Raw genomic sequence first — 115,343 nt, 5'->3', positions numbered from 1 at the left:
GATAATCGGAGCGATCAGGGAACGGAAAACAAGAATAAGCACAACGAGGATGAAGGCAACGGTAATGTACTCCGTCTTCTTTAATCCCTCCTGTGAGCTGTCAACTACGTCTTTATCAATCAGCTCACTGCCGGTCATATAGGAGTCGACTTTATATTGCTTTAGTTCCTTTCGAATTTCACCAGCCATTTCAGGAACCGTTCTCTTGCTGTCTTCCAGTGTTACGGCAGCAAGAATCGTTTTTCCATCTGAGGACACCATTTGTTTTTCCAGTTCTTTATTATTGAAATGGCTCGTGATCGCCTGAATGTTCAGCTCTTTGCGGTTTTTTTCTAAGTCTTCCACCGCTTTTTGAATTTCGCTTATTGCTGACGAACTGAGCTTTTTGTCATCATGAAAAACCAGGGCAAGCGCCGCTCCATCCCCTTTAGACTGATCCTCAAGAAGATCACCGGCTACAGATGAAGAGTAGCCGTCAGGAACAGAAATTTGTCCTTTTTCCGCTACGAGATCTCCCATATTTGGTGCAGTCATCATAAGAACAGCTGCTGCCGCTACCCAGAATACAAGCAGAATCCATCTTAACTTGATTATTCCTCTCATTGTTCATTTCCCCGTTCTTTTTCCGCCATACTGGCTGAGATTTTTTCAAACACAGTTAAAAAAGTATCAATCTCTCCCTCGGACAGCTCAGTCAAATAACCGGAAACATATTTCTGTATTTGCTGTTCCCCTTTTTCATACACGACCCGGCCTTTTTCGGTGCTCTCCAGAAAAACGTTCCGCCGGTCCTTTTCATCGCGGATTCTTTCGACCAGTCCTTTTTGAACCAAACGTTCAATCATGGCAGAAATGGCACTTTTATTTACTCCGCACATATCCGCAAGCATGGTTGCCTGGCAATTGGGATACATGGTGATGTAACGCAGGATCTGGTACTGCTCAATAGTGATATCCTCGAGCACTTTTTCTGTGACAATAGCGGTTACTCTTTTTGCCGCAAAAAAATAAACCTCCTCATACCTATGTATAAAGGCTTTGATTTTTTCTTCATCCAATATAGTTCACCTCTTTAACCATTCACTACATAAACTATTAAAAAGGCAGGCAGGCTATTCTGTCAAGAACTAACCGGCTGTTAAATTACAAAATAAAAAACTCCCCCTTTTTACGGGAGGAGTTTTCAAGTTAAGCCTTGTTTATGCGCAAGGCATCATGTGGTCTTCAGCTTAGCAGGCTGATTCTTGTCCTGCGGTTTTATAAAGAACAATCCAATCAAAAGGGCAAGAAAGCTAAAACCAATCGATACATAATAAATCCAGTGCTCTGATCTAGGCATGATGGCAGCATACAAAGGCGGCCCCGCTGCAACACCGATAAATCTCATGGAGCTGTAAAAGGAAGTGATCGTCCCCCTGTGCTCTTGCTCGATTCCTTCTGTAATTAAAGCATCTAAGGACGGAAGGGCTATACCAATACCAACTCCGCTAAGAACTAGAAAAACAATTAAAAAGGCAAAGCTGTGCTGAATGCGGATGGCTATAAAAGATAAAGCCAAAAGCCCCATTCCAAATGAAATAAGCATTTTCATCAAGTGCTTTTTGTTTCCGATTTTTTTCCCTGCAACATATGAACTAATGGAGAGCGCAAGGAGTGGAATAGCCAGCATAAATCCTTTAGCAACACCATCTATTCCATATTTGTTCTCCAGTGTATCGGACAGGTAAAAAAGAATGCCGAATAAAACAAGCATAATGATTCCGCCGATGGCAAAAATGGCATAGAGCCACCTTCCGCTTTTCTGAAAAATTCCTTTCACACATTGCAAAAATTCTTTGAAGGTCTGAGTTTCTTTTTCCTTCTTTGGAACTTTTACTAAAAAGAAAACAAGCAGAACTCCCGCAATGCTGAAAAACGGAATAAACCAAAAAGGCATGTACCATACAAAGCTTGCTAAAAACGCCCCAATAATCGGACTTAGCACCTTGCCGGCTGTATTGGCCGTTTCTATCAATCCAAGACCAGAACTGATTTGCTCATCATCATCAAACAGATCGCCAATTAAAGGAATGACTACAGGTGCGGCTCCGGCAGAACCGATCCCCTGAAGAATTCTGCCTGCCAATATCCACATAAACGGATTTCCAGCATTTGTGGAAGCCCAGGCAGATAACGCTCCTCCAGCCCCGGCAATGAGAAGACAAGGAACGATAACCGTTTTCCTTCCAATCCGGTCTGACAGGTATCCTGCAAGCGGGATGAGCAAAATTGCTACGATTGAATAAACCGTGATGATAAGTGAGACCTGAAAAGAGCTGATTCCCAATTCCTTCTGAATAGCCGGTAGTACCGGAATCAACATTGAATTCCCAAGTGTCATGACGAGCGGCACGGAGGAAAGTGCAAGTAAATTTAATTTGTTCGAATCTGCCATATCATTCACCCTGCTTATTTATTCGATAACAACATTGTTCCGTAAGTACGGTGTTATTATGCAACCAGGAAATGACAGGCTGAGGACGTAGCAAGACCATTGTTTGCTGCTGAAAAAGAAAAAAACGCGGCTAAAAGCTTACATCAGCCGGAGCAAGTGAACGTGGGCTTGAGTTAAAATCGAGCTAATTATGAAGGAATGCGGGCCAACTGAGAAGAAATACGGGCCAATCGAAAAAAATTCCGCAAGATTTGAATGTTCAGGACCGCTGTTTTAATTAGGAGACGGGGCTCTCCTGTATTTGAGATTGGTTGCGCAAGTATGCTTTTAAGGGTACCATTTCCGGCTGCTTTCTCGCTGCACAGAATTTTTTAATAAAAAAGCTCTGTTAAAGCCTGATGTTGATTTTTTACACCTGTTACTTGGAGTGAAAGGCGCGAGACTCCGAGCTGAGAGCAGCGGGACAGGTGAGACCCCGCAGGCGCAAAGCGGAGAGGAGGCTCACCGCCCGCCCCGCTGGTCGCTGAGCGCCTGCTAACTGCAATCAACAGCCAAGTTTAACAGAGCCAATAAAAAGAAAAAGCTGCAGAAACGCAGCTTTTATCTTTTCCCTTTAATATAAGGTGTTCCAAGTGCTTTAGGAGAGTCCGCACGGCCGATAAATCCGGCAAGCGCCAATATGGTCAATACATAAGGTGTAATGAGCAGGTACACTTCAGGGATATCCTTCAAAAATGGAATGGAGCCCCCAACGATGCTGATCCCTTGAGCCAGCCCGAAGAATAGGGCAGCTCCCATTGCACCAAGCGGATGCCATTTCCCGAATATCATCGCTGCGAGTGCCATAAAGCCCTGGCCGCTGATCGTCGCATGGCTGAAGTCTCTGGAAATGATGGTAGCATAGATTGATCCGCCGATTCCGGCAAATGCACCGGACAGAATTACTCCGATGTACCTCATTTTTGTAACGTTAATCCCCATCGTATCCGCTGCCATCGGATGTTCACCAACCGCTCTCAGTCTAAGACCGAAGGGTGTTTTGTAAATAACGTACCAAACGGCTACAGAAAGGAGGATGGCAATATAAGATGTGATGTAGCCGTTGCTGAAAAACAGCGGTCCGATGACCGGAATTTTGCTTAACAGCGGAATATCAATAATATCAAAGCTTTGATCAATCCGGTCAGTTTGTCCCTTATCATACATATTTTTCACAAGGAAAAGAGTTAACCCAAGTGCAAGAAAATTAATGGCTACACCGCTGACAACCTGATCCGAGCGGAAAGTAATGGTCGCCACGGCGTGCAAAACGGCAAATAGCGCGCTCGCAATCATTGCGGCAAGCAATGAAAGCCATGGTGTCAATGAACCGAACGTCTCCGCGAACGTTAAGTTAAAAACGATTCCTGTAAATGCACCGATAACCATTAAACCTTCCAGACCAATATTTACTACACCTGACTTCTCACTGAAAATCCCGCCTAGAGCGGTAAGAATTAGAGGGGCCGCTACGAACAGAGCGGTAGGAATGATAATTTGAAGTGCTTGAAGTAAGCTCATTTATTTCTCCCCCTTTTTAAACCGAAGCAGCAGCCACCGGATAAAATAGCTGGATGCTACAAAGAATATGATTAGTGCAATAACAATTTCTACTAGCTCATTCGGAACATTGGCTTCCAAAGGCATATTCAGTGCCCCTACCTTCAATCCTCCAAAAAGGAAAGCCGCAAAAATAACACCGATTGCTGTATTTCCGCCTAACAAAGCAACGGCGATTCCATCAAATCCAATTCCGGTAAAACCGCTTTTAACGGATGCATATTGGAACGTACCAAGTCCTTCCATTGCACCGGCAATACCAGCGAATGCACCTGAGATTACCATAGAAAGAATAATGCTTCGGTTAACATTCATTCCGGAATAATGGGCAGCATCCTGATTAAAACCAACGGCACGAAGCTCATATCCCTTCGTTGTTCTCTCAAGCAGGAACCACATGATGAATGCTGCTGCAAGCGCGATGATAATTCCATAATGCATCCTTGAGTAGTTTGTCAGCATCTCAAATGTTCCTGAACGGAGACTTGCTGTAGCCGCGATTTCATCTGTTGTATCGCTGCCTTTTGTTAATACAGATTGTATAATAGCATTCGTCGCATAGAGTGCAATGTAATTCATCATGATTGTGACAATTACTTCGTGTACACGGAAACGCGCTTTCAGCAGGCCTGGAATGAATCCCCATAACGCACCAGCTAATGCAGCAACGATGATGGCAAGAGGAAGATGGATGATTTTAGGAAGATCAAATGCCACCCCAACCCAAACCGCCGCGAGCCAGCCCACGATTACTTGCCCTTCTACTCCGATGTTAAATAAACCAGTCTTGAAAGCAAAAGCTACAGCAAGTCCTGTCAAAATATAGGGCGTCATCAGTCTTATTGTATCCCCGATGTTATAAGGATCGCCGAATATTCCATTCCATAATGCGCCATATCCAAGGATTGGATCATAGCCGCTGACAAGCATAACCAGAGCCCCGCTGAGCAATCCAAGAATGACTGCGATAACTGGGATGATCAAATTTATATAACGGTTGATGATTTTCATGGTGCCACACCTTCTCCCTTCAGCTTGCTTCCGGCCATCAAGAGCCCAAGCTCCTGCTCGGTTGTTTCCTCCGGTTTTACAATGGCCACAATTTTCCCTTCATAGATAACCGCAATTCTGTCACTTACATTCATGATTTCATCGAGTTCAAAGGAAACCAGCAAAATCGCCTTTCCTTTATCACGCTGTTCGATCAGTCGTTTGTGAATAAATTCAATGGCTCCGACATCAAGTCCCCTGGTTGGCTGCGCAGCAATCAAAAGATCAGGGTCCCTGTCCACTTCCCGCCCAATAATCGCCTTCTGCTGATTTCCACCGGAAAGGGCTCTTGCTGGAGTTGATGAACTTGGAGTTCTTACATCAAACTCCTTAATGAGCTGCTCTGCTTTTTTGTAGATTTCTTTAAAATTTAGAATGCCTGACTTAGAATAAGGCTTTTGATGGTACGTTTGAAGCACCATATTCTCTCCAATTGCAAAATCAAGCACCAGCCCATGTTTATGGCGATCCTGAGGAATATGCCCCACTCCTGATTCAGCTACTTTTCTTGGAGTTAAACGTCCAATGTCTTTGCCGTTTAAATGGATCGTGCCTGATTCGTGCTTTTTCAAACCGGTAATCGCCTCAATAAGCTCACTCTGTCCATTTCCATCCACTCCGGCTATCCCGACGATTTCTCCAGCTTTCACATCCAGTGATAACGAATCGATAGCGGTTACCATTCTTGCATCCTTAACAACCAAATTCTTGACTTCCAGAACCGTTTCCCCAGGCTTAGCAGACGTTTTATCTGTTGTAAAGAGAACTTCCCGGCCAACCATTAAGGATGCCAGTTCATTCGGATTCGTTGCAGAAACCTTAACAGTGCCAATGCCTTCACCTTTACGGATGACGGTTACCTTATGGCAAACTTCCATAATTTCTTTCAGCTTATGGGTAATCAGGATAATGGATTTTCCTTCCTTTATAAGCGCATTCATAATAGAAATCAGTTCTTTAATTTCTTGAGGTGTCAGTACAGCAGTCGGTTCGTCAAAAATCAGGATCTCCGCTCCTCTGTAGAGTGTTTTTAAGATTTCTACACGCTGCTGCATTCCCACGGAAATATCCGAAATTTTTGCAGATGGATCTACGGCAAGGCCATACCGTTCAGAAATTTCCCGAACCTGCTTTTCAGCTTCCTTTAAATTGGTTTTCCCCATTTTGGAAGGTTCGTTTCCTAGAATAATATTTTCAGTAACCGTAAAGTTATTGACAAGCATGAAATGTTGGTGTACCATTCCTATTCCGAGATCATTTGCTATATTAGGATTGGTAATATCAACTTTTTTGCCTTTGACTCTAATTTCACCTTTTTCCGGCTGATATAAGCCGAATAATACGTTCATAAGGGTCGATTTTCCTGCACCATTTTCCCCAAGCAAAGCATGTATTTCTCCCTTTTCTACTTGCAGGGTAATGTTGTTATTTGCGACAATTCCAGGAAACTCTTTGCGGATCCCAAGCATCTCAATTACATAATCCATGTTGATTCACTCCTTTTTCATGATGGACAGCTTGAATGCAGATCCCCATCTGAAAATCTATTTATCTCGCAAATGGACTTTCAGACGGAGATATACACGGTACTTTAGAAGACGTTGGCTTAAAAAAAGGCTAGAAGAAGATCTAGCCTTTTCAGCAGTCCGGTTTATTTTACAGGGGCCGTTGGAACTTTAATTTCGCCCTTGCTGATTTTTTCTTTATATTCGTCTACCTTTTTCATCACATCTTCAGAAACATTGTCGCCTTTTGCTACAGAAATTGCGTCTTGATCTAAACCATAGCTGATGACTTCTCCGCCAGGGAACTCATTGTTTTTCGCTTTTTCAGCAAGGTCTTTCACTGCAACGTCTACACGTTTTACCATGGATGTAAGAGTGATGTTGAATTCTTTTCCGTCTTTAGACGTGCCTTTTCCTTCTTCGCTTTGGTCTTTATCTACACCGATTACATAAAGCTCGCGTGCTGGATCTTTTTTCTTAAGGTCGATTGCTTCTGAGAAAACACCATTTCCGGTTGCTCCTGCAGCATGATAGATGATATCAGCTCCAGATCCGTACATGGAAGATGCAATCGCCTTCCCTTTATCCGCTTTGTCAAATGCACCTGCATATTGGACATCAACTGTCGCTTCAGGATTTACAGCTTTAACTCCTTCAACAAAGCCAGCTTCAAATTTACCGATTAATTCGCCTTCCATACCTCCGACAAAACCAACCTTATTTGTTTTCGTAGTAAGACCTGCTACTACTCCAACAAGGAAGGAGCCTTCATTCTCTTTAAACACGATGCTCGCAACATTATCTTTTTCTACAACACTATCAACGATTGCAAAATTCGTTTTCTTTTGCTGATCGGCAATTTCCTCAATGGCCGGCTGAAGCTTGTAGCCAATTCCGTAAATCAAGTCATACTTTTGACGCACAAGTGTGTTCAAGTTTGTAACATAGTCACCGTCATTTTTGGATTGCAGGTAGTTAAAGCCCTTGTTTCCTTTTTCCATGCTGTTGTCTTTACCGAAATCCTGAATTCCTTCCCATGCGGATTGGTTAAATGACTTATCATCTACACCGCCGACATCCGTTACCATTGCCACTGTGAAATCGCTTGCTTTTCCGCCCGTCTCGGCAGATTTATTTCCGCAAGCCCCAAGTATTGTTCCTGCTGCCAGAACAGCTGATAAAGCTAAACCCCATTTTTTCATGTTGTATTTCCCCCCGTAATTATGAATAGAATATTGCGAAACTTTTGAATGTAAAGCAGAGAGCCTGTCCTTCATCACCTCCTAAAAGTTCTAATTTCTAGTTTCTTTTTCTGACAACGTGGAAGGAAAACATATCGGCTCTAAAATAGTTTAACGAGTATAGAATTGGACGATCCTGCAGGTCATAATGCATCTGTTTAAGGAGCAGCAGTGCAGTTTCCGGATCGCAGTTTAAAAGCGGTGAAATCTTATCGTGGTAGCCAATAGGCTCAATGGCTGTAATCGCATGGCCAATAATGCTGTCTGTCTTTTTCTCAAGAAGCTCAAACAAGGATTCACTGTCATGGGTCAAATCTTTCGGGAGAAGTTTCCCGGGAATTTTGTCCAGACAGTAGACGACCGGTTCTCCGTTCGCAGTCCGTACCCTCTCAATCTGGAAAATTTCTTCTTCTTCCGTAATTCCGAAGCGCTGTGCATCTTCTTCAGTCGGTCCCACGATAGAAGAGGATAAAAAGATGGTTCCTGGAGCTTTTCCCCCTTGCATGATCATAGCTGTTACACTGTTAAGCTGCTCAATTCCTGAACTGAACAGCGGGACTGTATTGACAAATGTCCCGACACCATGGCGTCTTATGATCACATTTTCTTCTTCCAGTATCCTAAGTGCTTCTCTAAGCGTTGCTCTGCTTACACCCAAATTCTTGGCCAGGTCAAATTCTGAAGGAAGTTTTTCCTTTTCTTTATAAGCACCTTTTTTTATATCTTCTTTTATTCGATCTATCACCTGCAAGTACAGATGCCGATTGTCTGATTTAATGCTCATGACAAGCCCCCGTTTTATAAAGATCAGACATCTGATGTTTAACCTTTACTAATCGAAAATAATATATCATGTTTCAATACATAAATAAATAAAAATTTAATAATTTTGTCGAATTTTCGTAATACTATTTACTCAAACTTAATACGGGCTAAAAAACAAGATAATATTATTATGTTAACTTGTACAGCAAGAAACAGAAGGGATTTCCCCTTCTGCTTAAGAACTCATTTCATCATGCTGTCCTTTACTTAATAAAACCTCCCGGGGTTTGCTCCCCTCATAAGGTCCCACAACGCCCCGTTCTTCCATGGCGTCTATCAGTCTTGCGGCCCTTGTATATCCGACTCGAAACCTTCTCTGCAGCATAGAAACCGATGCAGTCTGCATATCGACTACCAGCTGAACAGCTTCTTCATATAAATCATCATTCACTTCGCTTGTCGTTTCAGCAGCTTCAGTTGGAATCATATTTTCCTGATACTGAGCCTTTTGCTGGCCAATCACAAATTCTACTACTTCCTCTACTTCATGATCTGATAGAAAAGCTCCCTGAACACGTACAGGTTTGGATGCCCCGACAGGCAGGAAGAGCATGTCTCCTCTTCCAAGAAGCTTTTCTGCACCTCCCATATCCAGAATCGTACGGGAATCCGTCATTGAAGAAACACTGAATGCGATACGTGATGGAATATTTGCTTTTATTACACCAGTTATAACGTCTACAGACGGCCTTTGAGTCGCGATAATCAAATGGATTCCTGCTGCTCTAGCCATTTGGGAAAGCCTTGTTATGGAATCCTCTACATCGGAAGAAGCGACCATCATCAAGTCTGCAAGCTCATCGACAATAACCACGATATAAGGAAGCTCCGGCTGCTTTTCGCCCTCTTCTGCATTGATTCTTCTAATATTTTCATTGTAGCCTTCGATATTTCTCGTACCGGTATGAGAAAAAAGCTCATACCTTCTTTCCATCTCATTCACTACTTTTTTCAAAGCCTGGGAAGCTTTTTTCGGGTCTGTTACAACAGGTGCAAGCAGATGCGGAATGCCATTGTAGACATTAAGCTCAACCATTTTCGGGTCAATCATCATCATTTTCACTTCATGAGGCTTGGCTCTCATTAAAATGCTCGTAATAATTCCATTTATGCATACACTTTTCCCGCTTCCCGTTGATCCGGCTACGAGCAAATGCGGCATTTTATTCATTTCAGCAAGCACGGCTTCACCTGAAATATCACGGCCCAGACCTATTAGCAGCTTCGCATCAGGCCGGTCATTCACGTTATTGTCAATAACCTCGCGAAGCGAAACCATCGCAACTTCAGAATTAGGGACTTCAATGCCAATCGCCGATTTTCCGGGAATAGGCGCTTCAATCCTAATATCCTTTGCGGCAAGCGCCAATGCCAAATCATCGCTTAAATTAACAATCCGGCTGACTTTTACACCAGTATCCGGATATACTTCATATTTGGTTACTGCCGGGCCTAAATGTACCTGGGTAACCTTCGCTTTGACTCCAAAGCTTTGAAAAGTTCTTTCAAGTTTTCTGGCATTTTCATAAATGTTCTTTTTGTCAGTCTGCTGTCCATTGTGCTGAGGCTGTTTTAACAATGAGACAGGAGGCAGCTTGTAATCTTTGTTTTCGACTTCCGAAAAGCTGATTTGAATTCCCGGCACCGGTTCAGGATCCACACCTGTACCTTTCTCGAAGGCAGCTTCAGGAGGAGGTTCAGGGGCTGTCTCTTCCCTTTCAACACGATCTGCAAAGCTTGAAATAATAGGTTCTGAATCCTCATCGTACCTGCTTATCGGTTCAAAGACTTCAATTTCCGGCTCATCCGTATCTTCTTTTGACCTGCGAGTCTTCTTTTCTGCAGGCACAGAGGATTTTCTCTTTTTCTTTTTAAAGGACTTAGGAAGCTGGCGCATATCTTTGATAAAGGCCGCGAATTGCTTTTTGAAGAATGTAAAGACGGGCCCAAACAATTTAAACAAAGTTTCCTGAAGAGACTTGTCTGTAATAAGAAGAATACCAGCCACAATCATACCCGCTGCAATCAATTTGGAACCAGCTGCCGCAAAGAGGAAATAGGATGCTGCAAACAGCAGAGCTCCAATCATTCCTCCTCCCAAATCCCGTGTTATACTTTCGCCTTTGAGCTCCATTGCATAAAGCTCCCACGTATTTCTGATCACACTGGAGGAGCCTGCTTCTCCGCGTGCAAGCACGGCTTCGAATAAGGATATGTGGGTTAGCAGCAGAAGCGCTGCAGTAATTAAGTATATGCCGATCATTCTTCTTGATGAAAATGGCGGCCTTTTCTTGTACCAAAAAACATAAATTCCTGCTGCTCCAAGTCCAATCAGAAAGAGGATATGCCACTCTCCGGCAAAAAACCTGAAAAACTGGACAATGGCCATTCCTGCAATCCCCAGCCTGGCCATTGCAATAATAGATGCTGCTGTCATTCCTAAACCGGCAAGCTCATACTTAAAAACTGGTCTGCCGGAACTTTTCTTTTGCTGACGCCGTTTCTTTTTTGCCATTCGATCACCTGTAATCATCTCTAAAATTGGGTTTGCAGATTTTTGTATCCGCAAACAAAAAAAATCAAACTACTTGGCTCAGAGTACAATCCCAAACCGGATTAATTGTTGGTTCAGACCCAACGAAGAAAGCAGCCTTCAAGAGGGCTGCCCATTTTGATTAGCTTCAGTATATCATAGAATGGTCTGTTTCAGACTAGAATACCACCATGGCAGAACTGATTTTTTGTCCTGGCATGCACTCACTTTTCAAGTAATGATTCGGGTTGCTGCTAAGCAGCCGGACAACTTCAAAAGAATGATCTTCACATGGCCTGACTATCATCTCGACTCCGTTGACAATAGCCATTTTTTCCTCTAAAGCGCCATTTCCGCTTTCTGCAAAAACAAGCTCATGGGGCATCATCGTATACAGAATCATTGCAGCACCTGCTCCTCTTGATCATGCCCTTTCGTTTGTTCAATCAGCTCATTCAGCTTTTTTATGGCTAAGCCCACTCCGCCCACATCATCAATCAGTCCATACTCTACAGCGTCCGTACCTACCACATTCGTACCGATGTCCCGTGTCAGGTTGCCCTTTGAAAACATAAGCTCTTTAAATTTTTCTTCAGAAATGTTGGAATGCTTCGTCACGAAATTTACAACGCGGTCTTGCATTTTATCCAGGTATTCGAATGTTTGGGGAACGCCGATCACAAGACCCGTTAGACGAACGGGATGAATCGTCATCGTTGCCGTTTCAGCAATAAACGAATGGGTGCAGGATACCGCGATTGGTACGCCAATCGAATGACCTCCCCCTAAGACAATGGATACTGTAGGTTTTGAAAGGGATCCTAGCATTTCAGCGATCGCAAGACCCGCTTCCACATCTCCTCCTACCGTATTCAAAATCACGAGAAGGCCTTCAATCTTTGGATTTTGTTCAATGGCAACGATTTGCGGAATAACGTGCTCGTATTTCGTCGTTTTATTTTGAGGAGGGAGCTGGATGTGACCCTCGATTTGACCCACAATCGTCAGGCAGTGGATATTTGTTTCCTGTGACATTTGAGGAATGTTTGTTTGGCCAAGCTGCTGTATTTTTTCGGTCAGGGAGCCTTGCTTATCATCCTGTTTTTCCGATTGCTCAGACTGATCGTTTGTGATTTTGTATTCCTGATGCTCACTTGAAAATGCCATACGGTTCTCCTGCCTTTCTGAAATATGGTCTTATTATGCAAAGAAGACAGCCATTTCATACAAAAGGCGAAAAAGAAGAAGACCGGCAGCTGCGGTCTTCTTCTTCCGTTTTAAGTTCGGTTCATTCAGCAAATTATATGTTTAAACTTCCATTATGATCGGTAAAATCATCGGGCGGCGCTTAGTGCGTTCATATAAATATTGATTCAGCGCTTCCCTGATATTCAGCTTGAGAGAAGACCATTCAATTAAATGGTCTTTCATGCATTTATCAGCAATTTCTTTTACAATCAGTGCCGATTTATCCAAAAGCTCTTCTGACTCTCTCACATAAACGAAACCTCTGGAAATGATCTCAGGTCCTGCTACTACCCGCTTATTTGCTTTATCTAACGTAACAACAACGATTAGAATTCCATCCTGTGATAGGAGCCTGCGGTCCCGAAGCACGATGTTTCCAACATCTCCAACACCCAGACCATCAATCAATACATTACCGGAAGTGACTTTAGAGCCCGTCCGGACTGAATTTTCTTTAAAATGGACGACATCCCCTTTTTCAATCAGGAGAATATCTTTTTTGTTCATTCCCACTTGCTGTGCAAGTTTGCCGTGGGCTACCTGCATTTTATACTCCCCGTTAATAGGAATGAAGTATTTAGGTTTCATTAAGTTCAGCATCAGCTTTAATTCTTCCTGATTGCCGTGTCCGGAAACATGAACTTGCTTTTGGCCGAAAACAACATTCGCCCCTGCCCGGTAAAGCAGGTCAATGGTTTTGGAAAACTCCAGTTCATGACCTGGAAGAGGTGTAGCGGCAATCATCACCGTATCTCCCTCAGAAACATTCAGCTGTTTGTGAGAATGCCTTGCCATTCTGTTTAAAGCTCCGAGCGGTTCCCCGTTTGTTCCAGTTGTTAAAATGGCAATTTTCTGACTGGGATGTTTTTCAATCTCCTGTAGAGGAATAATCAAATCTTCCTGAACATGAATATACCCTAGTTTAATGGCTGTCTGAAGAACATTCATCATGTTTTTGCCAACAATTGCAAGTTTTCGGTTATTCTCAATTGCAGCATTAATTACATGCTGAATCCGGCTGTAATTTGATGCAAAAACAGCAATGATGACCCTGCCGTCTGCATTGTACATGGCTGTAGCAATTTCGCTTCCTACCACAGATTCGGACGCACTATAACCTGGTTTTTCAGCATTTGTGCTGTCTGAAAGCAGGCATAGAACACCTTCATCTCCCAGCGCGGCCATTTTGCTGATATCTGATACATGATTGCTGGTTGGTGTCTGGTCAAACTTAAAATCTCCGGTATGTACGATCGAACCAAGGGATGTATGAACGGCTACCCCTACAGAGTCTGGTATGCTGTGGTTTGTTCGGAAAAAGGTGACGGCAGCGGAGTCAAATTCAATTTTAGAGCTGGAATCAATTTCTTTAAGCAAAGAATAGTTCTTCATTCCATACTCTTTAAGTTTTTCCACAACAAGTGCCAGGGTAAGTTTCGTTCCATATACAGGAATGGATAATTTTTGCATGACATAAAAAACACCGCCAATATTCTCTTCGTGCCCATGAGTTAAAAACATGGCTTTCACACGGCTGCGGTTTTCAATTAAATACGAAATATCCGGAATCACGACGTCAATTCCGAGCATTTCTCCTTCAGGATGCATAAGTCCGGCATCGACAATAAACAAATCCGCATCAACTTCGATGACAAACATATTTTTGCCGATTTCCCCTACGCCGCCTAAAGCGATCACTTTTATATTTTCTGTCTGTTTCAAATTCAATGTATAAATCCTCCCTGTTTTGCTCGCCCGTTCCACGTCACTTAGCATCATTATACCTGAATGGTGAAAAGGAATACAAGAAGAAAAGCCGGGACTTAAATACTCATGCAGCATAATCAGCTTTTTTGCTAATCGGGAGCAATGAAAGGCAGCAAGACTGACATCATGCTCCGCAGATTTCATTCACTGCATCAGACGTTTTATTAAAAAGAAGCTGGCAGCAGTCTGCCAGCTTCTTTTTACTTATTCAATTGCCCCATAACGTCCATTAAACTGTTTCTTTCTGATTCGGTCAGAGGAAGAATCGGCAATCTTACCGGCCCGACATCCATGCCTGAGATCTGCAATGCGGTTTTCACAGGTGCAGGACTTGGAGCAGCGAACATTTCATTCATTACCGGCAGGATACGGCGATGGATAGATGCCGCCTGCTTAACATCGCCTTGAGCGAATGCTTCAATCATCTGCTGCATTTCATTGCCAATTACATGGGATGCAACAGATACGATTCCGGTGGCACCAATCGCCATGCTTGGCAGAGTGAGACTATCGTCTCCGCAATACACATCAAAGTCATCACCCGTCTTTTCGATAACCTCAGCAATGGCTTCCAGGTCGCCGCTTGCATCTTTTACCGCAGCAATGTTCGGAATCGCAGATAACCGGATGATGGTTTCAGCTGTCATTTTAACAACCGTTCTCCCTGGAACATTATAAATCATGACCGGGAGTACTGTGCTCTCGGCAATAGCTTTAAAATGCTGGTAAATGCCTTCCTGTGAAGGTTTATTATAGTAGGGAGCGACGAGCATGACTGCATCTGCCCCTGCTTCTTCCGCCTTTTTTGTCAGCTCAATGGAAGCTCTGGTATCATTGCTCCCCGTACCTGCAATTACTGGTATTCTTCCATTAACTTCTTTAACCGTATGCTGGAACAATGCTGCTTTTTCTTCAAAAGTCAGCGTAGGGGACTCGCCTGTTGTTCCTGCTGCTACAATGGAATCCGTTCCGTTTGCAATTAAGTATTCAATAAGTTTTGATGTTTTCTTAAAATCTATATTGCCGGCAAAGTCAAATGGAGTAACCATTGCCGTTGATACTTTTCCAAAACGTGCCATGTGCATTCTCCTTCAATTGTTCTCGATTACTTTGACAGTTCAAATGCTTCGTGAAGCGTATTAACTGCGCTGATCATATTTTCTTCATTTACCAGCACCCAGATCGTTGTGTGGCTGTCGGCAGATTGAAGAATTTGAATTCCCTGTTCAGAAAGGGAGGAAACAATGGTGGCCATTACACCCGGTACACCCATAATAGATGCTCCGACAACGGAAACTTTAGCGCATTTTTTTGTTACAGTAGGATGATACCCCATTGACTCCAGGATTTCAACGGCCTTATTCGTAACCGAACCAGGTACGGTGTAGACCACTTCATTTGGTGTAATATTAAAAAAATCAACGCTGATGCTGTTCTTTGCCATGGCCTTGAATACATCCGTTTGTGTATGATATTCTCCGCGTTTTGCGGCTACTTTTATTTGACTGACGTTTGCCATGTGGGCAATTCCTGTGATAAGCTGCTCTGCTACGTCACTGCCCATTTTGCCGGCACTGTTCGCAGCGACTAATGTTCCCTCTTTGTCTGAATAAGTGGAACGGATCCTGATCGGAACTTTAGCCTGCATGGCAATTTCCACAGCACGCGGATGAATCACTTTCGCACCCTGATAAGCCAGATTGCATATTTCTGTATACGTAACATTTACAAGCGGACGTGCACTTTCAACAATTCTTGGATCTGCTGTCATAACCCCTTCTACATCCGTAAAGATATCAATGTATTCGGCATTCAGCGCAGCTCCCAGTGCTGCCGCGGATGTATCGCTTCCTCCGCGGCCAAGCGTTGTAATGTCCCCGTTCGGAGCTGCCCCCTGGAAACCGGCAACAACGGCTACATCGCTTGTTTCAAGTATTTCTTTCAATCGCGAGCAGTTCATTTCCAGAATTTTAGCGTTTGTATGATCATTATTTGTCATAAATCCTGCTTGTGCCCCAGTCAATGCGGCAGAGTTTAAGCCTCTTTTTCTAAGCATACTCGAAAAAACAACGGATGAAATGGTTTCTCCGCATGAAAGCAGTAAATCATGCTCTCTGCCCGATACATCTTCAGCTTCCCCATAAAGAAGGCTTAATAGTGTGTCCGTTGCATAAGGATCGCCGCTCCGTCCCATTGCTGAAACGACAACAACAACTTTATATCCTTGTTCCAATGCAAGGCTGATATGTTTATATGCCTGTTCACGGCCCTCATGATCCTTGACGGACGTTCCGCCAAACTTTTGAACCAGAATTTTCATCGCTTCCTACACCCCAACTGTTCAATTTCCCTTCATAAATCAACAGAAGAGAGCAGGGACAGCTGCCCAGCTCTCTTCCTTATCCATTACACAAGCTTAAGCTTAATAAGACTTTCCGCAATTTGAACGGAATTCCATGCCGCACCTTTAAGAAGGTTATCAGAAACAATCCATAGGTGAAAGCCATTTTTCTGATCCAGGTCTTTTCGGACTCTGCCTACGAATACATCATTTTTGCCAACACAATTGGCAGGCATCGGATAAATCTGTTCAGCCGGGTTATCTTCAAGCGTTATTCCTGGTGCTTCAAGGAGCAAATGATGCAGATCGGCCACAGATACATCATCTTTGCCGATTTCAATGTATACAGATTCAGAATGGCCTGTCACAACAGGAAGCCGCACACAAGTTGCAGCTACCGCAAGCTCAGGCATATTCATAATTTTTTTCGTTTCATTGATCATTTTCATTTCTTCAAATGTATAGCCGTTCTCCTGAAATTTATCAATTTGAGGAATGGCGTTGTATGCGATTTGATAGTGCTTTTTATCTCCCTTAACAGGAAGAATGGATGGCGTGTATTCCTTGCCGTCCAATATAGCACGTGTTTGATCATTCAGTTCATTGATTGCAGCTGCCCCTGCACCTGATACGGCCTGATAGGTAGATACAATCACTTTGCTCAATCCGTACGCTTTACGGATTGGCTCAAGTGCGGCAGCCATCTGTATAGTAGAACAGTTTGGATTGGCGATAATGCCCTGATGATTTTTCAGGCTCTCCTCATTGACTTCAGGAACAACGAGCGGTACGTTCGGATCCATGCGGTAAGCACTTGTATTATCTACAACGATTGCCCCTCTTTTTACTGCCTCAGGAGCTAATTTCTTTGATACGCTGCCCCCTGCACTAAAAAGCGCGATTTGAATATTTTCAAAGCTTTCCGGCTTAGCCGCTTCTACTGTATAGGATTTGCCTTTAAACGTAATGGTTGTGCCCGCCGATCGTTCAGACGACAGCAATTTTAATTCAGAAATAGGAAAATTTCGTTCCTCCAGCGTTTTCAGCATCTGCTGGCCTACGGCACCTGTTGCGCCCGTGACTGCAACACGATATCCATTTGAGCTCATTTGCCATAACCCCTTCCGCAATCCATTCATCAACTACTACCGGTTCATGTACAATTGATGTTAGATAATATTCTAACACATTGGTGTTCTCATGAACGATTTTTTTTACCCTTCTGCTGGAGTTCATTCCTATTCTTCGTCTCTGAATCTTTCAACAACAACCGGCTGTATTTGCTTATGCTCGAGAGCTGCTTCCAAAGATGGAACCAGCATATGCATTCTGGCTACCATGGAATTCGGTTTTTTCTCAGGGTTATCCTGGCCGAATGGAATAAAAAAGACATTTTTCGCTCCCATTAACCTCATTAAATTTACACCATTCAAGCCAAGTGCATCGTTCGTTGAGATCCCAAGAAGGACTGGTTTGTTATTTCTCATCGTTGCTTTCGCTGCCATAAGTACAGGGGATTCTGTCATTGCATTTGCAAGCTTGCTCATCGTATTGCCTGTTAAAGGAGCAACAACCATACAGTCAAGCGGAATTTTCGGTCCAAGCGGTTCGGCCTTTACGATTGTATCAATCGCTTCATTTCCGGTTGCTTCCTCAATTCTTCGCACCCAGTCTTCTCCATCTCCGAATCTGGTAATCGTAGATTTTACCGTGTTTGTGATAACAGGAAGCACGTTCGCTCCCAGTTCCACAAGTTTTTGAATCTCTGGAAAGACAGCGTCATACGTGCAATGAGATCCAGTTAAACCAAAACCGATCGTTTTTCCTTTTACATTCATGAGGAGGACTCCTTTCCTTCTAATAATTGCTCGCCAAGGAGCTGCGTGAGCACATTTGCCAAAATTTGTCCCGCTGTTTTTGGAGCTACGATTCCCGGCAGACCCGGAGCAAGCATGGCTTTGATCCCGCGTTTTTCGGCAAATTTAAAATCTGTCCCTCCGGGCTTGGAGGCTAAATCAATAACAAGTGCATGCGAAGGCAATTCCGATAGTACAGCCGGAGTTAAAATCATGTGGGGAATTGTGTTAATGCAAATGTCTGATCCGGATGCCTCCTTCACAATGTGATCCAAGTGAAAAGAGGTCAATCCCATTTCTTCAATACGGGCGAGATGGGACGATTTCCTTGCACCAACTTTCACTTTTGCACCAAGAGCAGCAAAGGTGCGGGCAACGCTCATACCGACTCTCCCCAGACCAAGGACGCTCACATTGGACCCGTGAATGGTAAAATCCGTGTTTTGAATAACCATCATAATTGTCCCCTCAACAGTCGGGATCGAATTATAAATCGCCACATCATCTCTTTCCAGGAGCTGGACGTGTTTTCGATTCGCAGATTTAAGAATCTGATCCAGAAAGGCATTGCTAATGCCTGAATAGATGACAGCATTCTTAGGTGTTTTGCTCAGCCATTCCTCGCTGATGATAATTTCTTCGTTCGAAAAAACGGTATCAATTGTACCGTTTATCGTCGTCCCTGGTACAGGGAGAATGATGGCATGGATCACAGAAAAATCAATTTCGTTCATCTTCGCTTTAGCAGCTCCTGCGAACCCATGATCAAGCTGATCAAACCCTGCCATCCAGATTTTCGCTCCCAATTCGGTCAGTTTTCTTATGACTTCAAGCTGTCTTGCATCTCCGCCGATGACAGCAATATTTAAGCCGGTTAACATAAGGTCTAGTCACCTTCTTCATCTCGTTCTGGATTGAATTTCTTGCCGTTAATGGAGTCTTGTTAAACAGTATTTTTATTTAAACAGCGATCAAAAGACTTTCGCTCACATTATATGAGAATGGCAGGTGCCGGGTGAATGTTTCCTTGCAATCGGAATAACCTGCATTGATGATTGGAGGCAGCCGCTTTCATTTTTTGTTTTATTTTCAAAACAACATCTTTCTTACAGTCTTTAAAGTCGCTGCATATATAAAAAGGGGTGGATGAAGAGCAAAATAAATATTTTCACACAAAAAAAAGCGAAGACATGGTCATTCGCCTGGAGCATTTAAATTCAGTTGGGCTATTTCCGAATCCGGAACATCCAGGATAATCATATCATTTCCGATCTTACGGATATGCTGCCATGGCACCTTTACTTCTGCTCCCTGCTTCCGCATTCCGAACCACTTTTGAGACGGAATGACAAGGGCTGTAATTTGGCCTGTCTGTTCATTGATTTCTAAATCTGTTTGGCCGAGAATACCCAGTCTCTCTGCTCTTTTCACATCCACAATTTCTTTGCCGCTCATATCGCTCAGTCTCATTTTCCACCACTCCTTATTCTATATAATGCGGTCTTAATAAAAAAAATGCCTGCACATAGGGCAGGCATTTTTTTGAAAATTATTTTAGGAGGCTTTCCGGAAGCTCGCCCTCGGGACTAATCAATGAAAGGGAATAAGGTTTGCTGAAAATATCAAGAGTGAGCCTGTTTACACTTTCTTCAGTCACTTCATTTACCTTTTCAATCATTTCATCAAGAGTACGGTGTCTTCCGAGAAGCAATTCATTTTTGCCGTTTCGGCTCATGCGGCTATTTGTGCTTTCAAGGCTGAGCATCAAATTTCCTTTAATTTGCTCTTTGCTGTTCAAGAGCTCTTTCGCTGTAATACCTTCTGCTTTCAGCTTGTTCAGCGTTTCCTGAATTGTTTCATACAAAACCTCAAGCTGGCTGCTTCCAGTCCCTCCATAAATGGTCAGCATTCCATTGTCTGCATAGGAGGAATGATACGAGAATACAGAATAGGCCAGACCCTTCTGCTCTCTTACGTCCTGGAATAGGCGGCTGCTCATGCTCCCTCCAAGCACATTATTCATAACAATCAGACTGTAAACATCTTCATGTCCGATTTCGAGGCCTTCATAGCCAAGACATAGATGTGCCTGCTCTGTTTCTTTTTTGCGGGAGAGTTTTTGATTTAGGAAACCTGGTTTCTCAAACGCCTCCTGTTTATAGGAGGAGGTATAGGAACCGAATTTCTTTTCAATTTCTTCTATAAAAGCTTCGCTAATATTACCTGCAACCGAAATGACGACATTTTCAGGAATATAAAAGCGTGACATATAGTCTCTTAAAGAGTCGCCATTAAAAGAAGATAACGTTTCTTCTGTTCCAAGAATCGGATACCCAAGCGGATGACTGCCATAGGCAGCCTTGCTAAGCAAATCATGCACAAGATCATCCGGCGTATCCTCATACATCTTGATCTCTTCGAATACAACATTCTTCTCTTTCTTCAACTCTTCCTCATCAAAGGCTGAATTGAAAAACATATCAGACAAAATATCAAGAGCCATTCCCGCGTGCTCATCAAGCACCTTGGCATAGTAGCATGTGTATTCTTTTGACGTAAACGCATTTACCTGTCCGCCAATGCTGTCAAAAGCCTCCGCTATATCCCGGGCAGATCTTGTTTCTGTTCCTTTAAAAAACATATGTTCAAGAAAATGCGACACCCCATTTATTTCAGGGGTTTCGCTTCTAGAACCTGTTCCGATCCAGACACCCAGTGCTACAGATCGGACAGTTGGTATGTTCTCAAGCACAATTCTTACTCCATTTTGGCACGTATACCTTTTAATCAATGTATGTTCCTCCTATCTGCGCCTGTGCTGATTAAAGCGGCTGTTCTGACCTGGATTCATCCATTAAATCCGTTACAGTTCCTAAAGAAAGGTTCTTTCCTTTTATCTGCACAATCAGCTGATCTAATGCATCAGCTGATGACTTTGTCGGATGCATTAAAATCATGGCACCGGGATGAACCTTCTTCATCACTCGCTGAATCAGCTGCTCAGGTGCAGGGTTTTGCCAGTCAATTGTATCTACACTCCATAAAATGGTTCTCATCCCCATCGTTGAAGCGATTCGAACTGTCTCATCGCTATAACTTCCGCTTGGAGGAGCAAACCATTTCGTTTTTATGTCTGTTAACGCTTCAATAACCTCGTTTGTTTGCTGCAGCTGTACTTTTGCGCTTTCAGAAGAAAGTCTTTTCATGTCGGGATGAGTATAGGAATGGTTTCCTATTTCGTGACCGGCTTCGGAGATCATTTTAGCAAGCTTAGGATTTTCTTTTGCCCATCTGCCTTCCAGAAAAAAAGTCGCCTTCACATGTTGCTTTTCCAGTGTATCAAGCATTTCAGGAAGGTATTCATTGCCCCAGGCCACATTAATAAGAAGAGAAGCCATTGGCTTAGCCGGGTTCCCTCTATATATTGGAGATGGAGGCAAATCAGAAAGATGAATGCTTGGAGCAATCTCTTTAAAAACCAGCAGCTCTTTTTTGAACATTCCGATTTCCTTCATTTTAGCGCAGGATGCGGTTAGATCGACTTGGCGTCCATTGTAGCCAGGGGTCGCTTTCCAAATGGTATGTATTTCAGCATTTTTTGCAGGAACATTGAATTCAATTGCCCTTGTTTCAATTTCTTCACAAATTCCGTCCACTGACTTAGAGGCCTGCAAATCTGAAGACTTTAATTCCACGACGTAACTGGATATATAAGAATTTTGCATCACTCCGGCAGTGATCACCATGAGCAAAATCGTAACTGCAAATTTCATTCTGATTCCCCGCATTTACCTTTCCCCCTTTTGTATCAAACTATGTAAAAAGGGGACAAGGTAGAACAGGGTGTTCAGAATGTCCGGTATTTTCCGGTAAATAGACAAAGAAGCCAGGGCAGCCTGGCTTCAATGGTTTACGAATTTTGTTCCTCTTTTTGTTCCTTGAGGACAGCTTTTCGCGAAAGATTGACTCGGCCCTGTTTGTCAATTTCAGTGACCTTGACCAAAATCTCATCTCCAATGGAAACCACGTCTTCTACTTTGCCGATTCGCTCTTCAGCTAGCTCGGAAATATGAACAAGACCGTCTTTTCCACTGAATATTTCTACGAAAGCACCAAATTTTTCAATGCGCTTAACCTTACCAAGATACATTTGTCCAACTTCAACTTCACGGACAAGATCCTCAATAATGCTCTTCGCTTTTTGATTCATTGCCTCGTCTACAGATGAAATGAAGACTGTACCGTCTTGCTCAATGTCAATTTTAACGCCAGTCTCTTCAATGATTTTGTTGATTTGTTTACCGCTCGGCCCAATGACATCGCGGATTTTGTCCGGGTTGATGGACATCATCAAAATCTTAGGCGCATAAGGAGATAGTTCTTTTCTTGGTTCGCTAATCGTTGCAAGCATAGAATCAAGAATTTCCATTCTTCCCTTTTTAGCCTGAAGAAGAGCTTCTTCAAGGATTTCACGAGATAATCCTTCAATTTTAATATCCATTTGCAGAGCTGTTACTCCTTTTGACGTACCAGCTACCTTAAAGTCCATGTCTCCAAGGTGATCTTCCATTCCCTGAATATCTGTCAGGACAGAGTAATGTTCTCCGGATTTAACCAGTCCCATTGCAATACCTGCAACCGGAGCCTTGATTGGAACACCGGCATCCATCATGGCAAGTGTACTTGCACAGATGCTTGCCTGGGAAGTTGATCCATTTGACTCAAGCACTTCAGAAACTAAACGGATTGTATAAGGGAAATCCTTTTCGGACGGAATAATCGGTTCAAGCGCACGTTCACCAAGCGCTCCATGTCCAATTTCACGGCGTCCCGGCCCTCTTAGCGGCCTAGTTTCGCCTACAGAGAAGGATGGGAAGTTATAGTGATGCATAAAACGTTTAGACTCTTCAATTCCCAAACCATCAAGAATTTGAACATCGCCTAATGCTCCAAGCGTACAGATGCTCAGCGCCTGAGTCTGTCCGCGGGTGAATAGTCCGGAACCATGAGTTCTTGACAGCAGTCCGGTGCTTGATGACAGCGGTCGGATTTCATCTGGTTTGCGACCATCCGGGCGGATTTTTTCCTCTGTAATTAAACGGCGGACTTCGCCTTTTACCATTTTAGAAAGAATTTCACTTGCCTGTTTAAGCGTTTCTTCATCAGCGTCCTGCTCTTTGTAGCTCTCCATTACCCGTTTTTTAACGGTTTGGATTGCTTCTTCGCGGGCATGCTTTTCCTGAACCTGAATCGCTTGAATCATATCTGCTTCTGCAGCTTCGCGAATGCTTCTTTCAATGTCTGCATCATGAGAATAAAGCTGGATCTCAACTTTTTCTTTCGCGATTTGAGAGGCAATTTCCTCTTGGAAAGCAATGAGACGCTTGATTTCCTCATGACCGAACATAATGGCTTCAAGCATTGTTTCCTCAGGCACTTCATCTGCTCCTGCTTCAACCATGTTGATTGCATCCTTCGTTCCAGCTACAACAAGGTTGATATCGCTTTTTTCCATTTGATCAACTGTTGGATTTACGATAAATTCATTATCAATCCGTCCAACTGTTACACCGGCGATCGGGCCTTCAAATGGAATGTCAGAAATCGTAAGAGCTAAAGATGAACCGAACATGGCAGCCATTTCAGAGGAACAGTTTTGATCTACACTCATCACAATACTGATAACTTGTACATCATTTCTGAATCCATCTGCAAAAAGAGGGCGTATTGGACGGTCAATCAGACGGCTTGCCAAAATCGCTTTTTCGCTCGGTCTTCCTTCCCTTTTAATGAATCCTCCGGGAATTTTACCTACTGCATATAAACGCTCTTCGTAGTTAACAGTCAGCGGAAAGAAATCAACCGCTTTCGGCTCTTTTGAAGCAGTCGCTGTACTTAGAACAGCGGTATCACCGTAACGAATGAGAACCGCACCGTTTGCTTGCTTTGCTAGCTGGCCAGCTTCAACAGTTAATGTTCTGCCTGCCCAATCAATGGAAAAGACATGCTTATCTTGACCCATAAATGCGTGTGCTCCTCTCTAAACTCTTCATATGTATGAAATATACATTATTTATTAGTATGGACTAATTAATATGAACATATCAATGATACGTCTATATGTAAATAGCTGTATACAAAAAGAATCGGAAAGACGCAGGAGGACAGTTTCAGCATTGCGGCAGGCCGCATGTGAATGAGCTCTTCCTCTGCGCTTCCTTTTCTTTCAGTTGCATTAAAAAAGCGGGAATGCTCCCGCTTTTTCGAGATTAACGACGTAATCCCAGCTTTGTGATTAACTCGCGGTAACGAGTTACATCTTTATTACGCAGGTAAGTTAGCAAGTTACGGCGTTTCCCTACCATTTTCAATAGACCGCGACGTGAGTGGTGGTCCTTTTTGTGTGTGCGCAAGTGATCGTTCAAAGTGTTAATCTGTTCAGTAAGGATAGCAATTTGGACCTCTGGAGATCCAGTATCCGTATCATGAGTTCTGTACTCATTGATCAGATCATTTTTGCGTTCTTGTGTGATAGCCATCCTGTTCACCTCCTAATTTCTATAATCCCCAATTACCGAGCAAGCGTCGGTGACTCGACTTGCCGAGCAATGGTTTAAAAGTTACAAGCATAAGAATACTACTATTTAGGATAAAAAGCAAGCGGATTACGACTGCATATAAAAATATTCTTCAGCTGCCTGCTTATCTTTAGCAATTTGTTCGATTAATTCCTGAACAGAGCTGAATTTTTGCTCGCTTCTTAATCGTTTGTACCAATAAATCTCTGCATGTTCACCGTAAATTTCTTTACTGAAATCAAAGATATGAACCTCTACACTGGGTTTGGGGAATTTTTCATCATGAAAAGTCGGTTTGTATCCGATGTTGCAAACACCATTGGAAAGCTGTCCGTCAACTCTTACAGATACCGCGTAAACCCCCGTTGGAGGAGTAATATATCCCTCCTGCAGGCTTATATTGGCCGTAGGGAATCCAATCGTCCTGCCCCGCTTCTCCCCATGAATCACTGTTCCTTTACCCGAATAGGCTCTGCCAAGCAATTTTGAAGCATATTCAACATTCCCGTTCCTAATTACTTCACGGATCAAGGTTGAACTGATTTTCCTGTCAAAATCCTTTAGCTTTGGTACAGTTGTCTGCTCAAATTGTCCTCTGGAATGAAAGGGCATTGACTCCATAGTGCCCTTTCCGAGCTTGCCGTAGCTGAAATCAAAACCTGCTACAACATGCTGCACATTAAGTCCGATTATATACTGATCAATAAATTCCTGAGGCTCAAGCGCTGAAAATGCTTCTGAGAATTCCACAATAAACAGGTAATCTGCGCCAAGTTTTTCAATCATCTCAACCTTATCTTCTAATGGAGTTATCGCTTCAGGAACCTGCTGCTTTCTCAGGACAATGGAAGGATGGGGATGAAATGTCATGACGCCCCATTTAATGCCTTTTTCTTCCGCCTTTTCGCGAGCTGTCTGAATGACCGCCTGATGGCCTTTATGTACTCCATCAAAGTAACCAAGGGCAAGAACCGTTTCGCTTATTTCTGATTTATTTATTTGATGCGGATGCGAGATCTTGAACGTTTGCACGAAATCCTTCACCTTTTCTTATAAGCCGAAAGCTCCGGCTATCAAATGAATTAGTCAATAAAAAGTACTTTTGCCGGCTTAAAGGAGGGTTTTTCAGGGTGCTTCTGATAAATCGCCAGACAAACACCTTGTTCATCATAAACAGCCACCCTCGTGTCAGAATCAATATCCTGATGGCCTTCAGGCACCGGCAATACTGCTCCATGTTTCACTTTCTCTGCTAATGTATCATTTATCACCCATTTCGGCAAATGATTAAGCGCCTCTGAGATCGGGATTAACTGGAGTGTTTCATTAGCAAGTTTTTGCTCAATTTCATCAAAGGTTAAGCATTGATCCAGAGTGAATCGGCCTGAGGCCGTTCGGATCAGCTCAGACATGTGTGCGGGTAAACCGAGCTTTTCGCCAATCATTACAGCAAGAGTCCGTACATACGTGCCTTTGGAGCAATGCACTCTGAATCGGAAGGATACAGTTGAATTTTGCTGTCTGATTGGAGATATTCTTTCAATAGAGTGGATGGTGATCAATCGGGATGGACGCTCCACCTCAATTCCCTTTCTTGCATATTCATATAATTTCTTCCCATTTATTTTAACTGCAGAATACATAGGGGGTATTTGTTCAATTTCTCCAATAAATTCTGTCAGAAGATCATCGATCAATTTATCCTCCGGCTTCTCATCTACTGCAGCCTTTTGCACGACTTCTCCTGAAGCATCCTCAGTAGTTGTTGAAAAACCGAGTGTTACCTCTGCTTCGTACGTTTTGCTTGAAGCAGTTAAATATTCAACAATTTTAGTCGCTCTGCCCATGCAAATCGGCAGAACCCCGGTAACATCCGGATCAAGCGTGCCTGTATGGCCTGCTTTCTTTGTCTTGAACAGTTTTCTGGCTTTATAAACACAATCATGGGAAGTTAATCCGGCCGGCTTGCGCACCAGTAATACGCCATCCATATCGCACCTGCTTTCTAGGTTATTAAAGCTTTATTTCAGCCTTTGCTGCATGAATTTACATTGGAAGTGTTTCCGTTTCCGCTCCTAATAAAAAAGAACGGCCCTTCGCACAGCCTTTCCTGCCCTGCAGGAGGCACAGCACTGTGCCTCCATGTTCGCAGAGAGGAAAGAATTCCGTGCAGGCCATCCTTTTCCGGTCAATCTTCCTTATCGGAATGATTGATTTCGTGGATCAACGTCTCAATACGATTTCCATAATCAATGGATTCATCGAACTCAAACTGAATTTCAGGTGTTTTTCTTAAGCGGATCCGCTGTCCGATTTCAGACCGGATAAAGCCCTTAGCCGTCGCCAGGCCTTTCAGCGTATTTTCACGCTGTTCTTCATCACCTAAAACAGAGATATAAACTTTAGCTATTTGCAGATCCCCGGTTACCCGGACGTCTGTTACGGTAACAAACCCGATTCTTGGATCTTTTATTTTACGGCCGATGATGTCGCTCAATTCTTTTTTCATTTGCTCACCGACACGGGTTGATCTGATACTCATATAATCACTCCATCCTTATAACCATTCATACACGGTTAAGGTTCTTTCTATTTCCGGAAAGGAGTCGATAAAGGCAAGAACCCTGTTCAGCTCCTTTTCCGTATGGGTTTTATCAGAAGAAATGGCTACAATGCCGATTTTGGCTCTTTGCCAGGAATCCTGATAATCCAACTCGGAAACGGCAACATTATATTGCTGCTTAACCCGGGTTAAAATGCGTTTCATTACAGACCGTTTGTCCTTAAGGGAAAAGGAGTCATGAATCATCCATTCACAGTGGACAAATCCGATCACTTGCGCTCGATTTCCTGCATGACGTAGGCTTCAATCACGTCGCCTTCTTTGATGTCATTATAGCCTTTAATGGTAATTCCGCACTCATAGCCTTGAGCAACTTCCTTCACATCATCTTTAAAGCGTTTCAGCACATCTACTGTACCTTCAAAAATGACAATGCCTTCGCGTATCAGGCGCATGCCGCTGTCACGGGTGATTTTTCCGTCGGTTACATAACCGCCGGCAATTGTACCGATTTTGGAAACTTTGAATGTTTGGCGCACTTCAACCTGACCGATAATTTTTTCCTCGAATTCAGGATCAAGCATTCCTTTCATTGCGGATTCAATTTCCTCAATTACTTTATAGATGATGCGGTGCAGGCGAATATCGACTTTCTCAGCATCTGCCGCTCTCTTAGCATTAGCATCAGGACGCACATTAAACCCAATTACAATTCCGTTTGAAGCAGATGCAAGCATAATATCATACTCAGTAATCGCTCCAACGCCTGTGTGAATGATTTTAACTTTAACGCCTTCCACTTCAATTTTCTGCAAAGCAGAAGCAAGTGCTTCAACAGATCCTTGAACATCGGCCTTAACAATCAGATTAATATCCTTTACATCGCCTTGTTTAATTTGTTCAAACAAATCATCCAGGCTAAGCTTGGATTTTTCGCTGCGCTGTTCAACCTGCTGTTTTTGCGAGCGGGCTTCACCAACCTGGCGTGCCTTTTTCTCGTCAGCAAATACCATAAACTGATCGCCTGCTTGCGGCACTTCATTCAGTCCGGTGATTTCAACCGGTGCAGACGGACCTACTTCTTTCACACGGCGGCCAAGGTCATTGACCATTGCACGTACACGCCCGAATGTATTTCCGACAACGATAGGATCCCCAACTTTTAATGAACCATTTTGAACTAGGAGGGTTGCAACCGATCCGCGTCCTTTATCCAGCTGTGCTTCAATAACGGTACCAGTCGCACGAAGCTTAGGGTTCGCTTTTAATTCCTCTACCTCACTGACAAGGAGGATCATTTCAAGCAAGTCATCAATTCCATCTCCCTTAAGAGCGGAAACAGGAACGAAGATGGTTTCTCCACCCCAGCTTTCAGGAACGAGACCGTGCTCCGTTAATTCCTGCATCACGCGGTCAGGATTGGCACTTGGTTTATCCATTTTATTAACGGCAACGATAATCGGAACCTCTGCTGCTTTAGCATGATTGATCGCTTCAACCGTTTGAGGCATAACCCCGTCATCTGCTGCAACAACGAGAATGGTAATATCCGTTACTTGAGCTCCGCGCGCACGCATCGTTGTGAAGGCAGCATGCCCTGGAGTATCAAGGAAGGTAATTTTTTTGCCGTTTGTTTCAATTTGATAAGCACCGATGTGCTGCGTAATTCCGCCGGCTTCGCCTGCTGTTACTTTTGTATTGCGGATGGAATCAAGAAGCGTTGTTTTACCATGGTCAACGTGTCCCATGATCGTAACAACCGGCGGACGAATTTGATGATCCTCTTCTTTATCGACTTGATCGTATCCTTCAAATTCTGTTACATCGAAGTGAATTTCCTCTTCCACTTCAACTCCGTATTCCCCTGCAATCAGTTCGATGGTATCTTTGTCAAGATCCTGGTTGATTGTAGCCATAACACCAAGCATCAAAAGTTTTTTGATGATTTCTGAAGGTTCTTTGTATAGTTTTTGAGCAAGCTCTCCAACAGTTAATGACCCTGTGAATGTAATTTTGCTTGGCAGCTCTTTTTTAGGTCTTTCTGCTTGAGGTGCTTGTGTGCGCTGATGATTGTTTCTGTTTCCGCCTTTTTTCTGGCTGCTGTTGTTATTATTTCTTCTGTTTTGGTTCATGCTGTTATTCCTTCCGCTCTGCGGTCCCTTTTTATCCCCTGGGCGCTGCTGGGAGTTTTTCCTCTGGTCGGAAGAAGGACGGCTTTGATTATTAGTAGTGGTTGATGTTTTTTTGACTGAGGCAGATTGATCGCCGCTTGATTGAGAATTAATGGCTGCATTCCCCTTCCCGGCTGATTTAGGAGCCGATCCTTGAGTTTTTGGTTTGCTGTTTGAAGCGAATTTCTGGTTTAGTTTCCCTACATGAGCATCCTCGATCATTGCCATATGATTGGAAACCTCAACATTGATATCCTTTAATGCGGAAATGACATCTTTACTTGACACATTGTGCTGTTTTGCATATTCATATACTCTCACTTTTGTCATGTGTTCACCCCCAAGATATTTAATCGAGCAAGTCCTTCAGTTTCGCAGCAAAGCCCTGTTCGGTCACTGCTACTACTACTCTTGCATCCTTGCCGATTGCATGTCCAAGCTCATACCGGCTTTCTACATGTACGACCGGAGTGTTATAGGAGCGGCATTTATCCGTCACTTTTTTTCTGGTATTGTCGGATGCATCTTTTGAGAGCAGAACCAATTTTGCCCGGTTTTGACGAACTTCTTTAATCACAAGCTCTTCACCGGAAATGACTTTTCTTGCCCGATTGGCCAATCCAAGCAGGGATTTCCATTTTTGCTGATTCATGAATGCTTGCTCTCGGCAAGCTGAATCAGCTCATCATAGATGGCATCCTCTACTTTTGTTTTAAGCTGATTGGATAGGATGTTCTTTTTTTTGGCCAATAAAATAGATTCCTTATCCAATGTAATATAAGCGCCTCTGCCGTTCTTTCTGCCGGAAGCATCTACAGAAACATCACCTTCAGAAGAACGGACCACGCGGACCATTTCCTTTTTCGGTTTCATTTCACCGGTAGCTACACATTTGCGTAAAGGAATTTTTCTTCCTGGGTTCATCCGGTTCACCTCTTACTCGTCTTGAAAATCGTCAGCAGACTCGTAGTCAGCCTCTTCTGTATTTTGTGGTTCACTCAGCAAACCAAGCTTTTCTGCATCGGTTTCGCTTTTGATGTCTATTTTCCAGTTTGTCAGCTTTGCAGCAAGTCTTGCGTTTTGACCGCGCTTGCCGATTGCGAGGGAAAGCTGGTAGTCCGGTACGATAACGGTCGTTGCTTTATCGTCTTCGTTCACCTTTACTTCAACTACTTTAGATGGACTAAGTGCATTGGCGACAAATTCAACCGGATCATTGGACCAGCGGACAATATCAATTTTCTCGCCTTTAAGTTCATTCACAATTGCCTGAACACGCTGCCCTTTAGGTCCGACACATGAGCCAACCGGATCCACTTCCGGATTTTCCGAATGAACAGAAATTTTGGAGCGGTCTCCCGCTTCGCGTGCTACGGATTTAATTTCAACTGTTCCATCGTAAATTTCCGGTACTTCGATTTCAAACAGGCGCTTCAGCAGACCCGGATGTGTCCTCGAAACAAAAATCTGCGGACCCTTTGTTGTTTTCTCAACCTTTGTGATGAAAACCTTAATTCGGTCATGAGGTTTATATTGTTCATTCGGCATCTGCTCGTTAACAGGCAGAAGAGCTTCGATTTTCCCAAGACTAACATAAATGAATTTGGAATCAATGCGCTGAACGATTCCGGTCATAATGTCTTCTTCACGGTCAATGAACTCGGAATAAATAACTCCGCGTTCTGCTTCTCTGACGCGCTGTGTCACCACTTGCTTCGCAGTCTGTGCGGCAATTCTTCCAAAATCCTTCGGAGTAACTTCCATTTCAACTATATCGCCTACTATGTAGTTTGGATGAATGGCCTGCGCTTCGCCTTCAGAAATCTCCAATCGTGCATCAAATACCTGGTCTACTACATCTTTACGGGCAAATACCCTCATAGTCCCAGTATCACGGTTTAAATCAACACGCACATTTTGGGCCTGGTTAAAATTCCGTTTATAAGCAGATATTAACGCGGCTTCAATTGCTTCAATAATAATTTCTTTGCTAATCCCTTTTTCTCTCTCAAGTATGGTAAGGGCATCTAAAAGTTCACTGCTCATTTTTCCTATTTCCCCCTTTAATCATCACCGGCCGTTTGGGAGCGGTTCGGTTAGTGGATAAAAGCATAATGGTCTTAAAAATTGAAAGAAACTGCCAATCTTGCAGCGGCCACTTTATCATACGGAATGACCACTTCTTTTTTTCGTGTTTTAACGGTAATTAATACAGTTACATTTTCTCCGTCAAAGGATTGAAGAATGCCTTCGAACACTTTTTCCCCGCCTATCGGTTCATACGTTTTCACATTCACGTTTTTTCCAACGGCTTTATGGAAGTCAGCATCCTTTTTCAAAGGACGTTCTGCACCGGGAGAAGAAACCTCGAGAAAATAATTATGAGTGATCGGGTCAATTGCATCCAGTTTCTCGCTTAACCGCTCGCTCACCATTCCGCATTCTTCAATATCTACACCTTTGTCTGAATCAATAAATACGCGAAGGAACCAGTTTTTTCCTTCTTTTACGTACTCAACATCAACTAATTCCAGATCCAGTTCTTCAAGGATTGGAACGGCTAGTTCGCTGACTGTATCTGTGACTTTTTTACTCATTCTCTTCCTCCTTGTAATTCCAGGAAAGTTTACAATAACGGTGCAAAGCGCCGCACCCTCATGTTCATTCATCATTAATTCGGGTGGAGCGAAGGTATACTCCTGTATCCTTACATAATCAATGCTCAATAACATACGTTTTTAACGCAATAAAGCGGAGTCCGTTATTGCAGCAGGAGCTTCCGCGGAATGATGCGAATGAAAGGACAGCAAATGCAGAAAACTCCAGATGCTGATTTGCAGCTCGGTCAAGTTCAGCGGCTGTTTAAAAACCCTGCCATAACAGCAGGGAGTCGAGTCGTTCAACCAATAAGTAAACACACACTGCAGCAGGAGAAAATGAACCTGGCATTGCATGAGCCGGAACAAATGTTCCTGTACCCAAAACGAAAGAGTGGGTTGCCCCACTCTCTTTGCCTCTGCTATTGCAGCATTTCCAATAAAAATATACCATAACCAGAATTTTATTGCAAATGAAGGAAGAATCCGCTTGTTATCTCTTTTTAGTTAAAACAAGGATAGCTGATTTTGATCCGGAAGAGCTTCAAGGCACCCATGGTTATCCAAATACTCAATAATGGTTTTAGAAACCCTGCCTCTTTGCTGAAGGTCTTCTTTGGATAAGAATTCTCCCTCTTCCCTTGCTTTTACAATATTCAGCGCAGCATTAGTTCCAAGTCCCGGAATTGCGTTGAATGGAGGAATCAATGTCTCCCCTTCAATTACAAATTCACTGGCATGCGATTTATACAAATCCACCTTTTGAAAAGCATAGCCTCTAGCACACATTTCGAGGCATAGCTCCATAACCGTCATAAGGTTTTTCTCTTTTGGACTTGCTTCAAGACCCTTGGCACTTATTTCTTCAAGCTTTGCTTTTATAGCAGCTGCTCCTCTGGCCATAGCATCCACATCAAAATCATCAGCTCTAACTGTAAAGTATGCAGCATAATAGAGGAGAGCGTGATGAACTTTGAAATAAGCAATCCTTACAGCCATTAGAACGTAAGCGGCGGCATGGGCTTTCGGGAACATGTATTTGATTTTCAGGCATGATTCAATATACCATTTGGGTACATTGTTCTTTCTCATTTCTTCCTCCATATCCGGAGTCAGTCCTTTTCCTTTACGGACCGACTCCATAATTTTGAAAGCAAATGACGGCTCAAGCCCCTGATAAATTAAATACACCATAATATCATCACGGCATCCGATTACTTCGCTTAAGTTGCAGATATTATTATGAATCAGCTCCTGTGCATTTCCAAGCCATACATCCGTACCATGTGATAGTCCGGAAATTTGAACAAGCTCTGAGAATGTCGTCGGTTTCGTATCTTCAAGCATTTGGCGCACAAATTTCGTTCCAAACTCAGGAATACCAAGTGTACCGGTTTTGCACATAATGTCTTCCTCAGTTACACCCAATGATGAAGTGCCGCTGAAAATTTTCATCACTTCCGGGTCATCCGTCGGGATTGTTTTCGGGTCGATTCCACTTAGATCCTGCAGCATCCGAATAACCGTCGGATCATCATGACCCAGGATATCAAGCTTGAGCAGATTATCATGAATAGAATGGAAATCAAAGTGAGTTGTTTTCCACTCAGATCCCGCTGCGTCGGCCGGGAATTGAATAGGAGAGAAATCAAAAATATCCATATAGTCCGGGACAACAATGATTCCCCCGGGATGCTGTCCGGTTGTTCTTTTCACCCCGGTACAGCCCTGCACAAGACGGTCAATTTCTGCACCCCTGAAGTTCAGATTATGATCACCCGCATAGCCTTTTACGTAGCCGTATGCCGTTTTTTCAGCAACTGTTCCAATTGTTCCCGCCCGGAATACATTATCTTCTCCGAAAAGCACTTTTGTATAGTTATGCGCCCTCGGCTGATATTCACCTGAGAAGTTTAAATCGATATCGGGTACTTTATCTCCTTTAAAGCCCAGGAACGTTTCAAATGGAATATCATGTCCATCTTTTTTGTATGATGCACCGCATTTTTCACAATCTTTATCAGGAAGATCAAATCCTGAACCGACCGATCCATCATTGAAGAATTCAGATTGTTTGCACTCAGGACACACGTAATGCGGCGGCAGCGGATTAACCTCGGTAATTTCGGTCATCGTAGCGACGAGTGAGGATCCGACTGAGCCCCTTGATCCTACCAGGTATCCGTCATCAAGAGATTTTTTAACCAATTTGTGTGAAATAAGATAGATGACAGCAAAACCGTGGCCAATGATGCTTTTTAATTCTTTTTCAAGTCTTGCTTCAACGATCTCAGGCAGCGGTGTTCCATAAATGCTTTCAGCCATCTCGTAGCTCATCTGCCTGATTTCCTCATCTGCCCCTTCAATTTTAGGCGTAAACAAGTCATCTTTAATCGGCTTGACGTCCCCAATCATATCAGCAACGGCGTTAGGGTTCTCCACAACAATTTTTTTGGCTCTTTCTTCTCCCATAAAGGAAAAGCATTCAAGCATTTCATTGGTCGTTCTAAAATGAACATTGGGATGTTCATGACGGTTGAGAGGATTCGCTCCACCTTGGGAACTGACCAGGATTTTCCTGTAAATTTTATCTTCAGGATTCATATAGTGCACATTGCCTGTAGCTGCTACCGGCTTTCCAAGCTTGTCACCAAGGTCTGCTATTTTGGTGATGATCTCGTGCAATGCCTTTTTGTCCCGGACATACTCCAAATCGATTAAATGCTGATAAACTTCAGGAGGCTGGATTTCAAGGTAATCGTAGAACTTAGCAGTCTCCTCTACTTCTTCTGGAGATTTCTGCATCATTCCTTCAAAGACCTCTCCCTTGTCACAGCCTGATCCGACGAGTATGCCTTCACGATGCTTCTGAAGGACGGATCTTGGAATGCGCGGTACACGGTAAAAGTACTGAATGTGAGATAAGGATACAAGCTTAAAGAGATTTTTCAGCCCAACCTCGTCTTTTGCCATCAATGTTGCATGGAAAGGCCTTGAGCGCTGAAACGCGTTCCCTTGTCCCATATTATCGTTTAATTGGTCATGATATTGAATTCCCTTCTCTGCAGCATCTTTCAGCATTTTCAGCATTAAGTAGCCAGTCGCTTCCGCATCATAGATCGCTCTATGGTGCTGGGTCAATTCAATATCAAACTTTTTGCAAAGCGTATTCAGCCTGTGGCTTTTGAGGTCAGGATATAAGAAGCGTCCAAGTTCGAGTGTGTCAATTACAGGATTAGCTGCTTTATCCTCTCCGAGCAGCCGGGTATAGGCTACATTTAAAAATCCCATATCGAAGCTCGCATTATGGGCAACGAGAATGTCATTCCCAGCCCACTCTTTAAACTCCTGCATGACCTCTTTTACTTCAGGAGCATTCTTGACCATGTCATCGGTTATTCCTGTTAATTCGATGGTCGTAGCCGACAGCGGATGATGAGGGTTGGCAAATCGTTCAAAGCGGTCAATAATTTCACCGCCTTTAATTTTCACCGCTGCAAGTTCGATAACTGTATCATATACCGCTGATAATCCTGTTGTCTCAACGTCAAATACGACGTACACAGCATCCTCAAGAAGGCGGTGATCATCATTGTATGCAATCGGCACTCCATCATCAACAAGATTGGCTTCAATACCGAACAGAACTTTTAAACCGTGCTTTTTCCCTGCTGAATAGGCTTCCGGGAAGGATTGGGCTACAGCATGATCAGTTATTGCAATTGCTTTATGTCCCCATTTAGCTGCTTGTTCCGCAAGACGGCTGAAAGAAGTTACCGCATCCATTTGACTCATTGGTGAATGAAGATGAAGCTCTACCCGTTTTTCATCCTCAGGCGCTGTATCCATTCTCAGCTTAGGCTTGACTTCATTAATATCATTGGCAATCATAACAAGATCGCGTACAAACGTATCATTTTGTACACTTCCTCTTGCTTTAATCCACATACCTTTTTTTATAGCAGTCAGCAGCGCTGCATCTTCTTTATCGCGGGCAAACATTTTGACAAGCATTGAGCTCGAGTAGTCGGTAATTTTTATCGTAGCGAGAGTCCGGCCGCTTCTCAATTCTTTTGTTTCTGCATCAAACACGTATCCTTGGATCGTTGTCCTTCTCTCTTCATCCACAATCGTTTCCATAGGAACAACTTCCTCATCGTCTTTAATTTGATATCCGATGACGATTGGACCTGATGGAATTTCTCCTGCCTTGTCCTCTTCCTCTTTCTTCTGCATCTCCGTTAGGGCAGCAAGGGCGCGCTCCTGATCCTCAAGAAGCTTTTGTTCATTGAATTTCTGAAGGTCCGCTTCAGAAAACGTAACATCCGTATCGACTTGAAAAAGCGGAAAACCAAAAGATTGAAGACTTTCCTGGATTAGAGACGTGTATTTTCTTTTAATCGTAGCGGCTTCTGTATCATTTCTTGCGCAGATTATCAGTTTCGTTCCTGTTAATTTTGGAATCTGTTCGGACAGAAGGGATAAAACAGGAGGTGAAATTCCCTCAATCTCTTTTAAACTTGCCATCCAGTATTCCTGAAGAAGCGCTTCACTTGCTTCCGGATTTAGCACACTGATTGAAAACGTGACGGATGCTATGTGAGAGAATGCCTTAGCAAGACTCGAATGAAAAAGCTGGTACACTTCAAAAGGTAAAATAGTTGAAAGCTCAAAATTAAAATGCCACCTTTTTTGCTGCTTATGGACGGTAAGTTTCACGATCGAAGCATGCTGAAAATAAGGGACAATTTGATCATCCGTTAGCTGAAGCTGCTGGAGCAGCAGCTGAAATCTCTTACGCTGTTCAGATTGTATTTCTTCCACGTCTCCCGCTCCTTCCCTATCAAAATGGAAGGGTCTGACCGCTAGGCAGCCAAACCCTTCTTTATCTTTTTAGCTCAATTAAACCTGGATGTTGATTGCAGCTGGCAGGCGTTCGCTTATCCTTGGGCGGGCGGTGAGCCCCCTCCTCGCTTCACGACTGCAGGGTCTCACCTGTCCGGCTGCTCTAAAGCTCAAGTCTCACGTCTTCCGCACCAATCAACAGGTGTTAATAATCAACACCAGGCTTTAACATAGCCATAAATGTTTGTCTTCTGATTTTTTACAATTTGTATCATAGCTAGCTAAGTTTTTTAAAAGCCGGGAATTATTTGCCTAGCAGACGGCTAATGGTCTCCGCAAGCTCGTCCATAGGAACATCCAGTTTCTCACCGGTTTTCCGTACTTTCAACTCAACGATATTCTCTTCCGCAAGCTTGCCCGCAGTAATACGGATTGGAAGTCCGATCAAATCTGAATCGGCAAACTTCACTCCCGCTCGTTCAGCACGGTCATCAAACAGGATGCTGTAATTCTTCCCAAGCTCCGTATAAACTCTTTCAGCCAATGCCACCTGGGCATCCGATTTCATATTGGCAGGAACAACATGCAGCTGGAATGGAGCAATCTGCTCAGGCCATACAATGCCATTTTCATCGTTGTACTGCTCTACGATCGCAGCAAGCGTTCTGGATACTCCAATTCCGTAGCAGCCCATGATCATCGGCTGGGAACGGCCGTTTTCATCCAGGTAGGAAGCGCCCATATCGACGGAATAGCGGGTACCCAATTTAAAAATGTGGCCGACTTCGATTCCGCGTGCAAATTTAATGGTCCCTTTTCCGTCAGGAGATGCGTCCCCTTCTTGAATAAAGCGCAGATCTGCGTATTGGCCAACCTGCAAATCACGCTCAGCATCCACAGATACATAGTGGAAACCCTCTTCATTTGCACCGCAAATGCCATTTACAATGGACTTAACAGCAGCATCAGCGACAACCTCTATTCCTTCTGGAACACCGATTGGACCTACAAATCCAATCGGACAGTTCAAGGCCTCTTTTGTTTCTTCAGGCGAAGCAAGTTCAACATTGCGTGCATCAAAAAGGTTTTTCACTTTAATATCATTAATCTCATGGTCTCCTCTTGCAAGAACGAGAACCAAACGATCATCTGCTTTGAATAGAAGAGATTTGATGCATTTTTCCTTCTCCACTTCAAAGAATGCGGCCACTTCCTCAATGGTTTTTTGAGAAGGTGTTTCTCTTTTTTCCAAATCCCCGCAATCTTCATGGGAACGGATGTAATCGGCAGCTACAGGAGCCATCTCCACATTTGCAGCATAGCCTGATTGATCTGAGTATGCAATGGTATCTTCTCCAACTTCGGACAGGACCATGAATTCATGTGTATCTTTTCCGCCCATAGCTCCTGAGTCGGCAATTACGGCGCGGAAATTCAGTCCGCAGCGTTCGAAGATATTGCTGTAGGCTGTATACATTTTGTCATACATTACATCCAAACTCTCATAGGAGGAGTGGAAGGAATAAGCATCCTTCATAATAAACTCACGGCCTCGGAGAATGCCGAATCTAGGGCGTTTTTCATCCCTGAATTTTGACTGGATCTGGTAAAGAGCAAGAGGCAGTCTCTTGTAGGATTTCACTTCATCTCTTACAAGACTTGTAATCACCTCTTCATGGGTTGCTCCGAGGGCAAACTCACGGCCATGTCTGTCTTTAAGCCTCATGAGCTCCGGTCCATAAGAGTACCATCTTCCCGACTCCTGCCATAGCTCAGATTGCTGCATAGCCGGCATCAAAAGTTCGGACGCACCTGCTTTATTCATCTCATCCCTTACGATTTCCTGAATGTTTTGCAGCACCTTCTGCGCAAGCGGCAGATAGCTGTATATGCCGCTTGTGTTTTGACGGATGTAGCCTGCTCTCAGCAGCAGCTGATGGCTTTTAATGTCGGCATCAGCCGGAACTTCTCTCAATGTAGGAATAAACGTCAAACTTTGTTTCATCTAATTGCACCCCGTTTTAATAGATCGGCTAATTTTTATAAAAAGAATCTTTGAATATCATTCCACGTTACTACAAGCATAAGCAGCATGAGAAGGGCAAATCCGATAAAGTGAACGATGCCTTCCTTCTGACGGTCAATCGGCTTACCGCGTACCGCTTCAACAAGGAAAAACATAAGCCGGCCGCCATCCAGTGCAGGAATGGGCAGCAGGTTCATAATCCCGAGATTGATGCTCAGAAGCGCTGTCCACCTTAAAAGGTTTTCAAAGCCGGATTGTGCAACCTGATCCGTCACATCGTAAATGCCTACAGGCCCTGATAGCATGTCAATAGAAAATTGACCGGTTACAAGCTTCCCAAGGCTCACAAGAATTTCTTTCGTATAAAACACGGTTTGGCTTGCCCCATTCTCAAGAGCTGTCAAAAAGCCCTTTTCCATAGGTGCATAGGAACCTACACGGCCAATGACCTGCTCTCCTGCCTTTTCAGCTTTAGGAACGACCTGAATGGTTTGCGGCTTTCCATCTCTTTCAATGGCAAAAGACAGCTCCTTTTCAGGACTTGCACTAATGATTTTCGTTACATCTGTCCAAGTGGTAACAGGCTTGTCATTGATTGTTTTTATGACGTCCCCCTGCTTAATGCCAGATTGAATCGCAGCACCGTCTTTGGTCAGCTCGCCGAAAATCGGCTTATCCATAGGCGACCCCTGGATGAGTCCTAACCCAAATAAAACAACAAATGCAAGGACAAAATTCATTAATGGTCCGGCGATAATCGCTGCCGTTCTCTGTCCAAGCGTCTTGGAGCCGAATTGCCGGTCATAAGGAGCAATTTGGCTTTCCTGGCCATCTGCTACGAAGAAAGATTTCTCTGCGACAGTAAAATGCTGCAGCCGTTCCTCTTCACCCTGTTCATATCCTGTAATTTTCATCGCTTTTTCAACGTCCGCATGCTCTACTTCAATGATTCTTGCTTTCGGAAATTTTTCTTTATTGTTTAAAATAATTTTTTCGACTTCGTCTTTTTCATTGAATAGCAGTCCAATATGGTGGCCTGGTTTTACTTCAATCATTTCAGGATCTTCACCGGCCATTCTTACATAGCCTCCTATTGGAAGAAGACGGATCGTATAGAGTGTTTCATTTTTCCTATAAGAAAAGATCTTTGGTCCGAATCCGATTGCAAACTCACGGCATAAAATTCCGGCACGCTTGGCAAAAACCAAGTGGCCCAGTTCATGGAAAAATACTAGAGCTCCAAAAATCAGAATAAACGCGATGACCGTATTCACCTGCATACCACCTTTAGTTTAATAGGGACCGCACAAAAGCTCTGGCTTCCTGATCCGCATGCTGAATGGCTTCAAGATCCGGATTTCCAATCAGGCTGTGGGCCTCCAAAGTCCTCTCAATCCTATCCTCAATATCCAGAAATTCTATTCTTCCTGCTAGAAATTGAGCTACGGCTTCCTCGTTGGCCGCATTTAAAACGGTCGGCATTGTCCCTCCCATTTTACCTGATTCATAAGCAAAATGTAAGCATTTGAAGCGTGCGAAGTCAGGCTTTTCAAAATGAAGCTTTCCATGATCCCAAAGATTTAAGCGTTTTGTATTTTGTAATGGAAGCCGCGATGGATGTGTGAGAGCGTATTGAATAGGCACTTTCATATCCGGTGTACCAAGCTGGGCTTTTACGCTGCCGTCTTCAAATTCAACCATAGAGTGGATGATGCTTTCTTTATGGAGCAGTACGTCAATATTTGAATATGGAATTCCAAACAGCCAAAACGCTTCAATTACCTCAAGACCCTTATTCATCATTGTAGCCGAATCAATCGTGATTTTAGCCCCCATTGACCAGTTAGGGTGATTTAGCGCTTCTTCAACCGTAACCCCTTTTAATTCTTCTCTGGAGCGCTCACGAAAGCTCCCTCCAGAAGCTGTAAGGATCAGTCTGGTCACATCAGATAAATTTTCCCCTTGCAGACACTGAAAAATGGCGGAATGTTCACTATCCACCGGCAAAAGTGCCGTACCGTTTTTTCTGGCTGCCTCAGTAACGATATGCCCGGCTGTAACAAGGGTTTCTTTATTAGCCAAAGCAACGGTCTTTTTTGATTCAATCGCCTTTAATGTCGGTACCAATCCAATGCTTCCAAGAAGGGCATTGACTGTAACATCCGACTCCGTATACACAGCTGCTTCGATGTTTCCCTCTTCCCCGTAAGAAAACGAAATCGCTTCTCCGCTGAATTCATCCTTCAGCCGGATGTAATCTTCTTTTTCTTTTACAGAGACAAACTTCGGCTTAAATTCTTTAATAGCTTCTCTTCCGGCCTCCAAGTTGGATCCAAATGTAATAGCCGATAACTCGAACTCTTCCGGATGCTCCCGGATCACTTCCAGGGTTTGAGTTCCGATCGATCCTGTAGCGCCTAAAAGACTGATTCTTTTCATGTTCGCTCACTCTCCAGTAGATCTCTTTTGTGTAATCGAAATTAAAATAGGACTAGCATGAAATGAAGGAGAGGAAGGACAAATAATAGACTGTCAAAGCGATCCAATATACCTCCGTGACCAGGAAGGATCTGTCCGGAGTCCTTCACATGATAATGCCTTTTTAGTGCTGACTCGACTAAATCGCCCACTTGTCCAAAAACAGACAAAAATACGGTGATTAAAGCGACAATGACATAGGAATGCACAATTGGCATTACCGCCTCAAAAATAATTGAAACAATCAGCGCGCAGAAAATACCTCCAAAAAAGCCCTCAATCGTTTTATTTGGACTTATTTCCGGCCACAGTTTGTGTTTTCCAATCGATTTCCCTATAAAATAAGCACCTGTGTCCGTAGCCCAGATAACAAGAAGAGCAAAAACGATAAATTCCAGCCCCAAAGCTCTTGTCTCGATAAAATAGTAAAATCCGATTCCGATATACATAACCGAGAGAAGTGAAAATCCTACATCATCAAATGAAAAGCGGTTTTTCGTTATGACGGTATATGTCAAAAAGAGCAGCACCCCTAGAAGGGCAACCTCTAATTTTGAAATATGTATGTTCCCAAGTACAATTATATGACTCGATGGAATGAGCAAGATCCACAAAAGCAGGACGCTGATAAGCCCCGGTATGCTTACCAGGTGAATTTTTTTCATCTTCAGCAGTTCGTACAGGCTGATTGTGCTTAAAATATAAATAGCAAAACTAAACGGGATGCCCCCCAGTATGACAAATGGCAGGAAAAGCGCTAGTGCCAGTACTGCTGTTATTATTCGCTGTATCATTTCTCTTCACCTTCTATACTCCGCCAAATCTGCGGCCCCTTTGCTGATATTCAGCGATTGCGTGGATTAAGTCTTCTTCTTTAAAATCAGGCCACAGGACATTTGTAAACCAAAATTCAGTATACGCGAGCTGCCATAGCATAAAGTTGCTGAGACGTATTTCTCCGCTCGTCCGAATCAGCAAATCCGGATCCTGCAGTGATTCTGTCATTAAATAAGAAGAAAAAAGCTCTTCGTTAATATCTTCTGTTCGTAACCTGCCATTTTTTGAGTCTTCGACAAGGTTTTGAATTCCTTTGACTATCTCTGTCCGGCTTCCGTAATTAAGAGCAAAATTTAAAACAAGACCTGTATTAGCCGAGGTTTCCCGAATCGCTTTCTCAACAGCACTTAGCGTGTGCTTTGGAAGACGGCTGGTTTCTCCCATAATCTTCACTTGGACGTTCTCTTCAATTAATTCAGGCAGAAATGTCGTTAAGAACTCCTCTGGAAGCTTCATTAAGTAATCCACTTCAATTTTAGGCCTTTTCCAATTTTCTGTTGAAAAAGCATAAAGTGTTAAAGCGCTCACACCAAGCCCGCTGGCAAGTTTAGTGATTTTTCTGACCACCTTCATCCCTTCATGATGGCCAGCCATTCTGGGAAGTGCCCGGTTTTTAGCCCATCTGCCATTCCCATCCATTATAATAGCGATGTGAGAAGGGATTGGTCCATCAATCACATCTTTTTTTGTGTATGTATGATTGGCGGAAGGCGAAACAGTCCTTCTGCCCCTTCTGAAAAAGTTAAGCATGTGATTCCTCCATCACCCGGCAGCTAATGGTTCTTAGCGATCCCTAGCCGTGTTAACAGTATTAACAAAAAAACCCCCTGTAAACGTTAGAGGGTCTTTTGCACACTTCTATTTTACATAGAAAAACGTTAAACTTCCATGATTTCTTTATCTTTGTCTTTAGCGATTTGATCCAGTTTGCTAATATAGCTGTCTGTAAGCTTTTGAACTTCATCAGAAAGACCGCGCAATTCATCTTCCGTCATGTCGCCATTTTTTTCTGCCTTTTTCAAATCATCATTTGCATCACGGCGGATATTGCGAATTCCAACCTTTGCTTCCTCTGCATACTTTTTAACAAGTTTGCCAAGCTCACGGCGTCTTTCTTCTGTAAGAGCGGGAATGGCAATACGTACAATCGTCCCGTCGTTAGTTGGATTCAGACCAAGATCTGCTTTCTGAATTGCTTTTTCAATGTCGCCAAGTGCGGATTTATCATAAGGAGTAATGATAAGCATGCGAGCTTCCGGAACACTGATTGAAGCAAGCTGGTTCACAGGTGTTGGTGCTCCGTAATATTCTACCGTAACTTTATCAAGCAGCGATGCACTTGCACGTCCTGCACGAACAGTAGCAAGCTCGCGCTGAAATGCAGAAACTGCTTTTTCCATTCTGTCTTTCGCCTGATTAATATGCTGGTTTGCCATATTATTTCCCCCTCACAATCGTTCCGATGTTTTCACCAAGTACGGCTCTTTTAATATTTCCCTCTTCCATTATAGAGAAAACGATTAGTGCTATATCGTTATCCATGCAAAGAGATGATGCTGTAGAATCCATGACAGCAAGTCCGTCTTTCAGTACATCTAAGTAAGAAAGCTCTTCATACTTAACAGCACTTGCATCTTTAAGCGGATCTGCATTATATACGCCATCCACATTGTTTTTCGCCATAAGAATCACGTCTGCTTCAATTTCAGCTGCACGCAGCGCTGCTGTCGTATCGGTTGAAAAATACGGATTTCCTGTACCGGCTGCAAAAATGACAACACGTTTCTTCTCGAGGTGACGGATGGCTTTTCTTCTGATATAAGGTTCTGCAACCTGTCTCATTTCAATGGAGGTTTGAACTCTAGTCTGAATGCCGAGATTTTCAAGGCTGTCCTGCAGCGCCAGGGAGTTCATGACGGTCGCAAGCATTCCCATATAATCCGCTGTCGCGCGGTCCATGCCCATTTCACTGCCGACTTTACCGCGCCAGATGTTTCCGCCGCCAACGACAACAGCTACTTCCACATCCATCTCTGCAATTTCCTTTACCTGTGTGGCAATGGATTTAATAACGCTCGGATTGATGCCAAACCCTTGAGGGCCTGCTAAAGCTTCTCCGCTTAATTTTAAGACGATGCGCTTATATTTAGGATTATTCATAATAGCCTCCAAATCATTTCATTAAAATTCCATTAAATAAGACAAGATGCTGATTTGCCAATCCCCCTCGCATTCAAGCTTAGGGGTGACAAAGAGTTCCTGTCTTGAAAAAACGGGAACACTGTCGTGTTCCCATTTTCATTACTTGTATAAATTCATTAAAGCAAAAGGATTATTTGCGGACTTGGTTCATAACTTCTTCAGCAAAGTTATCCTGGCGCTTTTCAATACCTTCTCCAACTTCGAAGCGGATGAAAGTTTTAACTTGAGCGTTATAAGAAGCAACAAATTGCTTCACTTTTTGATCTGGGTTTTTAACGAAGCTTTGGTCAAGAAGGCAGATATCTTCAAAGTACTTTCCAAGACGGCCTTCAACCATTTTAGCAACGATGTTTTCAGGTTTTCCTTCGTTAAGAGCCTGTTGAGTCAATACTTCGCGCTCGCGGTCAGCTTCTTCTTGAGAAACCTGGTCACGGCTGATGTATTTAGGGTTAACGGCAGCAACGTGCATAGCAACGTCTTTTGCAGCTCCCTCGTCTGTTGTTCCTTCAAGAACAGTTAGAACCGCAATACGGCCGCCCATGTGAAGGTATGCTCCGAAAGCATCACTGTCTGTTTTGGTAACAACTTCAAAGCGGCGAAGAGAGATTCTTTCACCGATTGTTGCTACAGCAGAATGAATGCGCTCTTCTACAGATGAACCATTGTCCATTTTGGAAGCAAGAGCTTCTTCAAGAGTAGCTGGTTTAGCAGTTAGAAGGTGTGATGCAAGCTCGCTGATAAGCGCTTTAAAGCCTTCGTTTTTCGCAACAAAATCTGTTTCCGAGTTTACTTCAAGAATAACAGCTTCGTTTCCTTCTGTTTTAACAGCAGCAAGACCTTCTGCCGCGATGCGGTCAGATTTTTTTGCAGCTTTCGCAATTCCTTTTTCACGAAGGTAATCAATTGCCTTGTCCAAATCACCGTTAGTTTCTGTCAGCGCTTTTTTGCAATCCATCATTCCTGCGCCAGTTTTTTCACGAAGTTCCTTAACCATTTGAGCAGTAACTGCCATGGGGAATTCCTCCTTAGAATTTAAAGTTATGTAAAGCAATACTTTTTCTTTTTAAAAAAAGGTGATAAAAGGCCTTACCCTCTTATCACCTTTTTGTTAGCTCATTAAGCAGTTGTTGTTTCTTCTTCAGCAGCTTCTTCGCCTTCGTTGCCTTGTTTAGCTTCAAGGATTGCGTCAGCCATTTTACCAGTAAGAAGTTTCACTGCACGGATTGCGTCATCATTTGCAGGGATAACGTGGTCAATCTCGTCTGGATCACAGTTAGTATCAACGATGCCAATGATCGGAATGTTCAATTTGTGTGCTTCTGCAACAGCGATGCGCTCTTTGCGAGGATCGATGATGAACAGAGCATCCGGAAGGGATTTCATATCTTTAATTCCGCCTAGGAATTTTTCAAGACGCTCAAGCTCTTTTTTAAGCTGAACAACTTCTTTTTTAGGCAGAACTTCGAAAGTACCGTCTTCCTGCATTTTTTCAATGTCTTTTAGACGCTTAATACGCTTTTGGATTGTTTCGAAGTTTGTTAGCGTTCCACCCAACCAGCGTTGGTTTACATAGTACATGCCTGAACGTTGAGCTTCTTCTTTAACAGAATCCTGAGCTTGTTTTTTTGTACCAACGAAAAGAATTTTACCGCCGTTAGCAGCCAATTCTTTTGTTACGTTGTACGCTTCTTCAACCTTTTTAACTGTCTTTTGAAGGTCGATGATGTAGATGCCGTTACGCTCTGTGAAGATGTAACGTTTCATTTTTGGGTTCCAGCGGCGTGTTTGGTGACCGAAGTGAACACCAGCTTCAAGCAATTGTTTCATTGAAATTACTGACATGTTAATTTTCCTCCTAATGGTTTTTCTCCTCCGCTTTACATCATTTCCAAGCAAAACTGACTGAACAGCACCGATGCTTGAATCTGTAAGCGTGTGTATTAACACCAAGAGAAAATATACCATAGTCAGAGATCTTAATCAAGCTTTTAATCACTAATTTTGCCGAAATTTAAGAAGAAGCTCGACCTCTGTTTTGCCTTTATTCGTTTTTTTTGCAATTTCTTCTATAGAATATCCTTTTTCATGCAGGGTGACAACCTCATCAGCATTTTTTAAGGCTGGTGAAGTCCACTCAATGGAATCTTCCATAACTTCAGCATGTTTAAGGTGTTCAGGAAGGAGTTCAACAGGGTCGGGTTCTTTACGGTCATGTTTCTTTTGATCAGGCTCTTCCTTTTTTTCAGTAATCGTTCCGGTTTTTCCTGGCGCAGAAGTTCGGTCCAGTTCTTTTAAAAAACGGTCATGCTCTTCCTTTTGTTCCAGCATGAAGGCTGCCAGCAGCTGTTCTGTCTCTTCAAGAATCGACTCCTGTTCATTCTTTGTCTGCTTCAAGGATGAGATTTTTGTAAATAGCAGCAAGATGAGATAAAAGGAAATGATATGAAGAAGGATGCTTGTGAAAGTAAGAATACCGTTCATGGTGACCCTCTTTCCGTCAATTTTCATAAAAAAATGAGGCGCTGCTGACATTTCTCCGAATTGAATGGAAATAAAATGTCTGTAACGCCCTGGTGTTTAATTCATGAATTTTTCCATAATTCTTCTTAATTTAAATAAAGCTTTGGAGTGAATCTGCGATATTCTCGATGTAGACAGGCCCATAACTTGTCCAATTTCTGTCAAGGTGAGTTCATCTTTATAAAATAAGGAAACGACCAGCTGTTCTTTTTCTGACAGCTCACTGATAACGTCTGAAAGCTGGCCGATCATCTCCTGTTTCAGTATGCTGTCCTCCGGTGTTTCGCTTCTGTCATCCTTAATGGCAATGCCCAAATAATCCCCATCATCATGGTCAGGCAGATACTCATCAATCGATAAAACATTTGCAAAAAAACCTTCATTGACGGCTGTAAGCACCTCGTCCTCTGAAATTCCCATTTCATGCGCAATTTCTAAAGGAGTTACATTTCTTAAATATTTTTGCTCCAATTTTTCGATGACGGTTTCTACCCGCTTCGCTTTTTCGCGCGAGCTTCTCGGCAGCCAGTCTTCTTTTCGAAGCCCATCAATAATTGCTCCCCTGATTCGAAAAGAAGCATAGGTGTCGAATTTCAAATCTCTTCCAGGATCGAATTTTTCAAGTGCATCATATAACCCATACAGGCCGAGACTCATCAAATCATCCCTGCTGACTGTCTTTGGAAGCCCTACAGAAATCCTTTGAACATGAAATGTAACAAGCGGTGTATACCTCCGGATCAGCGCATCTCCAGCTAAAGGATCTCTATTACTCACCCATTTTTTCCATATCTGCTGTTCTTCTTTGCCTGTCAATTGAGTCATAACCTTTCCCCCTAGTGTCTATGGCCTTTCTTACCCGCTTATATAATGGTTGTTCCTAAATTTACAGTGCGTATAGTCAGCAAAGAAGTAGCAGGATCAAATTCAATGGTTCTCCCGCTCGATCCGCCTGTTTCTGAGGAGATAAGCGGTATGGAATGGCAGGATAAAAGCTCTTTAACGGCTTCTATATTCCTTGGACCAATCCTCATCGTTTCATTTTGTGTTTTAAACGCGAACATCTGGGCACCGCCTGCCATTTTTGCTTTCAGCCGCGAACTGGGAGAACCCATTTTCTCAAGCTTCTTCAGCAAATCAAAGAAGGCGGTATCTGCATACTTATACCGGTTAAACTGTTCGTTCCTGGCCAAATCGGATGTCGGCAGCATAATGTGGGCCATTCCCGCATTTTTTCTGTCCTGGTCATAAAGCACAAGCCCCACACAGGAACCGAGCCCTGAAGTACGGAGCTTTATAGGAGATGCTGCAGCATTCATGTCAGCGATGCCGACTTTTATGATATTTGCTGTTTCAAGCTTCATCGCTTACACCAAGTGCACGGTAAAAGTGGTCAAATGATTCATAATCCGGCAGAAGGAAAAGATGTCCCTGAAATGAATGGCCATCCTGCCGGTCCTCCTCCCGGATCACAGTTTGAATCGATACCGCAAAGTCAGCCGCCTTCGAGAGTTCAATCAATCCCTCGCTAATTACAGCACCAAACATATCGATGGAAAAATCCGGGACCTCAGGTATAAATGAGAGCTTTGTCAAATCTGACAAAGAGGTTAAATAGGAGCCTATTAAAATATTGCCCAGTTCTATTAATGCAGATTTTCCGTATTCGCTATATGGGGGGATACTCAGATTTAATGAAGGTTTGCCGGTAATTTCCCGGACAAATTTCTCCGCCTGGGCAACCTCCATAATAAAGTACAGTGAACCTGAAATCTCTCCGGCTGCTTTTAAAAAAATACAAGCTACTTCTTTTTCAGCCCCGCCCATCACTTCCGTAAGTTCATTAAACGTTACTGTTTTAACATCCGGGACGTCCATGCCGATCTTTCGGCCAAGCATGAGGGATAGGGCTGTAGCAGAATGAGCCGCGCCTATATTCGCCATTTCTTTTAAGACATCTAGCTGTTCAAATTTAAGACTCATTCCCATCACGCTCCGCTGGATGCGGGCAATGAAGGCGAATGGAGTACTTCCTCCAGGTCGAGCATAATAATTAAACGTTTATCAACCTTGACAACTCCGCTGATATAATCCGTTTTAATGATACCCGCTACTTCCGGAGAAGGCTCAATCTGCTCAGCTCTTATATCAATGACGTCATTAGCTGCGTCAGCGATTAGACCGGCTTCTGTGTCATGAATCGAAACGACGATCATCCGTGTAAATTCCGTCGGTTCATACGAACTAAGTTCAAATCTTTCACGCAGATCAATAACAGGAGTTATGACTCCTCTTAAATTTAGCACTCCCGTAATATAAGAGGCTGTTCCAGGCACTCTTGTAATCGATTGCACCTTCTCAATCGATTTTACAAGCTCTACAGGAATACCGAATTCTTCCTCGCCTAACCGGAAAATAATGATTTTTTTTTCGATCGATTCATTTGTCTGCATGCTCAAAACATCCCCCGTCCTTATTTAATAAGTGCATTGCAGTCAACAATTAACGCCACTTCCCCATCTCCAAGGATGGTTGCTCCTGAAATAGCAAAGACTCCATTTAAATAGCTTCCCAGAGGTTTCAGAACAACTTCAAGCTGGCCGATAAACGAGTCTACAACGAGACCTGCAAGACGCTCGCCTTTTTTCACGACCACCATGGAAAGATATTCAGATTCCTCCGCTTCATCCTGAGGGACATCAAAAATCTGTTTTAAGAAAACAAGCGGAACAATTTTCCCTCTAAAATCAATGACCTTTTGATTATGGGCATTCATAATATCTTCTTTCCGGATGACTGCCGTTTCAATGACAGATGAAATTGGAATCGCAAATTTCTCTTTTTCCAATTCGACGAGCAGGACTGAAATGATACTCAATGTTAATGGCAGCTGAACTGAGAACAAAGAGCCTTTGCCTTCCTCAGAGTCAACAGTTACGGAACCGCCTAAGGCTTCGATTGCACTTTTCACAACATCCAGTCCTACACCTCTTCCGGAGATATCTGAGATCTGTTCGGCAGTGGAAAAACCGGGAGCAAAAATCAGTTCATTAATTTGGCGCTCAGTCATCTCAAGGGATGATGCTTCTGTCACAATTCCTCTCTCTATTGCTCTGCGCAATACTTTTTCACGATTGATTCCCGCTCCGTCATCTGAAACTTCGATGAATACGTGATTTCCGCTATGGTATGCTTTTAGCTCAACTCGGCCTGTTTCAGATTTCGCTTTTCCTGCTCTTATTTCAGGAGCCTCGATTCCATGATCCATTGAATTGCGGATTAAATGGACAAGCGGATCCCCAATTTCATCAATAACGGTGCGATCCAGTTCCGTTTCTGCACCGGAGATATGAAGATCGATTTTTTTATTCAAATCCTTCGCAAGCTGTCTGACCATTCTCGGAAAGCGATTAAATACCGTTTCAATCGGTACCATTCTCATATTGAGAATGATGCTTTGCAAATCACCCGAGATTCTTGTCATCCTCTCAACTGTCTCCTGAAGTTCAGCATTTTTCAAATCCTTTGATATGGTTTCAAGCCGGCCTCTGTCGATGACCAATTCTTCAAATAAATTCATTAATATATCAAGACGGTCGATGTTGACCCGGATTGTTTTGGAACTTGTTTTTGCCTTTTGTGCAGCTTCAGGTGCAGCTTCAGGCACAGCGGCAAGCTCTGCTGATGCTCCCGCAGCTTCCTGTAATGCCGCGGCTGTTTCCTCTTGTGCTGCAAGATACTCTAAATTAATGGGCAGTGCTTCTGCCTTCTCTATCTCTGAAACTTTTAAAATACGGCTCTCGAGCTCTTCTTTGCTCATTTGCGTTAATATTGCCACAGAAAATTCATTTTCAAAGTTTTCTTCTTCCAGCTGATCGACAGAAGGAACACTTTTTACAATTTCACCGGCTTGATCAAGGATTTCAAATACCATGAATGCCCTGACAGCTTTTAGAAGACACCCTTCACGAAGCTGGACGGTCAGTTCAAATGCATGAAAGCCCTGCTCATTGGATTGCATAATTATGGTTTTTTGAAAATCATCATAGGACCCAAGTTTATTCTCACCTGAAACGGATGGTGAAAGAGCAATCTTCTCAGGAACATCTGAGCCATTCTCAATTGCCTTCAAACGGCTGACAACATGTTCCACATCTTTTTTTCCATCACCGCCATCAGCGATCGAGAAAACCATTTCTTCCAATAAATCAACGGCCGCAAAAACTGTATCAAGAAGAACAGGCGTCACTGAATTTTTTCCGTTGCGGATCGCATCCAGCACGTTCTCCATTTGATGAGTCAAATTTGCAAGATCTTCATAACCCATTGTGGCGCTCATTCCTTTTAGAGTATGAGCGGACCGGAAAATATCGTTTACAATGGATAAATTTTCAGGGCTTTTCTCAAGTTCGAGCAGCTTCTCGTTGCATGCCTGAAGATGCTCCTTGCTTTCTTCGATGAATATTTCTAAATATTGACTCATTTCCATCTGCTTTCGCCCCTTACGATTGTATATAGTGCATAATTTTTTCCGCTATATGGTCTACATGATCAATCGAATCTATCAATTTAGCACCAATTGCGCTCTTCGGCATTCCGAATACAACTGAAGTCTGTTCCGATTCCGCGATGGAAAGTGTATTTCCTTTTTCTTTTAATGAAGAAAGACCCTTTGTTCCATCGCTGCCCATCCCCGTCATAATGACGGCGATGTTCTTATGATGCTCGATTTCGCTTATTGACTCAAAAAGTACATCCACGGATGGGCGGTGGCCGTTCCGGATCGGTGTTTCCTCCACTTTTACATAAAGGCTTGTCCCCTTTTTAATTACGGTCAAATGGGAGCCTCCGGGAGCTATATACGCCGTTCCATTTTCTGCTTTTTCCCCATCAGCTGCTTCTTTCACTTGAATCTTGCTCATTTTATTCAGCCGGTCTGCAAGAGAAGCTGTAAATCCTTTAGGCATATGCTGGACAATAAAGACCGGTGCATTCAATTCAGAAGGGAGCTCCGGCAGAACCCTTTGGAGCGCTCTTGGTCCTCCAGTAGATGTACCAATGCAAATGATTTGATCATAATGTCGAAATTTGCTGTCAAAACTAGGATTTTTATCCCTTACAGTGGATATTTTACTATATTTTTCAAGGTAAAGGGGGGGATTTTGATTTTTTTTAGGGTCTAACGGCACAAATATTTTTGCATTCTTGGATTGAAGTACTTTTTCCCTCAGCTCGTCTCTGATTTTATGCAAATCCAGTGAGATTGAACCCGATGGCTTGGCAACAAAATCTACGGCACCGGTCTCTAATGCCCGGATTGTCGACTCAGCGCCTGACTGAGTCGTGGATGAGAGCATAATCACGGGTCTTGGAAATTTCTCCATGATTTCTTTTAATGCAGCCATACCGTCCATAACAGGCATTTCTACGTCCATTGTTACGACATCCGGTGAAAGCTTCTCGACCAGATTTAAAGCCTCCCTCCCGTTTTTTGCCGTTCCAATGACTTCAATGCCCTGAAAACCGTGCAGAAAATCTGAAATCATTTTTCTCATAAATGCCGAATCGTCAACAATTAATACCTTCATGTTATCCACCTTTTCCTGCCGTGCTGCTAAAAAGCGTTTTTAAGCGATCCATGAATAAGCTTGGCCGGCTTGTATTTTCAATGAAACCCTCATTCATTGCTAAAAATGATGCCGCTGCCTGGCGAATGGACCTCGAGTACTTGGCCTTAGGAAAGGACTGTGTAATAGGATTTCGTTTGATTACCGCTTGCATGACAGCAGGATCATCCGGTAAAATTCCAAGAAGCTTTGGCTCCTTTGAAAGAAATTTACTAAGGACTGACGAAATCCGTCCGTATGCATTTGCCCCCTCTTTTTCCGTCTTCGTTTTATTCATCATAATAGACATTCTTGTCTCAGGGCTGCTTAATAAAATGTGCTTTGCAGCAGAATAAGCATCCATTAAAGATGTTGGCTCAGGAGTTACGATTAAGAATACTTCATCGGCAGCAAGCAGAAATTGCAGACTCTCCTTTGTCATTCCCGCCCCCATGTCAAAGAATATAAAATCATACACTTTCGTGAGCTCATCCAATTCAAGAATAAAAGCATCCAGATGAGTGCCTTTTAGCTCAAAGAATTCATTAAATGCCCTTCCTCCGGGAATATAGTCGAAGCCGGAGGGGCTTTTTTCAATAATTTCATTAAAAGAAAGGTTTTTCTTCCAAAAATCCAAAATAGAATGCTCGGGACTTTCACCTAGAAGAATATCTACATTTCCCATACCAATATCTAAATCAAACAGTAAAACCTTTTGCTCCAATCGAGACAGCTCCAAGCAAAAATTCACGGTAAAGCTGGATTTGCCTGTACCGCCTTTTCCGCTTGCAATCCCAATTGTTTTAGCACGGTTCGGCGTATCTTCTTTGGCTTTGGATATCATTTGTCTGAGTCTCTCAGCCTGATCGTTCATGCTTGCCCCCCAGAATCATATCAACTAGTAAAGTTTCTTTAGCCGGTAATAGGTCATCAGGAACATTCTGGCCGGCCGTTATGCAGGCAATGCCCTTGTTTGATAATTTTGCAGCTTCATATAATGCCCCGAATGTATCTGTTTCATCAAGCTTTGTAAAAATCAGCTTATTTATTTGGAGGGGTTCAAATTGCTCGATAATATCCCGCATGTCTTTTTTCTTTGATGTTGCTGATAGCGTTAAAAAGATGTCCATATCCTGATCCATACCAATTAACGAGTGTAAATCTTGAATGTATTGGCCGTTCTTATAGTTTCTGCCGGCAGTATCAACAAAAACATGATCAATTTGTTCGAATTTCTTTTTTGCCTCTTCAAAATCTTCCCGGTTATAGCAAACCTCGATTTGGATATCCAGAATTTTCGCATAGGTTTTCAGCTGGTCGATCGCTGAAATACGATACGTATCTGTCGTAATAAACGCAACCGATTTCTGTCTGTTAATTAAGCAATCGGCTGCAAGCTTCGCAATGGTCGTCGTTTTACCGACACCTGTAGGTCCTGCAATCACGATAAACCGGCTTTGATACTCCATTCCATTAAAAGGCAAATCTCTCAGTCCATTGATCAGAATTTGACCCGCCTCTTTGCGGCATGCCTCTTCATTTTGATGATCCTTTGACTGGAACCAAAATGTTAGAAGCTCCTGGACTGTGTCATCCAGAATCTCAGAGCCGATTTCCTGCTCCTCCAATTCCTTGTAAATAACTTCAATGGGTTCAGGAAGTTTTAATGAGGAGCCTCCTGATGCAATTTTGCGGTACTCCAGCTTCCCATCCCGAAGGTCTTTGCCGAGCAGCTGATCTTTCTCCCCCGGTAAAGGGGCAGCATTTTCTTTTTGAACCGGCTTTGTCTGCTCCTCTGTATCAGGATCTGCAGCAGCGAACACTTCAATTTGCTTTTTTGTAAATAAGCCAAGGAACCCGCCTTTTTCTACCGCTTTTGAATGGAGAATAACCGCATCCTGCCCGAGATCTTCCTTCACTCTTTTCATGGCTTCCTGCATCGTATCTGCTGTATATTTTTTTACTTTCATGCTACATTCACCACTCCCACGCTCTGAACTTCAACGTTTGATTCGAGTTCATTATAAGAAAGAACCGGCACATCCGGAAAATACCGTTCCAATAGTTGCTTTACATACATTCTGACAGCCGGTGAGCAAAGCAGCACAGGTGAGCTGCCCAGTAAAGACAGCGATTCAATCTCTTTCGCTACCGATTCGATGATCGCCTGGGAAACTGAAGGGTCAAGAGATAAATAGTTTCCGTGTTCCGTTTGCTGAACACCCTCAGCGACCAGCTTTTCAACTCTTCCGGAAAACGTCACGACTTTAAGCACTTGGCCATCTCCTGAAAATGCCTGAGTAATCTGTTTTGCCAGGGCCTGTCTGGCATACTCTGTTAAAATATCGCTGTCAGACGTCATTTTTCCATAGTCAGCCAGCGTTTCAAATATAACAGGCAAATTGCGAATGGACACATTCTCTTTCAAAAGATTGGATAATACTTTCTGAATATCACCAATTGATAGCGGTGAAGGCGTCACTTCGTCTACCAGTATTGGGTACGCTTCTTTTAAATGGTCAATAAGCTGCTTTGTTTCCTGCCGTCCCAGTAGCTCAGATGCATGTTTTTTTATGGTTTCTGTTATATGAGTGGAAACAACTGACGGCGGGTCCACTACTGTGTATCCATAAAGCTCTGCCTGATCTTTCATCGCTTCAGAGATCCATTTAGCAGGAAGGCCGAACGAAGGCTCAATCGTATCAATTCCTTCGATCGCATCTTCATCCGCTCCTGGTGCCATCGCAAGATAATGCTCAAGCAGCAGATCTCCCCTGGCTGCTTCGCTACCTTTAATTTTCAGTCTGTATTCATTTGGCTGGAGCTGGATGTTGTCTCTTATTCTCACAACTGGAATGACAATGCCCAGTTCGATGGCAAGCTGTCTTCTGATCATCACGATCCTGTCGAGCAAATCCCCTCCCTGCGAGCTATCTGCAAGCGGGATTAGTCCATAGCCGAATTCAAATTCTATCGGATCCATACTAAGAAGCTGTACGATGCTTTCCGGGCTTTTCATCTCTTCCGGATCAGGCTGCATCTCAAGCTCTGATTCAGGTACTTCTTTTAGCTTTTTCTGACTCTGCTGCATCACATAGGCACCGAACGCCAGCGCACCGCCGATCGGCGCAGTAACGAGGAGACCGATTGGCGTGAAAAGACCGAGCATCATCATCGAGCCTGCTGCCACATACATCATTTGCGGATAAGCAAATAGCTGTTTGCTGATATCTCCGCCCAGATTTCCTTCAGATGCTGCTCTTGTAACAACGATTCCTGTAGCTGTGGAAATCAGCAGTGCTGGAATTTGGCTTACGATTCCGTCTCCTACCGATAGCATGGTGAAATGGCTTGCTGCTTCGGCAAAGGGCATTCCCTGCTGGACGACACCAACAATCATACCGAAGATTAAATTGATGATAACGATGATGATACCCGCGATGGCATCCCCTTTTACAAATTTGCTCGCACCATCCATTGCTCCATAAAAATCCGCTTCATTCCCTACTTTTTCTCTGCGGATTCTCGCTTCCTGCTCCGATATCATTCCTGCATTTAAATCCGCATCAATACTCATTTGCTTACCCGGCATTGCGTCAAGTGTAAAGCGGGCTGCAACTTCGGAAACACGCTCAGAGCCCTTCGTAATAACAACAAACTGGATAATCACCAATATGATAAACACGACAAATCCTACCAGAACGTTTCCGCCGACAACAAATGTTCCGAAGGTCTCGACTACTTTTCCCCCTTCTCCATTTGAAAGGATGGCTCTCGTTGTCGAAACATTAAGCCCGAGTCTAAATAGAGTTAAGAGCAAAAGCAAAGAAGGAAATATGGAAAACTCAAGCGGTTCTCTCATATTCATGGTTGTTAGGAGCACCAGCAGTGCCAGAGAGATATTGCAAATAATCAGAAGGCTCAACAGCCATGTTGGAAACGGGATGATCAGCATGGCGACAATGAGCACAACGCTAAAAAGTACGGATAAATCTCTTGTTGACATGTTCCTTCCTCGCTTTCAATCTCACGAATTACATTTTATTTTTAAGCCTGTAAATATAGGCCAGTATTTCTGCTATCGTCTTGAAAAATTCCTCAGGAACCGCTTGTCCGATTTCAACCTGTGCATAAAGAGCTCTTGCCAGCGGCTTGTTTTCAATGGCTGCTATATTGTGGCTTTTGGCAATTTCTTTAATTTTCTGTGCAACGAGATCCGCTCCTTTCGCTACAACAAAGGGGGCATCCATTTTTGATTCGTCATACTTCAGCGCAATCGCAAAATGTGTTGGATTCGTAATAATTACATCAGCGTCAGGAACGTCCTGCATCATTCTCCGCATGGCCATCTCTCTTTGTTTTTGCTTAATTTTTGATTTAATGAGCGGGTCGCCTTCGGATTTTTTGTATTCATCTTTTATATCCTGTTTCGACATCCGGATATTTTTCTCAAAATCGTATTTTTGATATAAATAGTCTAATAACGAAAGGAATAAAAGGGCTCCCCCTGCTGCCAGACCCATCTGTACGGTTAAGCTGCCAAGGAACTGCAGTGATTGTTCCACTGTCAGGTATGGCAATCGCAATATGTCACCCAGCCTAAGCCATATTACTGCCGCAGTAACCCCGCCTGTAAACAGGATCTTCAGGATTGATTTAAGAAATTCTACTAGTGCCCGGATTGAGTATATCCGTTTGAATCCTTTAAGCGGATCTATTTTTTCCAGTTTTGGCTGAATGCTTTCGGTTGAAAAAAGAAAGCCAACCTGTATATAGTTGCTGATTATACCTGCAGCAAGGGCGGCTCCCATAACGGGAGCGAGCAAAATGGCCGCTTCCATTGTGACGGACCCAAGCAGATTTTGAACACTTTCCTCTGTTACTTCGAGCATCATATAGTCATTAATGCTGCCGCGAACAAAACCTATGAGACGATCTCTGTAAAAAGCTCCGGCTACCATCAGGGTGAAAAATACGGCGAGCAAATTCACGGCCATATTTACATCGGCACTTTTGGTAACCTGTCCCTTTTTCCTTGAGTCCTGTCTTTTTTTCGGAGTGGCTTTCTCAGTTTTCTCACCTGAAAAAAACTGTATATCAAGTTTTATTAGCATTTTCCACTCCCCCAAGAAGCCTGACCAAATCTCTCATGGTTTCTGCCATCGTCTCAAAAAGTCCTTCCATCGTAAAAAACAAGGCCCCCATCACAATAATCAGTAAAATAAATGCACTCAGCATTTTCACAGGAAGCCCGACAACAAATATATTCATCTGCGGCACTGTCTTTGCTACAATCCCGAGTGCAATATCAATGATAAATAATGAACCGACGATCGGAAGTGACATTTGGAAAGCAATTAAAAACATCAGAGAAAAAGATTTGATGATGAATTCAGGAATGGCTTCGCTGTTTAAAGAAAAAGATACTGTTTCCGGCGGGATATATTGAAAACTGTAGTAAACCCCGTCCAAAAGCATATGATGAGCATTCAGGCTAAGCATGAACAGTAAAGCAAGTGTATTCAGAAGCTGTGCGATTAAAGGGCTCTGCGTTCCTGTTTGCGGATCGATAATATTGGCAATGGCAAATCCAATCTGAAAATCCATAAAACTGCCGGCAATCGTGATTCCAGAGAATATAAGGTATGCTATAAAACCAATCATCAATCCTGTAAAGACTTCTTTCAAAAGCAGCTGAAAATAAAACCCGTCGATTTCAAGTTCCTGCGGCTTCAATGTTTCATACATGATCAGTGCCAGAAAAAATGAAAAACCTGCTTTATGAAATGCCGGAATTGTCCGATATGAAAAGAGAGGCAGTGTAATCATAAAAGCAGACATTCTGGCAAATAATAATAGAAAAAAAGGATAATGGCTTATAAGTGACATATTAGCCTACAAACCGATCCAGATTGCCAAAAATACTGGATGCATAGGATACCAGTGTTGTGAGCATCCATGGTCCAAAAAAAATCAGTCCGACCATCACAGCTACTATTTTTGGAATAAATGCAAGAGTCTGTTCCTGAATTTGAGTAGTTGCCTGAAAAATACTGACCGCAAGACCAATAACCAATGCGACAAGCAGCAGCGGCCCGCAAATCAGCAGGGTAGTATAAACCGCTTTTTCAGCAATGGAAATGACCATCTCCGAACTCATTGATATTCCTCCTTAAAAACTTTGAAGCAGTGACTTAATCACCAAATACCAGCCATCAACGAGTACAAAGAGCAAAATCTTAAATGGCAGTGAAATCATAACGGGAGGAAGCATCATCATCCCCATCGACATCAGAATACTTGCTACGACCATGTCAATGACAAGGAATGGGATGAAGATCATAAAACCGATTTGAAAGGCTGTTTTAATTTCACTAATGGCATAGGCCGGAACCAGCGCAGTTATGGGGATGTCATCGACTGTTTTAGGTTTTTCGATGTTTGCATAATTTAAGAACAATTCCAGGTCTTTTTGTCTTGTATGTTTGCTCATGAATTCCTTAAATGGTTTTTCCGCTTTCACATACGCTTCTTCCAGCGTGATTTTCTCTTCCAATAATGGCGTGAGCGCCTGCTCGTTAGCCTCAGATAAAACAGGTCCCATAATAAAAAAAGTTAAAAACAGGGAAAGTCCAATCAGTACTTGATTTGGAGGCATTTGCTGCGTTGCAAGGGAAGTTCTGACAAAAGACAGGACAATGACAATCCTTGTAAAGCACGTAAACAGGATTAAGATGCTTGGTGCCAGAGATAACACGGTCAGCAAAAGCAGCAGCTGAACGGAGGTGCTTACACTTTCGGCTTCCCCTGAACCCAATATGCCCATAAGCTCATTCATTTCTTCCAGTCCCTTTCCTGATCCACTCTTGTTCCTTTTGCTTTCTTTCTGATCCAAGTTCTTCAAGCTGCTTTTGAAGAGCTTGCTTAAAGGATGAACGATTCTTTTCTTCAGATTTAACTCCGATCGATTGAACTGCCTTTGATACGATCGTTTTTGCTCCCTGCAAATCGACACCTTTATCTTCATACTGACGAATAATCCGTTCCACTTCTTCTTCGTTTTCAATCACTTTAAGAAGCTGAATGGAATCCCCTACACCAACTAGAAGAACCTCTTCACCCGCTTTTACAAGCTGAATCGATCGGTTTTGACCTAAAGATGTTCCTCCCAGTGTCTGAAGATAATTCACTGGTTTCATCAGCTTGTTTCTTGATGAAATCAGCCTGAAAAGAATATAGATAAGACCGACTACGAAAAGAGTTGCAAAAATCATTTTTATGAAGTCCCACGCGGTAACCCCAGGCTTGTTTTCCACCTGGGGAGCAGGGACAGATTTCTCACTCTTTTTCTCCGAATCAGTCGTTTTATCCTTTTGCTGAAGATAATCCTGGACCGTGCCGTCTTTTTCGGCTGCCGCAGATATATGGTGTTGAAAAGGAGAAAAAACTGAGATTAGAAAAATAAGAGCGGCTGCTGTAATTTTCATCATTTTTTGCACGCTGCACACCGGCTTAGCTAAGTGATTTTTGAATAGCTTCAATTACGCGATCCGCTTGAAAGGGTTTAACGATAAAATCCTTCGCTCCAGCTTGAATGGCGTCGATTACCATAGCCTGCTGCCCCATTGCGGAACACATAATTACTTTGGCATTCGGATTTAATTTTTTAATTTCTTTCAAGGCTGTGATGCCATCCATTTCAGGCATGGTGATATCCATCGTAACTAAATCAGGCTGATGTTCTTTATATTTTTCAACTGCCTGTGCACCATCTGCTGCTTCTCCTACTACATCAAATCCATTTTTAGAAAGAATATCCTTAATCATCATTCTCATAAATGCTGCATCGTCTACGATTAAAATTCTCTTTGCCATGTTTGCCACTCCCGTTTACTTAAGTTTATTTAGTCTGTCTTGCTGGCTGATAATATCTGTTACTCGAACTCCGAAGTTCTCGTCGATGACAACAACTTCGCCTTTTGCTACGATTTTACGGTTAATTAGTATGTCTACTGGCTCACCTGCAAGTTTATCAAGCTCAATAATGGAGCCTGAAGACAGCTCGAGGATTTCTTTAATGGACCGCTTAGTACGGCCAAGCTCTACGGTCACTTGCAGAGGTATATCCATCAGCAGGTCCAGATTTCTGCGATCACCGCTTAAAGATTGCATCGGCTCAAAGCTTGCAAATTCTGCCGGCTTCACATCATACTCAGGCTTAGGCGGATTGTAGGCAGGCTCAGGCTGCTTCGCATATTCCTGATAAGCGGCTCCGTTTGCGGCCTGATGTACAGGCTCTTTTTCAGGAGCAGGCGTCTGGACTTTCGGTTCAGCGGGTGCTGCCGGTGCCGGAGGATTCATCAATTCAAAAATAAGATCTTTTGCAAATTGCAGAGGAAGAACCTGCATTATGCTTGAGTCAATCAAGTTGCCCACCTTTAGCCGGAAAGACACCTTAATAATTAATTCTGAATCAGGAATGGCATCCGTTCCCTCTCCTGCGTTGATGTTCAATAGTTCAAGTTTAGGCGGACTGATATCTACTTTTTTGTTAAAAATGGTAGACATGCTTGTTGCAGCCGAACCCATCATTTGATTCATTGCTTCCTGAACGGCACTGATATGAATATCGCCTAGTGAGGGATCTGGATTAATTCCATCTCCTCCAATCATCAGGTCTGCAATAATCGCCGCATCATTTTGTTCAATTACAAGCAGATTACTGCCAGAGAATCCTTCCGTGTAAGTGACTTCGATGGCCACATAAGGCTGAGGAAACTCATGAGCAAGCTTGTTTTTTTCAATAATTGATACCTCTGGTGTGGTGATATCCACTTTTTGATTCAGTAAAGTGGATAAAGCGGTAGCAGAGCTCCCAAATGATATATTTCCAATTTCGCCGAGCGCATCAGCTTCCATTTCATCCAGATAATCTCCAACCTCTTTACCTTTAGCCGGTTCTTCTTCTAATCCAGTACCTTTAAGCAATGCATCGATTTCATCTTGTGATAGCATTTCATTACTCCCCATCTTCGTCACCCCCAAAATAGTGGTCAAGAATCTGCACAGCTAATTTGCGGTTTAATTTTCCAGGCTGTCCTGTATATTTTGGTTTGTCTCCTATTTTAATCAGGAGCGGCTGATCAATGGATTGATCCATTTGAATGATGTCTCCGGATTGCAGCTCCATAAATTCGTGAATGGTAATTTCAGAGGAACCTAATTCTGCTGAAACCGTAATATCTGTCAATTCAATCCGCTTTTGAAGAGCTTCTGTTTCCGCAGGGTTCCGTTCTTTCCTGTCTGACTGCATCCAGTAGTGAACGGATAGCTTTGGAATAATCGGCTCAAGAACGACATGCGGGATGCATAAATTAATCATTCCGCTGGTGTCTCCTACTTGGGCTGTCAGAGAGATGACAATAACCGTTTCATTTGGAGAAACCATTTGAATAAATTGCGGATTCACTTCAAATTCCTGCATCTCCGGCTCAATACTTGTAATTGAACTCCATGCCTCCCTGTAATTATCAAGGGATTTTTCGAAAAGATTGGACATAATTCTTGTTTCAATCTCTGTCAATGTATCAATCTTATTAAAACCAGATCCAATTCCGCCCATTACTCGATCCATCATTGCATAAGCGATGTTCGGGTTGACTTCCATGACAATCCGGCCTTCAAGAGGCTGAACTTGAAAAATATTCAAAATCGTCATCTTAGGCATCGAACGCACGAACTCTTCATATGGAACCTGATCAACGGATGCCACAGTAATCTGGATGTACGTTCTCAGCTGTGCAGAGAAATACGTAGTAAGAAGCCGGGCAAAGTTTTCATGGATCCGGGTAAGGCTTCTGATCTGATCTTTGGAAAAGCGCAGAGCTCTTTTAAAATCATACGTTTTGATTTTTTTCTCCGCTTCTTCTCTTTTAAGCTCTTCTGCATCCATTTCTCCTGTAGTAATGGCTGATAGAAGTGCATCAATTTCATTTTGCGATAATATTTCACCGGACATGACGTTACCTCCTTAAACAAATATTCATCATTGCAGGATGAAGGAGGTAGTGTAGACCTTCTCAACTTTTCCTTCTTGCATCAGATTGTTAATGCTTCCCATGATCGTTTTCTTTAACGATTCCTTGCCATTCTTTCCTGCAAGCTGTTTAGCGTTCATATTGCTTAATTCCGAGATGATGACATCCTTTACCTGAAACTCTCTTTTTTCAAGCTCTTCCTTTGCTTTCTTTGAATCTGTTTCTAACTTTAGGGAAATCCGGACGATATTCCCGCTTGCAAGATTTGTCGTAAGCTCAGGAACTTCAACAGAAGCCTCCACTATTTCATCAATGGTTGGCGCTCCTGATGTGTCTTTCTCAAAAAAATTAGTCATTACCGCTAATGCCGCAACTCCAATCAGCGTAATAGAGGTAATAATGATAAACATAATGGATAATAGCTTTTTATTCATTTTCCTGCTCCTTTAGCTTGTTCGTCATGGCTAAAAGGCCAATTTCCCGATAAAAATTTGTCATCCGCTCAATCACTTCTTCTTCTTTTTCTTTCACAATGAATTTTCTGCCGTTGGTTAAGGTAATAGCTGTATCAGGGAATGACTCTACTAACTCAATCTGTAAAGCATTTAAGTAAAATGGCTGTCCGGTTAAACGGGTCACTTTAATCATTAAGTTCAGGAACAGCTTAAAGAAGCTGTTCCCTGCCCCCATTCTTATCGTTTTAGATTCATAAGCTCCTGGAGAATTTCATCTGATGTCGTAATGATTTTCGTATTAGATTGAAATCCTCTTTGGGCAACAATCATTTCAGTGAATTCTTCTGAGAGATCTACGTTTGACATTTCAAGAGATCCAGCTTGTACTAAGCCGATTCCTGATTGACCAGGAGCAGCTACAACAGCTGTGCCTGAATTGGTAGTGGCGATATAAAGGTTGGAACCTGATTTTTCCAGACCTCCAACATTCGGGAATTTTGCTAACTCAATCGTTCCAGCAGTTTGTATGGCACCAGTTGAATCAACATATGAAACATTTCCATCTTGTCCAACACTCATGCTTTTGGCAGTAGTAGGAATCGTAATTTTTCCACCGCCCGTACTTTTTAGATATAACCCTTCGGACGTAACAATATCGCCCTTATTGTCTAAATAAAAGTTACCTGCTCTCGTATATAAAGGTGCACCGAATTTCCCAGTTTCAGCAACCTGAAAAAATCCATCCCCGGAAATAGCCAAATCTAAATTCCTTCCCGTCGTCTGCAGGCTTCCACCTGTGTGAATGGTATCGATTGAAGCAAGCTGTGAACCAAGTCCTACCTGACTTGGGTTTGTGCCTCCCATTGTTCCTGCTGGTGCACTCGCCCCAGTGATCGACTGGCTGTAAAGATCTTGAAATATCGTTCTGCCCTTCTTAAAACCGTAAGTATTCACATTTGAAATGTTATTCCCAATAACATCAAGCTTTGTCTGAAAGTTTTTCATTCCGCTTATTCCTGAATATAAAGATCTTAGCATTTTCAATTCCCCCATTTTTTTATGGATGACTGCTTCAATCAGTCGGCAGCCAGGCTTCCCTTGACGGGTCCAGCCGTTAATCCAATAAGATTGTTCCGTTAATATTCGTAAAAATCTGAGACGCTGCTTCTTTTCGATTCATGGCAGTAATCAGCGTGGAATTTTTCACACTGATGATGAAAGCTCCTTCATTTGATAGAAAAAGCGCATCCTGAATACCCTTTTGCTTTGCTTCGGAAAGCCTGTCCTCCATCAAATTCCATTTTTCATCTGAGATGACAATGTTTCGCTCATCTAATCGTGCTCTAGCATGCTTGCTAATGGTCAGTTTTTCTTGAAAAAGAGTTTGAAAACTTGTGTCGTTTTGCTTTTTTTGAATGGGTCTGTATAGAGACAGCGGAAGGTGTTTGAGTTTTTCAATTCCATTTTCCATCCTTACTCGCTGCCTTTATCAGACACCTTAACGATTTCATCTTTATAAATGATCGTTCCATCCATCAGTTCGAGTGTCACTTCATTGTTTTTCTGACTGATTGCTTTAACAGTTTGTTTGCCTTCTTTAACAGCTGTATTTCCGTCATTGTCTGTTTCCTTGTATGAATAGGTAATTTCTTTTCCAATCAGTGTGCTGTACTGAAGTATGGAACTTCCTGACTGAGAGGTGATGAAATCCTGCATTGTTTTATTCATGTTGGTCATCTGTTCCAGGGATGAAAAGGAGGCCATTTGAGAGATAAATTCCTTGTCTTCCATTGGATTTAAAGGATCCTGGTTTTGAAGCTGACTCATCAGAATTTTCAGGAAATCATCCTTGCCAAGTACATCTGATGGTTTTCTTTCTTCCTTTTTGATACTTGAAAGCATAGAGGATGAATCAATTTTCGTTTCCAATTTTGTCACCTGCCATTATTCATTGTTTAATTCTTCTTTCAGGGAGTCCTCAAAAGATCGTTCGAGAGAATCGTCTTTAGGATTTTCACGATTTGAGTGCCCGCTGTGTCTGCCGCGTTCCCCTTGATCCTGAGGAAGATCTCTGCTTGGAGAAGTAAAGGATTGCAGCACTTCAATTTTTTCCATTTGTATATGCTGAGCTGTGAGGCCTTGTTTGAGTTGATGAAGATGGCTTTCAATCACTTCTTTGACCATTAAGCTTCCAGCGGTAAATTTAGCCATCCATTTCCCGTCGGACTGCATAATTTCAATTCGCAGTTCGCCTAAATGCTCAGGGTACAATTTAAGAAAAAGCTTCTCGGAACCATTTACAGCAATAAATTTACTTCTTGTAAGAAGCTGCTGAATCTGCTGAATCATATCTTCCTGATTAACCCTGTTTCCAGTTGGATCAGTTTTTACAAATAGCAAGAGCTGCTCGGGCTTGGCTAAAGGTGATTGAGTGGTGAAATTTGCGGTTTCATTGGATAAAGGATTGATTTTTTCAATTGTTGAAGATAAATGAGCGCCTGTTTCTGCTCCAGATGATAAGTGAACGCTTTTTCCTGATGCAGCAGATAATGGATAGGCTTTATTAATAGTTGAAGAAACGATATCAGCTGCAGAAGCCGCCGATTGCTGATGGACAGATCCTGTTTTTTTCAAAGCGCTCTGTATGAAAGCAGCAGCTGTATCAGGACCCGTTTTTTTCTCAGCAAGGCTTGTGAGCAAAGCTTTAAGCCCTGCCGGCAGCTGTCCTTCTTTTTCAAGTGAAGTCAAAACTTCAATTAGATGTCCCGCCTTGACTGGAGTCAGCCATTCGCTTAAATGGTGCTGTTTGTGATTGGCCCCGTTCTGCTGCAGCTCTGCATTGACTTTCAGGTTGCTATACATAGCCGGAGCATTTTCCTGCGTTAAAAAAGCAAAGAGTTCTGAAGCAATGTTTTCCAGCTCATCGATCTTGTCTTCTTCCAGACTTCCTTCTTTCAATAAAGTATGAATCTGTTTCTGAAGCCCTTCCAAAAGAAGCAATAGGGTTTCTTTTGTGATCGGAGCAATCGTTTGTTTATCAGCAGAATCGGGCAGCTGACTGCTCTCTGTTATTGCCCCTTCCATATTGGGAGGAGGAAATGCTCCGATTAACATTTGCTGAAATGAAAGACCGTTCAATGGATTGCTTCCGTTCATTTGAGCTGCAGGAGCAGCCATTTGGTTAATGGAACGAATCAACAATTATTCACCTCCTTTAGAATCAGCAAGCTTTCCAGTGTATAAAGCGGCGTTCTCTGGGCTCATTTTTTCAAGAATGGATGTTACTTGATCATCTTTTAAGGTATTGAGAATCTTCATCGCATCGTCTTCTCCAAGAAGCGGCAGGATGTTTGCTGCTTTACTGGCTGACATTCCTTCATAAAGTTTTGCAATATCCTTTTGATCTGCTTTCACTGAAGCTTTCTGTTCCAGCTGTGCTTTTAAGTCCTCTACTTCTTTAGAAAGACTTGCAATCTTTTTTTCTTTAAGCAATACGTCATTTTCCATCGCTTTTATTTCCTGTTTATGTGCAGAAATGGAAGCTGCCAGTTCTTTATTATCTTTTTCTGCCTTTTTCAGTTCACCGTTCGCAGGTACAGATTGGGAAGCATGTCCTTCATTTTTTTGTGAAGTACCTGTTAGGCTCGATATCCATTCTGCGGCTGTTCCCGCTACATTAATTCCTGCAACAGATAGGATGATTGCTGCAAGTGTGACTGTGAAGAATAGAGGGATGAGGATGACGAAAAGAAACCACTGAAATTTACCGTATTCTTTTTTATTATTTTCCAACTTCCTTCACCTAGATTTCCCGGTACATGAACGATCGAATCGATAGGTCATCCATGCTCCTTGTATCGTTTTGTTTCTCCATTTCTTTATTCATTTCAATATGGCGTTCTTTCATTTTTTCGAACTTTCGGACTTCTGAGTTGCTTTCCATGAGTACTTCCTGCTTTTCCTGCATCTTGTTCCTGCTGACGATCACCAGTTTTTGATAGTGTTCAATCGCACGGTCCAGGTTTGTTACAAATTGCTGATAATGCCGGATTTCCTGCACAGCCATTCCGCTCGTTAATCGTTTCTTTGTGTTTTCTTCAAGAACTTCCTTTTTTTTCATAGAGTCATACAGCTTTTCTGCGGCAGTTTCAAAGTCCTGAACTGAGCGGTTGTATTCCGAAAGCCGCTGCTCTTTTTCGTTCTCCTTCAACTCGAGTATTTTTTGGAAACGAAATGTATATCCCATTAGTTAGTACTCATCTCCATTTTCGTAAATAGTTCATGCACACTTTCGTTAAGAGAAACATTTTCATGAACTTCCTGTTTTAAAAAAGCGAGAATCTCTGGGTACAGCCGAATTGCTTCATCAATTTCTGCTGATGAACCTCTTTTGTAGGCACCAATATTTATCAAATCCTCTGAATTCAGGTAAGTAGAAAGATATTCCCGAAGTTTACTTGCTGCATGTCTATGTTCGGATGGCACGAGCTGATTCATCACCCTGCTAATGCTTTTCAGGACATTAATCGCTGGAAACTGGCCCTTATTTGCAAGAGCCCGGTCAAGCACAAAGTGCCCGTCCAAGATTCCCCTGACCGTATCAGCAATAGGTTCATTCATGTCGTCCCCATCAACAAGCACGGTATAGAAAGCTGTAATCGATCCATTTTCATTTGTTCCTGTTCGTTCTAAAAGCTTTGGCAAGATAGCGAAAACAGAAGGTGTATACCCTTTAGTCGTAGGCGGCTCTCCGATAGCCAGTCCGATTTCACGCTGTGCCATCGCCACCCTTGTAACAGAATCCATCATAAGCATTACGTCTCTTCCTGTATCGCGGAAGTACTCAGCAATAGCTGTAGCTGTATAGGCAGCCTTCATCCTCATTAAAGCCGGCTGATCCGATGTCGCTACGACGACAATGGATCGCTTTAAGCCCTCAGGTCCCAGGTCACGTTCAATAAATTCCCGTACTTCCCGCCCGCGCTCCCCAACAAGTGCGATAACGTTTAAATCTGCTTTCGTATTTCGAGCAATCATTCCCATCAGGGTGCTTTTTCCAACCCCGCTCCCCGCAAAGATCCCTACCCGCTGGCCCTTGCCTACCGTTAAAAGTGAGTCAATAACTTTAACCCCCACCTCCATCGGCTCATGGATCGGCGGTCTTTTCATTGGATTGGGAGGTGATTGGTCGGACGCCACATAAGAAAGGCCTTTTGGAAGTGAGGCATCGTCCAGAGGCTTCCCGAGAGCATCCAGTACAGATCCGATCAGCGGAATCCCCGCCATTACACGAAGAGGTTCTTTTGTTGCCTCTACAATACTGCCCGGCGAAATATCTGATACGGGTGAGAATGGCATCAGCAAAACATTCTCATCTTTGAAACCAACTACTTCAGCCGGAATTCTTTTCGTCTTTCCCGCCCCTGTATGGATGTAGCATAAGTCCCCAATCGAACTTGCAGGACCTCTGGACTCAATCATTAAGCCGACCACTCTTTTAACCTTGCCGAATCGTTTATATGAATCAAGCATTTCCACAACGTTTAGCAGATCAGCCGCTTTCATGAAGTCTCCGCCTCTCCCAGTCTTTCCAGAAGCTGCTTTTCAAGCTGTTTAAGCTGAGTATCCACAGAAGCATCAATTCTGCCGAAGGACGTTTCTACGAAACAATCAAAAGGTGATAACCCGTCATCCATGTACAAAAACAATTCCTGCTCATTTGTGAGAAGCTGTTTTAACTCACCTTTCTGGGAGCGTACATATTCATATCGTTCCGGGTGTACAAAAATTTTGATTTCATCATAATCCTTTACTTCCTTTAGAAGCTGCTTCACGATATCAATCATTTGATCAGGCTGTTCATTTAAGTAGGTTCCGATGATTTTTTCCGCCATCTTCACAGCCAGTGCAACAATTGTTTCTTCTGCTGATTCTACTTTTTCCAGGTAATCTGCACGGGACAGCTCAACCAGTTGGTTTGCCTGATCTATAGCTTGGGAAACTTGTTGGTATCCATCTTCTCTGCCGTAAGCAAGACCTTCCTGGTAGCCTGACTGCCTTGCCTCTTCTTCTAAAGCCATTTTTTCATGTTCCCAATTTTGTTTTGCCATTTCAATTGATTGGAGCAGAGATTCTTCTTCAGCACGTGCATCCCTGATGATTTGCTCGCTTAATCTTTTCGCACGTTTGATTTGTTCAGATTCTTCTATCTCTTCCTGAAGTAAATGGGGATTCTCCATTTTCATAATTGGAACAATGGCAGCAGAGTCTGTCTGCTGGCTTGAGAATCGTGACTTGATAAGCTTAGACAATGATATCGTCTCCTCCGCCTCGGGCAACTACGATTTCACCATTCTCTTCCAGTCTGCGGATTACCCCAACAATTCTTGATTGAGATTCTTCAACATCTCTCAAACGGACAGGCCCCATATATTCCATCTCTTCCCTGAACGTTTCAGCCATTCTCGCAGACATGTTCTTAAAGACAATTTCTCTGACTTCTTCACTCGCCACTTTAAGTGACAGCTTAAGATCTTCATTATCAACATCACGTATTACACGCTGTATAGCGCGATTATCAAGTGTAACGATGTCTTCAAATACAAACATTCGTTTCTTTATTTCTTCCGCAAGTTCAGGATCCTGAATTTCAAGAGCATCCAGAATGGTTCTTTCCGTGCTTCGATCTACTCCATTCAGTACCTCAACCACCGCTTCGACTCCGCCTGTCTGGGTGTAGTCCTGGGTAAAGGCTGAAGACAATTTCTTCTCCAGTATTTGTTCCACCTCATAAATGATCTCAGGAGAAGTCCGATCCATTACAGCAATCCTCCTTGCTATGTCTGCCTGAACCTCTTGAGGAAGTTCGGAAAGAATTTGCCCTGCCTGAACCGGGTCCAGATAGGACAAAATCAATGAGATGGTTTGAGGGTGTTCATTTTGAATAAAATTAAGAATTTGAGTCGGTTCTGCTTTTCTTGCAAAGTCAAATGGCTTAACTTGAAGAGTGGAAGTTAGCCTGCTGATAATTGATGTTGCTCTCTCTTCACCAAGCGCCCGCTCCAGCACTTCCTTCGCATAGGCAATCCCACCTGAAGATATAAAGTCCTGAGCCATTGCAATTTCATGGAATTCTTCTAAAATATCTTCTTTCTTAATGGAATCAACGGTCCTTACTCCTGAGATTTCAAGAGTCAGCCGTTCAATTTCTTCCTCCGATAAATGTTTGTAAACAGAAGCAGACACATCCGGTCCAAGTGAGATTAAGAGAATGGCCGCTTTTTGTTTTCCTGATAGTTTTGTTTGATCCCGCCTTGCCACGTATCACATTCCTCCTTACTCTTCAGAGAGCCAGGTTCTGAGGAGCTTCGCAAAGTCTTCCGGCTTCTCTTTTGCCAGCTTTTCAAGCTGCTTTCTTCTTACCGTTGCTTCTGATTCCGATTCTTCGTTCACATCAGGTACATTAATTGGAATCGTAACCAGTTCTTCTTCATACTCGTACTCATCTTCTTTTCTTCTTTTTCGGAAGAGAAGGAAAATAAGCAATAGTATGACAGCCAGGAGCGCACCTCCGGCAATATATACCCACATAGGAATGGCGGGTGATGATGCATTATCAAGTGCTTGCATCTTTCCTGCGAATGGCTGAACAGATACAACAATCTTGCTTTCGATATCCTGATCTGAAATTGGATTCGCATTTGCATCTTTATTAATAGAAGTACGGACGATTGTAGACAGCATCTGCCTTATATCATCTACTCTTTCCTGTGGTATGGATCCGGGATTTTTAGGATTGGGAGGTTCAACCATTACCTGAATCCCCAAATCTCTTATTTTATATGGGCTTTCAACAATCTGTTTTTTTATTCTGTTAACCTCATTGTTGATCCGTTCTTCAGTCCGCTCGTAATTTCCATTACCGTTTTGAGCAGATTGTTCATAATTCGGAACGTCCCCTTCATTTGTTCCTGCTGTACCTCCGGCTGCCTGCGCACCGTCTCCGGTATAGGCTTCTGAAATACGCTCTGCGCTGACCTGGATTCCAGCCATATTCTCTTTATCCACAGGCTCGACTAAATTCTCTTCCCGGTTTTCCTGGGTAAAGTCAAGATCTGTTGTTACAGAAACAACTACTTTATCTTGACCGATCATCGTTCCAAGCATTTTCTGCACCTGCTGCTGCAAATCCCGCTCGATCCCCATCTTGATATCATGCTGGCTGGCATAATTGCTTACGGTTGGATCATTTTCCTTATTTTGGTTGAAATAGTTAAAATTATCGTCCATTATGACGATATTATCAGCAGGGAGATTCGGTACACTTTTAGATACGAGATGATAAAGAGCGTCCACTCTTGTCTGATCCAATTTATTCCCGGGCTTCATCGTCACTACTATGGAAGCAGAGGCTTGTTCTGCTTCCTCACCGACAAAGACAGTTTCCTGGGGGAGATTGATCATGACACTCGCATCCTTCACTCCCTCAATCCCTTTAATGAGGTTTGCAAGCTCTGTTTGGGTTGCCTTCAGTTTCAATACATCGAATTCATTGTCTGTCATCCCGAACCCGACATTTTGTCCAAAGAACGAATAGTCGATCGTACCGCTCTCCGGAAGTCCTTCGGCAGCAAGATCCACTTTCAAGCTGTTTACCATTTCAGCCGGTACGAGAATCGTCGTTCCGCTGTCTGCAATTTCAGATTGAACCCCTCTTCCGTCAAGTGTTTCTTTAATCTGACCGGATTCTTCAAGTGTTAGTTCTTTATATAAAGGCACCAGATTCGGCCTGGATAAAAAGAAGGCCAGAACGGAAATCAGGATAACTGCTGCGAGGAAACTCCCAATCACCATTCCTTTTTGACCTTTTGATTTCCCCCTCCAGAACAGGAGGATTTTTTCACCTATTTCTTTAAGCTTTTGATTCATTCTTTCCGTTCCCCCGGTTCTGATGACGACTCAATGGCAGGCAGTGAAAGTCATCTTACATTTGCATGCGCATTACTTCCTGATAGGCTTCAATCGCTTTATTTCTCATTTCAATTGATGATAATAAGGTTACACTTGCCTTTTCAGCGGCAATCATTACATCCTGCAATTCAACATTTTGTCCTTTTGCCAGTGCCCCAGTCATTTTATCCGACTCAAGCTGTGCACGGTTTACTTCATTCATAGCATTTTTCAGCATGTCTCCGAATTGGCCTGCCTGTGTTTGAGCCGGTGCCGCTGCCTTTGCCACACCGTCCATATTTTGAAGGGATATAGGAGTAATACCATTGATCATGAATTTTCACCTTACTTTCCAATTTCTAATGCCTTTAAAAGCATGTTTTTAGAGGCATTGAACACGGTTACGTTTGCCTCGTAAGAACGAGTACTGCTGATTAAATCCGTCATTTCTTTAAGCGGATCAACATTCGGCATCTTAACATAACCTTGCGCATCTGCATCCGGGTGCCCGGGATCATAAACTAATTTAAATGGTGATGAGTCATCACTGATTTTTGTAACCTGCACTCCGCTTCCGGCCTGGCCGGTTCCCGCTCTGGACAGCATAGAGGAAAAGCTGTCCTTCTCTTTTATTTCAACCATTTTCCGTTGGTAAGGCTGCCATTCCCCATCAACAAATTTTCCTCTTGTAGTCTCTGCATTCGCAATGTTTGAGGAAACAACATCCATTCTTAATCGCTGCGCAGTTAAAGCTGAGGCAGAGGTATTCAAGCTGTTAAAAATGGTCATCGATTATCTCCCTCCCGTCAAAACTGTCTGAAGCGATTTGAACTTCCCGTTTAATCTGTCAACAAGAGCGTTGTACTGAATTTGGTTTTTCGCAAGATCGGACATTTCCTGATCAATGTCCACACTATTGCCGTTCGAATGATAGGAGCTGTTTTTATTTTTAACTACAGCTCCTGTTGTGGAGGCATTTGTAAATTCCAGGTGTCTTTGATCTGTCCTGGTTGCTTTTATAGAAGCCATCTCACTGTTTAAAACATTTTGAAAAGATACCTTTTTGGCTTTATATCCAGGGGTATCTGCATTGGCAATATTATTTGAAATCACTTTTTGCTGTATATTGGACGTTTTCAAGGCATTCTCAAGAGAAGTAATGGTATTTGAAAAGAGCAAAATTAAAACCCCCACAATAGTTCTAAGTCATTCGTATCTTATTCATGTCGAATTATGTTAAATCCATACTGTTATTGTAAATTTATATAGGCTCAAAGTCTATGAACTTCTTGTAAATTTTCGTCCTCATATTGTTCTATTTTTTTAACGGGACTTTAAACCTATATTTTGTAATTAAATTGAACTACAAAAATAAAAAGGCACCCGGAGAACGGGTGCCTTTTTACATCAATTTGATTTCAATCGCTCTAATTCAATGAGGAATTTGTCGTTAAGTACTTTAATGTATGTTCCTTTCATACCAAGGGAACGTGATTCGATTACTCCAGCACTTTCAAGCTTGCGAAGCGCATTTACGATTACAGATCGGGTAATTCCTACGCGGTCAGCAATTTTACTCGCTACCAGCAGTCCTTCATTTCCATTTAATTCCTCGAAAATGTGCTCGATTGCTTCAAGCTCACTGTATGATAGGGAGCTAATCGCCATTTGAACAACTGCCTTGCTTCTTGCTTCTACTTCAATTTCGTCAGCTTTCTCGCGAAGAATTTCCATTCCGACTACTGTTGCGCCATATTCAGCAAGAATCAGATCATCATCTTCAAATTGTGCTTCAAGACGGGCAAGAATCAATGTGCCCAGGCGCTCCCCGCCGCCAATGATTGGAACGATTGTCGTTAAACCATTTTTGAACAGATCACGGTTTTCAACTGGGAATGCCGTATATTCACTGAATACATCCAGATTGGAGGAAGTCTCAGAGACTTTGAATAAGTTTTTTGTGTACTCTTCAGGAAATTGGCGGTCTTCAAGCATCTGTTTCATACGTTCATGTTCAATCTGCTGATTGATGGCAAATCCAAGCAGCTTCCCTCTTCTGCTGACAATAAAGATATTCGCCTCGATTACTTCACTCAAAATTTCGGACATTTCTTTAAAGTTAACAGGCTTTCCTGCAGCTTTCTGCAGCATTGCATTGATCGTTCTCGTTTTCTCTAGTAAAGCCATGATTGGGTTTCCTCCTAAAAATAATCAATCTCTATAAGATAAATTGGCTTAAATCTTTATTGCTTGCGATTTTCCCCAGCTTTTCTTCAACATATTGCGGTGTAATCGTTATTTTGTCCATTGTTACATCCGGAGCTTCGAAGGATAGATCCTCCAGCAGCCGCTCGAGTATGGTATGTAGTCTGCGTGCACCAATATTATCTGTGTCCTGATTCACTTGAAAAGCAACTTCGGCAATCTTACGAATAGCTTCGTCTGAAAATTCAAGTTTTATACCTTCAGTTTCCAGCAGTGCTGTATATTGTTTTAAAAGTGCGTTATCCGGCTCAACAAGAATCCGGACAAAATCCTCTGTACTTAACTTTGAAAGCTCCACGCGGATTGGAAATCTCCCCTGCAGCTCCGGAATTAAGTCAGATGGCTTAGCCATATGAAAAGCACCTGCAGCGATAAATAGAACATGATCTGTTTTGACCGATCCATATTTCGTTACAACGGTTGATCCTTCAACAATTGGAAGGATATCGCGCTGTACGCCCTCTCTTGAAACATCAGCTGAGCCTCCGCCGCTGTTTTTCTTGGCAATTTTATCGATTTCATCAATAAATATGATTCCGGATTGTTCCGCACGGGTTACTGCTTCCTGTGTGGCTTCATCCATATCAATCAGCTTCTGTGCCTCTTCATTTTGAAGAACCTTTCGAGCTTCTTTTACAGTCAGCTTACGCTTCTTTGTTTTCTTAGGCATAAAACTGCTGAAAGCATCCTGCATGTTCATGCCCATCTGTTCCATACCCGACCCCTGAAGCATATCAAACATGGATGGCTGCTGTTCCTCAACGTCCACGGTTACATACTGATCCTCAAGTTCTCCGAGCTCCAGCTGATGAGCGATTTTTTTCCTTCTTTCATTCAAATTCGAATCGTCATCATTGGATGAAGTATGGTCCTGTTCTTGCGTTCCGCCAAAAAGCATTTCAAAAGGATTTTTTGTGGACTGATTTTTTCTGGATGAAGGAACGAGCAGCTCGACAAGCCTCCTGTTGGCATTTTCTGCAGCCGTACCCTTCACTTCGCTCATCTTTTCTTCTTTCACGATGCGAATAGAGCTCTCCATCAAATCTCTGACCATCGATTCGACATCACGGCCTACATAACCGACTTCGGTAAATTTTGTCGCTTCTATTTTGATGAAAGGCGCTCCGACAAGTTTGGCAATCCGTCTTGCAATTTCGGTTTTCCCTACTCCCGTAGGCCCAATCATCAAAATATTCTTCGGCACCACTTCATCCTTAAGTGATTCATCAAGAAGACTTCTGCGGTAACGGTTTCTTAATGCAACCGCTACAGCACGTTTCGCATCGTTTTGACCGACAATATACTGATCCAGACGCTCAACAATCTGACGGGGGGTTAATTGGTTTTTCATGGGTACCAATCCTTTCCTACAGCTCTTCTACAATCACATTGTCATTCGTATATACGCAGATTTCTCCTGCGATTCGGAGTGCTCCTTCAGCAATTTCTTTAGCTGACAAGCTTTCCCCGCTGTAGCGCTTTAAGGCTCTTCCTGCTGAAAGAGCATAGTTGCCTCCGGAACCGATAGCAAGGATGCCGTCATCAGGTTCGATGACTTCCCCTGTTCCTGAAATTAGGAGTAAATCTTCCTTGTTCATTACAATAAGCATCGCTTCAAGCCTTCTGAGAACTTTATCGCTTCTCCATTCCTTAGCAAGCTCTACTGCTGCGCGCTGAAGGTTGCCATTATATTCTTCGAGCCTGCCTTCAAACATCTCAAACAGAGTAAACGCATCTGCTACAGAACCTGCAAAACCGGCGATTACTTTTCCGTTAAATAATCTGCGGACTTTTCTTGCTGTATGCTTCATGACGACAGCATTGCCGAACGTTACCTGGCCGTCGCCTGCCATCGCATACCCGTCTTTATGGTGAATGGCAAATATTGTGGTTGCATGGAATTCACTCATGATCCATTCCTCCTCTAGTCAACAATTTACGCTCTAGGATGATGAGACATATATGTCTTCTTCAGCTGATCCTTAGAAACATGTGTATAAATTTGTGTGGAGGACAGGTGGGAATGACCCAGCAGCTCCTGAACACTTCGCAGGTCGGCACCTTCATTTAACAGATGTGTGGCAAACGTATGGCGGAACATGTGCGGATGAATATGTAAGTTTGCTGCAGACTTTTTAACCAGCTCATTTAAGATATGCCGGATGCCTCCAGCTTTTAACGGATTTCCGCGATTGTTCAAAAAGATTGCATCATTCGGTGCGGCCTTTTGTATGAGCTGCTCACGTCCATCTTTTAAATACAGCTCCAGAGCATCTTGGGCATAGCTGCCGAACGGGACATAGCGCTGCTTATTTCCCTTGCCGTTTACAAGAACTGTTCCCATATAAAGATCCGCATCCTGTTTTTTTAACCCTGCACACTCGCTCACCCTTATTCCCGTGCCATAAAGCATTTCGAGAAGGGCCTGATTCCTTTGGCCAAGCGGTGTGGAAAGGTCGGAAACAGAGAATAGCAGCTCCAGCTCTTTTTCATAAAGAAAAGTTGGAATCCTTCCCTCTTTTTTCGGAAGAGAAACAAGTGAAAACGGGTTATCATTCAGAAGTTTTTCACGGTTAAGAAACTTATAGAAGCTTCGGAGACTGGAAATCTTCTTAGAAATTGTTCGTCTTGCCAGTTTCATCTGATGAAGCTTTGTCAAATACAGTCTAATATCCTGGTAGGTCACAACATCAAGACCCGCAATTCCCTCTTCTTGCATAAAAAGGGCAAATTCTTCAATATTTGCAGAGTAATTCACAATTGTATATTGTGAATAGTTTTTCTCAATTTGTAAATATTCTACGAACAAAATTAAACTTTTCTTAACAATATCCATTTCTTCACCTCACAAGGGCGATTAAATGTTATCACATTGTAACCGCCCTTGCAATGAATATCAAATTGTTTTCGAAATTTTTTGAATTGTTTCCAGCGCTCTATTTGCATAAGCCTCGTAACGATCTTTCTTCACTTTGATTCTTTTAGGAAGTTCGGGAAAGATTCCAAAGTTAGCATTCATTGGCTGGAAATTGTCCGGATTAGCTGAAGTAATGTAGTTAGCCATACTTCCTAATGCCGTTTCAGCAGGAAGCACAGCAAGTTCTTTGCCCAGCACAAGATTTGCGGCGTTTATGCCGGCCAGAAGCCCTGAAGCCGCTGATTCTACATACCCTTCAACACCTGTCATTTGACCTGCAAAGAATAAATCTTCACGGTGTTTGGACTGATAAGTAGGCTTTAACAGTTTTGGAGAATTAATAAATGTATTGCGGTGCATTACGCCATAGCGGACAATTTCTGCATTTTCAAGACCTGGGATGAGCTTTAGCACTTCTTTTTGAGGTCCCCATTTTAAATGTGTCTGAAAACCGACAATATTATATAGGGTTCCCGCTGCATCATCTTGTCTAAGCTGAACTACTGCATATGGACGCTTCCCTGTTTTCGGGTCTTCCAGTCCAACAGGCTTCATCGGTCCAAACAGCATGGTCTTCTTTCCGCGCTTAGCCATTACTTCGATCGGCATGCAGCCCTCAAAAAAGATTTCTTTTTCAAATTCCTTCAATGGAACGGTTTCAGCCTCAATGAGAGCTTCATAGAAACGGTCAAATTCTTCTTCTGTCATCGGACAATTTAAATATGCCGCTTCGCCCTTGTCATAGCGGGACTTTAAATACACTTTGTCCATATCAATGCTGTCTTTTTCGAGAATGGGTGCTGCCGCATCATAAAAATAGAAATAATCTTCTCCTGTGAGTTTTTGCAGCTCATCTGACAGTGCCTTTGAAGTAAGCGGGCCTGTTGCGATGATTGTTGGTCCCTCAGGGATATGAGTAACCTCTTCATTCATCACGGTCACATTCGGATGATTCTTAACCCGTTCCGTTACCAGCCCTGCAAATTCATGGCGATCGACTGCAAGTGCTCCTCCGGCAGGAACCGCACAATCATCTGCGGATTTAATAATAACCGAGTTTAACTGTCTCATTTCTTCTTTAAGCACTCCAACAGCATTTGTCAGTGCATTGCCTCTTAGTGAATTGCTGCATACAAGCTCAGCAAATTTGTCCGTATGATGAGCAGGTGTCTGCTTTACCGGCCTCATTTCATATAAGTTAACATGGACTCCTCTTTCTGCAAGCTGCCATGCTGCTTCGCTTCCGGCAAGACCTGCTCCTATCACATTAACAGTAGATGGTTGACTCATATTGATTTTCCTCCTCGTGGGGTTAAATAAAAGATCTGTTAAACATGGGATGTTGATTTTCGCTGCTCACAGGAGTCTCACGCCTTCCGCTCCATTCAACAGGTATTAAAAGCCGACACCAGGCTTTAACAGAGCCTAAATAAAAAGAAGGTGAGCGAAAAGGCTCACCGTTACTTTTGCTGCTCTTCTTTGTAATCACAGGCTGTACATTGAACCTGAACACCTTTTTTCAGCTTCTTTTCAACCAGCATCGCTTCACAGCGCGGGCAGTTCCTTGCTATCGGCTTATCCCATGACAGGAAATCACACTCAGGATATCTGTCGCAGCCGTAAAAAAGACGTTTCTTCTTGGATTTGCGTTCAACGACATTTCCTTTATCGCATTTAGGACAAGGAACTCCGATCTCTTTCACAATAGGCTTCGTATTGCGGCAGTCCGGGAAATTGGAGCATGCCATGAATTTACCGTAGCGGCCCATCTTGATAACCATTGGGTTGCCGCACTCTTCACAATCTACACCTGCATATTCCGGCTTGATTTCTACTTCTTCCATCTCGGTTTCGGCAATAATAATCCGTTTTTCAAAATCTTTGTAGAAATCATCTATAATTTTTACCCATTGGATATGGCCGTCTTCCACTTCATCCAGACTGTTTTCCATACGGGCTGTAAATTCGACATCAATTATTTCCGGAAAAAACTCCATAATCAGTTCCAGGACAATTTCTCCAAGCTCTGTCGGAATAAAGCGCTTGTTATCAAGTGATACGTACCCTCTTTTTTGAATCGTATCAAGTGTAGGCGCATAGGTGGACGGTCTCCCGATTCCCTGCTCTTCAAGCGTTTTAACCAAACGTGCTTCCGTATACCTTGGAGGCGGCTGGGTAAAATGCTGAGCGGGCTCCGTATCTTTTGAAAATACTTCGTCACCTGCGGCAAGCTCCGGCAAGTAGCGGTCCTTTTCTTCTATCTGATCATCATTTCCTTCAACATATACTTTCATGAAACCAGGAAATTTAACCTTTGACCCTGTAGCTCTGAAGACAACTCCATTATTATCTAAGTCTACGCTCATTGTGTCAAGTACAGCTGAAGCCATTTGGCTTGCTAAAAAGCGCTCCCAAATCAATTTGTATAGTCGGAGCTGGTCACGGCTCAAGTATTCCTTCATGGAGGATGGGTCTCTTAATGTAGATGTCGGACGAATGGCTTCATGGGCGTCCTGCGAATTGGAATTTTTCTTCACGGCTTTCTTAACACCCAGATAGTCTTGTCCGTACTGCTGTTCAATGTATCCTGCTGCTTCAGTTTGAGCGGTTTCAGAAATTCTTGTGGAATCCGTTCTCATATATGTGATTAACCCGACGGTCCCCTCTTTGCCAAGATCAATTCCTTCATATAATTGCTGGGCAATCATCATCGTTTTCTTGGCTCTGAAATTCAGCTTTCGGGCAGCTTCCTGCTGTAAGGTGGATGTTGTAAACGGCACCGCAGGGTTGCGCTTTCTCTCTTTCTTTGTCACATTCGTCACGTTAAACGAATTACCCTTGATGCGGGATGTTACTTCTTTTACATCCTCTTCCGTTTTAAGCTCGCGTTTTTTTCCGTCAATTCCGTAAAAAGATCCTTCGAATTGATCCTTGCCTTTGAAAAATTGGCTTTCTATTGTCCAGTATTCTTCAGGTATAAATGCATGGATCTCTTTTTCCCTGTCGATGATCAGCCGGAGAGCAACCGATTGAACCCGTCCTGCACTAAGACCTTTTTTAACTTTTTTCCAAAGAATTGGACTTATTTTATAGCCTACAAGCCGATCCAGTATTCTTCTCGCCTGCTGGGCATCCACCAAGTCCATATTAATCGCTCTTGGATGTTTAAAAGACTCTTTAATTGCGTCCTTTGTAATCTCATTGAATACAACCCGGCAGTCCGAATGGACATCAAGATCAAGGCTGTGGGCCAGATGCCAGGCAATTGCTTCCCCTTCGCGATCCGGGTCAGCCGCGAGATAGACTTTCTTTGCTTTTTTTGCAGCAGATTTTAATTCCTTTAATACATCGCCTTTTCCTCTGATCGTAATATACTTAGGCGCAAAGTTTTGTGTTACGTCAACACCAATTTGACTTTTCGGCAAATCGCGGACGTGTCCCATAGATGCTTTCACTTTAAACTTTTTCCCTAAATACTTCTCAATTGTTTTCGCTTTTGCTGGTGATTCTACAATAACCAGGTAATCCGACATCCTTATGTCCCCCTCAAGAGGTATTCTCTCTCTTTATCTAAAAATGAACCTTTCATTATTGGCTGTTACCCCAATAACGGGCAGGAGCTAAGTCTTGCTTCCGGGCAGTTACAGGCAGTGCTGCATCCTTTATTTTTACAGATGACAAGGAAGGATTTCCCTGCTCGTTAACGCCGGGTATACGTGTATAAAAGCTTTTTGAAAGCATTTTTATCTTTTCAAGTTAAATCCCCACTATTATTAAATATATATCATGCGTTTGTCAAACAGTAATTTCCCGCTTAATGGAATTTTATTCCTCATAGTTGCCGGATGCTCTTAATCCAATTCCGTAAAATTCTTCTAAAATATCCTCTGCAGTCATCACAAGTTTTGCCCCATCTTTAATCAATTCATTCGTCCCATCCGAGTTTCTATCCAAAATGCGGCCCGGAATAGCGAAAACATCCTTCCCCTGCTCCATAGCAAGCTGCGCTGTTATAAGGGAGCCGCTCCTTTGCTTAGCCTCTGCAATCAGCGTCCCGCTGCTTAATCCGCTGATTAGTCGGTTTCGTTCTGGAAAATGCCATTTTTGGGGCCTGATATGGGGAGCGTATTCTGAGATCAGGAGATGGTGATTGCTGATTTCATTTGCCAGACCCCGGTTGGAGGAGGGATAAATATGCTGAAATCCTCCCCCAAGCACTGCAATCGTTTTCCCTCCATTAACAATCGACACAGCGTGTGCCGCTGTATCAATGCCTTCAGCAAGCCCGCTGACTATGACGAATCCTTGTTTGATAAGAGGAATAAGAACCCTTTCCAGCGCTTCTCTGCCGTACTGCGTGGATTGTCTTGCTCCCGCAACTCCCAGTGATCTGCGATGCTGAAAAAGCCCAAGATCTCCTTTACAAAATAAGAATAGAGGCGGATCGGGTAGTTCTTTTAGAAGATCGGGATATAACGGGTCGAGAATGGTAAGGAAGCGGGTTTCTTGTTTTTCAAGGCTTGTTTGGATGTCTGGTATTTTTAATGAAGTAAAATCTTTGGAGAAGGCAGAATAATAGGAGGGGGTAACCAGTCCTAACGACTGGTACTCAGAGGGTTTCAGGCTTTGGAGAAGGCTGAAAGACCGGTCGAATGCATAGAGTTTTCTAAGCTTCGCAGCACGAATACCCCTGCAGTGAGAAATCAGGAGCAGTGTGTTTTGTATGCTGTTCACAAAAGCACCCTTTCTTTTTTTGCATACTAATAGAAACGGATGCTAAAGCACCCGTTTCTACTATTTAATTATTAGTGTGTTTTGCAGTTCTCATAAATGCCTTTTTCTTTCAGAACAGAAATCAGGGTTTCACCCATTACTGAAGGTGTATCCGCTACTTGAATGCCGCAAGCATTCATCGTTTTGACTTTTTCTTCAGCCGTTCCTTTTCCTCCAGAAATGATCGCACCTGCGTGGCCCATACGTTTTCCAGGAGGCGCTGTTTTTCCTCCGATGAAACCGACTACAGGTTTAGTCATGTTGGCCTTTACCCATTCAGCAGCTTCTTCCTCAGCTGTACCGCCGATTTCACCAATCATGATCACAGCATACGTTTCAGGATCTTCATTGAATGCTTTTAGAACATCGATAAAGTTTGTGCCGTTGACTGGATCTCCGCCGATTCCAACTGCTGAAGACTGCCCGATACCTGCCTGGGAAAGCTGGTGCACTGCTTCATATGTAAGCGTTCCTGAACGGGAAACAACTCCTACATGGCCTTTTGTATGAATGTAGCCTGGCATGATGCCGATTTTGCACTCGCCTGGTGTAATGACACCCGGGCAGTTAGGTCCTACAAGGCGTGTTTTTTTGCCTTCCATGTAGCGTTTAACCTTTACCATATCCATTACCGGGATATGCTCTGTAATACAAATAACAAGATCAAGCTCTGCGTCTACTGCTTCCATGATGGAGTCAGCTGCAAAAGGCGCAGGAACGTAAATGACGGATGCATTTGCACCTGTTTCATTTTTTGCGTCAATAACCGTATTGAAAACCGGCACTCCTTCAACCTCTGTGCCGCCTTTTCCAGGTGTCACGCCGCCGACAATTTTCGTGCCGTACTCAAGCATTTGCTTTGTATGGAAAAGAGCTGTTGAACCTGTAATACCCTGAACAATAACTTTTGTATCCTTATTAACGAAAACACTCATTTTTATCCCCCGCCTTTCTTAGCCTACTAAAGAAACGATTTTTTGAGCTCCATCCGCCATGGACTCAGCTGCCGTAATATTCAATCCTGAATCTTTTAAAATCTGTTTGCCCAATTCTACGTTCGTGCCTTCCAGACGCACAACCAATGGAATTTCAAGGCCAACTTGCTTTGTTGCTTCCACTACTCCTTCAGCAATGATGTCGCATTTCATGATTCCGCCGAAAATGTTAACGAAAATGCCTTTTACATTTTGGTCGGACAAAATGATTTTGAAGGCTTCCGTAACTTTCTCAGCCGTCGCGCCGCCCCCAACATCAAGGAAGTTTGCGGGTTCTCCGCCGTAGTAGTTGATAATATCCATTGTAGCCATCGCAAGTCCGGCTCCGTTAACCATGCAGCCGATCTTTCCATCTAATGAGATGTAGCTTAGGTCGTATTTGGATGCTTCAATTTCTTTAGCATCCTCTTCATCAAGATCTCTGTACTCCAGAACATCTTTTTGACGGTACAAAGAATTTGCATCGAAGTTCAGCTTAGCGTCAAGCGCCATGACTTTTCCGTCGCCTGTTACAACCAATGGGTTGATTTCTGCGATCGAACAATCTTTTTCTGTGAACGCTTTATATAGGCTCATCATAAATTTAGCCGCCTGTCCTACAAGCTCACGCGGGATGTTAATGTTGAATGCAATGCGGCGCGCCTGATACATTTGAAGGCCGACTGCCGGATCAACGGATTCTTTAAAAATTTTCTCTGGCGTTTTTTCAGCCACTTCTTCAATTTCTGTTCCGCCTTCTTCAGAAGCCATCAGAACGACTCTGGAGGAATCACGGTCCAGAACAAGGCCCACGTAATATTCCTTCTTAATGTCGCAGCCTTCCTCGATAAGCAAACGCTTAACTTCTTTACCTTCAGGACCTGTCTGATGGGTAATCAGTGTTTTCCCCAAGATTTCGCTTGCATATTCTTTTACCTCATCCAGATTTTTCGCAACCTTTACCCCGCCTGCTTTTCCGCGGCCGCCTGCATGAATCTGTGCTTTTACCACAGTTACCTGTGTTCCTAGTTCTTTTGCTGCTTCAACTGCTTCTTCAACAGTGAACGCGACTTTCCCGTTAGGCACTGCAACCCCATATTTTCTGAGGATTTCTTTTCCCTGGTACTCATGGATATTCATATCCCATCCTCCTAACCTATGTATCAGTTAAATTAGACTGCGCTTTCATTTTATAAAATAGTTGATTGGTTGTCTACCATTCCACTCAAAATCTTTAAATCCTTCGAAAAATTCGTAATCTTTCACCCTGAATTGTTTTTGTGAAAATATAAAAAATGTGACATCTAAGCCATACCAGTCCAGTCAATTTTTCTCCTTTAATTTGTCAAGCCTGTAGATGTATGCAAAAATTTCGGCAACCACTGCATATAGGTCTTCCGGAATTTCCTGCTGAATTTCAAGGGTTTGGAGGAGTGCTGCCAGAGAAGGATCTTCTTTGACAGGAACTCCGGCCTCCCTCGCCCTTAAGAGGATTTCATCCGCAATCAGCCCCTGCCCTTTTGCTGTTACCTTTGGAGCCCTCGCCCCGTTTCCCTCATACTTCAGAGCAATTGCCTTGCGCAGTTCCCTGTCCTTCATATTTTAAAATCAAATCCTTTCTTGGGAGTTTGATAGAGATCTGGTTCAGGAACTTTGCTCTTCTCTATTCTTTTAAAGGAAATCCCTGAAAATTGATAGGGCAGATTTTGAAATTGAGCCTTTAACTCAGCAGCTGCACCGGCGGCCAGAGGACCCAGATCATGCTTTGAATGCACAACCGCTGTTACGATTCGGTTTTGAATTTGAACATCAGCCATAATGGAGCCAAGATTGGCAAGTTCCAGATAAAAAACGAGCTTGCAGAAGGCGGGGTCAATTTTCCCCTCAGGATCTTTCCTGAGCTGAAACTGAATCGATACATCAGAGAGGATGCGCTCATCCTGTATCGGAAAATGATGCCAGATTGTTGTTACTCCAGGCTGCTCTGTCTGAGAAAGCTGGATTCCATTCAGCTTCCGGGACAGCTTCTCTGCACTTTCTCCTGCAGCACCTTCCAAATCGGCGGCATCTGCCAGGAGGGATCTGAAGGCTGCATCCTTCAGCAAAGCGTCCTTTGAATGATCCTGTATCATGGTTAGGGATTTTTCAAGCATGGAAAACAGCCGGACGAGTTCTTTCGGCTGAGCCAGGACTTCAATCTCTTTGCCTTTATTCACCAGCCAGCTGCTTTCTTCTGAAGACAGCAATGTTTCTTGATCCACACCCCCCGTAAAAATAGTCCTGAGCATTTCTTCAGGATTGGGAGCGGTATTCAACTTTTTCAGAATTCCTGAGGCGTTTACATGGTCAGCCGACAGCGGCTCATCATTCCATTGGATGAGCTGATCCATCATCAGAGAGGCTTTTCGCTGTACGGGAGCGGCAAGAATGGCCTCAATGACCTGCCTTAATGCCTTGGGCTTCTCTTTGTGCAAATCCTGTCCTGCTAATTCTGAAGCCAGCAGCTGAAGATCATTTTTCAATGTTCCCCCTGTCAATGCTTCAAATAAAGCTGAAAGAGTATTACCAGTAATGGGAAGTCCGCGTTCAAATGCAGCCGTAACGGTTTTGAACCCATCAGCTTTCAAGCTCTCCGGCACGCTTTTAAGCCATTCTGCAGCTTCAGGCAGTTCATCTGCAGAAAAAGGAATATTTGCTCTTAGAAGGCGTTCTGCCAGCTGTGAATGCTCTTTGCCTGCAGAAGGCAGTCCCAGACTCCGGTTAATGGCTGCGGTTAGACGGTCCATATTCCCAGAGGTATCCAACTGTTCACGTAATCTCAGCTTCGGAACTCCCGTTTTTGACAGAACTGCTGCCTCAAAAAGATATTCTGCCCCTTTTATCAGCGGCGCTTCAACAACAGCTAAAGCCTTGTTTGCACCAATCTGAATGAGTGCACGCTGATTTGGGTAGAGTTCACTTATCTTTCCGATGACGAGCTGGCCGTCTTTAAGCTGAAATGAGCCTGTCCCTTTAGCGGTAAATATAGGCAGCAGAGCTGAGGTGATTCGATCCAACTGTTTTCACTCCTAATTTAGATGTTCTTTTACCGGACTGAACGTTTTTCGGTGATGGGGTGTGATACCGAGAAGTCTTAAAGATTCCAGATGCACTGATGTTCCATAGCCCATATTCTGATCAAATCCATAGCCTGGATAAGCAATGGCGAGATCCTTCATGATCCTGTCCCTGGTCACTTTTGCCACAATCGAACCCGCCGCAATGGAAATGCTGCGTGCATCTCCTTTAATAATTTTTTCCTGCGGAATATTAAGCTCTACCTCCATCGCATCAATCAGAAGATAGTCAGGACTCAATTTCAGGTCATGTATGGCAAGCTTCATAGCCTTCTTAGCCGCCTGATAAATATTGATCTCGTCAATTTCATCCGCATCCACAATTCCCACACCAATCGCAAGTGCTTCTTTTTGAATGACGTCAAAAAAGAAATCTCTTTTCGCTTCCGATAGTTTCTTTGAATCGTTCAGTCCCTCCAAATAAAAATCTTCCGGAAGGATGACGGCACCCGCTACAACTGGACCCGCCAAGGGCCCTCTCCCTGCTTCGTCAATTCCCGCTATCGTTGTAAATCCTTTTGAACGTGCTTCATATTCAAAGCTCTTTAACTCCTCAAATGTTTCTTTCATTTTTGCTTTTTTTATAAGCCTTGCTTTATGACGTTCAGCAAGCTTTCTTACAGAAGTTCGGTCATCCCTGCTATATGTCTGAATAAGCGGATCTTCAAAATTACGCACAGCAGAAAGAATGGCTTGAATTTCTTTAACGGTTTGCTTCATTTCATAAACTTCCTTCTTGATAGTATCGGTTTTTCGGCAAAAAAATAAAGACTCGCATCATGCAAGTCTCTTTATCATATCTCTTCTCCCGGTCTTTCGAAAGACAGGGCACCCAATTTTTCGGAACGGATTTCCCGCAGGACCAGCTCTGAGGTTTTGTCATAGTCGACTATGCCCCCGCTCATCATACAGCCTCTGCGATTGGCGATTTCATCAAAGACCGCAACGATTTCCTCAGGAATTTCCTCAAATCCATAACGCTCCTTAAGTCTCTCAGGATAATTCTCTCTTAAAAAATTCAGGGCATAGACTGTAATATCCTGAAGATTTAAAATGGTATCCTTAATTGCTCCAGTAACCGCAAGCTTATAGCCGACAAGCTGGTCCTCGAATTTCGGCCATAAAATACCCGGTGTATCCAGAAGCTCGATTTCTTTGCCAACCTTTACCCATTGCTGAGCTGTTGTAACACCTGGACGATCTCCTGTTTTGGCCATATTTTTCTTGGCCAGTCGATTAATCAGCGTCGATTTCCCTACATTGGGAATTCCGATAATGAGCGCTCTGATGGCGCGGGGCCGAACACCTTTTGCTTCAAGACGGTCCAGCTTCTCTTTTAAAACCAGCTTGGAAAGCGGAAGTATGTCCTTCAACCCTTTTCCAGACTGGGCATCCAGAGGAAGGGCATGCATTCCTTTTTCTTTAAAATAGCTGAGCCATTCTTTCGTTATTCTTGGATCCGCCATATCTGCTTTGTTGAGCAAAATGATACGAGGTTTGACTGAAACAATTTCATCAATCATCGGATTTCTAGATGAAAGAGGCAGCCTTGCATCCACCAATTCATAAACAATATCAATCAGCTTTAATTTTTCTGTTACCTGCCTCCTGGCTTTCGCCATATGGCCGGGAAACCATTGTATAGCCATTTTAACACCTTCCTTTACTTCACAATACGCATTTCAGGAAGCGGCCAGTAAACAACCCTTGCCTCTCCCATAATCTCCGACACCGGCACTGTGCCGATATGACGGCTGTCTTTGCTGATCCTTCGATTGTCCCCCATGACGAACACTTGCCCGTTTGGCACCTTTTTACGCCCTGTTATTTCTTCGAGAGTAAAGTTTTCAGTCAGCGGCGGGTCAATCAGCTCAGCTTTATACTCGTTTAAATAGGGTTCAGCTACCGGCCTGCCATTTATGTATAGCTGATCATACTTATATTCAACCGTATCTCCGGGAAGTCCAATGATTCTTTTAATATAATCCTCATCCTCTGAGGCATGAAACACAACAATGTCAAATCTCTTAGGGCCTGAAAGAGAGAAGCCCGCTTTGTTTACGATCATCCGGTCATACGAGTTAAGAGTAGGAAGCATGGATTCACCATCCACCACGACCGTGGAAAACAAAAAATGACGAATAATAAATGCGATGATAATGGCCAGTCCAATCGCTTTGAGCCATTCAAATATCTCTTTTCTTTCTTTAGTCAAACAGCTCACCATCCCAATCTTCAGCTAATTCTATTTTTGCACATCAGCGGTAAGTTAAAACCTCGATATTTGATGGGAACGGCAGAGCGCTTCAGTTTTTTTGCTTTTTAATGATGGATTTACCTTTATTATCTCATAAAAAAAGAGCTTGTTGCTTTAACAAGCTCTTTCTCTAATTTATCGGATTTCTTTAATACGGGCTTTCTTACCACGCAATTCACGCAAGTAGTAAAGCTTAGCACGGCGTACTTTACCGCGGCGAACGATTTCAAGATTAGCGATTTTAGGCGTGTGTACAGGGAATGTACGCTCAACACCAACACCGTAAGAAACTTTACGGACTGTGAATGTTTCGCTGATTCCACCACCACGACGCTTAATCACAACACCTTCAAAAAGCTGGATACGTTCACGTGTTCCCTCAACAACCTTAACGTGTACACGAACAGTGTCACCAGGACGGAACGCCGGAAGATCAGTTTTAAGCTGTTCTTTTGTGATTTCTTCAATTAGTTTTTGCATCGTATTCAACTCCTTCCAACAGATGCTCATTCCAATCTCATGCATTGCAGCGGAACATCTTAATAAGATTCACAGAAAATCAAAGATCTCTGCAAACCACAAAAGATATCTTATCATATTCTGTCTTTCTTTTGCAACTGGAATTTCAGCGTTTTTTAAGCTTTTCTATATATTTCTGCTGCTTCTCAGACAGTTCATAGGTTTCAAGCAAATCCGGTCTCCGTTCGAAGGTCCGCTTCAAGGATTCCTGTTCGCGCCACTCATCAATCAGCTTATGATTGCCTGATATGAGAGTATCCGGCACTCTCATTCCTCTAAAATCCGCCGGACGGGTGTAATGGGGATGTTCAAGCAGGCCTGAGCTGAATGAATCAAGGACAGGGGAATCTTCATTGCCAAGTACTCCCGGCAGCAAACGGACAACACTGTCAGCAATCGTCATGGACGGAAGCTCTCCTCCTGTAAGGACAAAATCGCCGATTGAAATTTCATCTGTTACAAGATGCTGACGGATCCGCTCATCATATCCCTCGTAGTGCCCGCAAATAAAGACAAGGTGTTCCGCTTCAGCCAATTCTTCTGCTTTCTGCTGATTAAACCGCTCTCCCTGCGGACAGACAAGTATAACCCTCGGCTCGGCAGCCGACGTATCTTTAATTGCCTGCACCGCGTCGAAAATCGGCTGCGGCTTCAGAACCATTCCGGCACCGCCGCCGTATGGATAATCATCCACCGTTTGATGTTTGTTGTCTGCATAATCCCTGAAATTAATCACATTAAATTTTACTGCTTCTTTTTCCTGTGCTTTTTTCATGATGGAGTGATGGAGCACCCCTTCAAACATTTTAGGAAAAATAGACAGAAAATCAATCCTCATCATCAATCAAACCTTCCATCGGAGTGATGATAATTTTCTTTTCCGAAGGGTTAATCTCTTTAACGACTTGTTTAATATATGGAATCAGCAAATCTTTTTTACGGGGTCTTTTTATAACCCAAACATCATTAGCGCCAGGGGTTAGAATTTCTTTTACTTTTCCAATCTCTTTCCCATCATCCGTGAATACGATGCAATCGATGATTTCATGGAAATAGAATTCATTTTCATCCAGCTCTGAAAGTTCAGACTCCGGAATCTTGATTACCATTCCTTTATAGCCTTCTACATCATTTATGTTCGGATGTCCTTTAAAGGTCAGCAAGTCAAAGTTTTTATGCTTGCGGTGACTTTCGATTTCAACTTCTTTAGGTATCGTCGTCTGTTCGCCGAAAATAAAAATCTTTTTCCCCGGCTGGTAGCGCTCATCTGCAAAATCTGTGACAGAAATGACTCTCACTTCTCCGCGGATTCCATGGGTATTCACAATCTTTCCAACATTAAACCATTTACCTTCCATTATGTCACCTCAGCGTATTTCAGTAATGATTCCATCTGTAATAATGATGCTTCTTTCAGTGATAGAGCTTGTCCAGGAATTACCCACTTCAAGCTCGACAATTGCCTGTACTTCTTTTTCTTTCAGCTCGCTGCCGAGCGGCAGGGTATTCAGCTGATCAATTTGAAAGTCGACCATCTTTATTTTATCCTTGCGCTTTTCGATTTCTTTCTTATATTGCTGGCGCATTTCATTGCTTATGTTTGTTTTCTCGAGTTTTTTCAGCTGAAAATAAAGCTGATCGCACTCTCTCAGCAGCTGCTCCCGGTTTGAATTAAACCCGTCCTGCAATTTATTTCTGCTGTTCTCTGTCAAAACCTGCATAACCGATACCGTTTGCATGATCTTCACACGCCATCCACCCTTCAAACACACTCTCTCCATTTTATCATTTTTCGTATGTAAGAAGAAAGAGCGGACAAAAAGCTTAGAGCATAAAAAAAGACGGGGTTAATCCCCCGCCTTTTTCAAGTTAATCGTTTATTTCAAGCTGAATTCGTTTAGAGGATCTTGTCCCCGCTGCATACACAACGGAACGAACGGCTCTTGCAATTCTTCCCTGCTTGCCAATGACTTTTCCGACATCATCTCGGCTGACGGTGAGCCGGTACACAATGACCTTGCTCTGAACTTCCTCTTCAACCGAAACCGCAGCCGGATCATCCACAAGCGGCTTAACAATTGTTTCGATTAACCCGATCATCTGATTCATCTTACTTGTTCAATTTAGAATTATGGAATTTTTCCATGATTCCTTGTGCTGAGAACAGGTTACGAACTGTGTCAGATGGTTTTGCACCGTTTTGCATCCATTGAAGAGCCAAAGCTTCATCAATTTTCACTTCTGCAGGCTGAGCTACAGGATTGTAAGTTCCAACTGTTTCAATGAAACGTCCATCACGAGGAGAACGGGAATCTGCTACTACGATACGATAAAAAGGAGATTTTTTTGCTCCCATGCGTTTCAAACGAATTTTTACTGCCATTATTAAAGCACCTCCGAAAATAGTTCACAAGATAGTATATTATCAATGTTGCATTGGTTTGTAAAGTGTTTTTTCTTAACAGACCTAAAATTTACATGAATGGAAACTTCATGCCGCCTTTTCTCTTGCCTTTTGACATGCTTGTCATCTGTTTCATCATCTTTTTCATGTCTTCAAATTGCTTAAGCAGGCGGTTTACTTCAGGAACCGACGTGCCGCTTCCCTTCGCAATCCGCTTTCTGCGTCCGGCATTGATGACCTCCGGATGCTGCTTCTCTTCTTTTGTCATGGACTTGATAATCGCCTCAACATGACCGATTTGCTTTTCATCTACCTGAACGTTCTTAAGTCCCTTCATCTTTCCGGCACCAGGAATCATTCCAAGAAGTTCATCAAGCGGACCCATGCTGCGGACCTGCCCAAGCTGTTCAAGAAAATCATCAAACGTAAAGCTCGCTGTTCTCATTTTCTGTTCAAGCTCTTTCGCCTTGTCTTCATCAACATTGGCCTGAGCCTTTTCAATCAGGGTGAGAACATCCCCCATTCCAAGGATCCTCGAAGCCATCCGTTCAGGGTGAAACGCCTCAATCGCATCGAGCTTTTCACCGAGACCCACATATTTAATAGGTGTTTCGGTTACCGCACGAATAGACAGGGCAGCACCGCCGCGCGTATCGCCGTCAAGCTTCGTTAGCACAACTCCGGTAAGTCCGAGGCGCTCGTTAAAGCTTTGGGCAACATTGACAGCATCCTGTCCGGTCATGGCATCAACCACAAGGAAAATTTCATCGGGATTTGCCAGTTCTTTTACCTGAGTCAGTTCGTCCATCAGATTTTCGTCAACATGAAGACGGCCGGCTGTATCAATCAGCACGTAATCATGGTGTTCCTGCCTCGCATGAGCGATTGCCTGCTTGGCAATTTCAACAGGACTAATCTGATCTCCAAGTGAAAAAACATCCATATTCAGCTGTTTACCAAGGGTTTCCAGCTGTTTAATTGCAGCCGGACGGTATATATCTGCAGCGACCAAAAGCGGTTTGCGGTTATGCTTCTTTCTAAGAAGATTAGCAAGTTTCCCCGTCGTCGTTGTCTTACCTGCCCCTTGCAGACCGACCATCATAATGACAGTCGGAGGTTTTTTCGCAACAGCAATTTTGCTTTGCTCTCCGCCCATCAATGCCGTTAATTCTTCCTTAACGACTTTAATAACCTGCTGTCCGGGAGTAAGACTCTGCATGACCTCCTGGCCTACAGCCCGCTCGCTTACGCGTTTGACAAAGTCTTTAACGACCTTGAAATTAACATCCGCTTCAAGCAGAGCAAGTCGGACTTCCCGCATCATTTCTTTTACATCGGCCTCGGAAACTTTTCCTTTGCCGCGAATCTTCGTTATGGTCTGCTGAAGCCGGTCGGCCAATCCTTCGAAAGCCATCTATACCGCCTCCTTATTCCAAATTATCCAGCGCTTCAAAAAGATCCAGCAGCTGTCCTTCGCGTTCCGTTTCAGACGCAAGTTCCTTAAGCTGTTTCATAATTGCATTGCGCTTCTGAAACTTATGAAGCAGCAGCAGCTTTTCTTCGTATTGCTCAAGCATCGCTTCCGTCCGTTTAATGTTATCATAAACGGCTTGTCTGCTGACGCTGTATTCTTCGGCAATTTCACCGAGGGAATAATCATCGAGATAATAAAGAGACATATAGCTCTTCTGCTTCGATGTAAGCAGTGACTGATAAAAATCAAAGAGGTAATTCATCCGCGTCGTTTTTTCTAAAATCACGGCTCTCTCCCCTTTTGTTAAGTGAAATGCCTTTACAACAATTACAGTTTACCGAGATTAAGACACCATGTCAAGTTTTTATCTTGACAATTCGAAAAGCGGAGGGCGCTTGCCCAGCCGTGAGAGACGGTGGAGCTCCCGACCGAGGGGCGCTCAAGTGAGGTTGTTCAGCTAAGTGCGCGACGTCCTGTCGCAACGCTGAACGGGCCTGCATCGTGCAGGCCCCCGACCGAGGGGGCGAAGCGGCCGAAGCGCTAGCGCCCGGAGCTGGACACCTCCAAAAGCGGAGGCGGCTTGTTCAGCCCCGACAAGCATAAGACATCAGCCGGAGGAAGGTGCCTTTTCCTTCCGTAGGATGAGTGGCTTATGACCTCGAGAGGCTAGCCGCTGGAGCTGGACACCAAGAAAAGCGGAGGGCGTCCACTCTACTAAAAGCTCGTCGGCGTTCCTCAACGCAGAATTGACCTTCCTCTTACCCATCCCGCCCAGAAATAGCAGGTATCTTTAAAGTCAGCATTTATTGAGTAAAAGTCAGCATTTATAATTAAACGTCAGCATTTATTGAGTAAAAGTCAGCATTTATAATTAAACGTCAGCAATAATTAAAAAAAACGCCCTCGTTTCCCTTACCAGCATGTGATTTTCTTTTTGATAGAGATCACCCCTCCTGAAAAGTCATCCTCCTTCTTATTTTTCGAATACTTTACCCACCAAATCTGCCGTTTACGTGTACTCATGATGCTCACGATTCACCTGCCCATACAAAAAGAAAGCCTGGCAGCCAGGCTTTCTTTACAAAATTAAGCTTCCTCCACCAAATCCGCGAACAGACCATATACATATTGCTGTGCGTTGAATTCCTGGAGGTCGTCTATTTTTTCTCCTAGACCTACGAACTTGACGGGAATGTCCAGTTCGTTGCGGATGGCGAGGACGATGCCTCCTTTTGCGGTTCCATCGAGCTTGGTCAGGACAATTCCGGTTACGTTGGTGGATTGTGAAAATTGCTTGGCCTGGCTCATGGCGTTTTGTCCGGTTGTAGCATCAAGGACGAGCAGGACCTCGTGAGGGGCGCCTGGAATTTCCCGTTCAATAACGCGTTTTACTTTTTCGAGCTCGTTCATTAAGTTCACTTTGTTTTGCAGCCTTCCAGCTGTATCACAAATCAGAACATCCGCTTTTCTTGCTTTGGCCGCCTGTACGGCATCAAACATGACTGCTGCGGGATCGGATCCTGCTGATTGCTTGATGACTGCAGTACCTGTTCGCTGTCCCCATACTTCTAGCTGCTCGATCGCTCCTGCACGGAACGTATCTCCAGCTGCAAGGACGACGGATTTTCCTTCACTTTTGAATTTATTGGCGAGTTTTCCGATCGTCGTTGTTTTCCCGACTCCGTTTACGCCTACAACTAAAATAACATTCAGCTGGTTTTCTTTTATATTCAGCGCGGTAGAGGATTCTTTTCCATCATCATATATTTCAACAAGCTTTTCAGAAATCACGTCGCGAACCTCGAGAGGATCCTGAATGTTGCGGAGCTTGACTTCAGTCTTAAGCTCTTCAATTAAATCCATGACGGTTGTGACTCCTACATCAGCACTGATCAGAATTTCTTCCAGCTCTTCAAAGAATTCCTCATCTACTTTTCTAAAGCGTGAAACCAGTTCGTTTACTCTTGAGGAAAAATTGGACCTTGTTTTCGTCAGGCCATCTTTAAATTTGTTCGAAACGGAATCAGACTGCTTCGTAATGCTCTCTTTTAATTTTTTAAAAAAGCTCATTGGTTTTCTTCCCTTCACTTTGTTGTGGCAAATTCTTTGGAATCTTCCAATCTGACTGATACGAGCTTGGAAACTCCCGACTCCTGCATCGTCACTCCATACAGCACATCACATTCTTCCATTGTACCTTTACGATGGGTAATGACGATGAATTGGGTCTGCTCGCTGAATTGTTTCAAATATTGGGCAAACCGGTATACATTTGCTTCATCAAGGGCTGCTTCCACCTCATCAAGAATACAGAAAGGCACCGGTCTGACTTTTAGTATGGAGAATAAAAGCGCAATTGCAGTGAGCGCTCGCTCTCCGCCTGACAGCAGACTGAGATGCTGCAGTTTCTTCCCCGGAGGCTGGGCAACAATATCCACACCAGTATTCAATAAATCTTCAGGGTCCGACAGCCTAAGCTCAGCCCTTCCCCCTCCAAACAATGCTTGGAAGACAGACTCGAAATGGGATCGGATCTGCTCGAAGGTTGTGGAAAACCTTCGTTTCATCTCCCCATCCATTTCATCAATAACCTGGTGAAGCGTATTCTTAGCTTCAAGGAGGTCTTCCCGCTGATCATGGAGAAATTGATAGCGCTCTGAGACCCGCTCATACTCATCGATTGCACCGAGATTTACCGTGCCGAGCTCTTCAATGCCGCGCTTGATGAGTTTTACTTTTCTTCTTGCTTCTTCAGGCTCAAGAGTTAGCTCGTATCTCTCTTTTGCACGTTCAAATGTAAGCAGGTATTCCTGGCGCAGATGGTTCAGCTTCGTATCAAGCTCGATATCAAGGCGTGTAATTTTCAATTCTTCATCTTTGAGCCAATCCGAAATCTGCTTATAAATGCGCGAGCTTTCCTTCAGCTCATGCTCCATGCTTTCGAGCCTTTGCTGCAGGTTTGTACGCTCGGATTTTTTTTCAGCGATCATTTCGATCGTTTTATTCTTTTCGTTGAGTTTCTCTGTTGAAGCATTCGCAAGGGTTTGCTCCCCGCTCGTATTTGAGCTGACTTCAGTTGTCAAAAGCGACAGATCTTCCTCTGCTTCCTTCAGCCTTCTCAAGTTCTCGTCATGCTCTTCTTTTAAACGGCCGGCTTTTTCTGACACGTTTTCATAGGATTGCTGCTTGCCCGCCAGAATAATCTTCAGTTCAGTCAGTTCCTGCTGAAGCCCGGCCCTGGACTCCTGCTGCGTGCTTTTCAATGATGACAGTTTGCTTATTTCTGTATCCATTTGCTTAAGCTGAGCTGCCGTCTTCTCGATTAAGGCATTAAGTTCAGTTAAACGCGCTTCATTTTTTTGCCATTCGTGGTCGAATGATTCTTTTTCGGCATCGTAGATAGAAAGATGGTCATTTACATTTTTCACTTTCCATTCCGCTTCTTTTACGGCCGTTTGGAGCGTATTCAAATTGATCCGGAGCGCATCTCCTGCTTTTCTCAGCTCCTCAACTTGCTGTTCTTGCTCCTGCAATGAGGATTTTCGTTTTTTCACATCGGCTTCCAGCTCGGCTGTTTGGGTTTCCATTTCCTTCAGCTGAACAGCGATGGCTTCAAGCTCGCGGTTCCGGCTCAGCAAAGATCCGGTCTTTTGCTTTACAGCCCCGCCTGTCATCGACCCGCCAGGATTGACAACGTCTCCATCTAGCGTAACGATCCGGTACCTGAATTGAAGGATTTTTGACAGTTCATTAGCTCCTTTTAGATCCCTCGCTACGATGACAGCGCCAAGAAGGTTTTCCATGACTGCCGAATACCGGGAATCGAATACAGCAAGTTCTGATGCGATTCCTATAAAAGAAGAATGTTCGGAAAGCTTCATTTTGTCTGAAGTGCCGATTTTCCTGCTTTTCATGATCGAAAGCGGCAGGAATGTAGCCCGTCCGAAAGAGTTTTGCTTAAGATAGGCTATAGCGGACCTGGCTACTTTTTCATCCTCTGTCACAATGTGCTGCGAGGCGGCACCAAGCGCTATTTCTATAGCCGTTTCATATTCTTTTTCCGTTTTTAAAAGCTCGGCGATCGCTCCATGAATGCCGCTGAATCGTTCCCTTGCCTTCAAAATCTCTTTTACACCCTGGAAAAATCCGGAATAATCCTCTTGCATTGCTTCCAGCATTTCCTTGCGTGAGCGGATTTGCTGCAGGTATTGGTAGGCCTTATATAGCGCAGATTCGTTTTTGCTGTAAGAATCACGATTGGTTTCAAGCCTATTAATCGCTTGCCGGAAAGCAGTGACTTGCTCATTCATGGCTTTTTCTGCCTCGGTAAATTCTTTTTGCAGTTTTTCTTTTTCCTCAGATAAGAGGAGGCGTTCCTGGAGATACTTGCTGTTGCCGTCGGAAAGCCTCTCATTCTTCACAGACTGCTGTCTAAGCTGCTCTGTTATGTAGGATGTTTCATTTTTTGCAGATGTTTGCTGGTTCAGTATATCGAAGTATTCGCTTTTTAGCCGTTCAATATCATGTTCGATATTACCATTCTGAGCATCAAGAAGGCTTTGCTTTTCTTTTACAAGCTGCTTTGCTTCTTTCATCTCCGCAGAAAGAAGAGCCACTTTTTCCGCTTCCAAATCCCTGTCCCTCGCGAGAAGTTCAATTTTCCCGCTCAACTCATCAATTAGCTGTTCTAGCTGGCCGCGGTTTGCCTGTGCGTTTTTTCTTCTCTCTTTTAAGACTTCTTTTCTCCCCTCGAGTTTTTCAAGCTCTTCGCTCGTTTGAAGGAGAATTTGCTGAAGGCTGTCAAGTGTCTCATCCAGCTCAGAAACTCTGCTGCGGGAATCACTGATGGCCATTTCCTGTTTTTGGACAGAAGCTGCAAGCTCGGTTTCTTTTTCCCGGGTGCTTTCAGCCGTTTTGGTCAAACTTGTCCACTTCTGGTGGAGCTCCTCAATATCATGTACCGTTAAGGCAACCTCAATCTGCTCGAGCTCCTCCTTTTTTTCCAAGTAATCTTTCGCAATCGATGCCTGAACTTTTAAAGGCTCTACCTGTCCTTCTAATTCGTGAAGAATATCCTGGACGCGATTCAGGTTATCATGTGTTTCCGATAATTTATGTTCGGCTTTCTTTTTTCTTGTTTTGTATTTCAGTACCCCGGCAGCTTCTTCAAAAATGCTTCGGCGCTCTTCTGCTTTGCTGCTCAGGATTTCTTCTACCTTCCCTTGGCTTATAATCGAAAAGGCTTCTTTCCCCAGTCCTGAATCCATAAATAAATCGACAATATCTTTTAGGCGGCAGGACTGCTTGTTGATGTAATATTCACTTTCTCCGGAACGGAATACTTTCCTCGTAATACTTACTTCATGAAAATCAATTGGCAAAAAATGATCTTCATTATCAAGGGTTAGTGTAACTTCTGCCAAATTGAGACCTCTTCTTGAGTCACTTCCTGCAAAAATGATATCCTCCATTTTACCGCCGCGGAGTGATTTTGCGGATTGCTCACCAAGAACCCAGCGGACCGCATCTGTAATATTGCTTTTACCGCTTCCGTTCGGTCCAACGACTGCTGTAACCCCTTTTACAAAATCAACACTTGCCCGATCTGCAAAGGATTTGAATCCTGCTATGTCCAATCGTTTGAGGAACATGTTGGGTCCTCCTTACCATCAGTAAATTCAAACATATTTTAACACAATCCTTTAGTTAAAAATATTAGTAACGCATCAAAGGCGGCCAGTATAATCCGCCGGAATAAAGCATTCTAAACGATGATCAGAACATAAAAAAAGCCGGCCCAGTACCAGGTCCCCTCCTGCCTTATCTTATCCGGCAGGCGGAGTCTGTCAAGCTGGGTCAGCCCATTTAAGGTTTCGTTTGCATTTTGGAGAGTGCTTCCTGAGCAGCATGCTGTTCTGCTTCTTTTTTGGAGCGGCCATTGCCAGTGCCCAGCACTTCGCCATCAAGAGAAACTACCGCCTCAAATTCCCTGTTGTGGGCAGGTCCTTTTTCGGTAAGTATTTTATACTCCAACGGTCCTTTTCCGTCTCTTTGCACAAGCTCCTGCAGCTGGCTTTTAAAATCCATCACATGAGAAAAAGCACCTTCGTTCACCTTAGGAAAAACATATTTTTCAAGAAAGACAACAACAGGATCGAGTCCTTTATCTAAATAAAGAGCTCCGATAAATGCCTCAAAAACATCAGCTAGAAGGGCAGGTCTTGCACGTCCACCAGTCATTTCTTCCCCTTTTCCAAGCAGGATAAGATTGCCGAATGACAGGTCATTTGCAAATGAAACGAGAGACGGTTCACATACAATGGCTGCCCGAAGCTTCGTCAAATCTCCCTCAGACATGGTTGGGTACTTTTTATAAAGAAATTGGGAAACGGTCAGTTCCAGCACGGCGTCTCCTAAAAATTCCAGTCGTTCATTGTCTTCATAAGGTTTTTTTCGATGCTCATTCACATACGATGAATGGGTGAAAGCTTGATAGAGCAGCTTTTCATTGGTAAACGTCTGTCCGACGCTTTCCTGAAACTGTTTAAATTCTTCCGCTTTCTTCGCGAAATTTCTTCTCTCTTTATAATGCGTATGCTTCTGCATAACTACCTCCATCATTACCAAAACAATTGGGCGGCTCCCTCCCTAAATAAAGGGAGAAAGCCCCGCTGCTGTGAGCGGGACTTCAACATACTTTACTGCTGGTTCTGTATGTAGTTAACAGCGTCACCCACTGTAGCGATTTTCTCTGCATCTTCATCAGAAATCTCCATATCGAACTCATCTTCAAGTTCCATTACAAGCTCAACTACATCCAGGGAATCAGCTCCGAGGTCATCTTTAAAAGAAGACTCCATCTTAATTTCAGAAGCATCGACTCCAAGGCGGTCAACGATGATCTTAGTTACACGATCTAAAACGTCTGCCATTACATTCACCTCCCCTCAAGTATTATAGTCAATTCAAGCTAAAAACACCAGTTTGATTTTAGAAATGTTCTACATGAACATTCCGCCGTTTACATGAAACGTTTGTCCGGTAATATAAGCGCTTTTTCCACTGGCAAGGAATGTAACTAAATCGGCGATATCCTGTCCCTCTCCGAATTTCGCAAGAGGAATTTGCTTAAGCATTTCTTCTTTTATTTCATCGGTAAGTTTTTCAGTCATATCCGTGGATATAAACCCTGGCGCTACGGCATTCACCGTAATATTTCTGGCGGCGAGCTCTTTTGCCGATGTTTTCGTAAGACCGATTACACCCGCTTTTGCCGCTACGTAATTGGCTTGCCCGGGATTGCCGGTTTCCCCTACCACTGACGTAATGTTAATGATGCGCCCGCTTCTTTGCTTCATCATTTGTCTGGTGACAGCCTTTGTGCAAAGAAATACACCTTTAAGATTGGTGTCCACTACATCGTCCCACTCATCCTCTTTCATTCTCATAAGCAGGTTATCTCTTGTGATTCCGGCGTTATTAACAAGGATATCGAGGGTTCCGAAGCGGTCTGTAACTTCTTTCATCATATCTTTTACCGCATCCGCACTGGAAACATCCGCTTTAATAGCAATGGCTTCTCTGCCAAGAGCAGCAATTTCCTCTACCGTTTCCTTTGCTTTTGCTTCATTACCCGCAAAATTGACTGCTACGTTCGCTCCGTTTTTTGCAAGATCCAAAGCGATTGCCCGGCCTATTCCCCGGGAGGCGCCTGTTACTAGTGCTGTTTTGCCCGTTAGCATTATGCTTCCTCCTTAAGTGCTTCAATTGCAGCCTGAAGCGTATCCATATCGGATACAGACAGGGTTTTTACACTCCGGTCTATTTTTCTGATCAAGCCTGAAAGAACTTTGCCGGGACCAATTTCAACAAAGGTGTCCGCCCCTTGTTCAATCAATGTTTTAATTGATTCTTCCCAGCGCACGGGAGAATACAGCTGTCTAATTAATAGATCTTTAATCTGTTTACCTTCCGTCTCCGGCTGTGCGGTTACGTTGGCGATTATAGGAACGGCTGTGTCTGATAGTGTCATGCCGTCAAGTACGTCTTTCAGTTTCTCTGCTGCCGGTTTCATTAATTGGGAATGAAACGGCCCGCTTACTTCAAGAGGAATCGCTCTTTTCGCTCCGGCTTCTTTTGCTTTCGCGGAAGCAAGCTCTACTCCTTTAGCTGTTCCGGAGATGACAATTTGACCTGGACAATTTAAATTAGCGAGCTGAACGGAGTGCCCTTCATCCGTGACAGACTGCGTAATCTCTTCAAGAGGTCCAGCTTCCATACCCATGATTGCCGCCATAGCCCCCTGTCCGGAAGGAACGGCTTCATTCATAAACTCCCCGCGCTTCCGAACAGCAAGTACAGCATCTTCGAACGAAAGAACACCCGATGCTACAAGAGCGGAATACTCACCAAGGCTGTGCCCGGCTGTGAAATCAGGGGTAATCCCCTCTTTATCGAGAAGCTTCCAAGCAGCAATGCTTGCTGTAACAAGAGCAGGCTGTGCATTATATGTAAGAGTTAATTCTTCTTGCGGACCTTGAAGCATGATTTTGCTGAGCTGATCTTTCAATATTTCATCAGCTTTTTGAAAAATTTCTTTTCCTTCAGGGGTTTGTTCAGCGAAGTCCTGCCCCATCCCCACTGTTTGAGATCCCTGCCCGGGAAACACGAATGCAATTTTAGACATACTCTTCCCCTCCGTTGGTTATTCAGAATTTTGACGGCCGGCCATTGCGGCTCTGATCGTCCCTGATACATCATTTGAAATCATATCTCTTGTCTGGCGGACAGCGTTATAAACGGCATTTGCATCAGAAGATCCGTGCGCCTTTACTACTGGAGCATTTAATCCAAATAGAGCAGCACCGCCGTATTCCGAGTAATCCATTTGTGAACGGATACCCTTCAATTTCGGTTTAAGAACCGCAGCTGCAAGCTTTGACGGCAAGTTACTGGTTAAAGCAGACTTAAGCATGGTGAAAACAGAAAGAGCGGTTCCTTCAATCGTTTTTAACGTGACGTTTCCAGTAAAACCATCGGTTACGACAACGTCAGCGGCACCTTCAAGAAGGTCTCTCGCTTCCACATTGCCTTTAAAATGAAGTCCGGAATCCTTCAGCTTGATAAAAGCCTGCTTTGTCAATTCATTTCCTTTTTTGTCTTCAGTTCCGACATTCAGAAGACCGACGGAAGGATTTTTTACGCCGCGGACTTTCTCTGCATAAACTGAGCCCATAATGGCATATTGCAGCAAATGCTCCGGCTTCGCATCGACGTTTGCACCCGCGTCCAGGAAAAGAAAGCCTTTCCCGTCCATAGTTGGAAGAGTCGGAGCAAGTGCGGGACGGTCAATACCGTCAATTCTGCCGACAATAAATAATCCCGCTGTCATAAGGGCACCTGTGTTGCCGGCAGAAATGCACGCATCCGCTCTTCCTTCCTTCACTTCATTGGCCATCAAAACCATTGAAGCATTTTTCTTTCTGCGAACCGCTCTCACTGGTTCATCTTCAGATTCGATGACCTCAGTTGTATGGATGACCTTGATTCGGTCATGCCCTGATAGATACTTGCTGATTTCGGCTTCATCACCAATCAGCGTTATCTCAATATCCGAGAAAGTATTTGCAGCCTTTAAAGCTCCTTCACAAAGAGCCTGCGGGGCATTGTCGCCGCCCATTGCATCAATAGCGATTTTCATCAGTGAATCATCCTTTATCTAATGGTTGATTAGAGCGGTACATTTCAAAATCACCTGAAAACACCAGCTCGTTCCCTACATAGCTGCTAACACTCACCAACGTTCGTCCATTCAATCCGTTTACGTTCGCTACTCTTGCTTTCGATACTACGCGTTCCCCTTCCATTACCTGTCTGGTAAACCGGATATCCGCTTTTGCTGTCAACGCCAGTTCATCATTAATTACGGCAACGGCAAGGGAATTGGCCTGGGCAAATAAATGATGTCCCCTCGCAATTTGATTGCGCCGGAAAACATGCTCTTTTTTCACTTCAAAAATGGAAATAGCACTATGATCAAGTTCCAGGTCAATGATGTCTCCAATAATTTCTTCAGGAGGCAAAGCTTTTATTTCGTCCTCCAAAGAAGCTTGAGCTACTGATCGAATTCTCTCACGAAGCTCAGGTATACTCAGCTCCAGCCGGTCTAGACGAATTGTTTGAATACTAACTTGAAATTTATCTGAAAGCTCTTCATCCGTAATAAAAGGAGTATCATTTATCGTTTCCAGCAGCTGCTGCTGTCTGTCCTTTTTTGTTCTTTTCATGTTATAGGTTACACCATCCGCACTATTATGACTAGGTACTAATAGTAGTATATAATCTTAATAATCGGATTGCAAGAATGTTTTAATCCAGTTTTTCTCCCTCAAGAACCCCTGTTGATTCCAAGTATTTTCTAAGCCATTCATACTCAGGCTCATGCCAGAAGGCGCTGGAATTGATCAATTTTGCTGCATCGCCTCTTGCGGTTTCAAGAGCCCGGTAATCATGAACCATATCCGCCACTCTGAATTCCGGGACACCGCTTTGTTTTTTCCCAAAGAAATCACCTGGTCCACGGAGTTCAAGATCCTTTTCTGACAGCACAAAGCCGTCATTCGTTTCCGTCATAATCTTCATGCGCTCTTTGCCCGTTTCTGATTTCGGATCAGCGAGCAAAATGCAATAGGATTGCTCACTCCCCCTGCCTACGCGTCCTCTCAGCTGATGGAGCTGTGACAATCCAAAGCGCTCTGCATCATAAATCACCATAATTGTAGCATTCGGGACATTGACCCCTACTTCCACGACGGTTGTTGAGACGAGAATTTGTGTCTGATTTTCACTGAATTCCCTCATCACAGCTTCCTTCTCATTTGGATGAAGACGGCCGTGCATGAGACCGACATTCCACGTTGGTGAAAAAGAATGAACAAGCATCGCATGTACGTCAATTGCATTCTGAACATCAAGCGTCTCTGATTCTTCAATCAACGGGCAGATCACATAAGCCTGTCTCCCTTTTTTCACCTCTTTATCTATAAAACCCAATATCCGGTCCAATAAATTATGCTTTACCCAATACGTTTCAATCGTTTTTCTTCCTGCAGGCAGCTGGTCAATTACCGAAACATCCATTTCACCGAATGCGGTAATGGCAAGGGTCCTTGGGATAGGGGTTGCCGTCATAAAAAGGACATCCGGCGATTCCCCTTTTTCTCTCAGCACCCTCCTCTGATTCACTCCGAACCGATGCTGCTCATCCGTAATGACAAGCCCCAGATTCCGGAAGTTCACTTCATCCTGGATAAGGGCATGAGTTCCTACCAGTATTTGAATCTCTCCGACTGAGAGACGCTCCAGAAGTTCTCTTCTTTTTTTCCCTTTAACAGAGCTTGTTAAAAGAGCAACCGTGATATTGAGCGGCTCAAAGAGGGCGGCAAGGGAATTCGCATGCTGTTCGGCAAGGATCTCAGTCGGCACCATCAGCGCACTCTGATAGCCTGATAGAATGGCGGCATACATAGAAATAGCCGCTACTACGGTTTTCCCTGAACCGACATCTCCTTGAAGCAGGCGATTCATCCGATAAGGCGATTTCATATCCCCAAGAATCTCGTCCAGCACTTTCGCTTGAGCTTCCGTCAGTTTAAATGGAAGTGCTCCTGTAAAGACAGAGAGTCCTGCATCTGTGAATACATGTTCAATTCCTTTAGAGTTCTCTCTCTGGACTTTTCGCAATGCCTGCATTTTCAGCTGAAACATTAAAAATTCCTCATAAACAAATCTCCTTCTTGCATGCTTTAAATCAGCATGGCTAAGAGGCAAATGAATGGTTTTGATTGCTTCATGCTTCGGCATCAGCCTGTAGGCATCCCGAATTTGGGCAGGCAGGTTTTCCGGTATTTCCTCCCCGAAGTCTTTCAGCGCATTGACCACATGCTTCCTGAGCTGTTTGATCGTGACGGAGCCCTTAACCGTATATACCGGTTCTAAATCCTGCTTGGATACATGCGGGGAAAAGGAGATGTCCTGCAGGGTAATGGTTTGGCGGTTCTTGTCCCATTTTCCGCTCACCGTAACAACTTGATTGATCGAAAGCTGTTTTTTGTAAAAAGGACGGTTAAAACAGACAACACTTACCAGGTATCTTCCTGAAAGCAGCCTGAAGGTAAGCCTTGACTTTTTCTTCCCGTAATAAGCAAGAGAAGGCTCGCTATGAACCTTCCCCTCAACTGTAACTCTTTCATCATGCTGAACTTCAGCCAGGTCCCTCAGCCGGTAATCTTCATAACGGTAAGGAAAATATTCAAGCAGGTCCTCGATGGTCCTGATCCCCATTTCAAGCAAAACGGATGCTGTCTCCTCTCCGATTCCTTTCAATATGGATACAGGCTGTTTGAGATTATGGCTCACGGCGATCCAAAGGGATGCCAAAGATTTTCGCCTCAAGTTCACGTCCCGTAGGTGTGGCAGCGAGACCTCCCTGTGCGGTTTCCCTTAATGCACTTGGCATGGATTGTCCAATTCTGTACATCGCATCAATAACCTCATCACATGGAATCCTGCTTGTTATTCCAGCAAGGGCCATATCTGCTGCGACCATCGCATTCGCTGCACCCATTGCATTTCTTTTGACGCATGGAACCTCCACAAGTCCGGCAACCGGATCACAGACAAGACCAAGCATATTTTTAAGCGTTATTGCCATTGCCTCTGCTGCCTGAGCCGGTGTCCCCCCCGCCATTTCTGTAATGGCAGCAGCAGCCATTCCGGCAGCAGAACCCACCTCGGCCTGACAGCCGCCAGCTGCACCTGAGATGGAGGCGTTGTTTGCTACGACAAACCCAAACGCTCCAGATGTAAATAGAAACTCAATCATTTCTTCTCTGGTCGGATGCAATTTATGTTTAACGGCAAAGAGCGTACCAGGTACAACCCCTGCAGAACCTGCGGTTGGCGTCGCACAGATCGTTCCCATTGCAGCGTTTACCTCATTCGTTGCTACCGCTTTGCTTACTGCATCTAAAATGGTTTCACCAGATAGAAAATTGCCTTTCTCAATATAAGCTTGCATCAGCACTGCGTCTCCGCCAGTTAGACCTGAATGGGATTTCACTCCTGCAAGACCTTTTTCTACTGCCTGTTCCATTACCTCAAGATTACGGTCCATCATGGAAAATACTTCATCACGGGTCTTTCCGGTTACTTCCATCTCCTGCTGAATCATGACTTCAGCAATTTTGCTATTCCTGCTCATTGCAAGCTCCACGAGCTCAGCTACATTTCGAAACATGATATTTCCTCCAATTTTCCAATAGCGTCATATCCTAATCTGCTATTTTTGTAACCTGCAGAATATTTGGCAGCGTTTTCAATTCCTCAATAACCCCTATTTCAATATTCTGGTCCACTTCAATGGTCATAAGAGCAAGCTGGCCTTTTTCTTTTCTTGATACATTCATATGTCCAATATTAATGGCATACTTCGCCAGAACGTTCGCAACACCTGCAATGGCACCATAGCGATCATTATGCATGACCAGAATGGCTGGATGGTTTCCTGACAGCTGCAGCAAAAAGCCGTTCAGTTCAGTTATTTCAATCTTGCCTCCGCCGATTGAGATGCCAACCAGTTCAAGCTGTCCGTGGTCATCGCCGATAATCACTCTAGCTGTATTTGGATGGTCAGTTACAGCTTCCTCTTCTAGAAAAGTGACTTTCATTCCATTTTCATCAGCTATTTGAAGAGATGTTTTGATGCGTTCATCAAAGGTATCGAAATCCAAAATGCCTCCGATTATGGCTACATCTGTTCCATGGCCTCGGTACGTCTTAGCAAAAGAACCGTAAAACGACACAGTCGCCCACTTCGGCTCCCTCCCAAACAAACTCCGGGCCACTCTGCCAATTCTTGCAGCTCCAGCTGTATGAGAGCTTGAAGGTCCAATCATAATCGGACCTATAATATCAAATACACTGCGATATTTCATGCATGGGTACCCCTCTCTTATGAAAGAAAACATCCTGTTACAGTTTGCTTTCAGTTTACCAGATTTCTTTTAAACCTGTATATGGCCGAATTCCGCTTGAACTGCCCGTTCCTTAAATTTTTTGTGTAACTCTAAGCAGGTACACAGCGGTCTTATACGGAATTTTCTCTGCGAAAATAATAAATAGGACCGCCTGATACACAGACGGTCCTTTAAGCTGGATAACAGCTTTTTACTCGACAGAGAAAATGTAGGAGTATAGCGGCTGTTTGCCGTTATGCACTTCCACTTCAATATCACTGAAAATCGTTTCAACCTGCTTTACGAGCTCACTTACTTCCTCGTCGCTTGATTCACTTCCATAAAGAATGGTCAGAATGTCGTCTTCCTCACTGATCATTTCTTTAAGAAGGTTTAAAGCAGCTTGAACCTGTACTTTATCCTTCGTCACAATCTTTCCGTTCAAGATTCCCATAAAATCATTTTTGGAAATATCCATTCCATCAATTTGAGTATCACGAACGGCATAGGTGACTTGACCCGATTTAACATTTCCAAGAGCTTCAGTCATGACTTCTTCGTTTTCCTCAGGTTTAACACCAGGATTGAAAGAAAGCAGAGCAGACATTCCTTGAGGAACCGTTTTAGAAGGGATGACCAGCACATTTTCTTCCACAACTGATGCTGCCTGGCGCGCTGCCATGACAATATTTGAGTTGTTTGGAAGGATGATGATGTTTTCTGCATTTACTTTTTCAATGGCAGAAACAATATCCTCCGTGCTTGGATTCATCGTCTGGCCGCCTTCAATGACCTCATGGGCACCTATGCTTTTAAACAAGTCCGCAATTCCGGAACCCATAGAAACTGTGATGATGCCGTATTTTTCCTTCTGCTTTTTCGGTTTGGATGGCTGTGCTTTAGCTGATTCCCCTACAAGGCTGCTGTGCTGTTCACGCATATTTTCAATTTTCATGCTGATCAGACTTCCATACTTTTGTCCATATGACAGCACTTCGCCCGGGTGCTCCGCATGAATATGTATTTTCGCTACCTCATCGTCAGAAATCACAAGCAATGAATCTCCAAATTTGCTTAGATCATTACGGAACTGATCCTCTGAGAAGACTTTCTTCCCATCTTCAAAGCGAACCATGAACTCTGTGCAGTATCCGAACTCAATGTCTTCCGTATTGATATGAGCGTGAACATTTTTATGATGTTCGGCATTGACAAGATCATTCATAGACGGCAAAGCCATTGGAGTTCCAGGTACTTTCTCGCCTTTCAGTTCAGCAAGGAAGCCTTCATACACCAATACAAGACCTTGACCGCCGCTGTCTACGACACCCACTTCTTTCAATACAGGCAGCAAGTCCGGCGTCCGGTTCAATGAGGCCTTAGCTTCATCAAGAATCGCTTCCATCAGTTTGATCAGATCATCTTCATTTTTAGCTTCAGATACGGCTTTTCTTGCTGCATCCTTCGCTACAGTTAGGATCGTCCCCTCTACAGGCTTCATGACAGCTTTGTAGGCTGTATCCACACCGGTTTGAAGCGCCTGGGCAAAATCCTTCGCTGTAATCGTGCTTTTGCCCTCAATCGACTTCGAAAAGCCCCTGAACAGCTGGGAAAGGATGACCCCTGAATTTCCCCGTGCACCCATGAGCAGTCCTCTTGAAAGGGCTGTCCCTACTTTGCCAATATGGGCTTGGACATTTTTATGTACTTCCTTTGCTCCTGATGTCATAGACAGGTTCATATTAGTGCCTGTATCTCCATCTGGAACTGGAAAAACATTTAAGGCATCCACCATTTTGGCATTATTGGATAGATGGCTTGCACCTTGAGAAATCATTTCAGCAAAGCGCTCGCCGTCCAAATTTTTGATTGACACGATTTTTCCTCCTTACTACGGGTTCGTTACACGAACTCCCTGAACGAAAATATTTACTGAGTCTACAGCTAATCCAACCGTGTGATCAAGCGTATATTTCACTTTGGTCTGTACGTTGTGTGCTACCTCTGAAATTTTCGTTCCGTAGCTTACAATGATATACATATCGATGTGAATGCTGTCTTCTGCCTGACGCACGATGACACCCCTGCTGAAGTTTTCCTTGCGCAGGATGTCTGTAATTCCATCTTTAATCTGATTTTTGGAGGCCATTCCTACAATACCGTAGCAATCAATGGCGGCGCCGCCTGCTACCGTTCCAATTACTTCATTGGAGATATCGATTTGTCCGTATTTGGTGGTAAGTTCGATGGACATGCTATTTCCTCCCTTGTTTATCGGTCAATGAATTTCCTTCACTTTTCATGATGGCGTGTTCACAGTCTTGATGACCATACGCATGATAAAGCTATTTTACTATAGGCCGCGAAAATTTTAAAGGCATTGCTTAACAAGACGGCATAAAAGGCTCTTATTATTATAGAGCATAGCATCATCAGGTATGTCAAGGTGTTTTTCTTGTAGGAACGTATTTTTTTAATGATCCGGTTCCTGCCGCAAGGGAGCGGGTCCCATTATCCTTCTATTTATACCTTCCCCTAACGCCCCCATTCATAACCTCATTGAAAAATGTCCGCAAAGGAAAAAAACTTGACAAAGAATAGTTGCAATTCAAAAGGGGGTTATGGTAAATTATTAAGGTATCTCGTGAATAGAGACGTTTTTAACCGTATGAGCAATCATCAAAGATGGGCGTCTTTTATAAAAAGACAAACGGAACTGAAACGATAGCTTGCTACAAAAGAGGTTTTGCAAGGTGAGGAGGGAATATTATGGCACGTAAATGTGTAATTACAGGCAGAAAAACCCGCTCTGGCAATACACGTTCCCACGCAATGAACGCTAACAAGCGTACATGGGGAGCCAACGTTCAAAAAGTGCGCATCCTGGTTAACGGGAAGCCAAAACGTGTATACGTTTCAGCTCGCGCCCTTAAATCCGGTAAAGTGGAACGCGTATAATTGGAACGCCAATAAGATAGCCGTTCACGGCTGCAAAGAGGAAATGGCAGGTTAACCTGCATTTCCTCTTTTTTGGTTCCAAAAGAAAAAGATGCCCTCTTAAGAGCATCGTTCTGTTGGTTTGTACTTTAGAAAACAAGCGGATTTGCCTGTAAGTTTATGAGTCCTTTTTAAAAGAACCAAGCATTGCCCGAACTATTCCTCCCAAAAACTTTGGCAGTTTAATCGTATAGAACTTCATAGTTTCCCTCCTCAGCCCTTTCAATGATCTTTGAAATGGCCCCGCTCTTGCTGGCCTTATGTTTAGCATTCATCACTTTATAATCGTTTCATCCCGGCTTCTCACCATCATTAATATGCCGCTTTTAAACGAAACAGTACCGGTGTGATGAATCAGTTCATTACTAATACATAGTGTAGAACCAAAAGGAATATGCCGATTTTCAAGAGGATATTTAAAACCTTTTAATGTTAGTCCTTCTACATCTGACGCAACAGGGACAAACGACAGATATGGATAGGTTTCGCTTGCCTTGATTTCCTGGATTCCGGGAGGCAAAAGCTTAATAAAATTGAATCTGTCTTCCAATTCAATCGGAATGGAGCAATCAAATTCTTTCATTAATAAATAAATGTTTGCAAAAAAGTGGTCCAGTCTGCCGCCGGTTGCACCGTAGATGCGGATTCGTTCGGGCTGTTTGCTGATCGCCCAGTCAAGTGCAAGTTCTGTATCCGTTTTATCTTTTTCTGAAGGATAAATCTTCAGATTTTTATGTTTTGACTCCAGCTCCTCCCTTTCTCTGCCCGTTATGGAATCAAAATCTCCGATTGCTTCTTCCATTTTTAATCCTCTATCAGCAAGATAGACGACCCCTCTGTCCACTCCAACCCACGATACATCATGATGGTCGGCAGCCGTGAGGTCAGGAATCAGTCTCTCAGGCCCACCTGCAACTATGTATATGTATTTCAATTCCAATTCCCCCACTCTAATTTACATAATATTATTATTTAAATCTTATAAAAAGCGGCTTTCTATACCTTCATTTCCATTCAAATCGGACTGACTTTGGCCTGATTTCCGCTGCAGGGTGCAGGGCCGGCGGTGAGCCCAGCTTTGCCCCTGCGGAGTCTCACCTGTCCCGCTGGTCCCGCAGGCGTCTCTTGCCACTTCAATCAACAGGTGTTAAAAACAACAGCATCCTAAAAAATAGCCATTATAAAAAAACCCGGGAGGCTCATAAAGCGTCCCAGGCGGCAATTTCAATCATTTACTCTCAGGAGGACTATTTAAGTAGCATCCCGTATATCACGTATTGCTTTTTTCCGGTCAGGAAACCCATAGACTGCAGAACCGGCTACCAAAACATTAGCCCCTGCTTCCATGCAGGCTTTCGCATTCCCGGCATTTACACCGCCGTCAATTTGGATAAGTACAGATAAACCTTCCGCTTTAATCATGTCGGACAATGCCTCAATTTTAGCGAGCATTTCCGGAATGAATACCTGTCCGCCAAACCCGGGATTAACCGTCATTAGCAATACATAATCCAGATCCTTTAATACATAGTCAAGCACATGGAGGGGTGAATGCGGGTTCAGCACCACTCCCGCTTTAACTCCCTTTGCTTTGATATGCTGAATGGTCCGGTGAAGATGTGTACAGGCTTCTGCATGAACAGATATTAAATCTGCCCCAGCTTCAGCAAACTCATCAATGTATGAATCCGGATTCTCAATCATCAAATGCACATCTAAAGGGAGCTGCGTAACAGGGCGAACTGCTCTCACAATAAGCGGCCCAATTGTAATGTTCGGGACAAAATGCCCGTCCATTACATCGATATGAATCCAATCAGCCCCACCATGCTCAACATCCTCAATTTCTTCTTTAAGCTTTGAAAAATCCGCAGATAATATAGATGGAGCGATATAAACCAACGTCAATACCTCGGCTTTCTGTCTTTAATTTCCTCTAGAAAACTCAAATAATGCTCATATCTGTAATCCTTGATTTCTCCGCTGTCAACAGCGGCTTTCACCGCACACTTAGGTTCAGATACATGTGTGCAGCCTCTAAATTTGCAATCGCCGGCTCTCTCCCTCATTTCGGGAAAGCATTGGCTCAGGTCCTGGGCTTCAATATCTGTAAAATCAAGGGAACTGAATCCAGGTGTATCTGCCACAAGCCCGTTATCTATTGTAATCAGTTCAACATGTCTCGTTGTATGCTTTCCCCGGCCAAGATGACTCGAAATGTCATCTGTCTTTAAAGCAAGATCCGGTTTAATCGCATTAAGCAATGATGATTTTCCAACTCCTGACTGACCTGCAAAAACCGATATTTTATTATCGAACAGCGGTCCGAGAGAGGCAATTCCATCCATGCTTTCCGTGGAAGTCTGGAATACCTGGTATCCAGCTTCTTTATAATCCGCAGCAAACGAAAGAATTTCTTCTCTTTGAGCGGGATTGGAAATTAAATCAGTTTTGCTGATGCAAATAACCGGCTCTATAGAATTAGCTTCAACTAATACTAAGAAGCGATCCAGCAAAAGGGTACTGAAGGCTGGCTCAATGGCCGAAAAAACAAGAATGGCCTGATCCACATTCGAAATCGGAGGCCTGACCAGCTCGTTTTTTCTGGGCATGACCTCGAGAATCGTTCCTTCCAAATCATTATCCGCCTGATAAATGACTTCATCGCCTACCAGCGGGGTGATTTTGTTTTTTCTGAATAGCCCTCTGCCTCTGCACTGAACAAAACGATCTCCGTCTAAAACATAGTAAAAGCCGGCTAAAGCCTTCACAATCTTTCCTTCCGGCATACATTCCCTCCTTTAGTTTGGATAAGGTATCGTATCGTTATCAACGATTCGGCTGTTAACGGTTACTTGATAGTACGCATTCTGTCCAGGAGCGATTTTAAATTGGATCGTTCTCTTTTCAGGTGCTTTAATTTTAAATGTCGCTTCCGGTTCTGAGAAAGACCGCTCCGCATCATTAATCCAAATTTGAACTTCCTGTTCTTCCCCGGGTACAGCAGGCTCATACGGAATCTCAATTTCCTTGGATACCGTTGCTACTTCCTGCTGTTCTTTGCCAAGTGAAAAAACGACTTCGAGCCTTTCACCAGGCTTCAGCTTTTCTCCGGCTGCCGGGGTTTGGGAAATAACCTTGCCTGCGGGAACCGTATCAGAATACTCTTCCTTTTCTTTTAAAAGGATCCCTTTTTCCTGCGTATAGCTGTTTACATCATTCTGAGAGTAGCCATTTAAATCTTCCAGTAAAATTTCCTCCGGCCCTTTGCTGACTGTGAGCTTCACTTCATCCTCTGAAGGAATGACCTCCGTACCTGCCGAAGGCTCCTGGTCAATGACAAGTCCTGCCTCCTGGTCATCATTCATTTCCTCCACGATTACGTTCTTATAGCCTTTTCGTTCAAGCAATTCTTTTGCTGTATCAATATCCCGGCCCTTCAAATCCTCAAGTTCAGTCATTTTTTTTCCGGTACTTTGATAGATTGTAACCATGGAGCCTTCCTTGGCCATTTTCCCACTCTCTGGATCTGTTTTCACGACATAATTTTCTGGAACGTCATCACTTGCGATCGATCTTTCCGTTACCCTGAAACCTGCTTCGCTTAACGTGTTGACCGCATCCCCGTATTCTTCACCTGAAACATCGGGGACTGAGACATCTTCAGGAAGCAGCAATGAGGGCACGATGGTGATGGCACTGACTCCTGCTGCCAGCAAAATAATAAAGACTGTAATGATAAAAACTGCAAATTTACTTTTTTTCTTCTTAGTCTTTTTAGGTTTTCCATCCTGATTTGCTTCTTCATTCGCTTTACCGGGAGGCTGAGAATGATTGATCGTTTCGCTTTTATCTGAAAGATATTGATCTGTAATGACGGGAATAGCCTTTGTGGCTTCATCGTCTACAGGGATTTCATATCTCTTTTCATTGAGTCTGTCTGCATGTAGGGCTGTCCTTAAATCCTCTTCCATCTCTTCGGCAGAATCGTATCGATGAAATGGATCCTTAGCCATAGCTTTTAATATGATATTAATCATGCTCTGGGGAATAGATGGATTCCAGCGCTCGGGTGATGGAGTTTCAGATTGCAGATGTTTTAGAGCAATTGATACAGCCGATTCTCCATCATACGGAACCCTTCCTGTCAGCATTTCATATAGCACAATACCGAGTGAATAAAGATCTGATTTTTTAGTTGCCAAACCGCCCCGCGCCTGCTCCGGGGAAAGGTAGTGAACTGAACCAAGCACGGAGTTTGTATGTGTAATTGTCGCTGAACTCAGCGCCATGGCAATGCCAAAGTCCGTCACTTTCGCTCTTCCATCATGATCGATTAATATATTGTGCGGCTTTATGTCTCTGTGAACGATAAAATTCTCATGCGCATGTTCAATCGCTGATACAACCTGCACCATAATATCCAATGCCTCGGATGGGTGAAGAGGAGCATGATTTTGTATGTATTGTTTAAGGGTTGTACCCGCCACATATTCCATGACAATATAATAAATTCCGTTCTCTTCGCCCACATCGTATATACTCACAATGTTCGGATGATCCAGACTCGTCGTTGATTGTGCCTCACGCCGGAATCTTCTGATGAAATCCTCATCATTTGCAAAATCAAATCTCAGTACTTTAACCGCAACTTTTCGTTCCAGAATGACGTCCTGAGCAAGGTAAACATTCGCCATTCCTCCTCCGCCAATCACTTCAAGAATGCGATAGCGGCCGCTGATTCTCTTTCCGATTAGCAAGAAAGATCACCTTCCCCATCCCCGGAAGGCATAAGGACCATGGCAACCGAAATATTATCTTCTCCGCCATTTTCATTTGCAAGCCGAATTAGCTTGTCAGCAGAATCATTCAGAGCTGCACCTGATACGAGGATGTTTTCCATTTCAGTTTCACTTACTTTATTAGAAAGTCCATCTGAGCAAAGCAGCAGTGCATCTCCTTCTTCTGTGCAAAAGGATTTGATTTCCACCTGTACCCTAAGCTCAGTTCCCATCGCTCTCATCAGCACATTTTTACGGGGATGATGCTCAGCATCTTCCTTCGTAATTTCTCCGGAGCGGACGAGTTCATTGACAAGAGAGTGATCCTCGGTAATCTGTTTAAAACCGCTTGCATTAAGAAGGTAGCAGCGGCTGTCGCCGATATGCCCAATGGTGGCAAATGACCGGGTACAAATTGCACCGACAAATGTCGTTCCCATTCCGCTGCATTCAGGATGATGCAAGGCATGGTCAAACAGAAGCCGGTTGACTTCTTCAATTTTTCCTCTCAGCCACTTTTCCGCATCATCCGGTGTATGAATCCCTTCGGATTTTTCCCAAAATTCGCGGAATGCGGAAACGGCCATC

Annotated in this window: 117 protein-coding genes (2 of these 117 only partly in view); 2 read left to right on the top strand and 115 right to left on the bottom strand. The window is 43.4% G+C overall.

Annotated features, from left to right (window positions below; translation table 11 throughout):
- The 31 genes from WCV65_RS10240 to rimP form a co-directional block, all read right to left on the bottom strand.
- Window positions 1–603: the 5' end (the start) of an MMPL family transporter gene (locus WCV65_RS10240; protein WP_338781980.1), read on the bottom strand. The gene continues 2,517 nt to the left of window position 1, outside the view; the window shows 603 of its 3,120 coding nt (coding positions 1–603); it begins with the start codon at window positions 601–603; its stop codon lies beyond the left edge, outside the window.
- On the bottom strand, window positions 600–1,058 hold the full coding sequence (locus tag WCV65_RS10235) for a MarR family transcriptional regulator (RefSeq protein WP_035411752.1): 459 nt from the start codon (window positions 1,056–1,058) through the stop codon (window positions 600–602). The genes WCV65_RS10240 and WCV65_RS10235 overlap by 4 nt, the downstream gene beginning before the upstream one ends.
- Window positions 1,059–1,213: 155 nt before the next feature.
- On the bottom strand, window positions 1,214–2,434 hold the full coding sequence (locus tag WCV65_RS10230) for an MFS transporter (RefSeq protein WP_035411754.1): 1,221 nt from the start codon (window positions 2,432–2,434) through the stop codon (window positions 1,214–1,216).
- 600 nt (window positions 2,435–3,034) lie between these two features.
- Window positions 3,035–3,994, bottom strand: coding sequence for an ABC transporter permease (locus WCV65_RS10225; protein ID WP_338781979.1), 960 nt, complete (start codon window positions 3,992–3,994; stop codon window positions 3,035–3,037).
- The gene (locus WCV65_RS10220) at window positions 3,995–5,044 is read right to left on the bottom strand and encodes an ABC transporter permease (RefSeq protein ID WP_338781978.1); all 1,050 of its coding nucleotides are present in this window, start codon (window positions 5,042–5,044) and stop codon (window positions 3,995–3,997) included.
- Complete coding sequence (locus WCV65_RS10215) at window positions 5,041–6,570, bottom strand: ABC transporter ATP-binding protein (RefSeq protein ID WP_338781977.1); 1,530 nt, start codon at window positions 6,568–6,570, stop codon at window positions 5,041–5,043. The genes WCV65_RS10220 and WCV65_RS10215 overlap by 4 nt, the downstream gene beginning before the upstream one ends.
- Before the next feature lie 164 nt (window positions 6,571–6,734).
- Window positions 6,735–7,790: a BMP family protein gene (locus WCV65_RS10210; protein ID WP_338781976.1), complete on the bottom strand. Its 1,056-nt coding sequence runs from the start codon at window positions 7,788–7,790 to the stop codon at window positions 6,735–6,737.
- A 97-nt stretch (window positions 7,791–7,887) separates the two neighbouring features.
- Window positions 7,888–8,613 carry a GntR family transcriptional regulator gene (locus WCV65_RS10205; protein ID WP_338781974.1) on the bottom strand — a complete coding sequence of 242 codons (726 nt, stop codon included), beginning with the start codon at window positions 8,611–8,613 and terminating at the stop codon, window positions 7,888–7,890.
- Window positions 8,614–8,829: 216 nt separating this feature from the next.
- Complete coding sequence (locus tag WCV65_RS10200; RefSeq protein WP_035411771.1) at window positions 8,830–11,169, bottom strand: DNA translocase FtsK; 2,340 nt, start codon at window positions 11,167–11,169, stop codon at window positions 8,830–8,832.
- 196 nt (window positions 11,170–11,365) lie between these two features.
- Entirely contained in the window at window positions 11,366–11,590 is a 225-nt protein-coding gene (locus WCV65_RS10195) for a YlzJ-like family protein (protein ID WP_035411774.1), read from the bottom strand.
- Window positions 11,587–12,354, bottom strand: coding sequence for a ClpP family protease (locus WCV65_RS10190; protein ID WP_035411777.1), 768 nt, complete (start codon window positions 12,352–12,354; stop codon window positions 11,587–11,589). The genes WCV65_RS10195 and WCV65_RS10190 overlap by 4 nt, the downstream gene beginning before the upstream one ends.
- A 141-nt stretch (window positions 12,355–12,495) precedes the next feature.
- Window positions 12,496–14,163 (bottom strand): ribonuclease J, encoded by a 1,668-nt coding sequence (locus WCV65_RS10185; RefSeq protein WP_338781971.1) that lies wholly within the window; start codon window positions 14,161–14,163, stop codon window positions 12,496–12,498.
- A gap of 239 nt (window positions 14,164–14,402) precedes the next feature.
- On the bottom strand, window positions 14,403–15,281 hold the full coding sequence (gene dapA / locus WCV65_RS10180) for a 4-hydroxy-tetrahydrodipicolinate synthase (protein WP_035411779.1): 879 nt from the start codon (window positions 15,279–15,281) through the stop codon (window positions 14,403–14,405).
- A gap of 26 nt (window positions 15,282–15,307) precedes the next feature.
- Complete coding sequence (dapG, locus tag WCV65_RS10175) at window positions 15,308–16,522, bottom strand: aspartate kinase (protein WP_035411782.1); 1,215 nt, start codon at window positions 16,520–16,522, stop codon at window positions 15,308–15,310.
- A gap of 86 nt (window positions 16,523–16,608) precedes the next feature.
- Entirely contained in the window at window positions 16,609–17,652 is a 1,044-nt protein-coding gene (gene asd, locus WCV65_RS10170; RefSeq protein ID WP_338781970.1) for an aspartate-semialdehyde dehydrogenase, read from the bottom strand.
- A 129-nt stretch (window positions 17,653–17,781) separates the two neighbouring features.
- Window positions 17,782–18,381, bottom strand: a complete 600-nt coding sequence (dpaB, locus tag WCV65_RS10165) for a dipicolinate synthase subunit B (RefSeq protein ID WP_035411787.1) — start codon at window positions 18,379–18,381, stop codon at window positions 17,782–17,784.
- Window positions 18,378–19,280 (bottom strand): dipicolinic acid synthetase subunit A, encoded by a 903-nt coding sequence (gene dpaA / locus WCV65_RS10160; protein WP_035411790.1) that lies wholly within the window; start codon window positions 19,278–19,280, stop codon window positions 18,378–18,380. Before dpaA ends, dpaB begins: the two co-directional genes overlap by 4 nt.
- 313 nt (window positions 19,281–19,593) lie before the next feature.
- Entirely contained in the window at window positions 19,594–19,869 is a 276-nt protein-coding gene (locus WCV65_RS10155; protein WP_035411793.1) for a YlmC/YmxH family sporulation protein, read from the bottom strand.
- A 79-nt stretch (window positions 19,870–19,948) separates the two neighbouring features.
- Window positions 19,949–21,190, bottom strand: a complete 1,242-nt coding sequence (locus WCV65_RS10150) for a pitrilysin family protein (RefSeq protein WP_035411796.1) — start codon at window positions 21,188–21,190, stop codon at window positions 19,949–19,951.
- 31 nt (window positions 21,191–21,221) lie between these two features.
- The gene (locus tag WCV65_RS10145) at window positions 21,222–22,187 is read right to left on the bottom strand and encodes a polysaccharide deacetylase family protein (RefSeq protein WP_338781969.1); all 966 of its coding nucleotides are present in this window, start codon (window positions 22,185–22,187) and stop codon (window positions 21,222–21,224) included.
- A gap of 122 nt (window positions 22,188–22,309) precedes the next feature.
- Window positions 22,310–24,421, bottom strand: coding sequence for a polyribonucleotide nucleotidyltransferase (pnp, locus tag WCV65_RS10140; RefSeq protein WP_035411801.1), 2,112 nt, complete (start codon window positions 24,419–24,421; stop codon window positions 22,310–22,312).
- Between the two features lie 247 nt (window positions 24,422–24,668).
- The gene (gene rpsO / locus WCV65_RS10135; RefSeq protein WP_035411804.1) at window positions 24,669–24,938 is read right to left on the bottom strand and encodes a 30S ribosomal protein S15; all 270 of its coding nucleotides are present in this window, start codon (window positions 24,936–24,938) and stop codon (window positions 24,669–24,671) included.
- Between the two features lie 126 nt (window positions 24,939–25,064).
- Window positions 25,065–26,009 (bottom strand): bifunctional riboflavin kinase/FAD synthetase, encoded by a 945-nt coding sequence (gene ribF / locus WCV65_RS10130; RefSeq protein ID WP_338781967.1) that lies wholly within the window; start codon window positions 26,007–26,009, stop codon window positions 25,065–25,067.
- Window positions 26,010–26,059: 50 nt separating this feature from the next.
- The gene (gene truB, locus WCV65_RS10125) at window positions 26,060–26,968 is read right to left on the bottom strand and encodes a tRNA pseudouridine(55) synthase TruB (RefSeq protein ID WP_035411809.1); all 909 of its coding nucleotides are present in this window, start codon (window positions 26,966–26,968) and stop codon (window positions 26,060–26,062) included.
- 197 nt (window positions 26,969–27,165) lie between these two features.
- Entirely contained in the window at window positions 27,166–27,519 is a 354-nt protein-coding gene (gene rbfA, locus WCV65_RS10120) for a 30S ribosome-binding factor RbfA (protein ID WP_035411812.1), read from the bottom strand.
- A 15-nt stretch (window positions 27,520–27,534) separates the two neighbouring features.
- A complete protein-coding gene (locus WCV65_RS10115) occupies window positions 27,535–27,813 on the bottom strand; it encodes a DUF503 family protein (RefSeq protein WP_035411816.1) in 279 nt (92 codons plus the stop codon).
- Window positions 27,810–30,041: a translation initiation factor IF-2 gene (infB, locus tag WCV65_RS10110; protein WP_035411818.1), complete on the bottom strand. Its 2,232-nt coding sequence runs from the start codon at window positions 30,039–30,041 to the stop codon at window positions 27,810–27,812. The genes WCV65_RS10115 and infB overlap by 4 nt, the downstream gene beginning before the upstream one ends.
- Before the next feature lie 19 nt (window positions 30,042–30,060).
- Window positions 30,061–30,363, bottom strand: coding sequence for a YlxQ family RNA-binding protein (locus WCV65_RS10105; protein ID WP_035411821.1), 303 nt, complete (start codon window positions 30,361–30,363; stop codon window positions 30,061–30,063).
- Window positions 30,360–30,635, bottom strand: coding sequence for a YlxR family protein (locus WCV65_RS10100; protein WP_035411825.1), 276 nt, complete (start codon window positions 30,633–30,635; stop codon window positions 30,360–30,362). Before WCV65_RS10100 ends, WCV65_RS10105 begins: the two co-directional genes overlap by 4 nt.
- Before the next feature lie 12 nt (window positions 30,636–30,647).
- A complete protein-coding gene (gene nusA, locus WCV65_RS10095; protein WP_035411827.1) occupies window positions 30,648–31,757 on the bottom strand; it encodes a transcription termination factor NusA in 1,110 nt (369 codons plus the stop codon).
- A gap of 74 nt (window positions 31,758–31,831) precedes the next feature.
- The gene (gene rimP, locus WCV65_RS10090) at window positions 31,832–32,308 is read right to left on the bottom strand and encodes a ribosome maturation factor RimP (protein WP_035411830.1); all 477 of its coding nucleotides are present in this window, start codon (window positions 32,306–32,308) and stop codon (window positions 31,832–31,834) included.
- Between the two features lie 189 nt (window positions 32,309–32,497).
- Between rimP and WCV65_RS10085 the strand changes: the two genes are divergently transcribed.
- On the top strand, window positions 32,498–32,764 hold the full coding sequence (locus tag WCV65_RS10085) for a hypothetical protein (protein ID WP_035411833.1): 267 nt from the start codon (window positions 32,498–32,500) through the stop codon (window positions 32,762–32,764).
- A 51-nt stretch (window positions 32,765–32,815) separates the two neighbouring features.
- Here WCV65_RS10085 and WCV65_RS10080 read toward each other — a convergent pair whose 3' ends face one another.
- The 78 genes from WCV65_RS10080 to WCV65_RS09695 all read right to left on the bottom strand — a co-directional run bounded on the left by WCV65_RS10080 (window position 32,816) and on the right by WCV65_RS09695 (window position 109,231).
- Window positions 32,816–37,132 (bottom strand): PolC-type DNA polymerase III, encoded by a 4,317-nt coding sequence (locus WCV65_RS10080; RefSeq protein ID WP_338781963.1) that lies wholly within the window; start codon window positions 37,130–37,132, stop codon window positions 32,816–32,818.
- Between the two features lie 325 nt (window positions 37,133–37,457).
- Window positions 37,458–39,158, bottom strand: a complete 1,701-nt coding sequence (locus WCV65_RS10075; RefSeq protein WP_338781961.1) for a proline--tRNA ligase — start codon at window positions 39,156–39,158, stop codon at window positions 37,458–37,460.
- Window positions 39,159–39,193: 35 nt separating this feature from the next.
- Entirely contained in the window at window positions 39,194–40,453 is a 1,260-nt protein-coding gene (rseP, locus tag WCV65_RS10070; RefSeq protein ID WP_035411842.1) for an RIP metalloprotease RseP, read from the bottom strand.
- Between the two features lie 13 nt (window positions 40,454–40,466).
- Window positions 40,467–41,618, bottom strand: coding sequence for a 1-deoxy-D-xylulose-5-phosphate reductoisomerase (locus WCV65_RS10065; protein ID WP_338781959.1), 1,152 nt, complete (start codon window positions 41,616–41,618; stop codon window positions 40,467–40,469).
- A gap of 41 nt (window positions 41,619–41,659) precedes the next feature.
- A complete protein-coding gene (locus tag WCV65_RS10060; RefSeq protein ID WP_035411849.1) occupies window positions 41,660–42,451 on the bottom strand; it encodes a phosphatidate cytidylyltransferase in 792 nt (263 codons plus the stop codon).
- Window positions 42,452–42,464: 13 nt separating this feature from the next.
- A complete protein-coding gene (locus WCV65_RS10055; RefSeq protein ID WP_035411852.1) occupies window positions 42,465–43,244 on the bottom strand; it encodes an isoprenyl transferase in 780 nt (259 codons plus the stop codon).
- A gap of 128 nt (window positions 43,245–43,372) precedes the next feature.
- The gene (frr, locus tag WCV65_RS10050) at window positions 43,373–43,930 is read right to left on the bottom strand and encodes a ribosome recycling factor (RefSeq protein WP_035411855.1); all 558 of its coding nucleotides are present in this window, start codon (window positions 43,928–43,930) and stop codon (window positions 43,373–43,375) included.
- A gap of 1 nt (window position 43,931) precedes the next feature.
- Window positions 43,932–44,654 carry a UMP kinase gene (pyrH, locus tag WCV65_RS10045; protein ID WP_035411860.1) on the bottom strand — a complete coding sequence of 241 codons (723 nt, stop codon included), beginning with the start codon at window positions 44,652–44,654 and terminating at the stop codon, window positions 43,932–43,934.
- Between the two features lie 172 nt (window positions 44,655–44,826).
- Window positions 44,827–45,708 (bottom strand): translation elongation factor Ts, encoded by an 882-nt coding sequence (gene tsf, locus WCV65_RS10040; protein WP_035411863.1) that lies wholly within the window; start codon window positions 45,706–45,708, stop codon window positions 44,827–44,829.
- Between the two features lie 104 nt (window positions 45,709–45,812).
- Window positions 45,813–46,538 (bottom strand): 30S ribosomal protein S2, encoded by a 726-nt coding sequence (rpsB, locus tag WCV65_RS10035; RefSeq protein ID WP_035411866.1) that lies wholly within the window; start codon window positions 46,536–46,538, stop codon window positions 45,813–45,815.
- Window positions 46,539–46,691: 153 nt separating this feature from the next.
- Window positions 46,692–47,177, bottom strand: a complete 486-nt coding sequence (locus WCV65_RS10030; RefSeq protein WP_035411869.1) for a hypothetical protein — start codon at window positions 47,175–47,177, stop codon at window positions 46,692–46,694.
- A 96-nt stretch (window positions 47,178–47,273) separates the two neighbouring features.
- Entirely contained in the window at window positions 47,274–48,041 is a 768-nt protein-coding gene (locus WCV65_RS10025) for a FliA/WhiG family RNA polymerase sigma factor (RefSeq protein ID WP_082883914.1), read from the bottom strand.
- A 38-nt stretch (window positions 48,042–48,079) separates the two neighbouring features.
- Window positions 48,080–48,580: a chemotaxis protein CheD gene (locus WCV65_RS10020; protein ID WP_035411872.1), complete on the bottom strand. Its 501-nt coding sequence runs from the start codon at window positions 48,578–48,580 to the stop codon at window positions 48,080–48,082.
- Window positions 48,570–49,199 (bottom strand): chemotaxis protein CheC, encoded by a 630-nt coding sequence (locus WCV65_RS10015; RefSeq protein WP_035412087.1) that lies wholly within the window; start codon window positions 49,197–49,199, stop codon window positions 48,570–48,572. The genes WCV65_RS10020 and WCV65_RS10015 overlap by 11 nt, the downstream gene beginning before the upstream one ends.
- Before the next feature lie 5 nt (window positions 49,200–49,204).
- Window positions 49,205–49,669: a chemotaxis protein CheW gene (locus tag WCV65_RS10010; RefSeq protein WP_338781944.1), complete on the bottom strand. Its 465-nt coding sequence runs from the start codon at window positions 49,667–49,669 to the stop codon at window positions 49,205–49,207.
- A gap of 20 nt (window positions 49,670–49,689) precedes the next feature.
- Window positions 49,690–51,705, bottom strand: coding sequence for a chemotaxis protein CheA (locus WCV65_RS10005; RefSeq protein ID WP_338781942.1), 2,016 nt, complete (start codon window positions 51,703–51,705; stop codon window positions 49,690–49,692).
- Window positions 51,706–51,718: 13 nt separating this feature from the next.
- Window positions 51,719–52,813: a chemotaxis response regulator protein-glutamate methylesterase gene (locus WCV65_RS10000; protein ID WP_156505984.1), complete on the bottom strand. Its 1,095-nt coding sequence runs from the start codon at window positions 52,811–52,813 to the stop codon at window positions 51,719–51,721.
- On the bottom strand, window positions 52,806–53,696 hold the full coding sequence (locus WCV65_RS09995) for a MinD/ParA family protein (protein WP_338781939.1): 891 nt from the start codon (window positions 53,694–53,696) through the stop codon (window positions 52,806–52,808). The genes WCV65_RS10000 and WCV65_RS09995 overlap by 8 nt, the downstream gene beginning before the upstream one ends.
- The gene (flhF, locus tag WCV65_RS09990; protein WP_035411887.1) at window positions 53,680–54,792 is read right to left on the bottom strand and encodes a flagellar biosynthesis protein FlhF; all 1,113 of its coding nucleotides are present in this window, start codon (window positions 54,790–54,792) and stop codon (window positions 53,680–53,682) included. The genes WCV65_RS09995 and flhF overlap by 17 nt, the downstream gene beginning before the upstream one ends.
- Window positions 54,789–56,828 (bottom strand): flagellar biosynthesis protein FlhA, encoded by a 2,040-nt coding sequence (gene flhA / locus WCV65_RS09985; protein ID WP_338781937.1) that lies wholly within the window; start codon window positions 56,826–56,828, stop codon window positions 54,789–54,791. Before flhA ends, flhF begins: the two co-directional genes overlap by 4 nt.
- 28 nt (window positions 56,829–56,856) lie before the next feature.
- A complete protein-coding gene (gene flhB / locus WCV65_RS09980; protein ID WP_338781935.1) occupies window positions 56,857–57,936 on the bottom strand; it encodes a flagellar biosynthesis protein FlhB in 1,080 nt (359 codons plus the stop codon).
- Entirely contained in the window at window positions 57,920–58,711 is a 792-nt protein-coding gene (gene fliR, locus WCV65_RS09975; protein WP_338781933.1) for a flagellar biosynthetic protein FliR, read from the bottom strand. Before fliR ends, flhB begins: the two co-directional genes overlap by 17 nt.
- Before the next feature lies 1 nt (window position 58,712).
- A complete protein-coding gene (gene fliQ / locus WCV65_RS09970; RefSeq protein WP_035411900.1) occupies window positions 58,713–58,982 on the bottom strand; it encodes a flagellar biosynthesis protein FliQ in 270 nt (89 codons plus the stop codon).
- A gap of 12 nt (window positions 58,983–58,994) precedes the next feature.
- Window positions 58,995–59,660, bottom strand: a complete 666-nt coding sequence (fliP, locus tag WCV65_RS09965) for a flagellar type III secretion system pore protein FliP (RefSeq protein ID WP_035411902.1) — start codon at window positions 59,658–59,660, stop codon at window positions 58,995–58,997.
- Window positions 59,653–60,312, bottom strand: a complete 660-nt coding sequence (locus tag WCV65_RS09960) for a flagellar biosynthetic protein FliO (RefSeq protein WP_338781930.1) — start codon at window positions 60,310–60,312, stop codon at window positions 59,653–59,655. The genes fliP and WCV65_RS09960 overlap by 8 nt, the downstream gene beginning before the upstream one ends.
- A gap of 22 nt (window positions 60,313–60,334) precedes the next feature.
- Window positions 60,335–60,697, bottom strand: a complete 363-nt coding sequence (locus tag WCV65_RS09955) for a response regulator (RefSeq protein ID WP_035411905.1) — start codon at window positions 60,695–60,697, stop codon at window positions 60,335–60,337.
- Between the two features lie 15 nt (window positions 60,698–60,712).
- Window positions 60,713–61,852, bottom strand: a complete 1,140-nt coding sequence (gene fliY / locus WCV65_RS09950) for a flagellar motor switch phosphatase FliY (protein WP_035411907.1) — start codon at window positions 61,850–61,852, stop codon at window positions 60,713–60,715.
- Complete coding sequence (gene fliM, locus WCV65_RS09945) at window positions 61,842–62,840, bottom strand: flagellar motor switch protein FliM (RefSeq protein ID WP_035411910.1); 999 nt, start codon at window positions 62,838–62,840, stop codon at window positions 61,842–61,844. The genes fliY and fliM overlap by 11 nt, the downstream gene beginning before the upstream one ends.
- 27 nt (window positions 62,841–62,867) lie before the next feature.
- Window positions 62,868–63,293: a flagellar basal body-associated protein FliL gene (gene fliL, locus WCV65_RS09940; RefSeq protein ID WP_035411913.1), complete on the bottom strand. Its 426-nt coding sequence runs from the start codon at window positions 63,291–63,293 to the stop codon at window positions 62,868–62,870.
- Complete coding sequence (locus tag WCV65_RS09935) at window positions 63,286–63,507, bottom strand: flagellar FlbD family protein (RefSeq protein WP_035412093.1); 222 nt, start codon at window positions 63,505–63,507, stop codon at window positions 63,286–63,288. The genes fliL and WCV65_RS09935 overlap by 8 nt, the downstream gene beginning before the upstream one ends.
- 44 nt (window positions 63,508–63,551) lie before the next feature.
- Window positions 63,552–64,352, bottom strand: a complete 801-nt coding sequence (gene flgG / locus WCV65_RS09930) for a flagellar basal body rod protein FlgG (protein ID WP_035411915.1) — start codon at window positions 64,350–64,352, stop codon at window positions 63,552–63,554.
- Window positions 64,353–64,428: 76 nt separating this feature from the next.
- Complete coding sequence (locus tag WCV65_RS09925; RefSeq protein ID WP_035411918.1) at window positions 64,429–64,785, bottom strand: TIGR02530 family flagellar biosynthesis protein; 357 nt, start codon at window positions 64,783–64,785, stop codon at window positions 64,429–64,431.
- A 2-nt stretch (window positions 64,786–64,787) separates the two neighbouring features.
- Window positions 64,788–65,243: a flagellar hook assembly protein FlgD gene (gene flgD / locus WCV65_RS09920; protein WP_082883915.1), complete on the bottom strand. Its 456-nt coding sequence runs from the start codon at window positions 65,241–65,243 to the stop codon at window positions 64,788–64,790.
- Window positions 65,244–65,258: 15 nt separating this feature from the next.
- Window positions 65,259–66,512: a flagellar hook-length control protein FliK gene (locus WCV65_RS09915; protein WP_338781926.1), complete on the bottom strand. Its 1,254-nt coding sequence runs from the start codon at window positions 66,510–66,512 to the stop codon at window positions 65,259–65,261.
- Window positions 66,513–66,515: 3 nt separating this feature from the next.
- Window positions 66,516–67,106: a hypothetical protein gene (locus WCV65_RS09910; protein WP_338781925.1), complete on the bottom strand. Its 591-nt coding sequence runs from the start codon at window positions 67,104–67,106 to the stop codon at window positions 66,516–66,518.
- A 10-nt stretch (window positions 67,107–67,116) separates the two neighbouring features.
- Window positions 67,117–67,560: a flagellar export protein FliJ gene (gene fliJ, locus WCV65_RS09905; RefSeq protein WP_035411927.1), complete on the bottom strand. Its 444-nt coding sequence runs from the start codon at window positions 67,558–67,560 to the stop codon at window positions 67,117–67,119.
- Entirely contained in the window at window positions 67,560–68,879 is a 1,320-nt protein-coding gene (gene fliI / locus WCV65_RS09900; protein ID WP_035411930.1) for a flagellar protein export ATPase FliI, read from the bottom strand. The genes fliJ and fliI overlap by 1 nt, the downstream gene beginning before the upstream one ends.
- The gene (fliH, locus tag WCV65_RS09895; RefSeq protein ID WP_338781924.1) at window positions 68,876–69,625 is read right to left on the bottom strand and encodes a flagellar assembly protein FliH; all 750 of its coding nucleotides are present in this window, start codon (window positions 69,623–69,625) and stop codon (window positions 68,876–68,878) included. Before fliH ends, fliI begins: the two co-directional genes overlap by 4 nt.
- Window positions 69,618–70,634: a flagellar motor switch protein FliG gene (fliG, locus tag WCV65_RS09890; protein ID WP_035411933.1), complete on the bottom strand. Its 1,017-nt coding sequence runs from the start codon at window positions 70,632–70,634 to the stop codon at window positions 69,618–69,620. The genes fliH and fliG overlap by 8 nt, the downstream gene beginning before the upstream one ends.
- Before the next feature lie 15 nt (window positions 70,635–70,649).
- The gene (gene fliF / locus WCV65_RS09885) at window positions 70,650–72,242 is read right to left on the bottom strand and encodes a flagellar basal-body MS-ring/collar protein FliF (protein WP_338781923.1); all 1,593 of its coding nucleotides are present in this window, start codon (window positions 72,240–72,242) and stop codon (window positions 70,650–70,652) included.
- A gap of 55 nt (window positions 72,243–72,297) precedes the next feature.
- Window positions 72,298–72,597 carry a flagellar hook-basal body complex protein FliE gene (fliE, locus tag WCV65_RS09880; protein ID WP_338781922.1) on the bottom strand — a complete coding sequence of 100 codons (300 nt, stop codon included), beginning with the start codon at window positions 72,595–72,597 and terminating at the stop codon, window positions 72,298–72,300.
- An 11-nt stretch (window positions 72,598–72,608) separates the two neighbouring features.
- On the bottom strand, window positions 72,609–73,052 hold the full coding sequence (gene flgC / locus WCV65_RS09875) for a flagellar basal body rod protein FlgC (protein ID WP_035411941.1): 444 nt from the start codon (window positions 73,050–73,052) through the stop codon (window positions 72,609–72,611).
- Between the two features lie 3 nt (window positions 73,053–73,055).
- Window positions 73,056–73,445: a flagellar basal body rod protein FlgB gene (gene flgB, locus WCV65_RS09870; protein ID WP_338782245.1), complete on the bottom strand. Its 390-nt coding sequence runs from the start codon at window positions 73,443–73,445 to the stop codon at window positions 73,056–73,058.
- A gap of 225 nt (window positions 73,446–73,670) precedes the next feature.
- A complete protein-coding gene (codY, locus tag WCV65_RS09865; RefSeq protein ID WP_035411944.1) occupies window positions 73,671–74,450 on the bottom strand; it encodes a GTP-sensing pleiotropic transcriptional regulator CodY in 780 nt (259 codons plus the stop codon).
- A gap of 31 nt (window positions 74,451–74,481) precedes the next feature.
- Window positions 74,482–75,879, bottom strand: coding sequence for an HslU--HslV peptidase ATPase subunit (gene hslU / locus WCV65_RS09860; protein ID WP_338781921.1), 1,398 nt, complete (start codon window positions 75,877–75,879; stop codon window positions 74,482–74,484).
- A 16-nt stretch (window positions 75,880–75,895) separates the two neighbouring features.
- Complete coding sequence (hslV, locus tag WCV65_RS09855; RefSeq protein WP_035411950.1) at window positions 75,896–76,438, bottom strand: ATP-dependent protease subunit HslV; 543 nt, start codon at window positions 76,436–76,438, stop codon at window positions 75,896–75,898.
- 26 nt (window positions 76,439–76,464) lie between these two features.
- Window positions 76,465–77,364, bottom strand: a complete 900-nt coding sequence (xerC, locus tag WCV65_RS09850; RefSeq protein ID WP_035411952.1) for a tyrosine recombinase XerC — start codon at window positions 77,362–77,364, stop codon at window positions 76,465–76,467.
- Between the two features lie 60 nt (window positions 77,365–77,424).
- Window positions 77,425–78,735, bottom strand: coding sequence for an FADH(2)-oxidizing methylenetetrahydrofolate--tRNA-(uracil(54)-C(5))-methyltransferase TrmFO (gene trmFO / locus WCV65_RS09845; protein ID WP_338781920.1), 1,311 nt, complete (start codon window positions 78,733–78,735; stop codon window positions 77,425–77,427).
- A gap of 170 nt (window positions 78,736–78,905) precedes the next feature.
- Window positions 78,906–80,978, bottom strand: coding sequence for a type I DNA topoisomerase (topA, locus tag WCV65_RS09840; RefSeq protein ID WP_338781919.1), 2,073 nt, complete (start codon window positions 80,976–80,978; stop codon window positions 78,906–78,908).
- 292 nt (window positions 80,979–81,270) lie between these two features.
- The gene (dprA, locus tag WCV65_RS09835; RefSeq protein WP_338781918.1) at window positions 81,271–82,179 is read right to left on the bottom strand and encodes a DNA-processing protein DprA; all 909 of its coding nucleotides are present in this window, start codon (window positions 82,177–82,179) and stop codon (window positions 81,271–81,273) included.
- Between the two features lie 71 nt (window positions 82,180–82,250).
- Window positions 82,251–83,153 (bottom strand): succinate--CoA ligase subunit alpha, encoded by a 903-nt coding sequence (sucD, locus tag WCV65_RS09830; RefSeq protein WP_035411961.1) that lies wholly within the window; start codon window positions 83,151–83,153, stop codon window positions 82,251–82,253.
- A gap of 18 nt (window positions 83,154–83,171) precedes the next feature.
- Window positions 83,172–84,332 (bottom strand): ADP-forming succinate--CoA ligase subunit beta, encoded by a 1,161-nt coding sequence (gene sucC / locus WCV65_RS09825; RefSeq protein WP_035411964.1) that lies wholly within the window; start codon window positions 84,330–84,332, stop codon window positions 83,172–83,174.
- Between the two features lie 183 nt (window positions 84,333–84,515).
- The gene (locus WCV65_RS09820) at window positions 84,516–84,791 is read right to left on the bottom strand and encodes an EscU/YscU/HrcU family type III secretion system export apparatus switch protein (RefSeq protein ID WP_338781917.1); all 276 of its coding nucleotides are present in this window, start codon (window positions 84,789–84,791) and stop codon (window positions 84,516–84,518) included.
- Window positions 84,788–86,248: a hypothetical protein gene (locus WCV65_RS09815; RefSeq protein ID WP_338781916.1), complete on the bottom strand. Its 1,461-nt coding sequence runs from the start codon at window positions 86,246–86,248 to the stop codon at window positions 84,788–84,790. Before WCV65_RS09815 ends, WCV65_RS09820 begins: the two co-directional genes overlap by 4 nt.
- 12 nt (window positions 86,249–86,260) lie before the next feature.
- Window positions 86,261–87,028, bottom strand: a complete 768-nt coding sequence (locus WCV65_RS09810) for a ribonuclease HII (RefSeq protein WP_338781915.1) — start codon at window positions 87,026–87,028, stop codon at window positions 86,261–86,263.
- Between the two features lie 74 nt (window positions 87,029–87,102).
- Window positions 87,103–87,957 (bottom strand): ribosome biogenesis GTPase YlqF, encoded by an 855-nt coding sequence (ylqF, locus tag WCV65_RS09805; protein ID WP_338781914.1) that lies wholly within the window; start codon window positions 87,955–87,957, stop codon window positions 87,103–87,105.
- A gap of 14 nt (window positions 87,958–87,971) precedes the next feature.
- Window positions 87,972–88,523, bottom strand: coding sequence for a signal peptidase I (lepB, locus tag WCV65_RS09800; RefSeq protein ID WP_035411978.1), 552 nt, complete (start codon window positions 88,521–88,523; stop codon window positions 87,972–87,974).
- A gap of 177 nt (window positions 88,524–88,700) precedes the next feature.
- Window positions 88,701–89,045: a 50S ribosomal protein L19 gene (gene rplS, locus WCV65_RS09795; RefSeq protein WP_035411981.1), complete on the bottom strand. Its 345-nt coding sequence runs from the start codon at window positions 89,043–89,045 to the stop codon at window positions 88,701–88,703.
- 145 nt (window positions 89,046–89,190) lie between these two features.
- Window positions 89,191–89,922, bottom strand: coding sequence for a tRNA (guanosine(37)-N1)-methyltransferase TrmD (gene trmD / locus WCV65_RS09790; RefSeq protein ID WP_338782242.1), 732 nt, complete (start codon window positions 89,920–89,922; stop codon window positions 89,191–89,193).
- Window positions 89,912–90,442: a ribosome maturation factor RimM gene (gene rimM / locus WCV65_RS09785; protein ID WP_338781913.1), complete on the bottom strand. Its 531-nt coding sequence runs from the start codon at window positions 90,440–90,442 to the stop codon at window positions 89,912–89,914. Before rimM ends, trmD begins: the two co-directional genes overlap by 11 nt.
- Before the next feature lie 9 nt (window positions 90,443–90,451).
- Window positions 90,452–90,832, bottom strand: coding sequence for a YlqD family protein (locus WCV65_RS09780; RefSeq protein WP_035412107.1), 381 nt, complete (start codon window positions 90,830–90,832; stop codon window positions 90,452–90,454).
- Window positions 90,833–90,953: 121 nt separating this feature from the next.
- Window positions 90,954–91,184: a KH domain-containing protein gene (locus WCV65_RS09775; protein ID WP_035411988.1), complete on the bottom strand. Its 231-nt coding sequence runs from the start codon at window positions 91,182–91,184 to the stop codon at window positions 90,954–90,956.
- A gap of 10 nt (window positions 91,185–91,194) precedes the next feature.
- Window positions 91,195–91,467: a 30S ribosomal protein S16 gene (rpsP, locus tag WCV65_RS09770; RefSeq protein WP_035411990.1), complete on the bottom strand. Its 273-nt coding sequence runs from the start codon at window positions 91,465–91,467 to the stop codon at window positions 91,195–91,197.
- A 91-nt stretch (window positions 91,468–91,558) separates the two neighbouring features.
- Window positions 91,559–92,902, bottom strand: a complete 1,344-nt coding sequence (gene ffh, locus WCV65_RS09765) for a signal recognition particle protein (RefSeq protein WP_035411992.1) — start codon at window positions 92,900–92,902, stop codon at window positions 91,559–91,561.
- A 13-nt stretch (window positions 92,903–92,915) separates the two neighbouring features.
- On the bottom strand, window positions 92,916–93,248 hold the full coding sequence (locus WCV65_RS09760; RefSeq protein ID WP_035411995.1) for a putative DNA-binding protein: 333 nt from the start codon (window positions 93,246–93,248) through the stop codon (window positions 92,916–92,918).
- Window positions 93,249–94,048: 800 nt separating this feature from the next.
- Window positions 94,049–95,032 carry a signal recognition particle-docking protein FtsY gene (gene ftsY / locus WCV65_RS09755; RefSeq protein WP_338781910.1) on the bottom strand — a complete coding sequence of 328 codons (984 nt, stop codon included), beginning with the start codon at window positions 95,030–95,032 and terminating at the stop codon, window positions 94,049–94,051.
- A gap of 14 nt (window positions 95,033–95,046) precedes the next feature.
- Window positions 95,047–98,613, bottom strand: coding sequence for a chromosome segregation protein SMC (smc, locus tag WCV65_RS09750; RefSeq protein ID WP_338781908.1), 3,567 nt, complete (start codon window positions 98,611–98,613; stop codon window positions 95,047–95,049).
- Between the two features lie 214 nt (window positions 98,614–98,827).
- Window positions 98,828–99,568, bottom strand: a complete 741-nt coding sequence (gene rnc / locus WCV65_RS09745; protein WP_035412767.1) for a ribonuclease III — start codon at window positions 99,566–99,568, stop codon at window positions 98,828–98,830.
- Between the two features lie 92 nt (window positions 99,569–99,660).
- On the bottom strand, window positions 99,661–99,894 hold the full coding sequence (acpP, locus tag WCV65_RS09740; protein ID WP_035412770.1) for an acyl carrier protein: 234 nt from the start codon (window positions 99,892–99,894) through the stop codon (window positions 99,661–99,663).
- Window positions 99,895–99,963: 69 nt separating this feature from the next.
- Complete coding sequence (gene fabG / locus WCV65_RS09735; RefSeq protein ID WP_035412773.1) at window positions 99,964–100,704, bottom strand: 3-oxoacyl-[acyl-carrier-protein] reductase; 741 nt, start codon at window positions 100,702–100,704, stop codon at window positions 99,964–99,966.
- Entirely contained in the window at window positions 100,704–101,648 is a 945-nt protein-coding gene (gene fabD, locus WCV65_RS09730) for an ACP S-malonyltransferase (protein ID WP_338781904.1), read from the bottom strand. The genes fabG and fabD overlap by 1 nt, the downstream gene beginning before the upstream one ends.
- A gap of 18 nt (window positions 101,649–101,666) precedes the next feature.
- Window positions 101,667–102,662 carry a phosphate acyltransferase PlsX gene (gene plsX / locus WCV65_RS09725; protein ID WP_338781902.1) on the bottom strand — a complete coding sequence of 332 codons (996 nt, stop codon included), beginning with the start codon at window positions 102,660–102,662 and terminating at the stop codon, window positions 101,667–101,669.
- Between the two features lie 7 nt (window positions 102,663–102,669).
- Window positions 102,670–103,248: a transcription factor FapR gene (gene fapR, locus WCV65_RS09720; protein ID WP_338781901.1), complete on the bottom strand. Its 579-nt coding sequence runs from the start codon at window positions 103,246–103,248 to the stop codon at window positions 102,670–102,672.
- A gap of 82 nt (window positions 103,249–103,330) precedes the next feature.
- Window positions 103,331–105,379, bottom strand: coding sequence for an ATP-dependent DNA helicase RecG (gene recG, locus WCV65_RS09715; RefSeq protein WP_338782240.1), 2,049 nt, complete (start codon window positions 105,377–105,379; stop codon window positions 103,331–103,333).
- Entirely contained in the window at window positions 105,369–106,259 is an 891-nt protein-coding gene (gene sdaAA / locus WCV65_RS09710; protein WP_035412784.1) for an L-serine ammonia-lyase, iron-sulfur-dependent, subunit alpha, read from the bottom strand. Before sdaAA ends, recG begins: the two co-directional genes overlap by 11 nt.
- A gap of 34 nt (window positions 106,260–106,293) precedes the next feature.
- Entirely contained in the window at window positions 106,294–106,956 is a 663-nt protein-coding gene (gene sdaAB / locus WCV65_RS09705) for an L-serine ammonia-lyase, iron-sulfur-dependent subunit beta (RefSeq protein ID WP_338781898.1), read from the bottom strand.
- A gap of 232 nt (window positions 106,957–107,188) precedes the next feature.
- On the bottom strand, window positions 107,189–108,853 hold the full coding sequence (locus WCV65_RS09700) for a DAK2 domain-containing protein (RefSeq protein ID WP_035412791.1): 1,665 nt from the start codon (window positions 108,851–108,853) through the stop codon (window positions 107,189–107,191).
- Between the two features lie 15 nt (window positions 108,854–108,868).
- A complete protein-coding gene (locus tag WCV65_RS09695) occupies window positions 108,869–109,231 on the bottom strand; it encodes an Asp23/Gls24 family envelope stress response protein (protein WP_035412793.1) in 363 nt (120 codons plus the stop codon).
- A gap of 515 nt (window positions 109,232–109,746) precedes the next feature.
- On the opposite strand from WCV65_RS09695, the gene rpmB reads away from it, so the two are divergent.
- Window positions 109,747–109,935, top strand: coding sequence for a 50S ribosomal protein L28 (gene rpmB / locus WCV65_RS09690; protein ID WP_035412795.1), 189 nt, complete (start codon window positions 109,747–109,749; stop codon window positions 109,933–109,935).
- A gap of 157 nt (window positions 109,936–110,092) precedes the next feature.
- Here rpmB and spoVM read toward each other — a convergent pair whose 3' ends face one another.
- The 6 genes from spoVM to WCV65_RS09660 all read right to left on the bottom strand — a co-directional run.
- A complete protein-coding gene (gene spoVM / locus WCV65_RS09685) occupies window positions 110,093–110,176 on the bottom strand; it encodes a stage V sporulation protein SpoVM (protein WP_035412797.1) in 84 nt (27 codons plus the stop codon).
- Window positions 110,177–110,248: 72 nt separating this feature from the next.
- A complete protein-coding gene (locus WCV65_RS09680) occupies window positions 110,249–110,908 on the bottom strand; it encodes a thiamine diphosphokinase (RefSeq protein WP_338781893.1) in 660 nt (219 codons plus the stop codon).
- 317 nt (window positions 110,909–111,225) lie between these two features.
- Window positions 111,226–111,876, bottom strand: coding sequence for a ribulose-phosphate 3-epimerase (gene rpe, locus WCV65_RS09675; protein WP_338782236.1), 651 nt, complete (start codon window positions 111,874–111,876; stop codon window positions 111,226–111,228).
- A gap of 2 nt (window positions 111,877–111,878) precedes the next feature.
- On the bottom strand, window positions 111,879–112,763 hold the full coding sequence (rsgA, locus tag WCV65_RS09670; protein ID WP_338781891.1) for a ribosome small subunit-dependent GTPase A: 885 nt from the start codon (window positions 112,761–112,763) through the stop codon (window positions 111,879–111,881).
- Between the two features lie 12 nt (window positions 112,764–112,775).
- Window positions 112,776–114,734, bottom strand: a complete 1,959-nt coding sequence (gene pknB / locus WCV65_RS09665) for a Stk1 family PASTA domain-containing Ser/Thr kinase (protein WP_338781889.1) — start codon at window positions 114,732–114,734, stop codon at window positions 112,776–112,778.
- Window positions 114,728–115,343, bottom strand: partial view of a Stp1/IreP family PP2C-type Ser/Thr phosphatase gene (locus tag WCV65_RS09660; RefSeq protein ID WP_338781887.1) — the 3' portion only. It continues 146 nt past the right edge of the window; only the last 616 of its 762 coding nucleotides appear in the window; its start codon lies beyond the right edge, outside the window — the gene reads right to left on this strand; the stop codon is at window positions 114,728–114,730. Before WCV65_RS09660 ends, pknB begins: the two co-directional genes overlap by 7 nt.

This window comes from Metabacillus sp. FJAT-52054, from assembly GCF_037201815.1.
In the GTDB taxonomy this organism is placed as follows: Bacteria; Bacillota; Bacilli; order Bacillales; family Bacillaceae; genus Metabacillus_B; species Metabacillus_B sediminis.
This window is presented reverse-complemented; position numbering and strand designations above follow the sequence as displayed.

Coding starts and splice junctions, on each gene's coding strand:
- WCV65_RS10155 (WP_035411793.1), bottom strand. CDS start 19,869: ATGAGACTGAGCGATATGAGCGGCAAAGAAATTGTGGATGTGAAAAGA.
- sucD (WP_035411961.1), bottom strand. CDS start 83,153: ATGAGTGTTTTCGTTAATAAGGATACAAAAGTTATTGTTCAGGGTATT.
- dapA (WP_035411779.1), bottom strand. CDS start 15,281: ATGGCACGTTTTGGAAAAGTATCAACGGCAATGGTTACTCCATTTGAC.
- WCV65_RS09925 (WP_035411918.1), bottom strand. CDS start 64,785: ATGGAAAATGGAATTGAAAAACTCAAACACCTTCCGCTGTCTCTATAC.
- pnp (WP_035411801.1), bottom strand. CDS start 24,421: ATGGGTCAAGATAAGCATGTCTTTTCCATTGATTGGGCAGGCAGAACA.
- WCV65_RS10055 (WP_035411852.1), bottom strand. CDS start 43,244: ATGCTTAACTTTTTCAGAAGGGGCAGAAGGACTGTTTCGCCTTCCGCC.
- WCV65_RS10220 (WP_338781978.1), bottom strand. CDS start 5,044: ATGAAAATCATCAACCGTTATATAAATTTGATCATCCCAGTTATCGCA.
- dpaA (WP_035411790.1), bottom strand. CDS start 19,280: ATGTTAACCGGCTTAAATATTGCTGTCATCGGCGGAGATGCAAGACAG.
- fliQ (WP_035411900.1), bottom strand. CDS start 58,982: ATGAGTTCGGAGATGGTCATTTCCATTGCTGAAAAAGCGGTTTATACT.
- WCV65_RS10065 (WP_338781959.1), bottom strand. CDS start 41,618: ATGAAAAGAATCAGTCTTTTAGGCGCTACAGGATCGATCGGAACTCAA.
- xerC (WP_035411952.1), bottom strand. CDS start 77,364: ATGGATATTGTTAAGAAAAGTTTAATTTTGTTCGTAGAATATTTACAA.
- rpsB (WP_035411866.1), bottom strand. CDS start 46,538: ATGTCAGTAATTTCAATGAAACAATTGCTTGAAGCTGGTGTTCACTTC.
- flhA (WP_338781937.1), bottom strand. CDS start 56,828: ATGTCAACAAGAGATTTATCCGTACTTTTTAGCGTTGTGCTCATTGTC.
- fliF (WP_338781923.1), bottom strand. CDS start 72,242: ATGAATCAAAAGCTTAAAGAAATAGGTGAAAAAATCCTCCTGTTCTGG.
- frr (WP_035411855.1), bottom strand. CDS start 43,930: ATGGCAAACCAGCATATTAATCAGGCGAAAGACAGAATGGAAAAAGCA.
- WCV65_RS10145 (WP_338781969.1), bottom strand. CDS start 22,187: ATGCGGGGAATCAGAATGAAATTTGCAGTTACGATTTTGCTCATGGTG.
- rnc (WP_035412767.1), bottom strand. CDS start 99,568: ATGCAGAAGCATACGCATTATAAAGAGAGAAGAAATTTCGCGAAGAAA.
- WCV65_RS09820 (WP_338781917.1), bottom strand. CDS start 84,791: ATGAAGGACAGGGAACTGCGCAAGGCAATTGCTCTGAAGTATGAGGGA.
- plsX (WP_338781902.1), bottom strand. CDS start 102,662: ATGAAAATCGCTATTGATGCAATGGGCGGCGACAATGCCCCGCAGGCT.
- ftsY (WP_338781910.1), bottom strand. CDS start 95,032: ATGAGCTTTTTTAAAAAATTAAAAGAGAGCATTACGAAGCAGTCTGAT.
- flhF (WP_035411887.1), bottom strand. CDS start 54,792: ATGAAAGTAAAAAAATATACAGCAGATACGATGCAGGAAGCCATGAAA.
- rbfA (WP_035411812.1), bottom strand. CDS start 27,519: ATGAGTATCAGATCAACCCGTGTCGGTGAGCAAATGAAAAAAGAATTG.
- WCV65_RS10030 (WP_035411869.1), bottom strand. CDS start 47,177: ATGAACGGTATTCTTACTTTCACAAGCATCCTTCTTCATATCATTTCC.
- WCV65_RS10020 (WP_035411872.1), bottom strand. CDS start 48,580: ATGAAGCTTGAAACAGCAAATATCATAAAAGTCGGCATCGCTGACATG.
- rpmB (WP_035412795.1), top strand. CDS start 109,747: ATGGCACGTAAATGTGTAATTACAGGCAGAAAAACCCGCTCTGGCAAT.
- WCV65_RS10025 (WP_082883914.1), bottom strand. CDS start 48,041: ATGACTCAATTGACAGGCAAAGAAGAACAGCAGATATGGAAAAAATGG.
- rplS (WP_035411981.1), bottom strand. CDS start 89,045: ATGCAAAAACTAATTGAAGAAATCACAAAAGAACAGCTTAAAACTGAT.
- fliR (WP_338781933.1), bottom strand. CDS start 58,711: ATGTCACTTATAAGCCATTATCCTTTTTTTCTATTATTATTTGCCAGA.
- WCV65_RS10205 (WP_338781974.1), bottom strand. CDS start 8,613: ATGAGCATTAAATCAGACAATCGGCATCTGTACTTGCAGGTGATAGAT.
- nusA (WP_035411827.1), bottom strand. CDS start 31,757: ATGAGCAGTGAACTTTTAGATGCCCTTACCATACTTGAGAGAGAAAAA.
- WCV65_RS10215 (WP_338781977.1), bottom strand. CDS start 6,570: ATGGATTATGTAATTGAGATGCTTGGGATCCGCAAAGAGTTTCCTGGA.
- pyrH (WP_035411860.1), bottom strand. CDS start 44,654: ATGAATAATCCTAAATATAAGCGCATCGTCTTAAAATTAAGCGGAGAA.
- WCV65_RS10200 (WP_035411771.1), bottom strand. CDS start 11,169: ATGGCAAAAAAGAAACGGCGTCAGCAAAAGAAAAGTTCCGGCAGACCA.
- WCV65_RS10015 (WP_035412087.1), bottom strand. CDS start 49,199: ATGAGTCTTAAATTTGAACAGCTAGATGTCTTAAAAGAAATGGCGAAT.
- trmD (WP_338782242.1), bottom strand. CDS start 89,922: ATGAGGATTGATTTTCTGTCTATTTTTCCTAAAATGTTTGAAGGGGTG.
- WCV65_RS10005 (WP_338781942.1), bottom strand. CDS start 51,705: ATGGAAATGAGTCAATATTTAGAAATATTCATCGAAGAAAGCAAGGAG.
- tsf (WP_035411863.1), bottom strand. CDS start 45,708: ATGGCAGTTACTGCTCAAATGGTTAAGGAACTTCGTGAAAAAACTGGC.
- ylqF (WP_338781914.1), bottom strand. CDS start 87,957: ATGGCTATACAATGGTTTCCCGGCCATATGGCGAAAGCCAGGAGGCAG.
- WCV65_RS09775 (WP_035411988.1), bottom strand. CDS start 91,184: ATGATCGGGTTAATCGAAACAATTGTTAAGCCGCTTGTGGATGATCCG.
- fliY (WP_035411907.1), bottom strand. CDS start 61,852: ATGGGGAGTAATGAAATGCTATCACAAGATGAAATCGATGCATTGCTT.
- sdaAA (WP_035412784.1), bottom strand. CDS start 106,259: ATGTTTCGAAATGTAGCTGAGCTCGTGGAGCTTGCAATGAGCAGGAAT.
- truB (WP_035411809.1), bottom strand. CDS start 26,968: ATGGATGGCGTATTACTGGTGCGCAAGCCGGCCGGATTAACTTCCCAT.
- WCV65_RS10075 (WP_338781961.1), bottom strand. CDS start 39,158: ATGAAACAAAGTTTGACGTTTATTCCTACATTGAGAGAAGTTCCGGCT.
- flgC (WP_035411941.1), bottom strand. CDS start 73,052: ATGACCATTTTTAACAGCTTGAATACCTCTGCCTCAGCTTTAACTGCG.
- WCV65_RS10085 (WP_035411833.1), top strand. CDS start 32,498: ATGATGCGAATGAAAGGACAGCAAATGCAGAAAACTCCAGATGCTGAT.
- topA (WP_338781919.1), bottom strand. CDS start 80,978: ATGTCGGATTACCTGGTTATTGTAGAATCACCAGCAAAAGCGAAAACA.
- WCV65_RS10190 (WP_035411777.1), bottom strand. CDS start 12,354: ATGGCATTTTCAAGTGAGCATCAGGAATACAAAATCACAAACGATCAG.
- rpsO (WP_035411804.1), bottom strand. CDS start 24,938: ATGGCTATCACACAAGAACGCAAAAATGATCTGATCAATGAGTACAGA.
- WCV65_RS10225 (WP_338781979.1), bottom strand. CDS start 3,994: ATGAGCTTACTTCAAGCACTTCAAATTATCATTCCTACCGCTCTGTTC.
- fliL (WP_035411913.1), bottom strand. CDS start 63,293: ATGAATAAAAAGCTATTATCCATTATGTTTATCATTATTACCTCTATT.
- sucC (WP_035411964.1), bottom strand. CDS start 84,332: ATGAATATCCATGAGTACCAGGGAAAAGAAATCCTCAGAAAATATGGG.
- fliI (WP_035411930.1), bottom strand. CDS start 68,879: ATGAAAGCGGCTGATCTGCTAAACGTTGTGGAAATGCTTGATTCATAT.
- dpaB (WP_035411787.1), bottom strand. CDS start 18,381: ATGAATGTAAAAGGAAAAACGATCGGTTTTGGTTTAACTGGATCTCAT.
- smc (WP_338781908.1), bottom strand. CDS start 98,613: ATGTTCCTCAAACGATTGGACATAGCAGGATTCAAATCCTTTGCAGAT.
- rsgA (WP_338781891.1), bottom strand. CDS start 112,763: ATGCCGGAAGGAAAGATTGTGAAGGCTTTAGCCGGCTTTTACTATGTT.
- WCV65_RS09695 (WP_035412793.1), bottom strand. CDS start 109,231: ATGTCCATCGAACTTACCACCAAATACGGACAAATCGATATCTCCAAT.
- WCV65_RS10195 (WP_035411774.1), bottom strand. CDS start 11,590: ATGATTCTGTATACGATGATGCCCCATGAGCTTGTTTTTGCAGAAAGC.
- WCV65_RS10210 (WP_338781976.1), bottom strand. CDS start 7,790: ATGAAAAAATGGGGTTTAGCTTTATCAGCTGTTCTGGCAGCAGGAACA.
- spoVM (WP_035412797.1), bottom strand. CDS start 110,176: ATGAAGTTCTATACGATTAAACTGCCAAAGTTTTTGGGAGGAATAGTT.
- sdaAB (WP_338781898.1), bottom strand. CDS start 106,956: ATGAAATATCGCAGTGTATTTGATATTATAGGTCCGATTATGATTGGA.
- acpP (WP_035412770.1), bottom strand. CDS start 99,894: ATGGCAGACGTTTTAGATCGTGTAACTAAGATCATCGTTGACCGCCTT.
- dapG (WP_035411782.1), bottom strand. CDS start 16,522: ATGAAAATTCTGGTTCAAAAGTTTGGCGGAACGTCCGTCAAGGATCAT.
- trmFO (WP_338781920.1), bottom strand. CDS start 78,735: ATGAGTCAACCATCTACTGTTAATGTGATAGGAGCAGGTCTTGCCGGA.
- WCV65_RS09955 (WP_035411905.1), bottom strand. CDS start 60,697: ATGGCAAAGAGAATTTTAATCGTAGACGATGCAGCATTTATGAGAATG.
- WCV65_RS10230 (WP_035411754.1), bottom strand. CDS start 2,434: ATGGCAGATTCGAACAAATTAAATTTACTTGCACTTTCCTCCGTGCCG.
- fapR (WP_338781901.1), bottom strand. CDS start 103,248: ATGAAAAGAACAAAAAAGGACAGACAGCAGCAGCTGCTGGAAACGATA.
- hslV (WP_035411950.1), bottom strand. CDS start 76,438: ATGAGTGAATTCCATGCAACCACAATATTTGCCATTCACCATAAAGAC.
- WCV65_RS09995 (WP_338781939.1), bottom strand. CDS start 53,696: ATGAACGATCAGGCTGAGAGACTCAGACAAATGATATCCAAAGCCAAA.
- hslU (WP_338781921.1), bottom strand. CDS start 75,879: ATGAAAAACCAATTAACCCCCCGTCAGATTGTTGAGCGTCTGGATCAG.
- flhB (WP_338781935.1), bottom strand. CDS start 57,936: ATGCTAATAAAACTTGATATACAGTTTTTTTCAGGTGAGAAAACTGAG.
- codY (WP_035411944.1), bottom strand. CDS start 74,450: ATGGCTTTACTAGAGAAAACGAGAACGATCAATGCAATGCTGCAGAAA.
- fabD (WP_338781904.1), bottom strand. CDS start 101,648: ATGTCTAAAATTGCATTCGTGTTTCCCGGGCAGGGATCTCAAACAGTG.
- WCV65_RS10100 (WP_035411825.1), bottom strand. CDS start 30,635: ATGAACCCAGGAAGAAAAATTCCTTTACGCAAATGTGTAGCTACCGGT.
- WCV65_RS10105 (WP_035411821.1), bottom strand. CDS start 30,363: ATGAATCAGCAAAAATGGAAATCCCTGCTTGGATTGGCCAATCGGGCA.
- WCV65_RS09960 (WP_338781930.1), bottom strand. CDS start 60,312: ATGATGAAAATTACAGCAGCCGCTCTTATTTTTCTAATCTCAGTTTTT.
- infB (WP_035411818.1), bottom strand. CDS start 30,041: ATGACAAAAGTGAGAGTATATGAATATGCAAAACAGCACAATGTGTCA.
- asd (WP_338781970.1), bottom strand. CDS start 17,652: ATGAGCTCAAATGGATATCGTGTTGCAGTCACGGGCGCAACAGGTGCC.
- fliE (WP_338781922.1), bottom strand. CDS start 72,597: ATGATCAATGGTATTACTCCTATATCCCTTCAAAATATGGACGGTGTG.
- rpsP (WP_035411990.1), bottom strand. CDS start 91,467: ATGGCAGTAAAAATTCGTTTGAAACGCATGGGAGCAAAAAAATCTCCT.
- flgG (WP_035411915.1), bottom strand. CDS start 64,352: ATGCTAAGATCTTTATATTCAGGAATAAGCGGAATGAAAAACTTTCAG.
- WCV65_RS09810 (WP_338781915.1), bottom strand. CDS start 87,028: ATGAAGCAAACCGTTAAAGAAATTCAAGCCATTCTTTCTGCTGTGCGT.
- WCV65_RS09935 (WP_035412093.1), bottom strand. CDS start 63,507: ATGATTAAAGTGACCCGTTTAACCGGACAGCCATTTTACTTAAATGCT.
- fabG (WP_035412773.1), bottom strand. CDS start 100,704: ATGCTAACGGGCAAAACAGCACTAGTAACAGGCGCCTCCCGGGGAATA.
- fliM (WP_035411910.1), bottom strand. CDS start 62,840: ATGTCCGGTGAAATATTATCGCAAAATGAAATTGATGCACTTCTATCA.
- rimP (WP_035411830.1), bottom strand. CDS start 32,308: ATGAGTAAAAAAGTCACAGATACAGTCAGCGAACTAGCCGTTCCAATC.
- WCV65_RS10060 (WP_035411849.1), bottom strand. CDS start 42,451: ATGATACAGCGAATAATAACAGCAGTACTGGCACTAGCGCTTTTCCTG.
- fliP (WP_035411902.1), bottom strand. CDS start 59,660: ATGAATGAGCTTATGGGCATATTGGGTTCAGGGGAAGCCGAAAGTGTA.
- rimM (WP_338781913.1), bottom strand. CDS start 90,442: ATGGAAGGTAAATGGTTTAATGTTGGAAAGATTGTGAATACCCATGGA.
- fliJ (WP_035411927.1), bottom strand. CDS start 67,560: ATGGGATATACATTTCGTTTCCAAAAAATACTCGAGTTGAAGGAGAAC.
- WCV65_RS10010 (WP_338781944.1), bottom strand. CDS start 49,669: ATGCAGACAAATGAATCGATCGAAAAAAAAATCATTATTTTCCGGTTA.
- ffh (WP_035411992.1), bottom strand. CDS start 92,902: ATGGCTTTCGAAGGATTGGCCGACCGGCTTCAGCAGACCATAACGAAG.